Below are 113,410 nucleotides of genomic sequence, written 5' to 3'. Positions count from 1 at the left end.
GTGAAATTTGGTAATTCTATGGAGTTATGCGGTGGAACTCACGTGAATAATACGTCAAACCTCTGGCATTTCATTATCAAAAATGAATCTTCAGTAGCTTCTGGAATAAGACGCATAGAAGCCATCACGTCTGAAGCTGCTAAAGTATTTTTAACCAAAGAATCTCAAATTTTGGATTCGGTAAAGTCTGTTCTGAATCAGCCGCAGAATGTTCTAAAGTCTGTAGAATCTCTTCAGGAAGAAAATCTAAATCTGAAACGGGAAGTTGAACAACTGAATCAACTGAAGCTAAAGCAAATTAAAACTGAATTACAGTCTGAATTTAAAGAAATAGGAGGGATAAACTTTGTCTCTCAAAGAGTCGATCTTGACGCCGGGGCTATGAAAGATTTGGCTTTTCAAATTGGAGGTGAGCAGGATAATGTCTTCATCGTTCTGGGTTCTGAAGCCCAGGGGAAAGCTCTGTTGGCTTGCTATATTTCTAAATCATTGGTGGAAACTGAAGGGTGGAATGCTGGTAAAATCATTAAATCTTTAGGTCAACACATCCAGGGGGGTGGAGGAGGACAGGCCTTTTTTGCTACAGCTGGAGGTAAAAATCCTGACGGAATACCAAAAGCTCTTGAAGAAGCAAAATCCATCGTGGAGCAAAAATCAACCGAAGGCTAGCATGAAATTATCAACTGAGGTAGCTCTTAAAAAAACATCTTATCCCATAGATTATGATTCTAAGGTCTTGTGTCTGGGATCCTGTTTTGCGGAGCACATCAGTTCGAAATTAGATTACTTCAAATTTGAGGTGACGAGTAACCCTTTTGGTATTTTATTTCATCCGGAAGCTATTTTAAATGTGGTTGAAAAGGCCGCTAAGGATGAAGAATTTACTGCAGACGATATTTTTCTGCACAATGATCAATGGCATTCTTTTTTCTCTCATTCGAGATTAAGCAGAAATTCGAAGGCAGAAATTTTAGCTGCCTTAAATTCAGCAAAAAAAGAACTCAATATGGCATGTCGGGAAGCCTCTCATATTATTATAACGCTGGGCACTTCATTTATCTACAGAAATAAATCCACCGGGCAAGGAGTCGCCAATTGTCATAAGCGGCCCCAGGATGATTTTACAAAACAATTGACGTCAATAGATGACTTGAAGAGCATTTTAAATCATCTTACTAGTAGTTTTGAAAAGCTGAAACCACATATAAAACTGGTTTTTACAATTTCACCTGTGAGGCATATCAAAGATGGAATCCAGGAGAATCAAAGAAGTAAAGCGCATCTAATAGCGGCTTTACATGAGGTTTTAGAAGAAAATTCAACCTCATATGATTATTTTCCATCTTATGAATTGATGATAGATGAATTCCGGGATTACCGATTTTATGATCGAGATTTGATTCATCCCAATGCCTTAGCTGTGGATATGATTTGGCATAAGTTTAAATCGACTTTTATCTCCGAATCAGTTTTTGAGGATATGCTAAAGGTTGAAAAACTTCAAAAGACTTTAGCTCACCGACAGACCCAGACTCACGGAGATGCTTTTGATAAACTAAAAGCGTATCAGTCTAAATTAAAAGAGGAATTGGTGAAAAAATATCCTTTTATGAGTTTTGAAAACCTATGACAAGACGAGAGGAAATTATTAAAGCTGCAAAAGTTTTGTTCAGAGAACGAGGCTACAGGTCTGTAAGTATGCGCGATCTTGCTAAATCAATGGATTTTAAAGCAGCGAGTTTGTACAATCATATCAGTTCCAAGGAAGAAATTCTAGCTGAGATAGTTTTGGATGTTGCCCATTTTTTTACCAAAGAGATGGAGCAGGTTAAAAGTCTGGGTGCTGATACCAAAACCCAACTGGAAGCGGTGATTAATCATCATATCCTTATTACTTTGGAAAATCCGGAAGCCATCGCCATAGTGAATAATGACTGGTTGCATTTGGAGGGAATTCACTTTGAAGAATTTTTGAAACTGCGTAATGCTTACGAACAGGATTTACGTGATATAATCAATCAAGGGGTTAATGCTGGAGAAATTGGGTCCAAAAACACTGAGATTGTTCTTTTTTCAATCTTATCGACCTTGAGAACACTACACTCTTGGTATAGAAAACGCAGTGGTATCGATGGTGAACAGCTAAGAAATGATATTACTGAAATTCTTTTAAGAGGGGTCATCAAATAAATTGTCAAAGTGAGTTTTCGCTTTAATAAAGTCATTTAAATTCCCAAAGCTTTGTTTATTTTAGTCGGATGTATTTAAAGTTTATAAAGCCTTTTTTAGATTTTATTTTGAGTTTTATCGGGCTTTTGCTCCTAAGTCCATTTCTGATTTTAATCTGGGCTTTACTTCTATATGTGCATAAAGCAAACCCCATTTTTTTTCAAAAGCGGGTTGGACAATTCGGAAACCTGTTCACTGTTTTTAAATTTAAGACTATTAAAGAAAAGGGTCAGTCCAATTCATTACTTAAATTGTTACGTAAAACAAAAATTGATGAACTGCCACAGTTGATCAATGTTTTAAAAGGTGAAATGAGCCTGGTAGGGCCGAGGCCGGATATTCCAGGATATTACGATTTGTTAAAAGGAGGTGAGCGTCAGATTCTACAACTTAAACCCGGTATAACTGGCTATGCTTCTCTCAAATTTATAAACGAAGAATATATATTAAGTCAGCAGAAAGATAAATTAAGGTATAATGATGAGGTTATTTTTCCTGAAAAAGTCAAATTAAATCTTTACTATTACAGAAACGTTTCGCTTCTGTTTGATTTCAAAATCCTTTTAAAAACAATACTTTTACCCCTGCATCGCTAATCTATTTTTATGAGTTCAGCATTATCAAAAATCTGGTTATCCTCACCACATATGGGAGGTCAGGAAGAGGAGTTTGTAGCCAAAGCTTTTAGGGAAAACTGGATAGCTCCTTTAGGCCCTAACCTTAATGGCTTTGAATCTGATCTTGAAAATTATATAGGAAACGATAAGCATATCGCTGTATTGAGTAGCGGTACTGCAGCAATTCATTTAGCATTAGTTCAACTGGGAGTATCTGAAGGTGATGAAGTAATATGTCAAAGCTTTACCTTTTGTGGTTCAGCTAACCCAATTATGTACCAAGGCGCTAGCCCAGTTTTTGTAGATAGTGAGCCATCAACATGGAATATCTGTCCGAAAGCTCTGGAAACGGCAATTTTGGATAGACTAGATAAAGGTAAAACTCCCAAAGCCATTATTCCAGTGCATCTCTACGGTATGCCTTACTTAATTGAAGAAGTTGCTGCAGTGGCCGCGAAATATAATATACCCATTATTGAAGACGCTGCCGAATCTCTCGGGTCAACTTACAAGTCTCAAAAATGCGGAAGTTTCGGAGATTTTGCCGCACTGTCTTTCAATGGAAATAAAATTATAACGACGTCGGGAGGTGGTGCTTTGGTTTGTAAGTCTCAACCAACAAAAAAAAGAGCTGTTTTTTATTCTACCCAAGCCAGGGATGACGCCCCACATTATCAACATTCCGAAATTGGATTCAATTATAGAATGAGTAATGTTTCTGCTGGAATTGGACGTGGACAGATGTTAGTTCTAGAAAAACATGTAGCCCTGAGAAGAGAGATGCATCAATTTTATCAAGAAATTTTTGCGAAAATCGATGGTATTACGGTGCTGACCGAGCCTTCAGAAGATTATTTCAGCAATCATTGGTTGACGGCAATTCTGGTAAATCCAAGTAAGACTCAAGGTATCGATAGAGAGCAAATGCGATTGCATCTTGAAACTTATAATATTGAAAGCCGGCCACTTTGGAAACCCATGCATCTCCAGCCAGTATTTGCAGACAGGCCTTATTATGGTACAAATGTCGCTGAAGAATTATTTGAAAACGGACTTTGTTTACCCTCAGGATCAAACCTGGAGGACCCGGATAGAAAACGCATAAAATCTGCTATTCTGGAACTATTTAAAAAATAAAACTATGGACCTATTTGAGCTTATAAAAAAAAGAAGATCCGTCTTTCCAAAACAGTATAACAAGGAGCCTATTCTTAAGGAAGAATTAGATAAAATCCTGTCTTCAGCCAACTGGGCTCCTACTCATAAAAAGACCGAGCCTTGGCGTTTTAAGGTTGTGCAGGGGGGTGCTAAGTTAAAATTAGCAGATTTTCTTGCTGATAAAAACGCTGAAGCTGAGGCCAAGCCTTCGGCATTCAAAAGAAAAAAAATAGTCTCCAAGTTTGAAGAATCTCATACAGTAATTGCTATCTGTATGCAAAGAAGTCCGAATGGACAGCCTCCGGAATGGGAGGAGATTTCTGCTGTAGCTATTGCCGTGCAAAACATCTGGCTGGCCTGTACCGAACTGCATATTGGAGCTTACTGGAGCTCACCCTCTTATAAAGACCTGGTTAGTGATTTTTTCAATTTAAAGGAAGGAGAATCTTGTTTAGGATTTTTCTATATGGGGAAATATGATGGCGAACCTGAAGAAGGTGAACGCAAGACGCCGATAGAAGCTAAGGTTGAATATTACCTCTAAGCCACCAATATGTTATCCGGCTTCAATAATTTAACACCAATTTTTTAAAACCTAAACTAACAAACGTTAGTTTTGTTATTAAATCAGTAATAAATGCCGAGTTTTTTTCCGATTAAAGTCAAGGATGTCTACAAAGAAACAGAAGATTGTTCTGTAGTCACTTTTGATATTCCTGAAGATTTGAAACCAGATTTCAAATACAATCCAGGTCAGCATCTCACCTTAAAAAAAGACATCGACGGTGAGGATGTAAGAAGGTCCTATTCGCTTTGTTCCAGTCCAGTAGATGAAGAGTGGAAAGTAGCTGTTAAACAGATTTATGAAGGTAAATTTTCTACCTATGTGAATCACAAGTTGAAGGCAGATGATATTTTGGAAGTAATGCCACCTAGTGGTGATTTTGGTGTTGATATACAGCAGGATTCCGATAAAACCTATTTATTTTTTGCCGCAGGAAGTGGGATTACACCCATTTTATCGATGATAAAAACGCATCTGGCTATGGAGCCTCAGGCAAATTGTAAGCTTTTTTACTTGAATAAGAATGCTAAATCCATTATCTTCAAGGAAGAAATTGAGCAAATTAGAAATCGTTACTTCGGAAGATTTGAGATTTTCTATTTTTTAACCAGAGAACAACGCGATATTGAATTGCTAAACGGGAGGTTTACTCCTGAAAAAATACGGGCTTTAGCCAATACAGTTTTTGACCTCGAAGAAATAAGTGATGTTTTTGTCTGTGGACCTGAACAGATGATTTTTATGATCCGTGACGAGTTAACTTCACTTGGTTTGGGCGAAGATAAAATTCATTTTGAATTGTTTGTTTCAGGACTTTCAGAAGAGGACAAAAAACGAACCGAAGAAGCTCTGGCTAAACGAAAGGACGGGACTCAAATCACTATTTTGGATGGAGGAAAGGAATTTCATTTTGCGATGGACAAAGCCTATGATAATATTTTGGATGCAGCCTTAGCTGCCGGAGCAGATCTCCCTTTCGCCTGTAAAGGTGGTGTTTGCAGCACCTGTAAATGCCGGGTAATGGAAGGAAATGTGGAAATGAAAGTGAATTACGCTCTAGAAAAACACGAAGTTGCTCAAAATCTGGTACTGAGTTGTCAATCTGTACCAACTACAGATAAAGTAACTGTTGATTTTGACGTTTAATAAAATTTGAAAAAATAAGCTACTATGGAAAATATGAAAGAAAAAGAACAGATGAAAAGCTTAGAAGATATTTTTGAAGCAAAGATTGCTCGTGATGAAAAAATCGAGCCAAAAGACTGGATGCCGGAGAAATATAGAAAAACACATATTCGTCAAATTTCCCAGCATGCGCATTCCGAAATTGTCGGGATGCTGCCGGAAGGAAACTGGATTACCAGAGCACCTTCTTTAAGAAGAAAGGTAGCCCTGCTGGCAAAAGTTCAGGATGAGGCCGGACACGGACTTTATCTATATTCTGCCTGTGAAACTCTGGGAATTTCCAGAGAGGAACTATACCATCAACTGCATTCAGGAAAGGCTAAATATTCAAGTATTTTCAATTATCCAACACTTACTTGGGCAGATATAGGAGCGATTGGCTGGTTGGTCGACGGTGCAGCAATCATCAATCAGGTGCCCTTGTGCAGTACCTCTTTTGGACCTTATGCCAGAGCTATGGTAAGGGTTTGTAAGGAAGAGAGTTTCCACCAAAGACAGGGCTATGAAATCATGATGACGCTTTGCAACGGAACCCAGGAACAAAAAGATATGGCACAGGATGCGTTAAACCGTTGGTGGTGGCCCTCATTAATGATGCTTGGCCCTACAGATGACGAGTCTACGCATACAGAACAGTCCATGAAATGGAAATTAAAACGTAAAACCAATGACGAATTACGTCAGCAGTTTATAGACCAAACGGTTCCTCAGGCTGATATTCTTGGCCTTAAAGTACCGGATGAAGACTTGAAATACAATAATGAAACCGGTCATTATGACTTTGGAGAAATCGACTGGGAAGAGTTTTGGCAGGTTGTTAAAGGTCACGGCATGTGCAATAAAGAACGTATTTCAGCCAGAAAAAATGCCTGGGATAAGGGTGAATGGGTAAGAGATGCAGCCATTGCTTACGCAGACAAACAAACTGAAAAAGAAGTAAAAGAAGCGGTATGATAAGTAAGAAGTACAAAGTAAGAAGTACAAAGTAAGGTGTATTGAGATCAAAGAGGAGTGAGGAGAGAAAAAAGAGAAAAGAGAATAATTTTTAATTTTGACTCACGACCTGCCTTAGCCAAGGAACGCTGGCAGGCTCACGACTATAAAAAACAAATACTATGAAAAAAAACTGGCCACTTTGGGAAGTTTTCGTTAGAAGTAAAAATGGACTGGAACACCGCCACTTCGGGAGTTTACATGCTCCAGATGCCGATATGGCTCTTAAAAATGCAAGAGATGTTTACACAAGACGCAGTGAAGGTGTAAGCATTTGGGTGGTAGAATCCAAAAATATAAAGGCCTCAAATCCAGATGAAAATGGAGAAATGTTTGAGCCTGCAGCCGACAAAGCTTATCGCCACCCTACATTTTACGAATTGCCAGACGACATAGAGCATATGTAGTGGGTAAACAGGCTATTCTAATTTTAAAGATTTAAGTACATGACAAACGAAAATTTAATTCAATATATCTACGGGATTGCCGATAACTCTCTGATTTTAGGTCAGCGGATTTCTGAACTTTGTGGTCATGGACCAACCCTCGAAACGGATATTGCCATGACCAATATGGCTCTGGATTTACTGGGCCAGACTCGAAGTTACTACCAGTACGTTGCCGAACTTTCCTCAAAAGATATAACCGAAGATGATGTTGCCTTTTTAAGAACAGAGCGCGAGTACAAAAATGTGCTGTTGGTCGAGCAACCCAACACGGATTTTGCCTATATCATTGTGAGACAATATTTCTTTGACGTTTTCCATTTTATGCTTTTGAAGGAATTAGAAAATTCAAAAAACGTTAATTTTCAGGCGATCGCTAAAAAAAGCCTGAAGGAAGTGTCTTATCACAAGCGTTTTTCCGGAGACTGGCTCAAAAGACTGGGCGATGGAACGGAGGAAAGCAAGCAGAAAGCTCAGAAAGCGGTTGATGATTTGTGGGTATATACCGACGAGCTATTTCATATGACAGACCATGATAAGAAAGTGGCAGAAGCAGGCTACGGTGTTGATGTGACAATTTTTAAAACAGCCTACTACGAGACGATAACTGCTTTACTCAAAGAAGCTACACTAAATATTCCAGATGTAAAATATTTTCAGAAAGGAGGAAAAAATGGAATTCACACGGAGCATATGGGTTTTATACTATCAGATATGCAGTATATGCAGAGAACCTATCCAGATATGAAGTGGTAGAGTAGAGGTTAGAAATTAGATATTAGAAGTTCAATATTTGATACTAGAGAAAGAGCCTTGAATTAATTGAGTTACCAATAACTATCCACAAAAAAGCTAACAACCAATAACTAACTTATGACGCAGGACGTAGACATAGATAGTGAGTTACATGAGATTCTGAAATCGGTTCCCGATCCTGAGATTCCTGTATTGTCTATTATCGATTTAGGCGTTGTTCGTTCCGCAAAAATATTGCCCAATAAAGAGGTTAAAGTTGAAATTACGCCTACCTACAGCGGATGCCCTGCTATGGATGTCATCGGTGACGATATCAAAACCGAGCTCACAAAACACGGCTACACCCCTCAAGTTAAACTCATTTTATCACCTGCCTGGACCACAGACTGGATGACTGAAGAGGGCAAAAAAGCACTCAAGGATTACGGTATCGCTCCTCCCATGGACGCGACGTCAGACAAAGACGCCCTGCTAGGTAACAAGCGCGTCATTCCTTGCCCGCAATGCGAATCCAAAAACACGAGGTTGGTAAGTCAGTTTGGCTCCACGGCCTGCAAGGCGATGTTTAAATGCGAGGACTGCGAAGAAACCTTCGATTATTTTAAATGTCTTATCTAAGTTCTTTTTGGCGGTTACCCCATCCCCATAGCATTGGGGACGAGGGTCAGGCCTGCCTTTCCAAGGAACGCAGGCAGGCTTTCGGCAGTCGCTTTCTTCCACTGCTGAAGCAGACGGAAGAAGAGCTCCAACATATGCTTCAATCCCTAACCGGGGCTTATTCCTGGGATTTGTTTTTCAGCACTTTCGGTAAAGATCACTTAGATGGATTAAAGCTGAGTCAATCTCATTTCAAAGAGGTTTTACATCCTAATTTTGTAACTTTTCAGCTTAAAAATCACTAAAAATATAAACTTATGGATTCCAGTATATTACTCACTATTCAAAATCAGGTTGCTTACATCAGTTTTAATAGACCCCGTAAATTCAACAGTTTCAATCGGGAAATGGCTTTTGCTTTGCAGAAAACCCTTGATGACTGCATCCGAAACGATGAGGTAAGAGCTATCGTTTTAACTGGGGAAGGAAAAGCTTTTTGTGCAGGTCAGGATATCCAGGAAATTACAGATCCGGACCAGCATCCTGGCTTTAAGCAAATATTGGAGGATCATTACAATCCTATCATAACCAGAATTCGAAATATCGAAAAACCGGTCATCGCTGCTGTCAATGGGGTAGCTGCTGGTGCAGGAGCCAACATCGCTTTAGCTTGCGATATTGTTGTTGCCATCGAACAAGCCAGTTTTATACAGGCCTTTTCAAAAATTGGACTGATACCCGATTCGGCCGGAACCTTTTTCCTCCCCAGACTTATCGGTTTTCAGAGAGCCTCTGCTTTAGCTATGCTAGGGGATAAGGTGGATGCCGTGGAAGCAGAACGCATGGGGATGATTTATAAATATTTTTCAGCAGAAACCTACCAGGCTGAAGTAGAGCAGTTAGCTGAAAAGCTGGCCAAAATGCCAACCAAAGCTTTGGCTTATACCAAAAAAGCACTGAACAAGTCTTTCAACAATTCACTTGAAGATCAACTCGCTCTGGAGTCTGAATACCAAATCGCCGCCGCCAATACAGAAGATTATGAAGAAGGGGTATCCGCATTTATGGAGAAGAGAGAGGCGAAGTTTAAAGGACATTAATTTCAAAATTTAAATTCATTATTTTTTATTTCAAATTTTAAATAACTAATTATGACAGCTTCGGAATTAGAAAACAGATTAATAGATTTTGCAGTAGAATGCATTAAACTAACGAATAAAGCACAGAAGTCGTTTGCCTCTGAGCATATGAATAGTCAGTTAATCAGATCTTCAACAAGTGTGGCTTTAAATTATTCTGAAGCCCTTGGAGGTTCATCATTCAAAGATTATATCTTCAAGATGCAAATTTGTTTAAAAGAATTAAAAGAGTCTAAAACAAATTTGCTTATTCAACAGAAATCTGAATTATATCACGAAACTGAATCAATTAAAACTTTAATAGAAGAAGCGGAAGAATTAATTAAGATCTTTTCAAAAAGCATTGCTACTTCTAAAAAGAAAAATGGATTGAAATAAAAAATCACTTTAAAAGGAACTTAAAAATTTGAAATAACAATTTTGAAATAATAAATACAAAATATTAATGAAAGTAGCCATAATAGGAAGCGGCACCATGGGAAGCGGCATTGCACAGGTCGCGGCAACGGCGGGTTGCCAGGTCCAGCTTTACGATACAAAACGGGAAGCCTTGGATAAAGCCAAACAGGCTTTGGAGAACATATTAAACCGATTGATTGAAAAAGGAAGAATCGATGAAACCGAAAAAAACAGGATTCAGTCTAATATCTCCTATGAGGAAAACTTAAAGTCCCTTGCCAAGGCTGACTTAACCATAGAAGCCATCATTGAAAATCTGGAAATTAAGCAAAAGGTGTTTAAGGAGCTCGAAAGCTATCAAAGTAAAGAAGCAATTATCGCCAGCAATACTTCTTCTTTATCAATAGCTTCTATCGCTTCAGCTTTGGAGTACCCAGAGCGATGTATTGGGGTTCACTTTTTCAATCCAGCGCCATTGATGCCTTTGGTAGAAATTGTGCCTGCAGTACAAACGTCTCAGGAGGTTTTTGATAAGGTCTTTTCAACGATTCAGGACTGGAAGAAAGTCCCCGTAAAAGCTCAGGATACCCCTGGCTTTATTGTGAATCGAGTCGCACGTCCGTTCTATGGTGAAGCCTTAAGAATATACGAAGAGCGTTTTGCAGGTGTTCCCGAAGGAGAAGCTGGTTTCGCAACGATTGATTGGGCGATGAAAGAATTTGGCAGTTTTAAAATGGGGCCTTTTCAGTTGATGGATTTTATTGGTAACGATGTGAATTATACAGTGACTGAAATTGTATTCAAAGCCTTTTACTACGATCCAAGATATAAACCTTCTTTTACTCAGAAGCGCTTTGAGGAGGCAGGCTATTTAGGCCGCAAGTCAGGAAAAGGGTTTTATAATTATGACGGAAATGCTCAAAAAGCAGCTCCTGTAAAAGATCGAGAAATGGGTCAGAAGATTTTTGATCGCGTATTGGTTATGCTTATCAATGAGGCAGCAGATGCTTTATTCTTAAGCATTGCCTCGGCCAAAGACATTGATCTGGCGATGACCAAAGGCGTGAATTATCCTAAGGGACTTTTAAAATGGGCTAATGAAAAAGGTATAACTTGGTGCGTAGAACAAATGGATCACCTTTACGATATCTATAGAGAAGACAGATACCGGTGTAGTCCTCTGTTGAGGAAGATGGCGAAGGAAGGTGGGAGGTTTTAAATAGAAGGTTTTAGGTGATAGGGTTTAGGTGGGAGGTTGTAGGAGAGGGGTGTTAGGTAGTAGGAAAAATAGTTAAGAAATGAAGAATTTCAAGTATCATTTTAAATTTGAGGATTTGAAAGTCTATCAAAAAGCAATGGAGTTTGGTGAAGTTGTTCATCAGCAAACGAAAAGTTTTCCTAGAGAAGAGCGATTCAAATTGACTTCCCAATTCAAAAGAGCGAGTGATTCCATAGCTTTAAATATCGCAGAAGGCTCAGCTGGAACAGATAAACAATTTTATAATTATCTTGGAAATGCTTATCACAGCTTACATGAATGTGTGTCTTGCAGTACAAAGCTTTCCAAAGAAACTATATGAGTCAAGAGACTAATGAAACAAATCGCGAATACTTAGTTGAGTTGGCTGAAATGATTAGCAGCTTACGTGCTTCAATTTCAAAAAGAATAAGAAGCAAATAAAATGACCTAAAACTTAACCTATGTCCTACAACCTAATACCTAAAAAGATGCTCTCCCAAGATCCCTTCAGCACCTGGCTGGGAATTGAAATTTTGGAAGTGAGTTTGGGGAAATGCAAAGTGGGTTTGAAGATACGACCAGAGATGCTAAATTCGATGCAGAAAGCACATGGAGGTATTACTTATGCTTTAGCTGATACGGCTTTTGGTTTTGCAGCCAATACTTACGGGAAGTATGCAGTGTCTATCGAAACGTCTATCAATCATATTGAAGCTCTCGGAGTCGATGATTATATTACGGCAGAATCGACTGTTGAGGTGACTAAAAATAGACTTGGATTTCATTATGTTGAAGTAAAGCGAGGAGAAGAAATTGTAGCCCTTTTTAAAGGGGTGGTGTATAGAACTTCAAAAGAGTGGGACTTAACTAATGACTAAAAACATTAAATTGAAAACGAATTTGCGTTAGGTACCTGCCTGCCGGCAGGCAGGTTGCAGTGGAAAGCCCGGATAGTAGGTGTTGAGCTGAAACAGCTTTGCCAAAGCGACTGAAAGGAGCTCATGGGAAAGTTTGTGAAAGCCATCTCCAGAAGAGGACTTGAAACGAAAAGCCTGTTAACGCCCAAAATAATAAACAAATTAACTATGGACGCATACATTATAGACGGGATACGAACACCAATTGGGAACTATAAAGGGACGCTTTCGCCAGTGAGAGCAGATGATCTGGGCGCTTTGGTGATCAAAGAAATTTTGAGAAGAAACCCATCTATCCCCAAGGAAGCTTTTGATGATGTCATTTTAGGCTGTGCCAATCAGGCTGGAGAAGATAACCGGAATGTAGCCCGAATGTGCTCGCTATTGGCGGGTTTGCCACACTCTGTGCCTGGAGAAACCGTCAACAGATTGTGTAGTAGTGGACTTTCGGCTATTATTCATGCCAATCGAGCGATAAAAGCGGGAGATGGTGAATTGTTTATCGCTGGTGGAGTGGAGCACATGACACGAGGTCCTTACGCTATTGCAAAACCCTCTTCGGCTTTTGGTAATGATGCTAAAATGTACGACACGAGTTTCGGGTGGCGGTTTGTCAATCCCAAAATGCATGAGATGTACGGCACCGACGGCATGGGATTGACGGCAGAAAATCTGGTCGATATTCATGAAATTTCGCGTGAAGATCAGGATGCGTTTGCCTATCACTCGCAAAGGAAAGCCAGTAAGGCTCAGGAAAATGGACGTCTGGCGAAAGAGATTATCGCAGTAAATATTCCAAGGCGGAAGCAGGAGGATCTGGTTTTTGCTCAGGATGAGTTTGTAAAACCTCAAACTAAACTGGAAGTCTTAGGTAAACTTAGACCAGCCTTTAGGAAAGAGGGGAGCGTGACTGCCGGGAATTCTTCAGGACTAAACGATGGCGCAGCCGCTACCATTGTAGCCTCACAAAAGGCTATTGATGCCTATAATTTGAAGCCTATTGCGAAAATTTTAAGTTCGGCAGTAGTAGGTGTAGAGCCAAGGATTATGGGCATTGGACCAGTGGAGGCTTCCAATAAAGCTCTGGCAAAAGCTGGTTTGAAAATGGAAGATATGGATATCATCGAGCTGAATGAAGCTTTTGCCGCTCAATCTTTAGCCTGTATCAGGGCCTGGGGATTGAACGATGATGATCCGAGAATAAACCCGAATGGTGGTGCGATTGCGATTGGTCACCCCTTGGGTGTTACCGGAACCCGGTTAGCCTATACGGCAGCACTTCAGCTTCAGTTAACCAATAAAAAATACGCATTAATAACTATGTGTGTTGGAGTAGGACAGGGTTACGCTGCTATTATTGAAAGAGTTTAGCCATGCTGAGTGCCGTGAATGTAATGATTCGGTAAAGTCCCGAGAGCATTGCGATTTGGGATGCGTTCGCGTTGGACAGGGCTATGCTGCTGTGATTGAGAATGTGATTTAAATTAGTTTTTTGTATTTATGTTTTATAAATATGATATGTAAATAATTATTATATTTGATAAAACTATAATCATGACGACATTTACATCTTCACTACCAGATGATTTGTTAGATAAGCTAGCTAAAGCTTCTTCTAATTTGAAAATGCCTAAAAATAAAATTATAGAAAGAGCATTGAATATTTATTTGGAGCAACTCGATAGGGCAGCTTATGAAAAATCCTACAAAAGGATGGCTAATGATCCAGATATGATTGCGATGGCTGAAGAAGGCATGGCTGACTATTTTGAGCTATTAAAGGAATTTGATAAAGAATGAAAAAAGGAGAAATTTGGGAGGTTTTTCTTGATCCTGCTCTCGGGAGTGAACAAAGTGGACGGCGCCCTGCGGTAGTTATTTCTGGAAATTTGGCTAATAAACATTTGAATACCGTGATAGTTTGTCCTTTAACCTCCAAACTTAAGAATTATCATGGTAATCTTATCGTAAATCCAAATGGGCGTAACGGATTGAAAAGAAAATCTGAGGTAATGTCCGTACATGTAAGATCTATTTCTAAAGAAAGGTTCAAGAAAAAGCTGGGTCATTTGAATGTTTCTGAAATGGGCGTGGTAATCGAAAATCTTGAAAAAATCATTAAATATTGATCATAAAATACTAAACATGCAAACCACACAAAGTTATATACAAGGCCAATGGACTCAGGGAAAAGGTGAAGATCAGCCGATTTGTGATTCCATTACCGGAGAACATTTCACTTCTATAAATGTAGAGGGGTTCAATATTCCTGAGGTCCTGGCCTATGGTCGTGAAAAGGGGGATACACTCCGGAAAATGACTTTCCAGGAACGCGGCAATATGCTGAAATCCTTAGCTTTCTATCTTCAAAAGAAAAAAAGAGCCTTCTATGAACTGAGTTACCGTACGGGAGCTACCAAGCGGGATTCGTGGTTTGATATCGACGGGGGTTTTGGAAATTTGTTTGCCAATGCTTCGTTGCGAAAATTGTTTCCCAATCAGCCTTTTGATGTGGAAGGGGATCCTATTGATTTGTCGCATGGCGGACGATTTATGGCCCATCATATTCTGGTGCCTAAAGAAGGAGTAGCGGTGCATATCAATGCCTTTAACTTCCCTGTGTGGGGAATGCTGGAGAAATGCGCGGTGAACTGGATGGCGGGTGTTCCTGCCGTAGTTCTGCCGGCACCGCAGTCGGCTTACTTAACCGAGGCGGTAGTCAAGGAAATCATCGCTTCCGGAATTTTACCGGAAGGCGCTTTACAGCTGATTTCAGGAACCGAAAAAAGCATTTTAGACCATGTCGAATCTCAGGATATAGTGACCTTTACAGGTTCAGCAACGACGGGCCGACTATTGAAAAGTCACCCGAGACTGCTTGAGGAATCCGTTCCTTTTACGATGGAAGCGGACTCGTTGAATGCTTCAATCCTGGGAGAGGACGCCGTTCCCGGAACGCCAGAATTTGATTTGTTCATTCGTGAGGTGCGAAATGAAATGACGGTAAAATGCGGTCAGAAATGTACGGCTATTCGGCGTGCTATCGTTCCTGAGTCTTTAATTGAAGATGTACAAATCGCTTTAGGCAAAGCTTTGGATAAAGTCACACTTGGCGATCCGAGACTGAAGGAGGTACGTATGGGTAGCTTAATCGATAAAAAACAGGTGGAAGCCGTTAAAAAAGCAGTTGATCAAATTTCAAAAACAGCAGAAATAGTCTATGGCGACTTTAATGCTGTGGAAACCCTCAATGCTGAATTTGACAAAGGAGCTTTTGTGAAGCCCATTTTGATGAGAGAACATGAGCCTTTCAAAAATGAAGCCGCTCATGTTACAGAAGCTTTTGGTCCTGTAAGTACACTGATGCCTTATAAATCCTTAGAGGAAGCCATCCAGCTTTCCAAAAAAGGAAAGGGTTCTCTGGTGAGTTCCATATTTACCAATGATGATACTATAGCGCGTGATTATACGCTCAAAGCAGCATCTCATCACGGAAGGATTATGTGCATTAATCGAGAATCTGCCAAGCAGAGTACAGGACATGGTTCGCCATTGCCAAATCTGGTCCATGGTGGCCCCGGACGAGCAGGTGGTGGAGAAGAAATGGGAGGAAAACGCGGCATCAAACACTTTATGCAGCGTTGTGCCATACAGGGAAGTCCGACGACCCTGACTGAAATCACAGGAATTTATCAGCCCAAAGCTAAGTATAAAGAAACTGAAAAGCATCCGTTTGCTTATCACTGGGAAGACATTCAGCCGGGGATGTCCTTAAAAACCCATAACCGAACCTTGACTGATACCGACATCATTAATTTTGGGAACCTCACCTGGGATCATTTTTATGCACACACTGATATTACTTCCTTAGAAGGCAGCATTTTTGAGCAGCGGACCGCACACGGTTATTTTATTATCTCAGCCGCCGCTGGATTGTTTGTATACCCGAACAAAGGTCCGGTTGCAGCCAACTATGGCCTGGAAGAAATCCGATTTTTGAGACCGCTGTATCACAACGATACGATTCATGTGCGACTGACCTGTAAAGAAAAGGTGGACAGAGATCAAAAAGGAAAGGAGCTTCCAAGCGGCATTGTGAAATGGTATGTGGAGGTATTCGATACGGAAGCCGTCGAAGAAGATGATAAACTGGTCGCCATCGCTACCATCCTGACGATGGTCCAGAAGAAGCAGACTACGTTTCATGACATCGATAGAGATTTTGTTGAAAGCAAGCTAAAAGCACTTTCAGAAGAAAGTCAGCCTCAATGGGGAATGATGACACCACAGCATATGCTGGAGCATTTGGAAATGACTTTGAAAATAGCTACAGAAGAAATTTCAGATTTTGAAGTTGCTACACCGGAGGAGCATCTCGAAAAGGTACAGGAAACCTTGTACAATTACGAGAAAATGCCAAAAGGCTACAAGATGCCTTTGATGAAAAAAGACGGGCTTGAGGTGTTGCAGCATGAGAATCTCGATGAAGCCAAAAAAGCACTGCTGGAAGCCTATGACACTTTTGTAGTTTTCTTTAGAGAACATCCCGATGCCACAACTAAAAATGCTGTCTTTGGAGAGCTGACAGCTTTTGAATGGAAACTATTAAATCGAAAACATTTCAATCATCATTTTGAGCAGTTTGGGTTGATTTAATCATGCATTATCTTAAATCCATACTTAATCCAATTGTGAATCATACTAACAATCATTAGTTTTGAAGGACATTCGAAATCGATTGAGAAATAGAATAAATTATGACAAAACCTTACGTTAAAAAAGATATTCAGGACAGGATAGCAACGGTAGAATTCTTTCATCCGGCACATAATTCTCTGCCCAGCGATATTCTGGCCGAGTTGGCAGAAACGATAACTGAAGTCGGACAAGATGATAATGTCCTTGTGATTATAGTGAAGTCAGGAGGAGAGCGTACCTTCTGTGCTGGTGCCAGCTTTAAAGAACTGATTTCTATTGAAGATGAAAAAACCGGAGAGCAGTTCTTCAGTGGATTTGCCAATGTCATTAACGCCATGCGTACATGCCCAAAATTCATCATTGGTCGCGTCCAGGGAAAAACCGTTGGCGGCGGCGTAGGCCTAGCCTCATCTATGGATTATTGCATGGCAACGAAATTTGCAGCCATCAAATTAAGTGAACTGAATTTAGGCATAGGCCCGTTTGTGGTGGGTCCGGCTGTGGAGCGAAAACTGGGTGTAAGCGGAATGTCACAGATCGCGATAGACGCCAACACCTTTTATTCGGCTGAATGGGCCAGGGATAAAGGTTTGTTTGCAAATGTTTATGAGACCACTGAAGAGCTGGATATAGCCGTTTCAGAATTTGCTAAAAATCTATGTGAATATAACCCTGAAGCCGTGAAGCATATGAAACAAATGTTCTGGCGAGGCACTGAAGACTGGGATGAGCTGTTGATAGAACGCGCAAAAATCAGCGGGAAACTGGTGTTGAGCTCGTTTACGAAAGAGAAACTGAAGAGGTTTAAGTGATTAGAGGGTAGTATTTAGAGAAAAGTAAATGGTTATTAAAAATCACTAATTTTATTTTTTTTAAACATTCTAAATATTTTGAAAAGTAGATATCACTTTAATTTTGAGGACTTGAATGTATATCAAAAGGCAATGGAATTTGGTGAAATAGTTTACAATCAGATCAAAAGATTCCCAAAAATTGAAGATTATAGGCTTTCATCACAATTTGCTCGTGCAGCAGATTTGATCGCTTTTAATATAGCAGAAGGTTCTGGTGGTTCTGATGCTAGCTTTTTAAATTATTTGAGAATTGCAAGGAACAGTTCAAGAGAATGTGTATCTGCATCGACAAAAGCTTATAGAAGAAACTATATTTCTTTTGACGAATATGAAATCAATAGAGGTTATCTTGTTGAAATTAATAAAATGCTATCTTCTTTAATGAAATATATAAAAAGTAAAGATAATTAGTCAATATATTAATTGGTATGCTCTACCCGCTACAACCTAACCACTACCCTCTAAAATTAATGTATTATGAGTATATATTCATTTAAAGGACATATCCCCGTCATTCACGAATCCAGCTTTGTGCATCCACAGGCAGCGGTCACCGGAAATGTGATTATCGGTAAAGACTGCTATATAGGACCGGGTGCGGCCATTCGAGGAGACTGGGGTGAGATTATACTGGAAGACGGAGTTAATGTTCAGGAGAATTGTACCGTTCACATGTTCCCCGGGAAGTCGATCGTTTTGAAAAAAGGAGCTCACGTAGGACATGGGGCTATCATTCATGGGGCCAATTTAGGTAGGAATTGCCTGATCGGAATGAATTCTGTCATTATGGACGATGCTGAAATTGGCGCTGAATCTATCATTGGTGCTCTGGCATTTGTGAAAGCAGAGACTAAAATCCCCAGGCGAAGTTTAGTCGTAGGCAATCCAGCCAAAATCATTAAAAAAGTATCCGATGAAATGATTGCCTGGAAAACTGCCGGAACCAAACTATATCAGCAATTGCCTGCCGATTGTCACAACAGTTTGGAAGAGGTTGAGCCAATGAGAACGATTCCTGAAAACAGGCCCAAGCAGGAAGATTTTTATGAGACATTAAAAGAATTTAAAGGCGAAAACTGATTGTGACTTAATCAGTTTGAAAGCAAAAGCTAGAAAGAAAAGGTATGAGTAAAGAAACCACAGAATTTAAACTTCCTAAAATGGGAGAAAGCATTACCGAAGGTACTATCTTAAATTGGATAGTAGGGGAAGGGGAAAGTTTTCAGGAGGGTGATATTTTAGTAGAGGTGGGAACGGATAAAGTCGATAACGAAGTTCCTGCGCCATGTTCGGGACGGCTTGTTGAAATTAGGTTTGAAGCTAAGGAAGTTGTTAAAATCGGTGAAGTTATTGCGATTCTGGAATCCTCAGGTCAAGCAGAATCACCTTCAGAAGAGAAAGAAAGCAAAGCAAATACATCAGAGAAGCAGCCTGAGCGCCAGGCACCCAAAGCGCCACAGAAGCAAAAAACAAAAGCTCAGACACAGACCACTAATGCGGAGTGGAAATCAGGGACAAGAGGGAATCACTTTTATTCACCTCTGGTTGAAAAAATAGCCAGAGATTACCACATCAGCTACGAAGAGCTGGCTAGAATTCCAGCTTCCGGAACCGATGAGCGGTTGAAAAAATCTGATGTCTATAAATACTTAGAAGACGGAAGACCGGCTCAGTTTGCCCAGCCTGTGCCTGACCCATCCTCGGGCTTTCAAGTTCCCGTTTTGAAATTTGACAAAGGGAAAGGAAAGCTTGTGGAGATGGACAGGATGCGACAGATGATTGCCGATCATATGGTGTTTTCCAAACACACCTCACCCCATGTCACGGCTTATGTAGAAGCAGATATGACCGGGCTGGTCAACTGGAGAAATGAAAACAAGGCAAAATTCCAGGAAGAAACCGGTGAGAAATTAACTTACACTCCACTTTTCATTCAGGCAGTGACAAAGGCCATTCAGGATTTTCCGATGATAAATTCTTCACTGGACGGAAATAACATCATTGTAAAGGATGATATCAATATCGGAATGGCAACCGCCTTACCTAGTGGAAATCTGATTGTCCCTGTGGTAAAGAATCCTGATCAAAAAGATTTGAAAATCTTAGCCAAAGAGGTTAATGCCCTCGTGGCAAAAGCCAGGGATAACAAACTGACCAGTGATGATACCCGGGGAAGTACGTTTACCATCTCCAATGTGGGAACCTTTGGTAGCCTGATGGGAACACCCATTATCAACCAGCCGGAGGCAGCCATATTAGCTACGGGAATCATAAAGAAAAGAGCTGAGGTTATCGAATATGAGGACGGAGATCAAATAGAAATCAGGCAGATGATGTATTTGTCTTTATCTTTTGATCATCGGATTGTCGATGGCTATTTGGCGGGAAGTTTTTTAAGAAGAATTGCGGATTATTTGGAGGACTCTTAAAATTTCACGCAAAGTCGCTAAGACGCAAAATAGAGTGAACAGTGAATTGAATGAGACCCAATTATCAAAAATTAAAGATTGCAGATTATTTGGAGGATTCTTAAGATTACATGCAAAGTCGCTAAGCCGCAGAAAACAATAAAAGGGGTGCAAAATGGATGAGAACCAATTATCGAAAATTATTGTGAATACAGCTTATCAAATTCACACTCAGTTGGGTCCAGGTCTTTTAGAATCTGTTTATGAAGAAATCATGTATTTTGAACTGAGAAAACTAAACTTAAATGTCGGTCGCCAGAAACCTATTCCAGTTATATGGGATGACTTAAGAATGCAATTGAGTTTTCGAGCAGATTTAATTGTAAATAATAAAGTTATTATTGAATTAAAATCAGTCGAAAGTATCGCTCCTGTTCATCCAAAACAAGTTTTGACCTATTTAAAATTGACTAACTTAAAGCTAGGCTTACTAATCAATTTTAATGAATCGCTTATTAAAAATGGAATCACACGAATTGTCAATAATCTAAAGATATAGTAAGCTTAGCGCCTTTGCGACTTTGCGAGAGAAAAAAAACATATGAGTATAAATTTGAAAGATTCAAAAACGACAAAAATTCAATAAATGAAGTTAGATAAGAACATATTCAAAAAAGCCTTTCAAAATTTAGTCACTGCCAAAGCGATGACAGAACTCTATGAAGAAAATTTTAAGGTGGTTTCCAAATATGTACACGCCACCTCTCGCGGGCATGAAGTTATTCAAGCCGCGGTAGGTATTCAGCTTTTACCTCAGGATTATGTGTATCCCTATTATAGAGATGATTCGATTTTACTGGCCATTGGTATGCAGCCAAAGGATTTGATGCTTCAGCTTTTAGCTAAAAAAGACGATCCCTTTTCTGCCGGGCGAACCTATTACGCACACCCCAGTCTTAAGGATGATGACAAACCCAAAATCCCACACCAAAGTTCTGCCACAGGAATGCAGGCCATTCCTGCCACGGGGGCTGCATTAGGAATGAAGTACAAAGAAGAGGGTCTATCCCATCCCGAAGCGTCGGGACTTTCCAAAGGAAAGGACTTAAACTTTAAGGTTCCCCCTTTGAGAGCTAGGGGGGTTGTGGTATGTTCCCTGGGCGATGCTTCCGTCACCGAAGGTGAAATTGCAGAAGCTTTTCAGATGGCGGCGCTTAAACAACTTCCCATTATCTATGTGGTACAGGACAATGGCTGGGATATTTCTGCCAACGCGGAAGAAACCCGGGCGCAGAATGCCTTCGACTATGCCAAAGGTTTTCATGGTCTGGAAGCGATAAGCATCGACGGGACAGATTTTGAAGAATCGTATACAGAATTTGAAAAGGTTCTGGAGACAGTGAGGAAAGAAAGAAGACCATTTCTGGTACATGCCAGGTGTCCCTTACTCAATCACCATACGTCTGGTGTTCGAATGGAATTTTACAGAGATGATCTTGAAGAATCCAAAACCAGGGATCCGTATCCCAAATTAAAACAGCAGCTTTTGGATAACGCTTTTACTTCAGATGAGCTTCAGTCCATTGAAAAAGCAGCTCAGGCAGTGGTGGCAAAAGAATACCAGGAAGCTTTACAGGCTGAAGACCCAAAGCCAGAGGATTTATTCACCCATGACTTTGCTCCCACACCCATAACCGAAGAGCAGGGTGAACGCTCTCCGGTAGGAGCCGAAAAAGTGGTCATGGTCGATTGTGCTTTATTTGCCATCGAAGAGTTGATGGCGAAACACAAGGAATGTCTGCTTTATGGGCAGGATGTAGGGGGCAGGCTGGGAGGCGTGTTTAGAGAAGCAGCAACCCTGGCTCAAAAATTTGGCGACCATCGGGTGTTTAATACACCTATACAGGAAGCCTTTATCGTTGGCTCTACTGTGGGCATGTCTGCCGTGGGTCTCAAGCCTATCGTGGAGGTCCAGTTTGCAGATTACATCTGGCCGGGTCTGAATCAGCTGTTTACCGAAGTGAGTCGAAGCTGCTATTTATCCAATGGAAAATGGCCTGTTTCGATGGTTTTACGCGTGCCGATCGGGGCTTATGGAAGCGGCGGTCCATACCATTCGTCCTCTGTTGAAAGTGTGGTCACCAACATTCGCGGACTCAAAATCGTATACCCGAGTAATGGGGCAGACCTCAAAGGGCTAATGAAAGCAGCTTATTATGATCCCAATCCGGTGGTGATCTTTGAACATAAGGGACTGTACTGGAGTAAAGTGCCAGGAACCAAAGGCGCAACAAGTGTCGAACCAGCAGAGAATTACATGCTTCCCCTGGGGAAAGCCTGGGTTTTACAGGAGATATGGCCGCAGGATGATGAGGAAACCCTCAGTATCATCACTTACGGAATGGGTGTGCACTGGGCGATGAACGCCTCTCAGGAACTTGGTCTGCAGGACCGAATTGAAATCGTAGACCTGAGAACGCTTCACCCTCTGGACGAGGAAACCATTATGAAATCGGTCAAAAAATGTAAAAAATGCTTAGTGGTCACCGAGGAACCTTCAGACAACACCTTTGCCAGAGCGCTTAGCGGCAAAATTCAGGAGGAGTGCTTCCAGTATCTGGATGCTCCTGTAATGACCATCGGATCCGAAAATATGCCTGCTATTCCACTGAATTCAATTTTGGAAGAAACCATGATTCCAAGTACAGAAAAAGTAAAAGTGAAAATTCAGGACTTACTGGATTATTGATATCTGGGGCGTGTCCCTCCCCAATTCCGATGGCTTTGGGGAGCGCCGGTCTGCCCGTTTCAATTCCTCCCCCCAAAGCTTTGGGGACTGCGGGATTTCCTCTCGCATACCTCACGCGAGGTGGCGAAGAATCATTCCGGGTTTGAATATAATTCTGTTTCAGGATTTCGTTTGACTCTTCTGTCAAAAGGAATCTTTAACTGGTAGAAAACATCTTCATCCCTGAATTCATCTGCGATATCTAAACCGTATTTGATTTTGGTATGGTCAGCATATACGAAGGTGCCAAAGAGTCTGTCCCAGATGGAAAGCATGTTTCCAAAGTTGGTATCTGTCCAGGGCATTTCGTGGTGGTGGTGAAATTTATGCATTTTAGGAGTCACAACTACATAACTTAGGGCTTTGTCTAAGGGTCCTAAATTAATATTGGCGTGTGTAAAGTAGGTAAAGAACACACTCAAAATTCTGTAGAATAAATAATAAGCAATCGGCATCCCCATAATCAATACGGTCATCAGAGCAACTGTTTCTCTGATGGTAAAATCGAGGGGATGATGTCTTGTTCCCGTGGTCACATCTACTTTGGAATCACTGTGGTGAACGATATGCAGTCGCCACATCCACTTGACTTTATGTAAAAAATAATGAACCCCATATTGAGCGATAAGGTCTAAGGCCAAAATCGCTAAGAGCAGTTCTGCAACAGGAGGTAAGTCGATGAGGTGCAAAAGTCCAAACTGATTGGTTTCGATCCAAAAAAATACTCCTAAGGTAAGCGCACCAAAACCAACATTGATAAGCATGGTAAAAAGTAAAAAAATGAAATTAACCCCGGCATGCCGTATTTTTTTATACGTCATCACCGTCAGACTGTAATAGCCTTCCAGTATCCAGAAAAGAGCCAGGATGCCGACGACCCATGCCAGCTTCATCCAGATTGGCATTTCTTCAAAAAAAGAAAGAAAATCAACCATAGGTGATATATTTTGACTCCAAAAATACTGAAATCTTTATATAATTCAGATTTGTTTTTTTAATGAAGTCAAATAATTAATCTTCAAGAATAATATTATTATCATCGATACCTATATTTTTAAGATCTTCGACAACGCTGTCTATCATGGGTGGTGGGCCGCAGACGTAAAACTTCTGATCCAGCTTAAGGATGTGGTCTTTTAAAAACTCTTTATCGATATGGCCATGTGGGTATTCATCTGTATCTTCCTGAGAAAGGATATTCACAAACTGATCGCCCAGCATTTTTTCGAGTTCTTCTTTTAAAATAATATCTTTTTTTGTCTTATTGGAAAAGATGAGTTTGTTGTTTTCATTTTTTCCATGTTTATACCGGTCTCTTATGATGGCGAGCATGGGTGTTAATCCAGCACCTCCGGCGATGAACGTTCCTTCACCTCTAAAGTAAATATTACCAAAAACTTCATTTTGAAGCAGTTCATCACCTTCTTCAAGATCCAATAACTGTTCAGTAACGCCATCGTGATCGGGGTAGGTTTTAATGACAAATTCAAGGTCCTTGTCTTCAGGTAAACTTGTGAAGGTAAAAGGCCTTCCTTCTTCCTTCCAGCCTTCCTTATTGAGGAAAAGTTCAGTGGCCTGTCCAGGTTCAAATTCTAAGCCTGAAGGCTTATTGGTCTTGATTTGCAAAACATCGTGGGTTATTTTTTCAATGGACTTAATCTTTAGAGTGTTCATTTTTTATTTGAAAATAAAAAAGGTATAGGTTTTATCTATTAGGATTAAGAAATAAGGCTGATTATTTTAACACAATGAATCTGTTTGGTAAAATCTTCAGAATCTAAGTTTTAATAATTACCTTATTCCAAAATAAATTTTGACTATGGATACTTCATTTCTGGAGACGATAAAAACCTATTTAAAAGAAATACTTGTCTCTATCGGACCTGAATTAATTTACTCAGCAGTAGCACTTGTGTTGGGGATTATCTTCATCAATTTGATTATGAAGGTTTTAAAAGCTGCGCTGAGGAAATCAAAAGTCGAATTATCCTTAAAAACCTTTGTAGAAAGCCTATCGATTTTTGTTTTATATGGTTTGTTGTTTACCCTTATCGGCTCTATTTTAGGTATAAAAGCCACCTCTTTCCTGGCCATTTTCGGGGCTGCCGGTATTGCCATAGGTCTGGCTTTACAAGGAAGTCTTGCAAACTTTGCTGGCGGAGTTTTGATTCTGGTTTTTAAACCTTTTAAAGTGGGGGATTTAATTCATGTGAATTCCAGCACGGGTTATGTTGTGAATATTGACATACTTTATACAAGAATTGAAACCTTCGACGGCAGAATTATTACCATGCCCAATGGAAATGTTGCCAATAGTGATGTGGATAACCGGACCATGAATCCGTTGCGAAGAGTAGATTTGAGTTTCAAATTTGCATTTGACATCAAAATGGAAACGATTCGGCCCATCATTCTGGAGGCCATGAAAGCACATCCCATTGTAGAAAAAGAGCCTGAACCCGATGTCTGGCTGGAAGAAATTGGCGAATCAGAAATTCGTGTGACAGCAAGATGCTGGGTAGAATCTATACACTACTGGCCAACGTTTTGGGAACAACTGGAAGCTGTTAAAAAAGCTTTAGATGCCCATGGTATTGAAACTCCTATTCCAAGAAGAATTGTTTATCAAGGGGGAGAGTATAAAGCTTCAGAGTCTCTGCCTGAACGAAAAGATTAAACTAGCTTAATGATTTTTTAATTCTTTCCATCGCTTCTTCAATGTTGGCTTCGCTGGCAGCGTAAGAAATCCTGATGCAATCTGGGTTTCCGAAAGCTTCACCTGTAACTGTTGCCACATTTGCCACTTCTAATAGGAACATGGAAAAATCGGTAGCATTATCAATTTTCTTACCGCCGTAAGTTTTTCCGAAGAAAGACGAGACGTTTGGAAAAACATAAAAGGCTCCTTTGGGCTCATTGCACTCAAATCCAGGAATGCTTTCAATTAAATCTAAAATCAATTTTCTTCTCGATTTGAATTTATCGACCATGAACTGGATTTTATCTAGGGGAGCTTCCAAAGCAGTGATGACTGCTCTTTGAGCAATACAATTTGCACCACTGGTCACCTGGCCCTGTAACTTTTTACAGGCATTGGCAATTTTTTCTGGTGCACCTATATAGCCAATTCTCCAGCCTGTCATAGCAAAAGCTTTAGACACACCGTTGACGGTAACCGTTCTGTCATACATGTCGGGCAATTCAGCTATGGAAAAACGCTCTTCGCCAAAGTTGATATGTTCGTAAATTTCATCACTTACGACAATGACATCGGGATAATCTTTAAGAACTTTTGCCAGGGCTTTTAATTCCTCTTTGGTGTAAACGGAACCGCTTGGATTGCAGGGGGAGCTGTACCAAAGCATTTTAGTTTTTGAGGTGATGGCCGATTTCAGTTGCTCTGGAGTCATTTTGAAATCCTGATCAATATCCGTTTGAACTTCTACAGGAACGCCACCGTTCAATTTGATGATGTCACTGTAGCTAACCCAATATGGACAGGGAAGAATCACTTCATCACCGGGATTTAAAACAACAGAAGCTACATTGTAAAGCGACTGCTTAGCGCCTGTAGAAACGATTATTTGATTCAGGTTGTACTCTAAGTTATTGTCTCTTTTGAATTTTTTCTGAACTGCTTTTTTAAGATCTTCATAACCGTCTACCGGGGAGTATGAGTTATAATTATCATTTATAGCCTGTATAGCTGCATCTTTAATAAAATCGGGTGTATTAAAATCCGGTTCACCCAAACTAAGACCTATAATATCTTTTCCTTCTGCTTTAAGTTCTCTACTCTTTGCAGCCATAGCTAATGTGGCTGAGGTTTCCAATTTTTGAATTTTATCAGAGAGTTGAATCATATGGATTGATTTAGGATAATTGAGGTTCGCTTCCCAGTGTTCTTAAATGTCTAAAATGAGATCTGACAGCTTCTAAAGTGGAATCGTACTCATTATAAGGAAGGTCAAATTCTAAAGCTGTTTCTTTTACAATCTTGCTTATTTTATCATAATGGATATGACTTATATTAGGAAATATATGGTGCTCCACCTGATGATTGAGCCCTCCGCTAAACCAATTCATCAGTTTGCTGTTGGTCGCAAAATTTGTAGTGGTAAATAACTGGTGTATCGCCCAGGTGTTTTTCATTTCGCCAACTTCATTGGGCATGGGCATATCATTGTTTTCTACCATGTGTGCCAGTTGAAAAATGACACTTAAAATCAGTCCTGCCGTGTAATGCATGACAAAAAAGCCTAACAGCACTTTCCACCATACAATTCCTATTAAAATAGGGATGACAATCCAAATGGACAGGTATAAGGCTTTGGTAACGGCAAGCATGCTCCACTGTTTCCATTGACTTGGCATTTTTCCGTAAGATAACCTGCGCTTTAAGTAACGTCGGGTTTGCTTAAAATCTGATGTTAATGCCCAGTTGAACGTGAGGAGTCCATATAAGAAAACAGAGTAGATGTGTTGAAATTTATGAAAGCGTTTCCACTTCGCATGTTTAGAAAATCTAATAATTCCTCCAGCGTCTATATCTTCATCATGTCCATGGATGTTGGTATAGGTGTGGTGAAGAACATTGTGCTGTACCTGCCAGTTGTAAACATTACCAGCTAAAATATATATGGAGCTCCCCATGAATTTGTTAACCCATTTTTTTCTTGAATAGGTACCGTGATTACCATCATGCATCACATTCATTCCTACTCCGGCCATACCCGCACCCATCAAAACGGTGAATAATAATTTCCACCAATCTGAAATGTCTAAAAATAGGATGAGGAAGTAAGGACTTAAAAACAAGCTGAACATGAAAATTGTCTTTAGGTGCAATTTCCAGTTACCGGTTTTTTTGATATTATTTTCGTTGAAGTATTCGTTAACCCTTTTGTTCAGCGTTCTAAAGAACTTCTGCGGGTCTCTTCTGGAGAATTTAATTGTTGGATTCGTCATTGATAAAATTTATGAAAACAAATATAAAAATTAATCTATACCAATCCTTTATACAAATGCCAATTGTGTTCGATTTATAAGTGTTTAGGTGACCGATTAGATTTTTTTCAAAAGGAAAGGCTTACATAATCGGAGCGAATTTTAGCAATATCATGTTCAGAACTCTTATTTTTGCGCAAAAAACAAATCATTTGAAATTAATAAAACAGTATTTTCCTGAATTAAGCGAAGTACAGCTTCAGCAATTCGAAGCTATTGCAGATGTTTATAAAGACTGGAACCAAAAGATAAATGTGGTTTCCAGAAAAGATATTGACGAAATATACATTCGTCACGTTCTGCATAGCCTGGGCATAGCTAAAGTACAGAAATTTTTACCCGGTTCTAAAGTTCTAGATGTAGGTACGGGTGGTGGTTTTCCCGGAATCCCATTAGCTATTTTATTCCCCGAAACGCAATTCACCTTAGTGGATAGCATCGGTAAAAAAATAAAAGTGGTAGAAGAAGTAGTGGATGCTCTTGGGCTTAAAAATGTAAAGGCTGTAAACGATAGAGTAGAGAACATCTCCGGGGAATACGATTTTATTGTGAGCAGGGCCGTTGCCGTGATGCCAAGTTTTGTACACTGGGTAAAAGGTAAAATTGCCAAAGAATCTAAACACGACAGAAAAAATGGAATTCTATACCTGAAAGGAGGAGATTTGTCTGAAGAATTAAAGCCCTATCGAAGGGTTGAGATTTTTGAACTTTCAGAACTCTTTGAAGAAGACTTTTTTGACACCAAAAAAGTGGTTTATCTTCCGATGAAATATCGAGGATAGTTAAATCTCATCAGATAAAAAAAACTGGTGTAAAACAAAAAATCCCTCAATAGCAACTATTGAGGGATTTTTTGTTTTAGAATAGAGTATTAATTATCCCATATGAGGATACGTATAATCTGTTGCCGGAACAAAAGTTTCCTTGATCAATCTTGGTGAAGACCATCTCAATAGGTTAAACTTAGACCCTGCTTTATCATTAGTACCGCTATTTCTGGCACCACCAAATGGCTGGCGACCGACAACGGCACCTGTACATTTGTCATTGATGTAGAAGTTACCAGCAGAATTTTGAAGGATGTCCGTTGCTACCGATGCTGCATAGCGATCTGTAGAAATGATAGAACCTGTTAATCCATACTGACTTGTATTATCTACCAAATGCAGTGTTTCCTCGTATTTATCATCATCATACACATAAAGCGTCAACACTGGTCCAAACAATTCTTCGACCATAGTTTCGTATTTAGGATTGGTAGTTACAATCACTGTAGGTTCTACAAAATAACCTTCAGACTTATCGCAATTACCACCAACTATGATTTCTGCTTCGTCACTTTTCTTAGCTCTTTCAATATATTCTGATAATTTATCGAAAGATTGTTCGTGAATTACGGCGCCAATGAAGTTGCTTAAATCTCCAGTAGGTCCCATTTTGATTGACTTCACGTCATTAACGAGCTTTTCTTTTACACTAGGCCATAGACTGCTAGAAATATAAGATCTCGAAGCTGCACTACATTTTTGACCTTGAAATTCGAAGGCACCTCTCAATAAGGCAGTAGCGACTACCTGCGCATCTGCAGATTTATGAGCGACAATGAAATCTTTACCACCAGTCTCACCAACTATTCTTGGGTAAGTATTGTAGTTGTGAATGTTTTCACCAATTTTAGACCAGATGCCTTTAAATACACTGGTGCTTCCTGTAAAGTGAATGCCTGCAAATTCTTTTCTCGCTAAAATTTTGTCAGTAATCATAACGGGGTCACCAATAATCATATTGATAACACCATCTGGCAAACCAGCTTCTTTAAATACTTCCATAATCACTTGTGCAGAGAGCATTTGGCTATCACTGGGTTTCCAAACGGCAACATTTCCCATAAGAGCGGCGCTTGATGGCAAGTTTCCTGCAATGGCTGTAAAATTGAAAGGAGTAATAGCATATACAAAACCTTCTAGTGGTCTGTGTTCAAGTCTGTTCCATTCATTGTCTGCAGATTCTGGTTGTTCTCTGTAAATTTCTGACATGTACTCCACATTAAATCTTAAGAAGTCACAGATTTCGCAAGCAGAATCAATTTCAGCTTGAAAAACAGTTTTTGACTGACCGATCATGGTAGTTGCATTCATTTTATCTCTGTAAGGTCCAGAGATTAAGTCAGCTGCTTTTAAAAATACAGCAGCTCTTTGCTCCCAAGGTAATTTAGCCCATTCTTTTCTGGCTTCCAGGGCAGTATCTATAGCCTGTTCAACATGCTGTTCATCAGCCGTATGATAAATACCTACTTCATGTTGATGATCATGCGGAGGTCTTATACTTTTGGTATTTCCTGTTTTGATTTCTTTATCACCTATGTATAAAGGAATTTCTGCTTTTTGATTGTATATTTCTTTATACATCTTTTCTATAGAATCCCTTTCTGGAGATCCAGGAGCATAGGTTTTAATTGGTTCGTTTATAGCACTAGGCACTTGAAAATATCCTTTTCCCATAATTTTATTTTTTTATAATTGATCTTTACAAAGATAGATTATATGTTATAGTGAGAAAATTTATGATGATAAGCTTTTATTAATACTTGTTAAGATAACTTAATTAATAATATTCTCGCTATTACCAGAACCTGTTCCAATAACTCTATCAAATCTGGCTCCTATATCTCTATAATAGACAATTACCTGATAATTGTTTTCAGTAATTTCATGATTTCCACTAATAAATCCTTCATTAAAATTTCCGTTTTTGTCCAAATAGACATATTTGAAATTGTAGAACCCTTGCTTCATTAGTAAAACATTGTTAAACGTATTTTCTTTCTTTTCATCGGCCACCATTAAGGTGCTGTCATCCAGTACGTAATTATTGAACCTTCCATAGAGGTGTATTTCTCCACCATCTAAATCTCTAGAATTAAGTAGTGAAAAATGCACTTTAGCGTACTCCGATTCAATGTCCTTGTTTTCACCCTGTAATGTATTGATTCTGAAAGCTCCATTGATATCCGGATAGTAGGTATAAACTTTTCCATGTCTTACGAAGTTGGGGTAAAGATAGGTGTTGTACAAGTCCAGTAATTCTATGCGTTTTATTCTTAAGGTTCCCTGTCTAATATCACTATTATCAAAGTTTAAATATTCATTACCTCCCCAAAAAGACGATTCTTCATCATATTTATAAACCAACGTATTACCGAGCGTAAATTGGGGTTTGAGGTCGTAGATGGCGGTTGTAAAGTCATTATTTTGCACTACTGCAGTTTTTACGGTCTGGTCCGGATTTCTGAAAAAGAAATCTTTTCTCCCTATTTCGAAGTTGACTACTTGTTTCTTATCGATAAACGCCGAAGTTCTGGATCGTCTTATTTCAACATCTACATCGACCAGATTTTCATACACGATAAATTTTCTGGAAAAAAGAATCTGTTTATCGGCATTAAAAATCTTGAGCATGTAGTTTCCGCTGACTTTAAAACGCCGAGTGTTTTGATTTGGTAATTTTAACTCATAATGGGTGTAGGCTTGTAAAGTAGTGAAGGAATTTGTATAATCAAATAATCGAATGTTGTCAAATCCCTCTAAAAATTCATTTTCGGAAAGCTGAGAAGGTGTCCAGTCAAAATTATAATGTTCTATTTCGTAGTAGTAATCATTTTCAGCTGCTGTTAAATCGTCAAACTTAAGTAAAATTGAGTCTTGCAAAGGGATAACAGGCGTGCCGCTAAATTCACTGTTTGATCCAAAAAATTCGATGGTTTTAATAAAATCTGGAGGCAAAGTCTCGTAAACTTGCTGACCAAAAGACAAATAATTCGTAAAACTTATTAAAATTATGATGATAAGCTTTGAAAAACGCGAGTAAAGCCTGAAATTTGTGGGGATCATAAGTTGTTTAGATTGAATATAAATAATAAAACTATAAGATTTGTTTCCTTCAAGAATGTAAGTTAAATTATTAAATTTGCAAACCAAATAAAATTTTATTTACAGATGCCCATAGACATAAAGATTAAAAAGGGTTTAACGCTAAAACTAAAAGGTGAAGCAGAAAATTCTATTGAGCAGGCTCAAAAATCGAAAACAGTTGCTTTAAGACCTTCAAATTTTCATTCTTTGGTGCCTAAAATGGTTCTCAAAGAAGGCGCTAAATTAAATGCTGGTGATGAAGTTTTTTTCTCTAAATATTCAGATAAAACCAGAGTTGTATCTCCGGTTAGCGGAACACTAAGGGAAATCAAGCGTGGTGCTAAAAGAAAAATTTTAAGCGTTATTATAGAGGCCGATGATGAGATGTCTTACAAGGATTTTGGTATCATGGATCCTTTAAAGTCAGATTCTTCTGAAGTAAAAGACAGAATATTTTCCACTGGATTAGGTGTTTTTTTAAATCAAAGGCCTTATAACATTCCGGCTGAGGCTGAGGATACACCCAAGGCGATTTATATCTCTGCTTATGATACAGCACCATTGTCTGCGGACTATGAATTTATCTTAAAAGATAAAGCAGAGTTTTTTCAGAATGGAATCAATGCTTTGACTAAGCTAACCGGAGGAAAGGTTTATCTGGGTGTAGATAAGCAATCTGCAAGTTTTCTGAAGGATATTGAAAATGTGGAATTGATTACCATTTCTGGTCCTCATCCTGCTGGCAATGTAGGAACTTTGATTCATGAGACAGAACCTATGAACAGAGGGGAGCGCGTTTGGACTATTAATCCTGAAGATGTTGCCATAATCGGGGAGCAATTCAAAACCGGAAAATATAATGCTGAAAGAACTGTAGTGGTTACTGGTTCAGCAGCAAAACACAGAAAATATTTCAAAACCATTATTGGGGCTGAAGTTTCTTCAATTTTGAAAGATCATGACGACAATTCCAGAATCATAAGTGGGAATGTGCTTACTGGCGAAAAAATAGAAGAAGATGGTTATATCAATTACTTCTCCAATACCTTAACGGTGATTCCGGAAGGAAATGAATACAGAATGTTTGGCTGGATTCCTTTTAAGGATAACGATATTCACTCTGCTTCAAAAACATCCCTGTCCTGGTTGTTTCCAAATAAGAAATATGAAGTGAATACCAATCTAAACGGAGAGGAAAGAGCATTGGTTGTTACTGGAGAAATGGAGGAGATGATGCCTTTGGATATTATGCCAATGCAACTTATAAAAGCCTGCATGGCAGGTGATATTGAAAAAATGGAAAATCTTGGTATTTACGAAGTTGTACCAGAGGATTTTGCCTTAGTAGAATACACAAATACATCCAAAATCGAAGCTCAGTCTATTATTCGCAACGGTTTGGATATTATGATAACAGAAGTAGGATAAATTTATATATAAACATGAATTGGATTAGACAGAAAATTGATCAAATTAAGGAGCCTTTTGAGCCAGGTAACAAGCTTGAGAAGTATCGTCCGGCTATAAATGCGCTAGATACGTTCTTGTTTGTGCCAGACCATACTACCAAAAAGGGCGCGCACATCAGAGATGCAGTAGATTTGAAGAGAACAATGATAACTGTGGTTTTAGCTCTTATTCCGGCCTTATTATTTGGTATGTGGAATACAGGTTATCAGCATTTCACTCAGCTTGGTGAGAACCCTGGAATTTTAGAAGCATTTCTTCATGGAGCTTACAAAGTCGTTCCTATGATCGTGGTGTCTTACGCCGTCGGTCTGGGGCTTGAGTTTGCTTTTGCCATCATGAGAGGCCACGAGGTTAATGAAGGATATTTGGTGACCGGTTTACTTATTCCAATGATTATGCCGGTTGATATTCCGTTATGGATGGTGGCTTTATCTGTAATATTTGCAGTTTTAATTGGTAAAGAAGCTTTTGGAGGTACAGGCATGAATATTCTTAACCCGGCACTTACGGCCAGAGCTTTCGCTTATTTTGCATACCCTACCTATATGTCTGGAAATAAGGTATGGGTGAGTGAAGCTTCAAATATCGACTCTATTTCCGGTGAAACTATTTTGGGTTCTTTGTCAGCTAATAATGAGATTACCTATAGCTCTGCAGAAATGCTTACGGGGGTTATCCCGGGGTCTATTGCAGAAACATCTGTTCTATGTATCGCTGCTGGAGCCTTAATTCTGGTGCTGTCCAAAGTAGGTGACTGGAGAATCATACTTAGTGGCATTCTTGGTGCGGCAGCAATGGCTTTACTATTAAATGCTCTGCCATCTTTTGGTGTTGAGGGTAACGGTATGACTAATTTTGCCTGGTACAACCACTTGATAGTTGGTGGATTTGCTTTTGGTATCGTGTTTATGGCGACAGACCCCGTAAGTGCAGCCCAAACATTAAGAGGTAAATGGGTTTATGGCGCTTTGATAGGTGTGATAGCTATCATAATTCGTACGTTGAATCCAGCATATCCTGAAGGGATAATGCTCTCCATATTACTTTTAAATGTGTTTGCGCCAACCATAGATCATTACGTGATAGAAGGTAACATCAAGAAGAGGAAAAAAAGATTAGAAACCAAAACTGTAAAAACAGCCTAACAATGGATAAAAACAGTAACGCATATACATTTATTTTTGCGATAATCATGGTCATTGTTGTAGCAGTAACCCTTTCTTTTACTGCCACTACATTAAGTCCGCTGCAAAAAGAAAATGTTCGTAAAGAAAAAATGCAAAATATTCTAGCAACTATTGGTATTCAAACCAGTAGAGAAAACGCTGAAGAACTATTTAATAAGCACATCACGCAACAGTTGTCTTTAAACCATAAAGGTGAAGATAAAACGGAGGTCAATGCTTTTGAGGTAGATTTAGCTAAAGAACTCTCAAAACCAGTAGAGGAGCAGACTTTTCCCTTATATATTGCAAATTATGAAGGATCAGAATACTTTATTGCTCCTTTGAGAGGCAGTGGTCTCTGGGATGCCATCTGGGGTTATATCGCTTTAAAAGATGATGCAAATACCGTAAAAGGTGTTGTTTATGACCACAAAGGCGAAACTGCCGGCCTTGGCGCTGAAATTACCACTGACTGGTTTCAGCAGCGTTTTGTAGACGAAAAAATCTTCAATGACAAGGGTGAATTAGTAGGAGTGAATGTTGTGAAAGGCTACAGTGGTGGAAGTGATAAAGATGATAACAAGGTAGACTCTATTTCAGGCGCCACAATTACGAGTGATGGTGTTTCTGAAATGATTGAGAATAGATTGAAAAATTATTTGCCTTTCTTCAAAAAGCGTCAAGAAATTAAAGTTGTAACCAGATAATTATGAGCTTAGAAAAAAATCAAAAGCCTCAGACTGCAGAAGAAAAGAAGAAAAGCGAAATGCTTCTCTTTTTATCGAGTTCTGAAGAGAAAGAACACTTCCTGTCCAAGGCAAACCGAAAAATTTTAAAAGATCCTTTAGACGATAACAACCCTATCACCGTTCAGGTTTTAGGTATTTGTTCCGCTTTGGCAATTACGGTTCAGTTAAAACCTGCGATCGTTATGTCACTGGCTGTAGTTTTCGTTATGGCTTTTAGTAACGTCATTATTTCGCTTTTAAGAAACTCAATACCAAGTCGAATTAGAATTATTGTCCAGCTCGTTGTAGTGGCTTCCATGGTAATTCTTGTGGATCAAATTTTGAAAGCCTATGCTTTCGATGTGAGTAAGCAATTGTCTATTTTCATCGGTTTGATAATCACCAACTGTATCATTATGGGCCGTCTTGAAGCTTTTGCTTTAGGTAACGGGGTTTACAAATCTTTCCTTGACGGAATTGGTAACGCGGCCGGATATGGACTTATCCTCATCATCGTTGCTTTTTTCAGAGAATTATTTGGCTCTGGCAAGTTGCTTGGATATGAAATATTGGGCCATAAAGGTGTTACTATGGCAGAATCCACCGGATTGTATGCCATGGGTTATGAAGATAATGGTTTTTTCCTGTTATCTCCTATGGCTCTTATTGTTGTGGGTATCTTGATTTGGATTCAGAGAGCGAGAAACAGAAAATTAATTGAAGAAAATTAAATAAAACCTCATAGATGGATTTAATAAACTTATTTGTCAAAAGTATTTTCATAGAAAATATGATCTTCGCCTATTTTTTAGGCATGTGTTCCTACCTGGCTGTATCCAAAACAGTGAAAACTGCTGTTGGTTTAGGTCTTGCTGTTATTTTTGTCCTGTTAATCACCGTGCCTGTCAATTATCTTTTGGATAATTACTTATTACAGCCCGGCGCATTGAGTTGGTTAGGCTCAGAATTTGCCAGTGTGGATTTGAGTTTTCTTAGCTTTATCATGTTTATAGCGGTTATTGCTTCTATGGTACAATTAGTGGAGATGATTGTAGAAAAATTTGCTCCTGCTTTATATGGATCTTTGGGTATCTTTTTACCGCTAATTGCTGTAAACTGTGCTATTTTGGGAGGTTCTTTATTTATGCAGCAAAAGGATTTTAGCGGTATTGAAGGCGCAGCTGTATATGGTCTTGGTAGTGGAATTGGCTGGTTTTTAGCCATCCTTGCTATTGCAGCGATTAGAGAAAAAATTGCTTACTCCAATGTTCCTGCTCCGCTCAAGGGTCTTGGTATCACCTTTATCATTACCGGATTGATGGCGATTGGATTTATGAGTTTTATGGGTATTAAATTATAAACAAAGAAGATTATGACAGTTATATTAGCGAGTGTAGCAGTATTCTTAACCTTAATTTTGTTGCTGGTTGTTATATTATTATCAGCCAAAGCAAAATTATCGCCTTCGGGACCAGTTAAGATTAATGTGAATGGTGAAGAAGATTTAGAAGTAGATTCAGGTTCTACGTTGTTAACCACTTTGAGTGATAATAAATTGTTTTTACCTTCTGCCTGTGGAGGTGGTGGCACCTGCGTTCAATGCAAGTGTATCGTAAAAGATGGAGGTGGTGCTATTTTGCCAACCGAAGAACCACACTTTACAAGAAAGGAAATTGCTGAGGGCTGGAGACTTGGTTGTCAGGTGAAAGTCAAACAAGACATGAAAATTGAGATTCCTGAAGAAGTCTTCGGAATCAAAAAATGGCAAGCGACTGTCGTTTCAAATTATAACGTGGCTTCATTTATCAAGGAATTTATTGTTGAAATTCCTGAAGACATGGATTACAAGGCCGGGGGTTATATCCAGATTGAAGTTCCTCCCTGCGAAGTGAAATTTGAAGATATGGATATCACTGCTCATCCAGAAGAGCATCCGGATGAAGAGGATAAATTCAAAACCGAGTGGGATAACTTTAAATTATGGCCGCTTGTGATGAAAAATACCGAAACCGTGGAGAGAGCGTATTCTATGGCTTCCTATCCGGCAGAAGGTAAACGCGTCATGCTTAATGTACGTATTGCTACGCCTCCTTTCGACAGAGCTAAAGGAGACTGGATGGATGTAAATCCTGGGGTGGCTTCCTCTTATATCTTTGGCTGTAAAGAAGGAGATAAAGTAACCATCTCCGGACCTTACGGAGAATTTTTTATCAACGAAAGCGAAGCGGAAATGCTTTATGTTGGTGGTGGTGCTGGTATGGCTCCAATGCGTTCTCACTTATACCATTTATTCAGAACTCTTCAAACCGGTAGAAAAGTAACCTTCTGGTACGGAGGTCGTTCAAAGCGTGAATTGTTTTATACCGAGCATTTTAGAGCATTAGAAAGGGATTTTCCAAACTTTAAATTCTATCTCGCGCTATCCGAACCTCAGGAGGAGGATAACTGGAAAGTTAAAGATGGACTTGACGGAGAAGGTGATGGCTTTGTAGGCTTCATTCACCAATGTGTGATCGATAATTATTTAAGTCATCATGAAGAGCCTGAAGATATTGAATTGTATTTCTGTGGACCTCCACTGATGAACCAGGCCGTTCAAAAAATGGGAGAAGATTTTGGAATTCCCGATGAAAACATCAGATTTGATGACTTTGGAGGATAAGATATAGTAAATGAACCAAACCCAAACACTCCTTGTTTGGGTTTTTTTATCTCTAAAACCTATGGGATTACTCACAGAGCAGCAACTTCACAATCTTGCTATGAATGTTGTTGGAAAAGATTTGGAAGACATGGGGTATGAATTTTTGGCAGTTAACAGTAAAAAGTCAAGAAATCCACAGTTTGTAGCCACGAAAGATAAACAGCTCATTTTTGTTGTAGTTCGCGCCGTCAAATATCCGGAAAACCCTGTTTTATACAATGAGGAACTCATGCAAAAAGTTGCTAAGCATGCTGCCACTCACAATGCCAAAACCTTTTATGCCGGAGTTGGTATTGCCAACTCGGTGAGTTATGATCTTCCTGTAGATTCAGAAGAGGACTATATTTTAAATTATTCAGAATTAATTGAAATCAAATAAAGTCAATTGATTAAAATAATCTTTAAACACAGGGTTTTGGGATCAGTTTAATTCACCAAAGCTTGCAGGTGACCACAAAATCATAAAAGTAAGTGCATGAAATATTTATTAGTATTATTATTTAGCTTTTTTCTCGCTTCCTGCGACGATTCCCCTGATGTAAAAGCACTCCAGGGTAATGCATTAGGCACAACCTATACCATCAAATATTTTTCCAGTGAAGCATCTATTCGGCCTTCTGATATCAGTTCGCTTTTGGATATAATCAATGCCTCTATGAGCACGTATATTCCGGATTCAGATATTTCCAACATCAATGCTGGCGATACGTCTATAGTGGTCGACAATCATTTTCAAAGCGTTTTCAGAGCCTCTAAACGTATATATGAAGATACTGGAGGGTATTTTGATCCCAGTGTCGGCTTGCTGGTGAATGCTTATGGTTTTGGACCGGGCGGTTATTCTGAAGAAGTCACGGATCAGGATATCGATTCCCTTTTTCAATTCGTTGGTTTTGAAAGCATAAACTTGACTGAGATGAACAGGATTGAATCATCAAAATCAACTTTATACCTAGATTTTAATGCCATCGCTAAGGGGTATACAGTAGATATGTTCGGAGATTATCTGGAATCTAAAGGTTCAGAAAATTATCTGGTAGAAATTGGTGGTGAAGTGAAAGTACAGGGAAGCAACCTCGAAAGCAATAGTCCATGGGTCATCGGAATAGAATTGCCCCTTGAGGATGGTTCCAGAGAAATAAAATACGGAGTTAAACTTTATGATGAATCTCTGGCTACTTCTGGAAATTACAGAAAATTCAGAGTGGATGCTGAAACGGGTCAGAAATATGTTCATACGATTAATCCTAAAACGGGAAAATCACAGAAAACCGATATCCTCTCTGCATCAGTTATTGCTGAAACCTGCACCGATGCGGATGCTTATGCCACCGCTTTCATGGCGATGGGATTTGAGAAGTCAATGGAATTTCTTAGCTCTAACCAAGACCTGCAGGTTATTTTCATTTACAGTGATAAGAGTGGAAATCAAAAAACCTACATCTCGGAGAAACTTCAGGATTCTGTCGAAGAATTTTAGGCAGGTTTAAAACAGACAGGAATTATTTCACCCTTTTGCAAACGGTAATAATCAATTTCAGAATCTTTCATTTCTGAAGTCAAATCGACTGCTTTAACTTTAAAACCAATAGATCTCAGCTTATCAAAAAAATCGCGACCATAAATTCTTAGGTGGTCATACTGCCCGAAAATTTTTGCCCTTTCTTTGGGGTCGATGACGGAGTCGTCTTCAAATGTTGTTGCTCTGTTGAGGTCCTGGGGAATTTGAAGAATAGCCATGCCTTGAGGTTTGAGTATCCTGTACAGCTCTTTCATAGCTTTTGCATCGTCCTTGATATGTTCGAGGACATGGTTGCAAATGATGGTGTCAAAGCTATTATCTTCAAAAGGTAAGTCACATATATCAGCTTTAACATCTGCGATAGGAGAATTGAGATCTGTAGTGGTGTACTCCAGATTTTTTAAGTTTTTAAATCTTTTGTAAAACGCCTGTTCTGGGGCAAAATGAAGCACTTTCTGAGGACGAGTGAAAAAATCAGTCTGTTGCTGAAGATATAGCCAAAGCAGGCGGTGTCTTTCTAGCGAAAGGGTGGAAGGGCTAAGCACATTGGATCTTTGGTTTTCATAGCCATAAGGCAAAAACTTTGAAAAGGTCTTTCCATCAATGGGATCTTTATAGGCTTTTCCTCTGTAAGCCAACACAAGCATAGGTCTTAATAGTAAGCTGACTTTAATCAAAAAAGGCCTTGGAAATACATTGAGTAATACTTGAAAAGGGGATTTCAAAATGTTTAAATATGAAGTTTGATGATTGAATTAAATCCTAAATTGCCCGGTTTTAGCATATTATCTGCAGCCTTACAGGTGGAAAAGCATACAAAAGAAACAATTTTACTGTTTTATCTTCTGTTTTCTTCCGATAAAAAAATATAAAATCGCACCCAGGAAGTTGGTAAATAAAACGATTAAGACCCAAACGACTTTATTGTTGCCGGTAAACTCACTTCTGGCTATGTCTATCAAAGCCAATAAAGTGATTATTAAAATAACTATAAATGTTACGATTATAATGGCCTGCAAGGTTCCTATCATTTCGTTATATTTTAAATCTGTATTCCTTTAAACATTTCTGCCTATAAATTTCAGTGCAAGAGCCAAATGAGCACTCTGGCATTAAAATTACAGTTTATTTTCCTAAATCGCAGAAAAAGTTTCGCCATTTGGGCCATCATTTTCGATCATAGCAGGTTCGAGGGCGCCGGGTAAAACTTCATCTACCGAATGATCTGCAAATTCGCCTCCCAAATCTGTTGATATCCATTGCGGATCTAGGGAGTTGATTCTCACCCCCGTTCCTTCCAGTTTCACGGCAAGGTCAATACTAATCTTTGAGGCCGCCCACTTTGAGGCGCTGTAAGGCAATAATTCAGGCTGATCCTTTATTCCTGAAACCAAATTAATGACTCTGCCAAAACCATTTTCTATCATTTTAGGCATAAACGCACCGCATAGCTTGTAAACGCTCAGAACATTGACCTTCATGCTTTCCATCCAATCCTCCCACAGGTGATCCCAGAAGTCTTCCCTGTAGCTCGTCATTATCGCGGCATTGTTATATAAGATGTCAATCGAGATCTCCAGATTATTCACCTGTTCTATCAGCATTTCTATGCCTTCCTTTTCAGACAATTCACCGTGGACAGTGTAGGTATTCACCTTATAAGGCTTTAGAAGATTAAGCGTTTCCTCGCAATGTTCAGGTTTTCTGCCGTGTACAATCACATGACATCCTTTTTCGGCAAGACCCAGGGCTATTTGCTGCCCGATTCCCCGGGAGGATCCTGTAACAAGTGCATTTTTATTTTTTATATCGATCATGACTTTAGATTTTATCTTTAAAATAAGGATATTTATCAATTTAGACAAAGGAATATTTGCAAATAATTCAAACTAATGAATAACTATTTTGATTCAATGTCGTGGATTGGAAAGCTTAACTTTAAAGTGCTTTCAGTTTTTTTTAGAGAAAAGTAAAACTGAAGAAAGAGTGATTCAAAACGGACACATGTTCTGAGCGCAAGTTTGAGAAGGAATTCAAGTATTTTAAAAAGTGCCCAGAGCGGGAGTCGAACCCGCACGCCCTAATGGACACATGGCCCTCAACCATGCCTGTCTACCAGTTCCAGCACCTGGGCATTATTATTGTAAATATAAGCTTAATTCAATTTATTCGTGCATTGAAGACAATACGTCAAAGCTTATAAAAGTTAAGGCGGGAATTAAAGGTGATCTGGCTGGGGCTCACTTCGATTCCTATATTTATCGGAACTCAGTATAAACGTCTCGCCCAGCGAGATTTCTCTTTAAAATTTGTGATCTGGCTGGGGCTCGAACCCAGGACCCTCTCCTTAAAAGGGAGATGCTCTACCAACTGAGCTACCAGATCTCTGTATAATTAAGAACTTAATTTCAATAAAAAAAACCCGTGTTGAGCATGGGAATTCGTATGATCCGACTGGGGGCTTACCGATGTTTCGCTTTAGCTTCCATCGGGACAGGCTTTTCGTCCAACGCGAACCTTATTAAAATTTGTGATCTGGCTGGGGCTCGAACCCAGGACCCTCTCCTTAAAAGGGAGATGCTCTACCAACTGAGCTACCAGATCTAATGCGTCTTTTTGCGGGTGCAAATATAATACCTTCCTTCGTTTTATCAAGTAAAAATAAATTAAATTTGAAACATTTTTAATTTGTTCAAAAGCGGGAATTTATGAAGGTTGTTTTATTAGGATATATGGGTGTAGGAAAGTCAACTTTAGGTCGGCTTTTAGCTAAGACTTTTGACTTGAGATTTATCGATCTCGATGCTTACATCGAAAGCAAAGAACAGCTTACAATACCAGAAGTGTTCCAGAAAAAAGGTGAAATCTATTTTCGAAAAGCAGAATCTCTGGCCTTGCACGAGATCATTTCAAAAGAAGACAACTTTGTTTTATCCCTGGGTGGGGGTACCCCCGTTTATGGAAATAACATGCAGAACATCATGGAAGCTCCAGGAGTTGCATCGGTCTACCTGAAACTCAATATACAAACCTTAGTGGACAGGCTTTTTCTTCAGAGAGAATTTAGACCGCTTATTTCACATTATGAGGATAAAAATGAATTTGAGGAATTTGTAAGAAAGCATCTTTTTGAAAGACAGCAGTTTTATTTTATGGCGGATCATGTACTGGACCTTTCAGGTAAGAATGCCTCTGATAGTTTAGAAGATTTGATTCAGGTTATGAATCAAAATACCTAAATCAGCTCTGCTTTAGCAGGACTTTCAAAATTCACCTCAACTCTTTCATTGAGTGAAGTCGATAAAGAAATACCTTTATAGTCAGCTTTGATGGGGTAATTTTTATGATTCCTGTCTACCAGGACAGCTGTTTTAAACTGCTTTAAGGGAACCTCCAGAAAATGTTTTGCGGCAAACATGAGGGTAGACCCCGTGTTTAAAACATCGTCAACTAAAATTAAACTTTTGTTTTTATAAGCTGAAGGCTCTACAGAGACTTCAATCGATTGTAATGGGTTTTTCTTGTCGAGTTTAACGCTGGCCAGAACCATAGTTTTATCAGACAATTTCTTTATCTCTTCAGAAATCAATGCCGCAAGAGTAGCTCCATTCTCCTTAATGCCGGCGATTACGATCTTCTCGTCTTCCAGACAAGTTTCCAGAATTTGCAAAGCAATCCGCTTGACTTTAATTTTGATATCTTCTTCAGATAAGATTAAGGTAGGTTCTGTTTTCATTTTATTCATCTATGTCGTCTTTCGTGTTTTCTTTGAGATCATCCAGCTCTCGTCTGTCTTTTTTAGTAGGTCTGCCTGCTCCTTTTTTTCTGTAGTACTCTTGAGAATACTTTAGCAAGTCAAGTTTTTCGAGGTTTTCCTTCGGGGTAATATCAAGGCAATAAATGTTCGCTAATTTGGCGCCAACCCTGGATTTTGGCAGATCTAAGACTTCGATTTGATAATGGATTTGATTTTTTCTAATTTCAATCTTATCGGTTGGATAGACATTCCGCGAAGGCTTTACCGATTCTCCTTTTATTTTGACATGACCTTTCTTGCAGGCATTGCTGGCAATGCTTCTGGTTTTAAAGTATCTCACGGCCCACAAGTATTTATCTACTCTCATCAAAATCGAATTTATTCTTCAGCAAAAATAGAAGAAAATCGTATCTTGCGGCAAAAATTACAGTTAAATGAAAATACAAAATCTAGTTTTAATTTTTATTCTTATCCTTATCGTTTCTTGTAGTTCTGATGATGATGGAGATGTTACTACGGTAGTTATTAGAGACGTGGAAGAAGTGAAAGTTGAAAACATGGAACAAATTCAGACTTTCCTGGAAACCCATTATTATGAACTTGTAGATAATCCACAAAACCCAAATTTCCAAAGCATTGTATATAAAGAGATAGGCGAAAATGATACTGATAAACAAGCAGTACTGGACTCTGAATTTTTAAAGTCAAAAACTGTATCTCAACTGGGAACAGAATATACTTTATACTATCTGCAAATACGAGAAGGAGCCGAAGCTGTAAGAAATACAACTTTCGCAGATTCTGTATTAGTCACCTATAACGGATTTGCAATGACTGATAAGGAAGTATTTGATAATGCACCTAATCCAATTTGGTTCGATTTAAGAAATAATATAATTGGATTCTATGAAGTAATGGATGAGTTTAGAGGATCTACAGGCGTTATGCTAAATCCAGACGGAACGGTTTCATTTGATGATAATTTTGGAGTAGGTTCTGTTTTTATTCCTTCTGGCTTAGCCTATTTTTCTGCTCCACCTTCCGGATCCGGAATTTCTCCTTACGAGCCAATTGTTTTTAATTTTCAATTGTATAAATCTATTGAAACCGATCATGATAGAGACGGAGTTCCTTCTTGGATGGAAGATGTCAATGGAAATAGACGCCTCAATGACGATGATACTGATGAAGATAGAATCCCCAATTTTGGAGATCAAGATGATGATGGCGATGGTGTTCCAACACGAGAAGAGGTCAATTTAGACGAAGATGGCAATCTTATTCTACCTCTACCTGATTCCAATGGCAATGGTACTCCCGATTATTTGGATGCGACTTTTCCGGCATAGAGCCTGATATATATATATATATATACTTTAGTTAAATCAAAGAGCCCTTAAATTTAATTTAAGGGCTCTTTGATTTAAATGTATTGCTAATTAGATACTTCTTTCCGTATCAAAATTTTCCAGATATTCTTTCATTCTTTGAATGAATTGTCCTCCTAGAGCACCATTTACTACTCTGTGGTCATAACTGTGAGACAAGAACATTTTGTGACGAATACCTATAAAATCACCTTCGGGAGTTTCTATAACGGCCGGCACTTTTCTGATGGCACCTAAAGCCAGTATTCCAACTTGGGGTTGGTTGATGATTGGGGTTCCCATCACACTCCCAAACGTCCCTACATTGGTCACCGTGTAAGTGCCGCCTTGTGTTTCGTCGGGTTTTAATTTCCCATTTCTAGCTCTTCCGGCAAGGTCATTTACTTTTTTGGCCATGCCCAGTAAGTTGAGTTGATCCGCATCTCTTATCACAGGTACAATCAAATTACCGTCTGGTAATGCTGCCGCCATGCCAAGATTGATATGTTTTTTCATCACAATCTTATCTCCATCAACTGATATGTTGATTTTCGGGAAGTCTTTTATGGTTTTGGCAACTGCTTCCATAAAAATAGGAGTGAAGGTTAACTTTTCACCCTCTCTTTTCTGAAATGCATTTTTATGTTTATTTCTCCAATTCCAAATATTTGTAACATCTACTTCTATGAAAGACTGAACATGGGCAGAAGTCTGTGTACTAGCAATCATATGGCTAGAAATCAATTTACCCATTCTGCTCATTTCTATCACTTCATCTTCAGCGTTTATATTTACTGGAGTGTTTACCTTTGGAGCAGGAGAAGCTTTTGCTTGAGGAGCAGAAGGTGTTTCTCCTAAAGATGTTTCCGTTCTGGTTTTTTGCGAAGTGCTCGCGCCGTCTTTTTTATCCTTGACATAGGCCAGAATATCATCTTTGGTAACCCTATCGTCAAGACCAGTGCCTTTTATACTTTCTAATTCTTCTGGAGAGACGTTTTCCTGACGTGCAATATTTTTGACAAGCGGGGAATAAAACCGCTTAGAATCAGAATAACTTGAGGCGCTGTCAGCAGTTGTTTTTGCCTGATTCACGCTTTCTTCCACCATCGAAGCAGCTTCTTCAGCCGCTTTGGTCTCAGCTGTTACATCGGTTTCAGTTTCGTCTGAAGCATCGTCATCCTCTCCGTCTCCATCTACTTCAATAATAGCGACAACCTCACCAACTTTTACGACATCGTCCACCTCAAACAGCTTTTCAACCAAAACCCCATCGTATTCACTGGGAACTTCAGAATCTACTTTATCGGTTGCAATTTCTAGAACTGCTTCATCAGCTTCGATACTGTCGCCAACTTCTTTTAACCAACTGGTAATGGTTGCTTCTGCAACACTCTCACCCATCTTGGGTAGTTTTAATTCTTTTTTTGCCATATGTTCAACCTAAAAGGTGTTTTTCAGTTTTAGTTTGCAAATTTAGTAAAATTAAGCCAGTTATATTCCTAAGTTCTTATCTTCTTAACTAAGATCAATAACCTCACCTTTTACGTATTTGCTTTCGCTGCCTATCATGAAATTATAATTTCTGGGTTTTATTCTGAAAACATTATTCCTAGATTTTAAATCCACGATCGTTTTTATGCAGTCTCTGTATTCAATTTGATCCGCATCCATTACGATTAGAGTATCTTTTGTAGTGGTACTGATTCTCGATATTAAATTAATTTCTAGACTGACTTTGGTTTCCAACTTGTTTTTTAGACTTTTATCTTTTGAAATTAAGTAAACTTTTTTAAAGTTTTGTTTATTAGGTTTGATAGATTTTAGTTTCATTTTTTCAAAAACCATGGAGAGTTTAAGACTTTGCTTAACCAGTTTAAAGGAGTTTGTATAATTTTTGAAATGTTTTTTGTAAAAAATATACATGGCATTAAAAAAATTTTTGAGGTATTCCTGGTCTTTGGTGGTGCTTTCTCCTTTATAATGCAAGACTTTAGATTCTCCGAAATAATAATTTTGAAAACCCGCTTTATGGATTCTATAACTCAAATCAATATCTTCACCGTACATAAAATAGTCTTCATCGAAACCTCCAATATCTTGGAATAAATGGGTTTCCATAAACATAAACGCTCCTACTAGAATATCTGTTGGACCATTCTCATCTTTTTTTAAATCAAAATTATAGTAGGAAGAAGAATTGCCAAGTAATTTTTTTATTGCAACCCTGGGTATGGGAATATTTCGCTTGCTTTCTTCTAAAAACTCACCTGTACCATCCACAAGCTGTACTCCTATAGCCCCTGGGTTTTCCAGTTCCTGATGATACTTAAACAATTTAGTAAAACAATCTTCAGGGACTACGGTATCTGGGTTCAGGATACACAGATATTCTCCTTTAGCTTTTTTTACACCTTTATTATTTCCTTTTGAAAAACCAGAGTTTTCTGTATTTCTAATTAAATTGACCTCAGTAAAGTTTTGCTTAACTAACTCACAACTTTTGTCTGCCGAATTATTATCTATAACTATTATTTCAGCATCTATACTTTCTATTGCCTTAGTTACGCTATCCAAGCACAGCATCAGATGTTGAGGAACCTTATAGTTTAAGATGATAACAGAAAGTTTCAAGCCGTCAGTTTTTTAATGAATTTTCGAAAGGAACTCTCTGTAATATACTTCTTCCTAAAGTAATTTCATCTGCATATTCCAGTTCGTCACCTATAGAAATACCTCTTGCAATGGTAGAAGTTTTTAAAGCATATTCAGAAGCTTGAATCTGTTTGTATATATAAAAATTGGTCGTATCGCCTTCCATGGTACTGCTTAAGGCGAAAATAACTTCGTTAACATGTCCTGCTTTTATTTTGGCTACCAAACTTTCTATATTGAGTTGTTGAGGCCCAACACCATCCATCGGGCTTATTTTACCTCCTAAAACGTGATAAATACCCTTGTATTGTTCCGTGTTTTCTATAGCCATAACATCCCTTATGTCTTCAACTACGCAAATCATGCTTTGATCTCTTGTCTGATCTTTGCAAATACCGCACAAGTCATGGTCTGAGATGTTATGGCAACTTTTACATTGCCTGGCTTTGGTTTTAAGGTCTACCAATGCTGTAGCCAGATCTGTGGTTTGGGATTGCGGCTGTTTCAATAAATGCAGCGCCAGCCTAAGGGCTGTGCGTTTACCTATTCCTGGTAATAAAGCAATTTCTTCAATTGCTTTTTCAAGATACTTTGATGAAAACTCCATACCGGGCTAAAATACAATTTTGAGTTTTAGTTTTATTAAAATCTTAAGGAAACATTTGTATTTTCGCCAGCCAAACTTAGACTATGCAAGCTTATCAAATTCTACTCCTGGTTCTGGCTTATTTTGTGGTTCTGATCTTTATTTCCTTTTTGACCAATAAAAGTGGAAGTAACTCTGAGTTTTTTCAAGCCAATAAGCAGTCTCCTTGGTATTTAGTAGCCTTTGGGATGATTGGTGCCTCGCTAAGTGGTGTAACGTTTATTTCCATTCCTGGTACCGTAGCCTTTAGCAGTTTTAGTTATTTTCAGGTTGTTCTTGGTTATACTATTGGTTACGCTGTGATAAGTCTTGTGCTGTTACCCTTGTATTACAGATTGAATCTGACGTCTATTTACACCTATCTAGATACTCGATTTGGTAATCGAGCTTATAAAACCGGGGCATCTTATTTTATACTTTCTCGCATTGTTGGTGCTAGCTTTAGATTGTTTTTAGTAGCAAATGTGCTTCAGCTCATCGTTTTTGATGCACTTGGAATCCCCTATTATGCCACGGTAAGCATTACTATTTTATTGATTTGGCTCTATACCTTCAGGAGTGGAATTAAAACGATTGTTTGGACAGATACGCTTCAGACTCTGTTTATGCTTATCGCTTTAGGAATCTCTATTTATTTTATTTCAGATGCGCTTCAAATTGAGGACCTGTGGAGCTATCTGGGTACTCATGATAATTTTAAAATCTTCTTTTTTGAAGATTATAAGAGCTCAGATTTCTTTTTTAAGCAGTTTATATCAGGGATGTTTATCGCTATTGTGATGACCGGGCTCGATCAGGATATGATGCAAAAGAACTTGACTTGCAGAACATTGAAAGATGCTCAGAAAAATATTTTCTGGTTTACTCTGGTCCTTACTGTTGTCAATTTTTTGTTTTTACTCTTAGGTCTTTTGCTAACCGATTATGCAGACCTAATCGGGATTACAGAAACAAGAGACGATTTGTTTCCTGCGGTGGCCACATCTGGTGTGTTAGGAATAGCTGTAGCTGTTACCTTTATCTTGGGGCTTATTGCTGCCGCCTATTCTAGTGCAGACTCTGCACTTACTTCGCTTACAACCTCTGTAAGTATAGATATTTTAAATATTCAGGAAAGGTACTCTGAAGCTTCACAGACGAAAGTTAGAAAATACATTCACATCCTTATTTCATTCGTGCTTATTGGCGTGATGATGGTTTTTAAATATGCCATTGAAGACAAGAGCGTCATCAACAAATTATTTGAATTTGCGGGTTATACCTATGGACCACTTTTAGGACTTTATGCCTTTGGTTTGTTTACAAAATGGCGAGTAAAAGATTACTGGATACCACTAGTGGCCATAATTTCACCAGTCTTGTCCTATGTGATAAGCAGCTTAAGCTTGTCCTATTTGAACTTTGAATTTGGTTTCTTTATTCTGATTTTGAATGGCCTGCTTACCTTTCTAGGACTCATACTGATCCGTGGCCAGAAGTACGAGAGTACAAGCGTTTAAAGTTTCGATCCCAGAGTCTTCAAGCCTATGCTGCAGGTCTGGATTTTCTGTACCAGGATTGAATATGACACGGCTAGGATTCAGTTCAATTAAAAAGGCCGTGTAATGTTTTTGATGCTGAGGATTGATGTAAAGCGTCACGGTGTCTACATCCAGACTCGATAAAACTTCAGTTTGAATTTCAACACCTTCCACCTTTCCTTTTTGTTTTCCCAAAGCAACAACTTCGTGGCCTTTTTGTAGTAAAGCCCGAATTGCTTTATAAGCATACCTGGCTGGATTTTCTGAGGCGCCGATGACTAAAGTTCTTTTTTTCATAATTTTAATAGGTTTTATTTCTAAGGTTTCGGGTTGATTATCAAAGTGTTAAAGTCTGTTAATTGTCGTAACAAAAAATGTTTTTTAGCGTTTATATAAATAAAGATATTGCTTGGATTAGCCTCTAGTAAATTGGTTTTTTAAAAAAAAGGCAGTCAGATCGATTGCCTTTTTTAGTTTAAAATTATCTGATCTCCTTTTTGAAGTTTCAGCTCATTGACAACACCTGCATTAACTTCAAGTACATAGCGTGAAGGAACATCAGAACTGATTAAATCCTCAGAAAAGGGAAGTGTATTTAAATTGAAATCTACAATTTCCATGTTTTTATCCAAATAAATCAAATCCAGAGGAATATAGGTGTTCTTCATATAAAACGAAGGCCTGGCCGCTTCATTGTTATATATAAAAAGCATGCCTTGATTTGATAGCATTTGTTTTCTGTGCATTAGACCAGTTTCTTTTTCGTAATCAGTTTCAGCCAGTTCAATCTCAAAAACAGGGGCAATAGTATCATTCCCCTGAATAAACCTCAGAAGCGTATCTTTTTTAAATTCGAACTCCAAGGAGAGGTCTTTATGTTGATTCTGCCTGGATTGACAGGACAAAATCAAAAACACAAAGACTAAGGCTAAAAAATATTTAAGCTGTTTCATTTGGCCCTTTCATTCGAAAAATAAATGATTGCAAGCCCAATAACAATCATAGGCAAGCTCAGCAGTTGTCCGGTATTAAACAACCAATCAGCCCGTTCAGCCACCTGAGGTTCCTTAACATATTCAACGAAGAAACGAATGGTCCAAAGCAAGGTAAAAAAGATTCCGAAGAGAACCCCTTTTTTCTCTTTCAATTTGGTTTTCCAGAACAGCAAGGATAAAATTCCGAAGAGGATTAAATAACAAACAGACTCGTATAGCTGCGCGGGATGTCTTGGGAAGCTTTCTCCCAACTGAACAAAAACAACCCCAAAATCGGAGTTGGTTGCCTTACCGACGATTTCAGAATTTAAAAAATTTCCAATCCTGACAAAGACAGCCCCAAAAGCAACGGGTATAGTGATCCGATCTAAAATCCAAAAAATGGATTTCTCAGTCACATTTTTGCTATAGAAATACATGCCTATGGCAATCCCTATAGCCGCTCCGTGACTGGCAAGTCCCCGAAACCCTGTAAATTCAATCTCTGGTACAAAACTAATGGGCAGAAAAATAGACAGAGGATCTTCGAGAAATAATTCGGGCTGATAAAAAATCACATGGCCAAGTCTCGCTCCCACTAAGGTTGAAAGAATGGTATAGATGAGAAGTTTATCGAGTTTTTCTAAGGAAACACCTTCAGAGATGAAGATTTGTTTTGTAATGTAAAACCCAGCTCCAAAAGCTATGAGAAACATTAGGCTGTAATATCTCAACGTAAAAATACCTAAATCGATTCCCAGTGAAGGGTCCCATTGAATGGCTTGGAACATGCTTAAATTATTTAGTTGCTAATATACAGATTATTGAAACTTTCAATTCGTTTCTGAATGTTTTTTAGGTGGAGGAACCGGATCATATCCGGATTTTCCCCAAGGGTGACATTTCGAAATTCGAATTACACTTAAGTAAAAGCCTTGGAAGACTCCATGAGTTTTGAAGGCTTCTAAAGCATAGTGTGAACAGGTGGGCTGAAACCTGCAGTTGGAACCTAGAAAGGGAGATAGAATCCACTGATAAATCTTGATAAACATCACAAAAGGAAAAATCAAAATGCGTCGCCACATGGCTTAGGAATGTATCTGAAAAGTTGTACCGGTTTTACCGTCTTTGAGCTCAACATTCATATCCAAGAGTTTATCTCTGATTTTGTCACTGGTGTCAAAATCTTTGTTGAGTCTAGCGTGACTTCTCATGTCAATTAAAAACTGAATCAGCTCTTCAAAATCATTAGTACTGCCTGTTGTTTTGGAATTTTCTCCAGGATCTTCAAGTCCCATGACTTCAAAAATAAAGTCTTTCATGGTTGTAATCAATACATCAATACTTTGCTGATTCAGATTAAGCTTGCCTGCTTTTGCTAAATTAATTTGCTTAACCGCTTCAAACAAATGAGCAATGAGAATAGGACTGTTGAAGTCGTCATTCATAGCTTCATAGCATTTATCTTTCCAGGCGCTAACATCAAAATCAGAACTATCTGAAGCTTTGATAGTTTCCAGTGTAGTTAAACTCTCCATCAATTTGTTGAATCCTTTTTCTGCAGCAGCCAAAGCTTCATCAGAAAAGTCAAGTATACTTCGATAGTTGGCTTGGAGCATAAAAAATCTTACCACAGGAGGGGTATAGGATTTTGATAAATTTTCATTTTCACCCGTAAACAGTTCTCTGGGCAAAATATTATTACCCGTACTTTTGGACATCTTTTTGCCGTTGAGTGTCAGCATATTGGCATGCATCCAATAATTCACGGGATCTTTGCCATTTGAAGCCTGTCCCTGAGCAATTTCACATTCGTGGTGTGGAAACTTCAAATCCATTCCACCACCATGAATATCGAATTGTTCGCCAAGGTATTTGGAACTCATGACCGTACATTCTAAATGCCAACCAGGAAAACCAACTCCCCAGGGTGAAGTCCAGCGCATGATGTGCTGTGGCTCTGCTTTTTTCCAAAGGGCAAAATCTTGTGGATTTTTCTTGTCAGTTTGTCCAGACAACTCTCTGGTATTGGAAATAAGGTCTTCAATTTTTCTACCGCTAAGTTTTCCGTAATGTTGCGATTCGTGGTATTTCATCACGTCGAAGTACACATTGCCATCGACTTCATAAGCCAGACCTTTGTCAATAATGGTCTTTATAGTTTCAATCTGTTCAATGATATGACCGGTTGCCGTAGGCTCAATGCTAGGAGGAAGGTTGTTGAATTTTTCAAGAATTTGATGAAAATCCACACTGTATTTTTGAACCACTTCCATGGGTTCAATTTCCATAAGTTTAGCTTTTTTCGCTATACGGTCTTCACCTTCTTCGCCGTCGTTTTCTAAGTGTCCGGCGTCAGTAATATTTCTAACGTATCTAACTTTATAGCCCAGATGCTTTAAGTAACGAAAAACCAAATCAAAAGAAATAAACGTTCTGCAATTTCCCAAATGCACATTGCTATACACCGTGGGTCCGCAGACGTACATGCCGATATAACCTTCAGTCAGTGGTTGAAAGATTTCTTTTTCTCCGGAAATGGAATTATAAATCTTTAAAGATTGGTGCTCGTATAAAGCCATTAGTTAAAATTTAGTGTCCATATTGACATAGCTGAGAAGTTCTTTTCTCACATTTTCATCTTTAAATTTTCCTCCAAATTCGCTGGTTACCGTGCTGCTTTCAATGTCATTAATTCCACGGCTGTTGACGCATAGGTGTTTGGCGTCAATAATACAAGCTACATCTTCGGTGTCTAGAGCATTTTGTAGCTCTTTTACAATTTGCATGGTTAGCCTTTCCTGGACTTGAGGCCGATTTGCATAATAATTGACGATTCGATTCATTTTGGAAAGTCCCACAACTCTGCCGCTGGAAATATAGGCCACATGAGCCCGACCTACGATAGGCAGAAGATGATGTTCGCAAGTAGAATATACAGTGATATTTTTTTCTACGAGCATCTCGCCGTATTTGTAGTTGTTTTCGAATGTAGAGGCTTTAGGTTTTTTCGCAGGATCAAGACCTCCAAAAATCTCGTTAACATACATCTTGGCCACCCGTTTAGGTGTACCCATCAAACTGTCATCTGTCATATCCATACCCAAGGTATGCATGATTTCATGAACATGGCCTTTTATCTTTTCAATCTTTTCATCTTCTGTCATATCAAAAGCATCCTCTCTTACAGGGTTTTCGTAAGAAGTAGCAATATGATTATCACCGATTTCATCGATCAGCTTTTTTTGTTTTTGTTCGGACATTTTTTTAAAAAATTAGTGGCAGCAAAGATAGCTTTTTTGTGCTTTTCGTAGTCGCAAGATGACTCTTTATCAGCTTTTCATAAATAAATTAACTAAGCTTTTGTATTTAATCTGGATTTGAATCTGTTTCAATAGCGAATAAGCGAGTTAACTTTGTTATTAGGCAGAAGCTTTCTGCCTCCAAGAAAGTCCAATTCGATGATAAAGTTGACCTGGACTATTTCACCTCCCAACTTATTCAAAAGCTGGCAGGCTGCTGCCGCCGTGCCGCCAGTGGCTAGTAAATCGTCATGAAGCAAAATTTGCTCTCCTTGGTGTATGGCATCTTTATGAATTTCTATAGTGTCGCTTCCGTATTCAAGATCATAAGCTTGAGAAAATGTTTTAGAGGGAAGTTTTCCGGGTTTACGAATAGGAATAAAGCCAACTCCAAGCGCTTTGGCCAAAAGCATACCAAATAGGAATCCTCGAGATTCTATACCTACCACTTTGTCAATTTGTTTTCCGTCAAGTCCTTCAATTAGTTTTGAGAGAGCAAATTCACAAGCTTTAGGATTAATCAATAAGGGCGTGATGTCTTTATAGCTAATACCTTCCTTGGGAAAATCGGGGATAGTTCTAATATAATCTGTGAGTTGCATGATAATTGTGATTTAATGTTTGGTAAAAGTATAAAAAGAAATATATTTGCACTCCCAAAACGGCCACGTGGCGCAACTGAATAGCGCATCTGATTACGGCTCAGAAGGTTGCAGGTTTGAATCCTGCCGTGGTCACAAGATTTTTACCTAAACCCCTGTAAATCAGGGGTTTTTTATTTAGAGGCGTGCCCGATTTGGATTAGGATAAATTAATTTAAGGTTTTGAACTTTATTTAGAGACCAGAACGGCCAAAATAAACAGCAGATAGAACAACCAGTAAAATAATTGAATCCCCGCGATTATTCTGTTTTCGTTTTTAGCAAGCCACCGGTTTTGGTGATTTAACTTTACAAATTTTTCGATCAATTTCGTTACTGCATATTTATTCCAGAGATAAACAAATATTCCTACAGCTATAACAAATATGGATTTTTCTAAGACAGACATTTTTTTGAATTTGGGCTATATTTATACCTATTAATTGCTGAATCAAATAAAAGCTAATATATAATTAAGCCAATGACTTTTGCTATTAATTTATCTCGTATCGATTTCATATAAAGCAGAACCATAAAAAAACCTCTGCCAGTATTGGCAGAGGTAAATTAAATTAGATTTAGTTAAAGATTAGAAAGTAATATTCAGTTGAGAAAAAATTCGAGCTCCATCAATACCAAACTGAGTCGTCTGCCATGGATACTTGAATCTTCCAACGAAGTCTAAGTTTCTGTCCTGAGGGTGACCGCCTCTTCCAGCATAAGCCTCTGCAAATGTATCTGGAAATACGTCAAACAGATTATTTACACCTAGAGTGAAGTTAATTTTGTCGGTAAATGCATAGTTGAAACTTAAGTCTGTTAAAGTCTTACCACCGTAGGTGGCATCATCTACAGGGTTGGTAGGGTGACGGTAAGTTACGGAGCCGTAATACATCAGTGATAAATTTGCAGTCAACTTATCAATTTCATAGCTTGCCGTCCCTATAATTTTTTGTCTAGGTCTCCAGGTTTCCACCCTGGAAACATCTTCTCTGGAAAATAAGTCATCGCCCAGGTTATTGTTTTCAATAAATGAAGGGAAATTGGTGCTTTGTACTTCAGTTTTATTGAAGTTAGCAGCAATACTACCGCTCAAAAAACCACGTCCTATCTCAATATTATTGTAGCTGTAAACAATATCTATTCCCTGAGTCCTGGTATCTATAGCATTCAAAAAGAAGCCGGCAGAACCTACACCCACACTGCTTAGCGTTTGATCAATTGGGCTGTTTGGATCTCCTGTAGCTGTAACCTGGCCGGAGAGTACAATCCTGTCATCAACATCGATCTGGTAGGCATCTATAGTAATTCCAGAATTTCGACTAAACCTGTAAGTCATACCTCCGCTTAAGTTAAAAGAGGTTTCTGCATCCAATTCCGGAATGCCTAAAGCTCTTAAGGCCGGATTTTTATTATCTAAAATACCATTTTGCTGAACTCCATTGACTGTCAGTGTTGTAGTGGTTGCCGTATAGTAAATTTGATGTAGGGCTGGTGCTCTAAAACCATTACTTACAGAACCTCTAAAGACAAGCTTATCGTCTAAGGTTTTAACACGAGAGGCTAGCTTCCAGCTCACGTTAGAGCCAAAATCCGTATAATTTTCATACCGCAAAGCACCACTGACCAGAAAAGACTCTGTGAAGTCTGCTGTAACATCTGTATAAACCCCAAAGTTAGATCGGTAGTTATCAGATACATTTTCCGGGCTAAACCCTCCAAAAGATTCAGATCCGGTTCTGTCGGTAGGGTCATTTGGAGTTCCATCTCCGTAAGAAGCGAATTCACCTTCTTCCGTGACGTAACGCTCTGTTCTTTGTTCCACACCAAAGGCTAAAGTCAAAGCTTCAAGACCTGTATCGTAAAAGGTTCTGTCTATATCCAAATTGTTTACAACATGACTAAACTGGTGAGCACCATTATAAAAATCTGATGGGCTACTTCCACCGAAGGACTGGTTGAAAGAATCTTTTATATAATAGTCAATTCTATTTTTACCTAAGGTAGAACTTAAATCGAAATTCCATTCATTGTAGGTTGTTTTGAGCCCTAAAGCAAAGGTGTGGTCCTTAATGTGAGGAGCCATTTTAGCTAAAAAGAAATCCTGATCCGGGTAAATGGCCTGAAACCCAGAGACCCAGTAAGGAACTCTCGCAAACTGAGGAGCCGATCCTTCTCTATTGGTCAGTGTACCAAACGAGTAAATCTCGGTCTGAGATTCTTCATCGAGCTCAAAACCAACATTATAGGCAAAGTTGGTTATTTGCGATTCCGGTAAGCCCACCTGGAAACCTGCGCTTGGATTTCTATCCAGGAAGCTTCTCAAATCACTGGTGTTATAGGCTGTATTGTCTGTAACACCCCAGTAATTAGCCTCATCTTCAAGACTTGTAATTTCTCCTGCACGTTGTGTGGTTTGAGATTCCATATGGCTCAGGGTGAAATTGGCATAGCCTTTAGGTCCTAAATCTATACCAAAACCAGACTCTAGCTGATACATCTCTCCATCACCGCGGGTAGTAGTACTAAAATTTGTATTGATAAAGGGATCTACTTCTTTTTTCATAACTAAATTAATCACCCCGGCAATCGCATCAGAGCCGTACTGTGCAGCAGCACCGTCTCTTAAGATTTCAACGCTTTCTAAAGCTGCTGAAGGGATAGCTTTCATATCAACACCTACTTCACCGCGACCTGCTGTTACATAACTATAGACGAGTGCACTCACATTTTTTCGCTTTCCATTTACCAGAACTAATGTCCTACTTGGCAGAAGACCTCTCAGGTCGGCTGGATTGAAGTGAGCCGCAGCATCAGAAACAGGTTGCTCGGTGGCATTATAGGAAGGGACTCGCATCATCAATTGCTGATCTATGGCAGGTCTTCCTGTTTTTTCCAATTCTGAGGTTTTGAAATTATCCACAGCAACGGGGGAATCAAAAGAGGTTCGCGGTTTACCACGTGTTCCAACTACCACGACGGCGTCTAGTTGTCCGGCATCTGGCTTCAGCTGAACTTCCACACTGGATTTACCATCTACATTTACTTCTTCGTTTTTGAAACCTACATAAGAAACAACCAGAATGCTTTTATCTTCTGGAACTTGAAGGGAGAAATTACCATCAAAATCAGTTTGAGCACCAATACTGGTACCTTTTACGACTATGTTGGCTCCAGGGAGTGGATTACCATCCTTGTCCACAACTGTACCGGTGACTTGCCTGTCTTGAATCACTTCTTCGGTGATTGCAACCGGATTTACAGCTGCTGTCAGCACCACCTGGTCTCCATTAAACGCATAATCGAAATTGGCTTTTGCACCAATTTCTTTTAAAATATCTTCAAAAGCTAAATTTTCAGCCTTCACACTTATTTTTCTGGTTTCTTCAATTTCATTGACATCATAAAAGAACTTATAATTAGACCTTAATTTGATGTCATTGAGGATATCAATAAGGGCTGCATTTTCATAGTCAACAGATAAGCTTTGCTGCAAGTTTGTATTTGCAAAACCCTGCCAGGCTAAAAAGATGGATAAGACAAAACTTAGTAGTGTTTTTACTGTTGAACGTTTTGAAATGAAACCTGTGTTCATTTCCACTTGACTTTTGTGAATTTTCATCATAACATGTTTTTAAATTAATATTCTACTTAATCACTGGTGGTTGGCTTTTTTTTCGGTTTGAAAATGCTGACGTGTTTGCCTTTGATTTCATACTCAAAATGAGAACTCAGGGCAATTGTTTCTAAAGTTTCCCTGAGAGATTCATCCTTAAATTCACCTCTGTATTTATTATCCCAAATATCGTTTACAGTATTTGTGATGATAACATTATATTTTCTCTCGAGTTTATTTTTCAATTCTAAGAAGGTTAAGCCATCTATGATCAAGATATTGTCAATCCAGGAATTAAAGTCACTTGCCACTACACTGTTCCTTTTTAGACTTTCGTTTGATTTTTCAAATACCGCCTGTTCATTGGGTCTCAGATTCAAGGGGTTTTTATCATTTTCGGGTGTATATACCTGTACTTCACCCTCCATAAGAGTAGCTTCTGTACTGGAGTCGTTAGAATAGGAAGAGACATTGAAATGCGTGCCCAGGACTTTCACAGTCAGACTTGGCGTGGTGACTATAAAAGGCTGTTGTTTATTTTCGGTCACTTCAAAATAAGCTTCACCAACCACCTCTACAGTTCTGGTTTTTAAATCCCTGCCAAAATGCTTTGGAAATCTAAAACTTGTCCCTGAATTCAGCCATACCAGAGTGCCATCAGATAGTTTAATCTTAAGTTTTTCGCCGTATGGAATATCTATTTGGGTGGCAGATGTGTCTTTTGCAAAAATTTCAGGGCTCCCAAAATCTAAAACACCTCCCGATTTGCGGGCTATGAGCTCGCCAACCTCGGTTTCAATATTCGAAGTCGACTTTTTATCTATAACCTGAGTACTCCCGTCAGGAAGTGTAATTTGAATCTGCTTTATGCTTTCATTAGCGTCGTTTTGGCTAAGACTCGTTTTACTCCTTGTCAGTATTTCTGAATTTTGAAAGAGAAGGCCTAAAGCGATTAAGACCGCCAAACTTGCAGCAAACGAAATAAAGTGCAGTTTTCGTTTACGCCTTCTTTTTTTCAAGTGAAGCTTCTGATAAAATATTTCAAAAGCTTTATCGGAATCAAACTGCAAGGGAATGACATAGGAATGGGAGCGAATCCTTTTCTTAAAAGTTTTAAGATGTTCCGGGTCGTTCATCACCCAGTTTTTTAAACGGATTCTTTCCTCGGCCGTAAGGCTACTGTTCAAATATTTTATAATAAGTTGTTCTGAGTTCATTTGAATAAAATGTAATCTTCCTACTTATAAGATGCAGTTTTGTTAAAAAACCCCTATCTATTATCGATTTAATTAATTAATATCCTTAATTTGTTGATTATGGAAGACAGCGTTTTTATTGAAAAACTGAAAACAGGAGATGAAATCGCTTACAAAATTTTGTATGAAAAATACTATGAATGGCTCTGTAACTACGTTTTTAGGCTGTGTGAAAACAAAAAACTATCTGAAGATATTGTTCAGGATATGTTAATGAAGTTTTATCAGAAACGCGAGCACATCAACATCACAAGTTCCTTAAAAAACTATTTATTTACATCCTGTCACAATCAGTTTTTGCAACATTTACGAAAAAAAAAGATATGCTTTGATGACTTGGATGCCATTAAATGGGAGGTGATTGCAAGTTCAGTAAATCCCCAGGAACTTCCTCAAAAGGATAGATTAAAACAACTACATCAGCTTATCGACGAGCTGCCTGCAAGGTGCAAGGAGATTTTTATAAAAAGCAAGTTGGAAAATACAAAGTACAAGGATATCGCTATCGACATGGACATTTCTGTCAAAACTGTGGAAAATCAAATGTCTAAAGCTTTAAAGCATCTTAGAAAAAGAGCGAATTTATTTGCCTTATAAGGACAAAAAGCCTCAGAAGTTTGACATAAACCTATATCCCGCAACAGGAAAGCTTTATCACAGCGACCTGGTTTTAACTTAAATAAAATTTAAAAGACGTTCAGTAGCTTCTTCAGAAAAAATACCATCATAATTCATGGCAATGCTCAAGGGGTCCATACGAAGTAAAAAACGGCAGGCATTATCATCAATATCTACGAGTGGATTAAATAAAGCTGCACTAATGTGAGGAAGTAATGGTTCTAAATCACTGTCATAGACGTTTTCTAAATTGTGCTGTACAATAAGCTCTGGCTTGGAGTCTAATATTTTCTCTAGAAAAACTTCAGTTGAGGTTTGTAATAAACCAAGATAAATAAGATCAGGGTTAATTAGGTTTTTGTATTTTAATCTGTAACTCTCAATCAGGTTTATGCGCTTCATAACAGAGGTTTAAAATGTAAAAGGGTAAAATTCAGGATGATAACATTTTATAAAGTTAGCTATAATTTTATCAACTTACAAAATTCTCCTTCATTTTTAATTTAAATGCATAGAGACGATAGATGATTTTTTTACTTATTATTTGTAATTTAAGCCTCTCTATAAAATTAAACCCTTTTGAATCTATGACTACAAATAAGTTCATTTACCTCGCTTTAATTTCGGTGATATGGTTTTCATCTTGCAAACAAGATAATTTTCCAGAATTCGATACCTGGGTCCCCTATGATGAAACAGGCTTAATCGAAGCAAACGCAGAAAACGAGTCTCAACGCTTACGCTACAAATTAATTCAGTCTAAAGTTACAGATAGGAATGAAATGATTAACACCATCATTTCTCAGCTCGATGGTTTTTCAGCAGAAAGGTATTTAGAACTCACGCCACTTATTTTAGATAAAGAAATTGAAACCCTACAGGATCAAATTTCAGAAGGTCTTTTTTCTTATAAAGAATTATCTCAATGGTACCTGTATAGGATTGCTCAATTTGAGAGCAATAAGGACTTAGCTTTAAATGCTATGATTTCAGTCAATCCAAATCTTATAGCTCAGGCTGAACAAATGGATGCCGGATCTTTTGCCAGTAACCACCCCTTACGCGGTATGCCCATAATTGTAAAAGACAATATCAACACGGAATCTATGCCTACAACAGCAGGGTCGGTCGCTTTACTAAATAACCGGACAGAAAACGATGCCGAAGTTGTGGCAAACCTAAAATCCCATGGAGGTCTCATATTGGGTAAAGCAAATTTGAGTGAGTGGGCCAATTTCCTTTGCGCGGGTTGTCCAAACGGATATAGTGCTGTGGGTGGACAAACCTTGAATCCGTATGGTTTAAGACGGTTTGATACGGGTGGCTCAAGTTCAGGTAGCGCAGTGGCTGTAGCTGCAAATTATGCGGTGGCCGCCGTTGGTTCTGAAACCTCTGGCTCTATTTTGTCACCGTCTAGTCAGCAGTCTGTGGTAGGTTTAAAACCCACCATCGGAATTCTTAGCCAGGAGGGAACTGTGCCTATTTCAGGTACCTTGGACACGCCTGGACCTATAACCAAGACCTTAAAAGACAATTCGATTCTCTTTTCGGCCATGGCTTCTCCAAGAAGTAAATCCTCACCTTCCAAAGTGCCCTGGGAAATTGAAGTACGAAAAAACTTAGCCGGTGTTAGACTTGGGGCATACCAGTCTTACTTACAGGATTCCTTATACCAGCAAGCTATTAAAGATTTAAAAAAGCTCGGTGCTGAGATTATTGAAATTGATCCCAAACCAATGAACTTTGAGGGCTTTAGCGAATTGCTAAGCGGTGATATGAAAATAGATTTAGAAAAGTATTTGGAATTATATGCCTCAGATGAGGTCGAGGTGAAACAGGCTTATGACGTCATGCAATTCAACCTAAAAGATTCAACGCTTAGAATCCCTTATGGCCAGGCAAGATTTGAAGGTATTGAAGACTTAGACTTAACCGAACATGAGCTTGTTGAAATACGGAGAAATCTTTTGCTGGCAGGCATTGATTATTTCGAAAAACCTATGCAAACACATAATCTGGATGCGGTCATATCTATTAATAACTATAATGCAGGTCAGGCCGCAGCCGCCAAATATCCGGCCTTAACGGTTCCTATGGGATACACTGCTGAAGGTGAGCCCGAAGGCCTTACCTTTATTACAAAGCCTTATCAGGAATCTGATATTTATAGCTTTGCGAAACTCTATGAACAAGCCTCTCAAAAAAGAAAATCCCCACAATTATACGCTAATTAAATTCATATACAGATGAAAAATTCAACTATTCATATTTTAGTTTTCAGCCTTTTTTTATGCTTTACGAGTCCGTTACAGGCTCAGATTGCAGAAGAACATTTTGGTTATATGGATCTTTTCGATTTACAAATGGTTTCCAGCCCTGCGATTTCACCGGATGGGAAAACCATTATTTATGAAAGGCATCAGTTTGATGTGATGACCGATCGGCGACTGGTCAATCTCTGGCAAATTTCATTTGACGGTACAAAGCATTATCCGATAACTACAGGAACAAAATATTATGGTAATGTGACCTGGTCTCCTCAGGGGGATAAGTTCGCTTTCACCTCCAATCAGGAAGGTTCCAATCAGCTCTATGTGTATTGGCTGGATTCCAAAACTACCGCAGCCATAACCAATTTTACAGAGAGCCCTTCCAGTATAAGCTGGTCACCAGATGGTTCTCAACTCTTATTCAGTAAGTTTGTTCCGGAATCTTCGAAAGCAATTAAAGCCAACCTGCCCAAACCCCCTTCAGGTGCTCAGTGGGAGGAAGGTGCCGACGTTATAGACAAAGCCGTTTACAGACGTGATGGTGGAGGATACGTTCAGGATGGTTATCGCCATCTTTTTGTTATTTCTGCCGCTGGCGGCACAGCACGTCAAGTAACCTCCGGATCTCATCAATATGGCTCACCTTCCTGGGCGCCGGATGGGAAACACATTATATATACCGTGGATAAATCTAAAGATGCCGAACTCGATCCCAACAACGAGCAGATTTATCAACAAAACCTGATCACAGGAGAGGTGAAACAACTCACCAGCGATCGCGGCCCGTATTATTCTCCGAAGATTTCGCCTGATGGTAAATACATCGCTTATGCAGGCTTTAAGGATGAGTTTGTAGGTTATCAATTGACAGAGCTATATTTGATGAATAGAGAAGGAGGGGGTGTTCAGGTCTTGTCGGAAGATTTTGCTCAGGATATCTCTTCAGTCACCTGGGCACAGGATAGCAAGTCCATCTACTTTAGATATGATGAGGAGGGAAATAGCAAGATTGGAAATATAGATTTACAGGGGAATACCAGGACCATTGCGAAAGACCTGGGTTCAGCCAGTATAGGCAGGCCTTATGGTGGTGGAAGTTATTCCGTGTCAACTGATGGCCGTGTGGCGTTTTCTCATGTGACCACTTCTACACCTTCCGAACTCGCTGTAGTCCGCAGTAAATCAAATTCAAAACCAAAGCTTTTAACCCATTTAAATGAGAATCTTTTAAAGTCAGAGAAATTAGGTGAAGTCGAAGAATTTTGGGTAGAGTCTTCGGTTGATGATTTTAAAGTTCAGGGATGGATCATTACCCCGCCAGATTTTGATCCTTCAAAAACATATCCCTTAATTCTTGAAATTCATGGTGGGCCTTATACCAACTATGGCTCCCGCTTTTCACCGGAACTGCAGTTTATGGCCAGTAAAGGCTATGTGGTGGTGTATACCAATCCACGAGGAAGTACAAGCTATGGAGAAGACTTTGCAGCTTACATCAATCACAATTACCCAAGTGAAGATTACAACGACTTGATGGACGCTACAGATTATGTAATCGATCAGGGATATGTAGATACAGATAACTTATTCATCACCGGAGGAAGTGGAGGCGGAGTGCTTACCGCCTGGTCTATTGGTAAAACAGACCGTTTCCAGGCAGCTGTTGTTGCCAAACCAGTTATTAACTGGTATAGCTTTGTATTAACCGCAGATGCTTCACCATTCTTTTCTAAGTACTGGTTCAAAGATATGCCATGGGAGTCACCAGAAGATTATTTGAAGTTTTCTCCAATTTCGCTGGTAGGCAACGTGAAAACACCAACCATGTTATTGACAGGTCAGCAGGATTATAGAACGCCAATGAGTGAAACCGAGCAATATTACACGGCTTTAAAACTTCAGGGGATCGACGCTGTGATGGTCCGCATTGCAGGTTCCGGCCATGGCATAGCAGGTAAACCAAGCAATTTGTTCAGGAAAGTAGAATACATTACAAACTGGTTTGATAAGTATAAGAACTAATTTGGTTATTGATTTTTACTCTGAACCTACCCTTTAAGATATGCAGGCGGGCCTGCCTGTCCAAGTCACGCAGGCAGGTTGGAATCGAACCAGATTTAAGATAGGGTATCACTTTTTGTTTAATAAGTACTAAAATAAAGGTGAAAACTAGGTTGTAAGCCAATTAGTTTTCACCTTTAATGTTTTATAGTTTATGTCTCAAATCACCACACTTACAATTTTAACTTACCAGGGATTCACTGATAAATTCTGGGCCTTGTCCATGATGCAATTTGGTCATCGCTATATGAAATCCGTTAAAGGGCTGAGTTTTTATAAATTACTGGGCAGTGGAAAGGAAAATTTCAATCCATTACCAGACTGGAATGTGTACGCTGTTTTACAGGTGTGGGAGGATAGAAGCTTCGCTGAAGATTTTTTTGAAACTCATCCCCTGAGCGATGTGTATCTGAAGCATACTCAGAAGATGGAAGTGCTTTACCTGGAAAGTATTCAGGCCAGAGGCTTGTGGAATGGTAAAAACCCCTTTCAGTCGTCGGTTCAGCCTAAAAACATTGGTGAGGAAGATCAAATTGCGGTGATTACCAGAGCCAGTATTAAAACCAGCCAGCTCTTAAAATTCTGGAAATTTGTTCCCGAGTCTCAAAAACCCCTGGAAAACGCGAAAGGTCTGGTGTATACTAAAGGATTTGGGGAATTACCATTTGTAGAAATGGCTACGTTCAGTATTTGGAAAAATATGGAAAGTCTTCAGGCTTATGCTTATCAAAGTCATGAACATATCAAAGCCATTCAAAAAACCAGAACGCTGGACTGGTACAGTGAAGAACTCTTTTCGAGATTCCGGCTTCAGAACAGAGTAGTGTTAAAGCCCTAAGTATTGAACCCACTTTTTAAATGCCTCATAAATCCCTTGATAAAAGGGGAGGAACTTAAGTTCATGATAATTTTTAAATCCTCCTGAAAAGAGGACTTTTCATCCAGAAACCTGAAGATCGTCTGAATAGAATTGTTTTTATACATTCTATAAAATAACTCTTCTCCAAAGTGATTTTCTTTGGTAAGAACTTCCAGAAATATTTTGTCGTAATGCTTGTATTTAACCGGCGTTGAATCTTTATAAAACTCCTGTTTCGATTTCAGAAATTTGATGATGTTTTGACTTTTGCGTTCGCAATTCTTAAACGAATATCCCGAAGAAGCTTTAACCCAACCCCCTGCAGTACCGATTTTGATGATATGTTTCTGGTTATAATCTTCAAAAGGAAAATTAGTCATCGGAATAATGCCTTTTTCGGTTTCAAGTATGGTGTAGCTATCAGTCTGAAGATGTTCCGAAATGTATTTTTTTAAGTAGTCATCGTAAGTCGATTCCTCGACCACATCAGGACTGAAGTAAGTAAATTCTACAAGAGCTCTGTTAGGTGAGAAAGGTAAGATGTAAGTAAAACTTGTGCTTTCCCCATCTTTCAAATCGAAGTCCATCATCGTGAACATGGAGTCATCGAAAACAGGTTTTTCAGTTTCTATAATCCACCCTTTGAAATGCTGGGCAATATTGAGATAACTGTCGTCTTTTATTGAGTAACTCATCGGAACTCGAGAATCGAACACCAAGTTGGCTTTATATTTTTGTTGATCGGTAATCACCACAGCAGCTTCATCGGCCTGCATGATTTTTTGAACCTGCTCAGTTTTCCAGGTGAAGTTAGGTTCTGGGAGTGTTTTTTTGGCGTGATCGTAAAAGTCAGCTGACCTTAGGGTCTTATACCTGTATTTCTTCAGATTGAGAGGAATATATTCTCCATTAGCCTTCACGAGCCCTTTGTCCCAGGATTTGGAGATGATGTTATCCCAATTCCCTGTGCCTTTTTCCCAGAAACTCCAGGTTCTGTCGTTTTTGTCTTTGGCATCTTTATCTAAAATCAGAATAGATTTGTCTTCAAAAAAAGCATCAGCAGCCATGGCGAGGGCAAGATTCAATCCTGCTGCACCAGCTCCTACGATGATATAATCATATTTAATAGTAGACATAGAAATAGATAAAAAATACGAGTTGAACCAGATAGAGGTGAAAGGAAATCAGAAAATTCCCCTTAATTTTAGCAAAATGAAAGATCAGGAGAAAGATAAAAGAGATGATACCCCAGGCGATATAATTATCCACCGGAGCATAGCCGCCGGTAAATTCCCAAAAATCAAAAATAGGCGCAATCTTTTCCATGAATAGATCCAATAACAGCATCATGAATGTTCCCAGTAACGACTTCAGAAAAATATTATCCGATAATTTGTTGGCAACAGCACCACATATAAAGGTAAGCATGGCCCAGTTTATGCCAATCAGCAGGGGAACACCCGAAATTTTGGGCCCGAAGTTATCTCCGTAAGCATATTCCCCAAAAAATAAACCGAATGTAACGCCCAGGTATTCGACAAAGACTCCTGACAGACCAAAGAGAAAAAAGAAAGCCCATTTTTTGAGGGTGTCCATCGGGAAGAAAAAAATCAGGGCCATAAACATAATCAGCAGGTTGAGTGCAGTCCTGCTTGCAAACCAGTCTTGAAAACCTAAACTAATACCTATGATTCCTGAGATATGAAAAAGCCATAGTATACCAATGGCAATGAACACATATTTCTTTTCGCTAAACAGGCTTTTCATGAGCTGGGCTTAAGCTGGTGAAACTAAATCGGAAACGATTTTAGCAGAGAGTAAACACAAAGGGATACCACCGCCGGGATGAACACTTCCGCCGCAAAAGTATAGGTTTTTTATCTTGGAACTAAAGTTTGGATGCCTTAAAAAAGCGGCGAATTTGTTATTGCTTGAGGTTCCATACAGCGAACCTTGAAAAGACGAGGTAGCCGCTTCGATGCTTTCAGGAGTTTCTACATGTTCAACTTCAATATGATCTTCAATTTGGATACCGAGGCAGGTGTTGATTTTTGCAATCACTTTTTCTCTGATATACGTGGTTTGCGCAGCCCAGTCCTGGCCACAGTTTGTAGGAGCATTGACCATGACAAACCAGTTTTCAGAACCCTCTGGAGCATCCGCTTCCACGTCCTTAGAAGTGATATTGATATAGACCGTAGGGTCGTCTGTAAAGTATTTTTTGTTGAAAAGATGATCGAATTCCTTTTCGTAATCTTCTGTAAAGAGGATATTGTGTAAGTCAAGGTCTTTAAATTTTTTATTGATTCCCCAGTAAAATATCAGTGCTGAACTCGAACGTTCCTGCTCCAAGGTCTTTTTTGGGGGTGTAGCTTTTCTTAGCAAAGAAGAGTAGGCGGAGTATACATCCATATTGCAAACTATCAAATCAAACTCCTTTTTTTCCTGATTTACCTGTAGACCTTTGATTTTTCCGTTTTCGTAAAGAATTTCATCCACTTGTTGACTGAGGTGAAAATCTATTCCTACCTCTTTAGCCAGCTGAGTAAGACTTTGAGAGATATCGTGCATGCCGTGTTTTGGAATAAAAGCACCGTAGTTCATTTCCAAATGAGGAATCATAGACATGATGCCGGGGGTCTTGTAGGGAGAAGAACCATTGTAAGTCGCAAACCTGTTGAAAAGCTGAACGAGTTTAGGATGGTCAAAATAGTTTTCATTCACCTCATTGAGACTGTTGTCCAGGTGTAACTTGCTCAAATTTAAAATTGCTTTTACCGTATCCTTTGAAAGATAGGTGCTAAACTTGTGAAGTGACTTTTCTAAGAACAAGCTCGAGGTGAGCTCATATTTGTCTTGTGTGCTTTGAAGATAATCGCTGAGGTGTTTGGCGGGTTCATCAAATGCTTCAGAAGCCTCTTCTATGAATTTCTCCTTATCGGCTTTCACCTGAAACCGCTGACCATCTTCCCAGAAATAATTGCAAATGCTTTCTTTTCTTTTGTACTGAAAGTAGGATTCAGGATTTTTATCAAAAAGCCCGAACAATTCATCGACCAAGTGAGGCATAGTGAATAATGATGGACCGTAATCAAATCTATATTCGCCTCTCCGGAAACTGTGAAGTTTTCCTCCGGTGTAGTTGTTTTGTTCAAAAACTTCGACGTCGTATCCTTTGGCTTTGAGCCTTAATGCTGAAGCAATTCCGGCGATACCGGAACCAACAACTGCAGCTTTTGATATCATCTTCTATTTGTTTTTAAGAAATTTGGCGGGTGGTATGAGCATACCAAAGCACTCTCCGTCTTCTTTGCCTAAATGTTTGTGATGAATTTTATGAGCACGTCTTATGCCCTTGGCATACCAGTGGTCGGCTTTGCGAAATAATTTAAAGCGCTGATGGATAAAAATGTCATGAACCAGAAAATAAGCTAAGCCATAGCCTGCAATGCCGGCTCCGATAGCCACTGCAAACTGAAACTCTGCGACCATAAAAAAATACATGCTTACCACGGCGTAAAACACAAAAAACAAATCGTTGCGTTCCCACCAGCTCTTATGATTTTTATGATGGTGATCTTTATGGAGAACCCATAAAAAGCCATGCATGACATATTTGTGCGTGAACCATGCCATAAACTCCATTCCCAAAAATGTTGCTAAAAACACAACAATCCAAATCAATATATCCATATTCTTAAACTAAATTAAATCTACAAGAAATGTAAGATTTCGCCAGCAAACTAGCTTTTTGATAATTAGGAACTCGTATTCTCCTGCTTTTAATTTCAAGTGAAGGTGTATTCTTTAATTTTTGAAGCAATTTGGAGTAATAAATATAAGCGGTATATACCCCTAATTTTGCTTCTACCGGTAATTTTCCTATGCCTCTTAAGCCAGCCTCAAAATCGGCATCGATTTCAGAAATAATGTTTGATTTTGTTTCTTCATCCAGACAGTTCAAGTCTGCATTAGGAAAATAAGACCTCTCCAGTTCTTCACAGTCTGCCTTTAGATCTCTTAAAAAATTTACTTTCTGGAAGGCAGAACCCAAACGCATAGCGTCATTTTTCAAACTTTCGTAAGCTTCCTCATCGCCTTTTACAAAAACTTTAAGGCACATCAACCCAACAACATCGGCGCTTCCGTAAATATAAGCTTCATATTCTTCCTGAGTCAGATAAATGGATTTATGCAAGTCTTTTTCCATACTATCCATAAACGATTCATACAAATGAGCATCTATATTGTATTTATGTACAGTTTCCTGAAAGCTGTTCAAAATGGGATTCAGGCTTATTTTCTGGTCGATGGCTTCATACATTTCAGTCTGGAAACTTTTAAAAAGTTTTGATTTATCATACTCATGAAAGGTATCTACAATCTCATCTGCAAACCTTACAAAGCCATATATATTGTAGATATCCTGTCTTATGGAAGGAGCGAGCAGTTTTGTAGCTATAGAAAAAGAAGTACTGTAAGAATTGGTAACCAACTTACTGCAATCTCTGGAAACTGTATCAAATAATGATTTCATTGCTTTAATGTTTTTCAATTAATTCAGATACCAATTTACCTGAAATCAATGCTGGTGGAACACCTGGCCCCGGAACTGTAAGCTGCCCTGTGAAATATAAGTTTTTTACTTTTTTACTCTTCAATTTTGGCCTCAAAAAGGCGGTTTGTAACAAGGTGTTTGCCATACCGTAAGCATTTCCTTTGTATGAATTATAATCTTTCACAAAGTCATTCACACAAAACGACTTTTTAAATATAATATTTTTTTGAACTTCCTGTTTAGTAAGCGATTCAAACCTTGTCATGATTTTGTTAAAATACGTCTCTCTGAGTTCTTCTGTATCTTCTATGCCCGGAGCAATTGGGACTAGGAAAAATCCATTTTCATGTCCGGGAGGTGCTGTGCTTGGGTCTGTTTTAGATGTGAAATTTGCGTAGAATAGGGGTTCATCCGGCCACTTTGGAGTGGTATAAATGTCCTTAGCATGTTCATCGAAGTCAACATCGAAAAACAAATTGTGATGTTGTACGTTTTCAAGCTTTTTATCAAATCCTATGTAGAACAGTAAAGATGAGGGGGCAAAAACTTTTTTCTTCCAGTAGCCTTCAGAATATTGACGGTGTTCAGAATCAAGCAAGGTTTCCGTATGATGGTAATCCGCGCCAGACAATATCGTATCAAATTCTCGGACCTCTCCATTTATTTCTAAAGCCTTTGCAGTTTTATCCTGTACTAAAATTTTATCGATACTGGCATTGGTATTCAATTTGACACCTAAAGACTCGGCTAGTTTAACCATGGCCGCTATGACTTCATGAAATCCACCACGCGGGTGCCAGGTCCCCAGGCCGAAATCTGCATAATTCATGAAATTATAAAAGGATGGCGTTTCACTGGGCTTAGCTCCCAAAAATAAAACGGGAAACTTTAAAATCTGCTTTAGCTTTTCATTCTTGAATTCCTTTTCAACATCTTTATCAACGGTACTGAAAAATTCACCAAGTTTTGATATGGTTTTCGGGGTGACGAGTTCTAAAGGAGAGAGTCCTGGCTTATAAACCAGGTCTTTAATCGCTATGTCATAATTATGACGCGCATTGTCTATAAACTTTTTCAGCTTTTTGGCTCCGTTTTTTTCCTCGCGGTCAAAAATTTTATAGATTTTCTCTAAACTATCTCCAATCTCAATGGTTTCACCACCTTCAAAAACTACCTGGTAACCCGGGTCCAGTTTGTCCAGTTCATAATAATCTGAAGGCTTTTTCCCGAAGTCTGCAAAAAAACGTTCGAATACATCAGGCATCCAATACCAGGACGGTCCCATATCAAACGTAAATCCTTCGTGTTTAAAGCGTCTTGCCCTTCCTCCCAGGCTTTCATTTTTTTCAAAAACTTCGACGGTATGGCCATTTTTGGCTAAATAACAGGCCGCTGCCAATGATGAAAAGCCAGAGCCTATTACTGCAATCGATTTACTCATGTTATAAATTTAATGACAATTCTGAAATATCCCTAAATGCTCTGATGCCTTCAGGAAGTTTGGTATTATTTTCTAATAATTCAATAGATTTTCGACCTAGTAACCAGTATTCACATCTTCCATCAGGACATATATGCTCCTTGAAGTCATCGAGGTATTGTGTCAGATTATCAGGTTTTACAGTTAGGTAACTTACAAAAATCGTATTGTCGTACAAAGTTGAAAGATAAGTCAAATCTTTCATTGGCAGACTTTGACCAAGAAATATAACTTTATACCCATGGGATAAAATTTCATAATTGGCATAAAACAAGCCGATGTCATGAATCTCTTCATCAGGTAGAAACAAAACAAAGACTTTGTCTGTTTTGGAAGCCTGTTCTTTTTGAAGGCTTTCGATATTGATAAATAACTTCTGCTTAATCAAATTGGATATAAATTGCTCGTGTGCAGGGGTTATCGTTCCAGCCTGCCAGAGCATTCCAATTTCGATCATGAGCGGAATAAAAACCTCTTCATATATCTCAGAAAAAGTTTTGTTGACCAGAAGATTTTCATATGTCCTAAGAAACAAGGGCTGGTCGAAATTCATCATAGCCACTTTCATAGATTTCAGGGCTCTGTTCGAATTGCTTTTACTCGTCGTAATGCTTTGTACAAGTTCCGAAATCTCACTATCATCCAATTTGGAAATACGTGATATTTTGTAACCATTCTCATTTAAAAACGCAATATTCAAAATTTTCTGAAGCCCGGTGACACCATAATTTCTGATATTGGTTTCTGTACGTTCAGGTTGTAAAACGCTGTATCGCTTTTCCCACATACGTATGGTATGTGCCTTAATACCGCTCAACGATTCTAAATCTTTAATGCTGAAATTTTGTTTAATGTTTCCCATGATATTATTTAACAATAGTCAAAAATAGGTATAATAATCATACTTTGTTTAAAAAACGAAGTTAAAACTTAAACAAATAAGCTTAAAATAATTTGAGATAAATTTTTAAGTTTAAATTTTATTGGGAAATGTATAAGGTTTTGCTAATGACAAAGCAAAGACAGATTTAGATTCAGTCTTTTTTTTCACTACGTCGTATTCACTATATCATAACAAAGAAATATCAAGCCTAAATGGGTCTTCTTCATCGGTTTTTATGCCTAAGGCTTCGTGTACATAGTCAAAAGTAGAAAGCAGTCTCGGTTGTCCGTTTATCAGAGCCACATCATGTTCAAAGTGGATGCTTGGCTTACCATCTGAAGTTAAAATTGTCCATCCATCAGGTAATTGTTTTATGCGTTTGGTTCCCATATTTATCATAGGTTCAATGGCAACTGTCATGCCTTCCACAAATTTCTTGCCTCTTCCTCTTTTTCCATAATTGGGCATTTGAGGATCTTCGTGCATTGTTTTTCCTAAACCATGTCCTACAAGTTCTCTGACGACTCCATAGCCGTGCTGTTCTGTATATTTTTGGATGGCATAACCAACATCTCCAACCCTATTTCCCTCTACAAATTGAGCAATTCCTTTGTAAAGTGACGCTTTGGTAACTTTGATAAGTTTTTTCACATCATCGTCAACTTCACCTACTTCAAAAGTGTAAGCATGATCACCGTAATATTGATTTTTTACAGCCCCACAGTCTATGGAGACAATATCTCCTTCTACTAAGGGTTTATTATTTGGGATACCATGAACAACTTGTGCATTTGGACTTACACATAAGGTGTTTGGAAAATCATAAAGACCCAAAAATCCCGGAACAGCTCCATGGTCTCTTATAAATTCCTCTGCTAATTTATCGAGATGCAAGGTTGTAACACCTGGCTTTACTTCTTTTGCAATCATCCCGAGGGTTTTCGAGACAATCTGCGCACTTTCGTGCATGAGCTTTAATTCTTCTCTGGTCTTAGTAATTATCATTTATAACTTTTTAAATAGGGATTCAAAAAATCCTTTCTTCTGATTTTTCAATTTTTCTAGCTCTTTATCCTCTTCCAGCAATTCTTTGTAAATCTCTCCCCAGCCTAGAAAACCGCCAACATTTCTATCGTCAATAAAAATATCAGCATTTATTTTTCTGCTGATTTCATCTGTATAATCTTCTTCTGGATAACTTTTGTTGACGGCATAAAACTCTATACCATGCTCTCTACAAAACTCTACGGCTTCTTTCAATTTTTCTCCACTTCTGTATGTCCAAAGAATGAGAACAAATCCTTTTTCCTGAAGCTTATGAAGAGTTTCAAAGGCAAACAATATGGGTTTACCAATAGAAGGATACTTATTTTCTACTATAGTTCCATCAAAGTCAATAGCTAAAATGGGTCTTCTGGATGAAATCATAGGGTAATATTAGAAATCATAAACGTGTTTATAATCTTCCCCTGAGAAAATTTTAAGAAGATCTTTTTCTAAAGATTCCTGGGGAAATTCAACAAAGCGATTAATCTCTTGACCATTTTCATCGTAAACGATAATGGTTGGAACATTTATGATATTGAGTTTTTTTCTTTTTTCTTCAGTCATGTCAGGTACAACTTTATCTCGGTCTACCCCTACAATGCTTAAGTTATTGAGGTTAAAATCAGCCTGATTTAGAATTTTTACCAAATGCGGAAATTCTCTTCTGCTGTCTGTACACCAAGTCCCCATATATACTAAAATATGAAAATCATTAGTTGCCAATTCTGATTTTATTTGATCTACAACTTTAGCCTTAGGCGTATAATTTTCATACCCAGACTCGAACCAGGATTTGTTGACTGTGGATTTCAAATCTTCTAGTTTGAATTCACCAAGCATAAGTTTATAATCTTGAAGTCCTGCTTTACTATAGTCTTCAAATTCAGAAGGAATAAAACTAGAAATTCCCAGACAAAGACTTAGAATCATGAATAGGGTCATTGATTTTCTCATGCTAATAACGAGTTTTGAGTCATAAGTTCTGGTTTTTCAATACCCATTAAATCTAAAATGGTAGGCGCAATATCTCCCAGAATACCGTCTTTAATAGATACGACATCTTTATCCACCAAGATGAAAGGAACTGGATTCGTCGTATGCGCCGTATTTGGAGAACCGTCTTCATTGACCATGGTTTCACTGTTTCCATGGTCTGCAATGACAATTACGGAATAATCTTTTTTCTCGGCTTCTGTAACCACTTCCTTAAGGCATTCATCCACAGTTTCACAAGCTTTTACTGCCGCATCAAAATCTCCTGTATGGCCTACCATATCAGGATTGGCAAAGTTCAAACAAATAAAATCTCCGCTTTGTTCTGAGATTTCTTTTACCAGTTTATCTTTAAGCTCATAGGCACTCATTTCCGGCTGCAAATCATAAGTAGCCACTTTTGGCGAACTGACCATAATGCGCTTTTCATTCCTAAAAGGCTCTTCCCGGCCCCCAGAAAAAAAGAAGGTAACGTGTGGATATTTTTCGGTTTCTGCAGCTCGAATTTGAGATTTCCCAGTATATTCCAAAACTTCTCCCAGTGTTGCTTTGATATTTTCTTTTTTATAAACCACATTGATGTTTTTGAAGCTATCATCATATTTGGTCATAGTGACGTAATACAAAGGAAGGGACTTCATGTCATATTCAGGAAAATCTTGCTGACTCAATGCTTGTGTAAGTTGTCTTCCGCGATCTGTCCTGAAATTGAAGAAAATCACAACATCGCCTTTATTGATTTTAGCAAGGGGTTCTCCATGGGATGTGACAGCTATTGGCTTTATAAATTCGTCTGAAACTCCGTCATCATAGCTTTTCTGTAAAACTTCTAGTGGATTTTCAGTAAAAGTTTCTGCTTCCCCTTTTACAATGAGGTCATATGCTTTTTCTATTCTTTCCCAGCGCTTATCTCTATCCATAGCGTAATACCTCCCTATAATACTAGCTAATTTGGTATCTGTTTTTTCAAAATGCGGGATCAATTCTTCGATGAATCCTTTCCCGGAATGAGGATCCACATCTCTTCCATCTGTAAAGGCATGAACATACTTTTTTGAAATACCATAGTCTTGAGCAGCTGATACAAGTCCTTTGAGGTGATTGATATGAGAATGCACCCCACCGTCACTTACCAGCCCCAAGAAATGTACTGCTTTATCGTTTTTTTTAGCATAATCAAAGGCCTGCTCCAGGGCGGGTTCATCCTTAAGCGTATTTTTTTCTACTGCCCTGTTGATTTTTACAAGATCTTGATATACAATTCTACCCGCACCTAGATTCATATGACCGACTTCAGAATTCCCCATTTGTCCTTCAGGCAATCCTACATTTAATCCATCCGTTCTTAAAGTCGCATGTGGATACTTTTTATATAAGCTATCCATAAAAGGAGTCCTGGCTTGATCCACTGCCGAAATATCTTTAGAAGGAGAAATTCCCCAACCATCCAGAATCGTTAATATGACTTTTTTGCCCATAGAATTTATTTTTTGCTAAAATAAGAATTATTGATAGATACGCTATTGCGTTTAAGAAGGCATTAAACTGGGATGGATTCCAAATCCATAGTTTTTAAAATAAGAATCCATAAAGGAATCTGTCATATAAGATTTCCCCTTAAATTCCAGATTTCTCCATGCTTTTCTATACTTCTCACTAGATTGTAAGTCAAGATACAGTTTAGCTTTTGGAGCATAAGAATAATGCCAGGGTTCGTAATTAAAACCTGTTCGTGTATCATCCCTGGTATAAACCAGTCTAAATCCAAAATCACTGCTGTTTTTCTCCATCCATGATTTCATTTTAGAAAATGGCGCATTACCATGATAATGTTTTTCCAAAAGCAAATCACCTTCTGGTACTATGACTGAATCATCAATCAAATCTATATCTGTACCCCAGTGATGTCGGGAAGTTCCTGGAATAGAGGAGTAGGTCATTATTTCTGAAATAGCTTGAATTGGAGCTTTTGTTTTTGTAAGCTGCTTAAACTTCCATTCCCAAATTTCTTTTTGCTGCTCAAAACTCCTGTAGCCTGAAACGATTTTTAAAGTGATGCCATCTTCTAGAGCTGAAGATTTCATCAAAGAGAACGCCTTAAAGGTATCCTCTTCCAGCAAAATAAACTCTGATTTTAAATGCGACTGACTTAAACCCAGAAGATTTTCAATTTTGATATCTTCAAACTCAAATAGCTTAAATAATTCTGAATTTAATTGAAGTTGAGAACCAATCCCAGCTAAAATGGAAGTCTTTAAAAATCTTTTTCGTTTCATGTCAGCTTAATCTTTTGTACATCAAAACATGCGGACCTACCTCCGGAATATGAAATTGATCTGAAATAATTTCGAAATTCAGTTTTTTATAAAAACCAACTGCAATTTCTCTGGCGTTACACCAGAGCATTTCAACATTCATTTTTTTAAGTTCACATTCAGAAAAAAGGACAAGCTTTCTGCCGATATCCTGACCGTGAAATTGAGGTTCTACAGCCATTCCTCTCAATTGGTATTGAGAATGACTTTTAAGTTTGTTTGTTCTTGAAAGAAATAAACTTAAAATACCGACACATCTAGAACCCATAAAAGCACCAATGTGTTTGGTGCTTTTTGAATCATCACCTTCCATGTGACTGGTACTTCTAGGCCTTCCCTGTCTTAAAACAAGATACCTTAAGTCTATGGTTTCACGAGAAGATATATATTTAATTTCTATAGACACCTTTAGGAAAGAATTCCATCTACAATACCGTAATCCAGTGATTCTTGAGCATTCATCCAGTAATCGCGTTTAAAATCCTTCATCACTTTATCGAAGCTTTGATTGCAATTATCTGCGAGTATTTGAGCACTTAATTCTTTAATTTTCAAAATTTCCTGTGCTTGGATTTCAATATTGGAAGCCTGTCCTCGAGCTCCTCCCATAGGTTGATGAATCATTATTTTTGCATGAGGTTGTATGAAACGTTTTCCTTTTTCACCACCCGACATCAAAATAGAACCCATAGAGGCAGCCAAACCGCTACATATTGTAGAAACTGGACTCTTCAAGGATTTCATAGTATCATAAATTGCAAATCCATCGGTTACGTATCCACCAGGACTATTGATGTAAAATTGAATTTCATCCTCGCTTTCCATGTCCAGATACATCAATCTATCAATGATGTGTTTAGCACTTTTACCATCTACTTGGCCGTTAAGAAAAACTTTTCTCTGCTCTAGAAACTTTTTATCTATAAGATCTTGAACTTTTCCTGACTTATCGCTCATAATATTTTTTTTGGAGTGTAAAATTAAAATTATATTCTTAAAGGAAACCTATAATTTGAAGAGTATTAACGAAACACTAAACTGATTCTTTGGGATATTAAAAAAGGCCTTGTAAAAAGGCCTTTTAAAAAGTAATTTTATAATTAATCTATCTTCAAAACTTTAGCATCGGGCATAGCTTGCATAAGTGCTTCGTAACTGGTTAAGTTAGGATTTTTTTCAGCAAATGCGGCGGGTATGATAGCTATTCTAAATACCTGATTCAGAAGAAAATCATTTGAAACTGTTTTGAAGTCCACGTTTCCGTCTAGAAAAAGATTTACATCAAAAAACGTATGATTGTAATTGTAGACCAGTTGGCTAGCATCGCTAAAGAAAAAACTATTTGGTAATGGAGTCCAAACATCTACGAAGTCGCCATTGTCATTTATAACTTCTTCCAAGAGGTAGACTTGAACGACATCGCTTTCGAAAACGACAACTTCACTTGTTGGAAATTCATAAAGGAACGAGTAGCCATTTTCAGCTGTAAAATCACCTTCAATTTCCAGGATGGTTCCTATTAAGGCCTCACCAGGCTCTCCTATAGGGCCAGGAGGGCCAATAGGACCCCTTTCACCTTCACAGCTAACTATAACTAAAATGAGGGCGAGTAATAAACTTATTTTTTTCATGAGTCTTGATTTTTAAAATTAATACTAAGGGAATTGACGCAGTAGCGCTTCCCGGTGTCAGTAGGACCATCTTCAAAAATGTGACCAATATGTCCACCGCAGTTGGAACATAGAATTTCAGTACGAATCATTCCAAAAGCGGTGTCTTTTTTATATTCGATGGCCCCTTCAACAGAACTGTCGAAACTCGGCCATCCACAATTACTTTCAAACTTGGATGCACTGTCAAACAGGAGTTCGCCACAGCCATTGCAGTAGTATTTACCGTCTTCAAAATGGGTATTGTATTTGCCAGAATGCGGAGGTTCGGTCCCTTTTTCTCTTAAAATGTGAAATTCTTTTTCAGAGAGTTTTTCTTTCCAGTCTTGTTCTGTCATTTTATTTTTATCTGTCATATTACGATTTTTCTTTTGGTGTAAAGTCTAGAGCCACGCCATTGATGCAATGCCTCATTCCTGTAGTTTCTTCAGGTCCGTCATTGAAGACATGCCCTAAATGACTGCCACAATCTGCACAAAGCAATTCTGAACGCTCATAGCCTAACTTCATATCAGAACTATATACGACACTATTTTCGATAGCTCTGTCAAAACTTGGCCATCCAGTACCACTGTCAAATTTATATTTGGTTTTATAAAGCGGGTTGCCACAGGCAGCACAAACAAAAGTGCCAGGTTCTTTAACCTTGTTTAAAGGACTTGAGAAAGGCGGTTCTGTACCTGCTTCTCTTAAAACCTTGTATTCTTCATCTGTAAGTTCTGCTTCCCATTCGCTTGCTGTTTTTTGAACCTCAAACTTTTTTGAAGCTTCTTCTTGTTGAGCTTCAGATTTACAGGAAATAAAAAGAATCATGAGTAGAATTAACGAAACGTGTTTCATAGTATATATTTTTTTAAAATTAAAACTTAATCAGATAAAAGCATCTAATTTTCACAAATCAATCACATCTCAAATTAAAAGTTCTATATAATGATTAGTTTTGGTAAAAATTAATATTATGTCTAAGTTCAAATTCTATACCAGTTTTTTATTAATGTTCATTATTGTAAGTTGTGGTACTAATCCGTTTACAGGAAAAAGCACCCTGGCATTGGTTCCGAACTCACAAATCTTACCGATGTCTTTTCAGCAGTATAATAAAGTTTTGGAGGAAAGCGATGTCGTCAAAGAAGGCGAAGAGGCTCAAATGATTCAAAGAGTAGGTTTCAAAATAGCCAATGCTGCCGAACGTTGGCTTAATGAAAATGGATATCCGAATTACACCGATAATTACAAATGGGAATTTAGCCTAATAAAAGATGATCAAAAAAATGCCTGGGCTATGCCCGGAGGTAAAGTGGCTTTTTATACAGGTATTTTGCCGGTGGCCAAAAATGAGGCTGGAGTAGCGGCAATTATGGGTCATGAGGTGGCTCACGCGCTAGCTAATCACGGTCAGCAACGCATGAGTGCTGGGCAGATACAGCAGGCTGCAGGTGCTGTGGGTATGCTTGCATTAGGTGACGATCAGGAAAGTCAGCAGCTTTTTGCAACGGCTTACGGGATAGGATCTCAGGTAGGATTTATGCTGCCTTTTAGTAGAAAACATGAAACAGAAGCAGACAGGATTGGAATAAAATTGATGGCTATTGCCGGCTATAATCCTGAAGAGGCTGTAGACCTCTGGCAGCGAATGAAGGATGCTTCTGAGGGTGCAGGGCCTCCCGAATTTCTGAGTACACACCCTTCTTATAATGAGCGTATAGAGAATCTACAGGATTGGGTTGATGATGCAAAACGGACAGCTGCAAAATATGGAGTGACTTCTTTTCAAAATTAAGTTTTGAAAATGAACTCTCTAAAAAAGGGACATCAAAAACTTATATATGCCTGGGCGTTTTACGACTGGGCTAATTCTGTTTATCCCTTAGTCATTAGTTCAGCTATTTTTCCTATCTACTACGGAGCACTTACTCTTGTTAAAAACGATCAGGGGATTGTTGTAAACGATACCGTACACTTCTTAGGCTACAGTTTAAATAATGATGCGCTAATCAGTTATGTGACCGGTTTGGCTTTTATCCTTATTTCTGTTTTGAGTCCACTTCTTGGGGGTATGGCAGATTATATCGGCAACAAGAAAAATTTCATGAAGTTTTTCAATTATTTAGGCGCTACAGCCTGCATGGGTTTATTCTGGTTTTCTATCGATAATCTGTGGTTTGGTTTGATCTGCTATTTTTTTGGATTAGTTGGATTTTGGGGAAGTATCGTCTTCTACAATTCGTATTTGCCGGATATCGCCTTCAGAGATCAACAGGATAAAGCATCTGCAAAAGGATTTTCATTAGGCTATATAGGCAGTGTTATTCTACTTCTTATCTGCCTTGTTTTAATCCTGTTTTACGATACCTTTGGATTTGAAAGTGAATCGCTTCCTACCCGTCTCTCATTTATTTTGACAGGAATCTGGTGGATAGGCTTTAGCCAGTATACTTACGCCTATTTGCCCAAAGGAAACCGAAAAGGAAAGGCGAGAACCAAAGATTTAATACTGAATGGTTTCAGAGAATTAAAAACCACTTACAAAAAAATAAAATCTTCCTTTGGCTTTGAGCCTTATCTTCAGGCCTTTTTTGTATACAGCATGGCGGTACAGACCATTATGCTGATTGCCACCTACTTTGGTGTAGGCGAAATACAGTGGGCAGAAGGAGGGTCAACTACAGGACTTATAGTGAGCATTCTTTTGATTCAACTTGTTGCAATTGTTGGAGCAAATGCGGCTTCTAAACTTGCGGGGAAGTTCGGAAATATCAATATTCTGATCGCCATTAATTTAATTTGGATAGGGATCTGTATTTATGCGTTTTTTATTACGCAACCCCTTCAATTTTACATCACCGCTTTTTTTGTTGGGCTGGTTATGGGAGGTATTCAGTCTTTGTCCAGGTCAACTTACTCCAAGTATATTCCGGAAGATGAAAAAGACACCGCCTCTTTTTTTAGTTTTTATGAAGTTACCGAAAAGATAGGGATTGTAATCGGCATGTTCATGTACGGATTTATTGCGCAGGTGACGGGCAGCATTAGAAATGCTATTTTATTTTTAATTCTTTTTTTTGCCGGTGGCATTTTCTTACTTTTTAGACTTAAAATGAAAATCAAAACCTAACGTATGGCATTTCTTTGGCACCTTACAGCAGTAGAATTAAAAGATAAAGTCCTGGTGACTGGCACTGTCCTGAAAAATGAGACTGCTATTGATAAATCACCACGTTCGATTCTTGCCAATGCGTGGAATGTGCTGAGTTCTTATCGAAAAAAAGCTTACAAAAGAAAGCGTATTTCTATTGAGACGCAAGACCAGACTTTTAGCGTGGAAACCAATAAAAGGGGTTATTTTTTTGAAATCTTACCGATTGGAAATCTTGATGATTTCAAAATATATGATGAGACGAAAAACCTGCTCAGCATTGATCAAGTACACCCTTATTATTTCAAAAAGCACTCTACTCCCATAGAAATCATTTCTGATATAGATGATACAGTGATTCACTCGCATACCGCCTCAGCTTTAAAGCGAATTTTAACGATTTTATTCAAAAGACCAAAACGTAGAAACAAGATATTATTCAGTAATGCTTTACTAGATTTTTTCGACGAAAATAAGTTCAGAATAGCTTATTTATCCAAGAGTGAAAGCAACTTGTTTGGATTAATAACGGCCATTTTTAGAGCCAGAGAAATTCCCAGTGGTCCTTTGTTTTTAACCTCTTATCTTAAGTTTAAAGCCCTGTTTAAGCCCAAAAAAGGTAAACATAAACAGGATTTCCTTCATCAGCTCATTTCCAATTTACCAGATAAAAAATTTATTTTAATGGGGGATGATACCCAGAGAGATATGGATGTATATACTGAAGTTGTTAATCTTTATAAGGATAGGATTATTAAAGTTTACATCAGACAAACTACATTTACAGTAAACGAAAAGCAGACGAAACAATGGGAAACACTCCAGGATACAGGCGTGGATTGTATGTATTTTCAAGATGATGACGATATCAATGATGAAATTGAAAAGTTAGAAGAATCTTTAAGACTCATATGATGGAAATTCTATTAGTCATTAACCCCGTCTCCGGGGATATAAACAAATCCGACTTCCTTGATTTTGCCAAGCGGGCGATGTCAAAATCGAAGATTGATTACCATTTGTATAAAACAACAGGGGATAAGGATTGTGAGGAATTAGATCAATTGATTGACATTTATTCTCCTGAAAAAGTGATTATTGCCGGAGGTGACGGCACTTTAAATATGTTTTTGAAACCTCTGATCAAGCATAATGTTAAAGTCGGCTTTATACCAATGGGTTCTGCTAACGGGATGGCAGTGGAGCTGGACCTGACAGATTCTATAGAGGATTTGCTGATAAAATTTATAACTTCTAAAAAGACTAAATCCCTGGATGTTCTTTCGATAAACGATTCCCATTTATTACTTCATTTAGGAGATATTGGAGCTAATGCGAACCTGGTCGCAAATTACGATAAAGATGAAAGCCGGGGCATGTTTACTTATGCCAGGCACTTTTGGTCAGAATTTAAAAATCTAAAAAGCTTTGAGTTTGATATTAAAACAGACCAAAAGGAGTATGAGAGAAAAGGAGTAATGTTAGCCATTTGTAATGGTAAAAAATTCGGCACAGGCATTCCGTTGAATTCTGTTGGTAAAATGGACGATGGCTTATTCGAATTTGTGGTGGTAAAAGCGATTGACTTTTCAGACTTATTGAAAGGGGCTTTATCCAAATTTGATGACGAATATGAAATAGAAAATCTGGAAACCATACAAGCTAAAACAGCCACCGTAAAACTAAAACAACCTAAATTACTCCAAATTGATGGCGAAGTGGTGGAGGAGTTTACAGAATTTCATATTAAAGTATTATCAAAAGCACTGAGGTTTATTCAATAAAAAAACGCCAGCTCAATTGAGCTGGCGTTTTTGATACTAAAATGTGTTGCTTTATTGCCCTTCTTTAAAAGATTCAAACTCACTTGTTATATTTTCTCTTGGCCAAACATTGTTTGATGTATCTACATCTGCAGTTTCCTGATTTGGATCCACGACTATTTTTACGATTTCTTTTTCAGACAGGACCGTTTTTTTGACTTCAGAGTCATTTTTTCTCCAGACTTGAACAGGGTACCTGAACATTTTTGAAGTTCCGTCTGCATACTGAAATTCTACGATAATCGGCATCACCAAACCACCTGGCTTGTTGAAGGTGATTTCATAAATATGTTTAGGGGTTTTCATAGCTTCAATCTGATCTAGAGTGAAGTTATCCATTAAATACTCACGAAGCTTTGGAGCATTCTTTAAAGGGTCACCTTCTTTCATGGAAGCCTCGAAACTCTCACTATCTTCAGTTAGCAAATAAACAGCATCCTCTGTACGCGGATCATTTTCGGGATCATCAATACCATATCTTGCTAAAAGAGCTTTGCCTTCTACTGTAGGATTGCTGGTCAAGAAATAGGTTTTGACATCTTCCACGCCTATATCAACATAGTCTGTGGTATAGAACCAGCCTCTCCAATACCAATCCAATTCTACTGCTGAAGCATCTTCCATTGTTCTGAAGAAATCTTCAGGAGTTGGGTGTTTGAATTTCCATCTTTGAGCAAAGGTTTTAAAAGAATAATCGAATAAATCATGACCCATAACAGTCTCTCTTAAAATATTTAAGGCTGTAGCTGGCTTCCCGTAAGCATTGTTGCCAAGTTGATAAACCTGCTCCGGATTGGTCATAATGGGCGAGATGTATTCTTGATTTCCCTTCATATAATTTACGATTTTGGAAGGTTCACCACGTCTTGAAGGATATTTTTCATAAACCTGATCATTACCTTGTAAGACCTCAGGATAAGTATCTGCAAATTCTTGCTCTGCCAGGTATTGCATAAAGGTGTTTAGACCTTCGTCCATCCATCCCCACTGTCTTTCGTCACTATTCACAATCATAGGAAAGAAATTATGTCCAACCTCATGAATAATAACACTCATCATACCAAATTTAACACGATCTGAAACAAAGCCTTCCTCGTTTGGTCTTCCGTAATTCCAGCAAATCATAGGGTATTCCATTCCCTGGCTTTTGGCATGAACCGAAATGGCTTTGTGGTAAGGGTATTGAAAAGTATAATCACTATAGGTTTTCAAAGTACTCGCCACCGCTCTTGTTGACCAGTCCTCCCATAACGGGTTACCTTCTTTGGGATAAAGAGATACAGCCATGACGTCTTTGTCACCAACTTTCACAGCCATCATATCCCAAATAAATTTTCTTGAGGTTGCAAAACCAAAATCTCTTACCATTTCAGCTTCAAATTCCCAGGTTTTAGTTTTGGTAGCATTCCTTTTTTCATTGGCAATCGCTTCCTCTTCTGTGACAATGATCACTGGCTCATCATAAGTCTCTTTTGCTCTTTCGTAGCGTTCCATCATGACTTTACTGAAGACTTCGTCTCTGTTCTGGAGTTTTCCGGTAGCATCCAAAATGTGATCTTCCGGGACGGTAATTGTTACCTTATAGTCTCCAAAAGGCAAAGACCATTCACCACTTCCCCAAAACTGATAATTCTGCCATCCTTCTTTGTCATTGTAAACAGCCATTCTAGGGAAAAACTGTGCCATCACGTAAGCTCTGTTGTCGTCTTCTTCAAAATACTCATAACCAGAGCGTCCTCCGTTTACTGTGTGGTTGTTGATTAAATAGTCCCATTCAATAGAAAATTCGAAGGCTTCACCGGGCATAAGTGGTTCTTCCAAATCCACTCTCATCATCGTATAATTGATAGTGTAAGGCAGAGGCTCTCCATCCTGATGTACTTTTTTGATATTAAAACCACCGTCAAAAGCGGGCTCCATATAGGAACTTACAAAGCTGCCTGCGGGAGTAACAGGAGCAAATTCGCTGCTGTTTCTTTCCTTAGAAGGGCTGTCTTTTGCTCTAACATTTTGATCCAGCATCACCCATAGGTAGTCTAGTTTATTGGGTGAATTATTGGTGTAAGTAATGGTTTCCTTTCCGTAAAGCATCGTGTTTTCATCATCCAGAATGATATCCATCTCATAGTCTGCGGTATTTTGATAATATTGATGTCCTGGAGCACCAGAGGCTGTTCTGTAAACATTGGGAGTGGCAAACTCATCGTAAAGTTGTTTAAACTTGTTTTGATTGGTATGGCCTGTTTGCTTTTCTTCTTTTTGCTGTTCCTGAGCATATCCGGAAATGGATAAGACAAAAACAGATAATAAAAGACTTGTGTATTTAATCAAATTCATAAGGAGTACGTGTTATAATTTAGTGTTATAATTAATGGTTCGCTTTGAAATATCTTTTTCAAGGATAAAACTTTTTTTGAAATTATCAGATTTGAAATGAATCATGTTTTTTTGTTCTTCAAATAAATCAGTCAGTATTAAGTTTTCGACTCTTAAGGCTTCAAAAAACTCTAAGTTTTCAACTTCTAAAAACAGATATATCATATCGTCTTCATATTTTCTTCCAAGATAGTTGAAATCCAATGCTCCGGTTTTGGTTTCTAAACTGAATTTATCCCTAAGGTACTTTTCAATGTAAACATCTATTTCTTCGACTTCCAGACTTGGAATAAGTTTAAAATCCTTGTCATATCTTTTGTTGAGAACCTCCTCAAAATCATCTATAAAAACCCTGGAAATAACCTGGAGACTTTTTTCTTTCTGGATATAAGTAATGTCAGTTACACTGAGATAGAATTCGTGATAAATTGTCGTTGCGGAAGTCAGTGTTAACCAAAGGATCAGGCTTGTAAAAAATTTCATTCGGTAATGTCTTTTAATTTCAGGTAAGCGATAGCTTTAAGTTTGAGTTCATCTATCATGGCTAAAGGATCATTTTGATTCACGATAGACATTGTATTTTGATCTTCGGCGCAAAAATAGGCGAAATCTTCTATATATGCCTTTGGTATACTTAAATCTTTAGTGATAAGATCAGGGGTTACTTTTCTCAGTACCTTATTTTTATTGGATTGAACAATAGCGTTTTCCTTTCTTTTTTTAAGCATCTTGGTTTCACCGCTCATCCAGTTGATCAACGGAGCTAAAGGAATACCACCAGAACTTGTACTCGCGGTATAAATCTCTCTATCTATTTTATCTAATTGTCTTGGAACACCAAAACCAAATTGCCTCTGATCAATAAAATCAACTTGAACTTGAGCAATATCCTGACTTAAATCTCCAGTTAAATCATATTGGTTGATAGTTACTTCAGGAAGTTCATTTATCTGCATTTCTAAAAAAATAGACGTAGAGGTTTTTAAATTGTTTTCTTCGACTTGCAGAATATAAGTTCTGTGTTGCAAGGAGGTGAACAAAATCGAATCTCCAATACGGGCTCTTATTTCATAGTTACCGTCGGGATTGGATACGCTGCCAATTTCTTGGTTGATATTGATCACATTTACCTGGTAGTCACTAATTGAATCTGCATAAATCCGACCTTTCAAAAAGCTGTCCTGAGCCGTTAGAAGGCAAGGTGAAATCAGAACTAGAAAAAGGAGCCTCTTCAAATTAATCTTTAGCTTTAAATTCTTTCGACTTTTCCACAAGGAATCCTATAAGATCTAATTCATTTCCTTTCTGAAGCATATTTTTGGTGAGTCCTTGGTCTTCCACGAAAAAGATGAATTCGTTTATACGGTCTTCATCAATATCTAGGTTTTCTTTAAAGAAAGAATCTTTATACATCTTTCTTACCATAACGTCAACGTTTTTTGGAAGCCTGTGGTCTTCAGCAACTTCTTTGGAGGACAAGATGGCTCTGAAAATATTGGCGATATTAAGCCCGTCTTTAATAAAACGCTGTTCTGTAGTGTAATTCTCAGTTAAGGTTTGTGACCTGATGTAAGGTTGATCCCCCTCATATTCATTAATCACGGTTTCTGCTTCAGGTGCCGCATAAAAATTAGTTTTTACCTTTCTAGCATCTACTTCAATATTTCCTTCAAGATCGTATGGTCTTACGATGACTTCATCCAAAGTATTAATTTCATCATTGATTTTGACGGTGAACTTTCTATTATTGATAATATTTTCGTCGATAATAACAATGAAATTTTGATATTGAATAGATTCAAATCTCAGTCTATCTCCCTCTCTTACTGGGATTCCAAATTGACCATATTCATTAGTTACTGTCCCTTGTTTTGAATTTTGATTGATAATCTCAATTTGAGAAGCTTCACCATCCAATGGAACAATCACTTCTCCGGCTACAAAAACTCTATTGTCTATTTGCGCAGTCAGGTTTTGAATTAAAAAAAGCAGGATAAAGGTAGAGATAAGTCTCATATGTTATTTTTTGTACAATCTACTTAAAAATTCAGATACGCAATCCTAATTTTGCTACTAAAGTTATGTTAACTGAGTTCAATTCAACTAAAGTTCCTGTTTTATGCAAGCCATTATCGCCAGTACATCCACTGTTCATGGAAGTTCGTATTTAGACTATTTAAAACCGACTCTGAAGAATCATTTCCATGATAGTGAAGAAGTTTTGTTTATTCCCTTTGCGAGACCTGGAGGAATTTCTCATGAAGATTACACCGCAAAAGCTTCGCAGGGCTTAAAATCCTGCGTGAAATCTGTGAAAGGTCTGCATGAGTTTTCAGACATGAAACAGGCAATTTCAGAAGCTAAAGCCATTTTTGTAGGTGGAGGAAATACTTTTTTATTAGTCAAGCAACTGCACGAGCTCGATTTGATGAAGACTTTAAAAAGGAGCATTGAGCATGGAGCAAGATATCTTGGGACCAGTGCCGGAAGCAATATTTGTGGAGTATCCATGCAAACGACCAACGATATGCCAATTGTATATCCGCCTTCTTTTCAAGCCTTAGGAATTTTGGATTTTAACATCAACCCACACTATTTGGATGCAGACATGTCTTCAACCCACAAAGGAGAGACAAGAGAAACTCGAATTAAAGAGTTTCAAACTCTAAATTCCGAAATTGTTATAGGTCTTCGGGAAGGCAGCTGGATAAAAATCAATAATTTAGAAATCACATTAGAAGGCGCATTGCCAGCAAGGATTTTTGAACCCGGAAAACAAGCCTATGAATTAAATCCAAATAGACCTATTAAATTTTAAAAAATGGATTATCAAGCGATCTTAAATGTCATTCAAAAAGAATTTTCACCTGACGACGAAATGGGTAAGGTAGCGAGCTATATCCCAGAACTGGCAAAAGTGGATCCCCTTAAGTTTGGGGTTTACCTGTATTGTCAAAATGGAGATTCGTTTCAATTTGGAGACAGCCAGGAAAAATTTTCTATACAAAGTATTTCCAAAGTCTTTACCCTGACCATCGCCAAAGAATTGCTGGGGAGAGATTTGTGGAAACGCGTAGATGTTGAGCCATCGGGAACACCTTTTAATTCTCTAACAGAACTGGAAAGAGAAAGTGGAATACCAAGAAATCCGTTCATTAATGCGGGCTCTATTGTAGTAGCAGATGCTCTATTGTCTGTTTTGGATAATCCAAAGCGGGATCTGTTGAAGTTTGTGCGCAAACTTTGTGGAGATGATGATATTTTCTATGATGAGTCGATTTATAAAAGTGAAAGAAGTCATGGTTACCGGAACAAGGCCCTGGTCAATTACATGAAATCCCTTGGAAATATTGAAAATGACACAGACAAAGTCCTGGAATTTTATTTTTATCAGTGTTCTCTTGCCATGAATTGTGAGCAGCTCTCCAAAGCATTTATGCTTTTTGCCAATGAAGGCTTACATTTTCAGACCGGAGAAAAAGTGATAGACAAGCAGAGTGTCAAGCGTGTCAACTCCATCATGCAGACTTGCGGATTTTATGATGAAGCCGGAGAGTTTAGTTTTAGAGTAGGACTACCAGGCAAAAGTGGGGTAGGCGGCGGTATTGTAGCAGTACATCCGGAAAAATATGCCGTAGCGGTCTGGAGTCCAATGCTGAACGAGAAAGGAAATTCTGCCTTAGGAATGAAAGTTTTAGAACGGCTTACCACACTTACGGGTTTTTCAATTTTCTAAAAAGTCTTTTGTAAGTTTTAAAATTTTATGTTTCGCTGTTAACAAACAGACCAGTATATTTGCAGCATGATAATTTTACCTCTTTTTATTAGTGGCGCAGAAATCGTCTTTATCCTATTTATTCTGATAATGGTTTTCGGTGCTGATAAAATTCCGGAAATCGCTAGGTTTTTTGGAAAAACAATGAAGTCTTTCCGACACGCTACCGATGAAATCAAAACTGAAATCACCAAGCAAAAGAAAGACCATAACTTAGATTTTGACATTAAAAAAGAAGTTGAAGATCAGACCAGAACTTTAGACGATAAAACTTCAAAGTTAAAAGATGAGGTTGAAGATGCTATTGGTCCGATTAAAAGAAGGTTTTAATGGAGTTTAATCCTTTTCTTTGGGATTGGGAGTTGATGGTTTTTTTAAATAATTTGAGCCCTGATGGCTTGGATTCTTTTTGGTCATTTATCACCTATACCAAACATTGGTTGCCTTTTTATTTTTTTCTTTTGCTGCTGTTTTTTTATAAAGTTGACTATAGAAAAGGCTTTTTAGGAGTTTTAGTTTTATTGATCAGCGTAGGTTTTACCCATTTGCTTACGGAACTCACAAAATTTTTGGTGCAGAGAAACAGACCAAATCTCACCGAAGATATCATGGCTAATCTCAAAATCCTTTACGAACCTACCAATTTTAGTTTCTTTTCCGGCCATGCCTCAACTTCATTCGCAGCCACTGTATTTATCTATCTCGTTTTAAAATCTAGATATAAATACCTTGGCTTCATTTTTATTTGGCCCGTTCTTTTTTCATTAAGCCGGATTTTTGTCGGTGTTCATTTTCCGAGTGATGTCATCGTTGGAGCTTTTGTGGGAACACTAATCGCAATAATTTGTTCTAAGCTTTATGAAGCTTCCGAAAAAAAATTACTGAGTATAAGTTATCAAGATAATGCTTAGAATTGCCATACCGATTCCTACCCAGTTTTTGGTAATCACCCGTTCTCTAAAGAAGATGATACCCAGAATAGTGGAAAGCAATACAATGCTAACATTGTTGATGATGAAAATACTTGAGCTGTCAAGTCCGGGTATTCTTAGCGCCAGAATAAAAAAGTAAATAGAAAAATAATTTGGTATACCCAGGAGAAATCCACCTATTACATCTTTTGATTTAAAACCCGGTTTGTTAAGGTGTCTTCTAAGTCCAAAAACTATAAGTCCAGTCACAAAAGCAAAGAAAAAGGTAATGGCAGAAAAAAGAGAAACTTCGTCCTCCGGGACATAGGTGTTTTCTAGAAATTTAATGCTGCTTTCTATAATCCCGCTGCCTAAAAATACAAGCAAAGGAAAAATAAAGTATTTCATATCTATGCTTAAGCCGTCTTTCTTTCTCACCGATACCAGGTAGACCGACATTAGAGCCATAATAATCCCTATAATTTTTAATACTCCAAGCGATTCATTATAATATAAGATTACAAAAACCACGGGTATAGCTACACTCATTTTGCTGGCTACGGAGACCACAGACATTCCTCCTTTTTGAGTAGTGATTACCATGAGTGAAAAAACCAGTATGAACATGGCACCTAAAGCCATAGAGCCGTAAAACCAATCTTTGGATGTAACTGACCAAACTCCCTCAACAGAAAAATTTCCCTGGAGCATGAATCCGAGCACAAAGGCTATAAAATAATTGACAATTAAGGCGTTTAGCGTTGTAATGTTATACTTGCCGAAGAGCTTGAAAACGATATAAATTGCGCTGGAGGATAAAATACTTAGGATTAAGGCTATCAAAACAAATCCGTTTTTTTAGAAAATAATTGAGACACTTCTTCTTGACCCGCTTTTAGATGCCAGGTGTGAATGCCCAGTTGCTGTGCTGTCAGGATGTGTTCTAAGGTGTCGTCTATAAATAAAGTTTCCTCTGGTTTTAAATCATTCTTCTTCAAAACAAATTCAAAAATAGATTTGTCGGGTTTTCTAAAATTAATTTCATGCGAGAGGTAAAACCGATCAAAACAGGATTTAAACTCCTCGAAAACTGAAACATGTTCCTTCACCCAGTCGATGTGAAGCTCGTTTGTATTGCTGAGTAAAATTATTTTGTAAGCCTTGTTGGTTTTTAATTTTTTCAAAAAATCAAGCCGTTCTAAAGGAAAGTCAATTAAAATTGAGTTCCAGGCCTTCTTGAATTTTTCATCAGAAAGCCCGTCGAATTTTTCAGTATAGTGCTGGATAAATTCATTGGATGAAATCAATCCTTTTTCATAAGACTCATTGATTTTGAGGGTCTCAGAATCCAATTCAGAAATCCCCTGCTTCTTTAAATGCTTGGTAGTCGCAGATTTGTCCAGAGTGAGAAATACATCTCCGAAGTCAAATATGATGGTTTTAATCATTGTAAAAGTAATTCAGTTGATCGCCTTCTATCTCAGTTGTACGAGAGGCTTCTTTGTTTAATACCGGTGCCTTTATGCCCTTATCAATTTCATTCTGAGCCTTAAAAACTCTGGCTTCATCCCATAATCCTGCATCTATAAAACTCTGTAAAGTCCTGCTTCCGCCTTCAATGATGACAGATTGAAGTTCGAGCTGATGCAGCTTATCCAAGATTTGCGGCAGTGTGTCGCTATCGAAATCCAGAGGGGTAAAGCTTAAATTTTTCTGGTTCTCAGCTGTTAAGTTGCTGTGATGAAACACGACAGTGGGCTGCGAAGTATCCATTACCGATAGATGTTTTGGCAATTTTAAGGATTTATCCAGGACTATACGCGTAGGATTTTTTCCTGTCCAATGCCTGATATTCAGTTTTGGATTGTCCATCCTAGCCGTTTGGGTTCCTATTAAAATAGCCTGTTCTTCACTTCTCCATTTATGTACAAGCTGCTGAGAATAGGCATTGGTAATCCAGAAAATCACATCTTTTTTCTGATCAACAGGAGCGATAAAACCGTGCTTAGTTTCTGCCCACTTCAAGATGATGTAAGGTCTTTTTTTTCTGTGAAAGGTAAAAAAGCGCTTGTTCAAAAGTTCACATTTTTCTTCACAAACACCCACGACAACATTTCTTCCAGCAGCTAGTAATTTTTTGATACCCATGCCAGAAACTTTCGCAAAGGGATCTAGGGTTCCAATCACGATATTAGGAATTTTTTTGGCAATGATAAGATCACTGCAGGGCGGTGTCTTACCATAATGGCTGCAAGGTTCGAGCGTAACATAAAGCGTAGAGTTTTTCAGCAACGACTGGTCTTTAACAGCATGTATGGCTCTTACTTCGGCATGGGCATTACCTGCCTGTATGTGCCAGCCTTCACCTATAATTTGGTTGTTATGAACAATAACACAACCCACAAGTGGATTTGGGTATGTGGTTCCCAACCCATTTTTTGCCAACTCCAGGCATCTATTTATATAAAATTCATTTGTATTCACCGTGTAAAAATAGAAAAAGACTTAAGCATTCAACTCAGGTTTTATCTACTTTTTAAAATTTATACTGTTTATTTTTTTGGAGTTCATAAGTATTAAATTTAATTTTTTAAATAGATGTACCTGCAACTTTTAAATCATTTAATTTTGCCAGCAGGTATAGTAATTGTATAATAGCCTGTAAATTTAAAAATATCAAATCGTTCAACTGAAGACTAAAAATGACAGAAATAAGCATACGCCCAATTCAACAAAAAGATAATAGAAAAGTTGCTAAAATGATACGACATGTGCTTGTAGAGCAGGGAGCGCCAAAAGTGGGGACTGCTTATGAAGACAAGGCTTTAGATCAGCTTTTTGAAACATATCAGAAAGAAAGATCAGAATATTTTGTGTTGCTGGAAGGAGATGAAATCTTAGGCAGTGCTGGTATTTCACCCTTAGATAATGGAGATCCTGAAATTTGTGAACTTCAGAAAATGTATTTTGATCCTAGTGCCAGAGGACGGGGATTAGGGAGGCAGATGATGCAAAAGTGCCTCGACTTTGCCAAAGATCAGGGTTTTCAGGTGTGTTATATCGAAACTTTACTAAGCATGACTGCAGCTCAGAAACTCTATCAAAAAACAGGCTTTGAATATATTTCAGAGAGAATGGGCGATACGGGTCATTATTCCTGCACTATTTTTATGAAAAAAGAATTAAACTGATAAAGTGATGAAAAAAATCGCAATTATAGCTCATGATGGAAAAAAACCAGAAATGGTCAACTTCCTGAATAAAAATCTTGACCGACTTAAAAAGGTAGAACTCGTCGCCACTGGAACTACGGGAACTCATGTGAAAAATACAGGGCTTAAAGTTGAGAAAAAACTTTCTGGGCCTATAGGTGGGGATGCTCAGATTGCCGGTATGGCGGCGGAAAAAAAGTTGGCTATGATTTTATTTTTCAGGGATCCCCTTGGTAAGCATCCACACGAACCAGATGTGCAGATGCTGATGAGGATTTGTGATGTTCACAACATTCCCATCGCCACAAATCCAGCAACGGCTCAGCTGCTTATCGATGCTTTTTTTGAGGACTAGTCTTTTGGAATTGCATTTTCAATCAAATTCATAATCTCATCCGGACAGCGCATGGGTCTGCCGGTGGACTGCTTGACAAATACCAGGACAGTCTGCCCCAGGGTAAGCAGTTCTTCGTACTGATTCCTGATTTCATAATCAAACGTAATGGTTGCACTCGGTAACTGATAAAGGCCTGTCTTTACCATTAATATATCGCCAAATTTTGCTGGTTTTTTGTAATCTATTGTTAACTTATTCAAAGGCAACATCACTCCACTATCTTCCATTCTTTGATAATGCATCCCCATGATTCTTAACCAATCTACTCGGGCCTGTTCGAAATAAATAGGATAAACCGCGTGGTGTACCACGCCCATTTGGTCGGTTTCTGCATACCTAACTTCTATTGTTGAAGTGGTGGAAATCGGTTTTATTTCTTTATAATTTTTGCTCAAAATTTATCTATTAATATCTCTTTAAGTATAGGTAGAAAAAACTAGAATCTCAACATAAATTTAATTTTTTTATTAGAAAGTTTGTTTACATATTTGTCTTCCAAATAAAGTGTGTGCAACTTTATTTGAATTTAATTTTAATACAATATTTAAGTTTAACTATGTCAAAATCAGCAACTTCGGTCTGGGAGAACTGTCTTATCTTCATCAAAGATAACATCTCAGATCAAGCTTACAAAACTTGGTTTCAACCGATTAATGCTGTTAAACTCAATGACAACGCCTTAAGTATCCAAGTCCCCTCAAAATTCTTTTACGAGTGGCTGGAAGAGCATTATGTTGACCTGTTAAAAGTTGCCCTGACCAAAGAACTTGGGAAGGCTGCAAAACTGGTCTACGTGATTCGTATGGAAAATGCAGAAGGCAACAAACAACCTTTTACAGAAAAAATTCCCAGTACACAAAGGTCCAATGTTCATTCCCAGTCTGTAGATTTTCCTGCCAGGCAGAAAAATCCCGAGTTGAGAAATCCTTTTGTGATTCCAGGAATTAGAAATCTTAAAATAGACTCTCAGTTAAATTCAAATTATAGTTTCGACAATTTTCTGGAAGGCACTTCCAATAGATTAGCTAGATCTGCAAGCCTCGCTGTGGCCAATAAGCCGGGAGGAACTTCTTTTAATCCACTCCTTATCTTCGGCGGAGTAGGTCTGGGAAAAACTCACCTCGCACATGCCATTGGTTTGCAGGTAAAGGATAAGTTTCCCGAGAAAACTGTGCTCTATATCTCGGCCGATAAATTTACTCAACAGCATATCGACGCGGTTTCTAAAAATAACAGAAATGATTTTATTCATTTTTATCAAATTATAGATGTTCTTATTGTTGATGACATTCAATTGATTTCTGGTAAAAAAGGAACTCAAGATGTCTTTTTCCACATTTTCAACCATTTGCATCAAAATGGTAAACAGGTAATTTTGACCAGTGATAAAGCACCTGTAGATATGCAGGATATACAGCAGCGTCTTTTGTCGAGATTTAAATGGGGACTTTCGGCAGAACTGGAACAGCCGGATTATGAGACCCGAATTAAAATCATCAAAAATAAACTCTATAATGATGGAGTGGAAATGGCGGATGAAATTTTAGATTATATCGCCTCCAGGATTACTACCAATATCCGAGAATTGGAGGGTGCAATCATTTCGCTAATCGCTCATTCCTCATTTAGTAAAACTGAAATCACTATCGATCTTGCGGAGCAAATCGTTAAGAATTACGTCAAGAATAACAAAAAACCGATTTCTTTAGATGATATTCAAAATGTAGTAAGTGATTATTTTCATATTGAGCTTGATGAATTACAGTCCAAAAGCAGAAAGCGTAATGTCGTACAGGCCAGACAAATCGCTATGTATTTCGCTAAGGAAATCACTAAAACATCACTCACTAATATCGGCAGACATATTGGGCAGAGGGACCACTCTACCGTTTTGCATTCTTGTAAAATTGTTTCTAACCTGCAGGAATCTGACAAGCAGTTTCGTAAGTTTATTCAGGATCTTGAAGTTAAATTCAAGCAGCTATGACCAAAGTCTTGATGGTATGTTTAGGAAATATTTGTCGTTCTCCACTGGCGGAAGGCATTTTAAGATCTAAACTAGATTCCTCAAAATATGAAATAGATTCTGCGGGCACTTCAAATCAGCATGAAGGCTCTTTGCCAGATCAACGCTCCATAGAGGTTGCCAGAGACTATGGATTGGATATTACCAATCAGCGAAGCAGGCCTTTTGTGAAAGAAGATTTCAAAAGATTTGATCATATTTTTGTAATGGATACTTCCAATTATGAAGATATATTGGATTTAGCAGAAACTCAAGAAGACCGCAATAAGGTAAGTCTGATTTTAGATAAGATTTTTCCTGGTGAAAACGAAAGTGTACCAGACCCTTACCATAATTCGATAGATGGCTTTAAACAGGTGTATGAAATGTTAGAAGAATCCTGTTCTGTTATAGCTAAAGAATGGGATAAGTCTTAAATTTAGTTTCATAATAAAATCAAGACATGGGAAACGTTCAGAAAAAGGGTAAGCTTTATCTTATTCCAAATCGGCTTGGAGATCTGCCGCCTTTAGAAGTGCTTCCGCTTTCTATAAGAAAAGTGATAAACGAAATCGATCACTACATCGTTGAGAATGAAAAAGTAGCCAGGCATTTTATAAAAAAAATTGTGCCTTCTAAATCTCAGCCTAACCTAGAATTTAAACTTCTTAACAAATTTACTTCAGACTTAGAAATCCCCAGCTTTTTGGAAGCATGTGAGCAGGGGATCAATATGGGTTTGCTGTCTGATGCCGGTTGTCCTGGTGTTGCAGACCCTGGAGCCCAGGTGGTTGCACTGGCACATCAAAACAACATCCAGGTGGTTCCTTTGGTTGGGCCATCTTCTATTTTGCTGGCTCTGATGTCCAGCGGACTCAACGGTCAAAGTTTTACTTTTCACGGCTACCTGCCCATAGACAATCAGGAGCGCAAGCATCTCGTAAAGAAAATTGAGAAAACTTCCTTAGAACAGAATCAGGCCCAGATTTTTATTGAAACGCCTTACAGAAATAATAAATTATTGATCAGTCTTATTTCGACCTTACAGGCTTCTACCAGGATATGTGTTGCTGTAGACCTTACCTTATCTACAGAGTTTATAAAAACACAAACCGCGGCTGAATGGAAGAAAACTTCCATAGATTTGCATAAAAGACCTGCGATTTTCTTAATTCAGGGCTAGTTACACATTTTATTTTCAAACCATATTCAGTTGGATAAAGACGCTTACAAAACCATAGAACAATCTGGTCCTGAAGTGCTTCTTAAGGAAAAAGCAAGTAAATTCTTTGGCTATTCCTTTCCAGTACACACTGAAGAAGAGGTTGAATCTGCCCTAATAGAGTTAAGGTCCAAACACAATAAAGCGGGTCATTTCTGCTATGCCTGGCAAATAGGTGAAAATTATGAACATTTCAGAGTCAATGACGATGGCGAACCCTCCAATTCTGCAGGAATGCCCATTCTGGGTCAGTTGCAAAATTTTGAGGTTACCAATAGTTTGGTGGTTGTGGTCAGATATTTTGGAGGCACCAAGCTGGGTGTAGGTGGTTTGATTTCTGCTTATAAGACCGCAGCAAAAATGGCCTTGGAAAGCAGCAAACTTATTTCTAAAACGATTGACCTTAATTTTGATGTAGTTTGCCAGTACGATCTAATGAATTTGGTGATGAGGTTGGTTAAGGAATATGACTTAGTTATTGTAGAGCAGGATCTGAAGCTGGACTGCCGATTTAAAATTGCGGTGAGGAAAAAGGAGTTTGATAAAATTTACGAGAAGTTTGATGCGGTTTTTGGTTTTGAAGTTTCCAGTAAATATAAGTCAGAAGAAGAATGACAAATTTGAAAAGCCTTAGAAATGCATTTTTAGAGGACCTTTCTTCTGTTTACGAGCGAGAGGAGGCAGCAACTTTTTTTTCCTGGCTTGCAGAAGACCTATTCGATTTAAAAACCTATGATCTGTTGCTTAAAACCGAAGCTGATCTCAGTGAAAGTCAACTTCAGAAATTTGAAGAGGCCAAAAAAAGAATGAAGGATGAAGAACCTATTCAATATATTTTAGGTCATACCGAATTTTTTGGTTTGAAACTGGAAGTCAATCCCCATGTTTTAATTCCAAGACCAGAAACAGAACAGCTTGTAGAATGGGTGCTGGAAGACTACCAGTCTTCCAGGCTTCAGCTGACTCTTCTAGATTTAGGAACCGGAAGCGGCTGTATTCCCATCGCCCTGGCCAAACACCTGCATCAGGTCAAGATTAAAGCACTAGATATTTCTGCTGAAGCATTAAAAATAGCCGCATCAAATTTATCGGTATGTCTTGGACAGACAGGTTCTAAAAAAAAGGGATCATCACTAGAATTTGTCCATGCCGATGTCTTGAAACTCGATCAGCTTCCGGAAGCAGACATCCTGGTGTCCAATCCGCCTTATGTGAAGTTTGATGAGCAAAGGCAAATGAAAGCTAATGTATTGAAAAATGAGCCGCATCTGGCCTTGTTTGTTGACAATGACGACCCTCTTGTATTTTACAGAAAAATAGCTGTATTAGCTTCAAAAATGAATAAAAAACCAGTGCTTTACCTGGAAATCAATCAATATTTAGCTGAAGAAACCTGTCACTTATTTAAAGATTTTGGTTTTCAGCATATTGAGCTGAGGAAAGATTTTAGGGGGAATGATAGAATGCTAAAAGCTTATTAAACTTAGTTGAATGCTTGTTTTGAAGACTGGTTTTTAAAGATTTTAGTTTAAATTTAAATCTTTTACCAACGTCATTAATTTTTCGATTTCATGGATGCAAAACACAAGATAGAACAGCTAAGATCGGAGCTTCATGAGCATAATTATAAGTATTATGTTCTGGATAATCCTGAGATTTCTGATTATGATTTTGACATGAAACTGAAGGAGTTACAGGAGCTGGAGCAGGCCCATCCAGAGTTTTACGATTCTAATTCGCCTACGATGCGGGTCGGTGGTGAAGTGACCAAAAGCTTCAAAACGGTGGTGCATGATTTCCCCATGTATTCGTTGTCCAACTCCTACTCTAAAGAAGATCTCGAAGACTGGGAAACCCGAATTCAGAAAATCGTAGAGGAACCCGTAGAGTTTACCTGCGAACTGAAATACGACGGTGCATCCATCAGCTTAACCTATGAAAACGGTGAATTTGTAAGAGCTGTGACTCGGGGAGATGGCACCCAGGGTGACGAAATCACTCATAATGTAAAAACCATAAGATCGGTTCCCTTAAAACTGAAAGGAGACGATTATCCAGAACGCTTTGATATTCGCGGAGAAATTGTATTGCCGTATGAAGGCTTTGCAAAACTCAATGCTGAGAAAGTAGAACAGGGAGAGGAACCTTATGCCAACCCAAGGAATACAGCCTCAGGAAGTTTGAAACTTCAGGATAGCGGAGAGGTTGCCAAACGGCCTTTGCTGTGTTTGTTATACAATCTGACAGGTGAGAACCTGGGTGTAGACACTCAAATGGAAAGCTTAACTAAAGCACGAGCCTGGGGATTTAATGTTCCAGAAGAAGCTCAGCTCGCGAAATCCATGGAAGCCGTTTTTAATTATATCGACTACTGGGATAAGCACAGACGTGACTTGCCTTATGAAACCGACGGTGTTGTCATAAAAGTGAACAGTCTTCAGCAGCAGGAAGAGTTGGGTTATACGGCGAAATCGCCACGCTGGGCAATGGCCTATAAATTTAAAGCCGAGCAGGTTTCGACGCTGTTAAACGAAATCACCTATCAGGTTGGCAGAACCGGTGCCATCACTCCAGTGGCCAATTTAGATCCTGTACAGCTGGCAGGAACCACCGTAAAACGCGCGTCTTTGCATAATGCTGACCAGATTGAAAAGCTGGATGTAAGAGAAGGGGATGTGGTGTTTGTTGAAAAAGGAGGGGAGATTATTCCCAAAATTATTGGGGTTGATTTTACACAGCGGAATCCGGATTCTAAACCCACTGAGTACATCAAAGTATGCCCGGTTTGCGAAACACCGCTGGAACGCAAAGAAGGCGAAGCGCTTCACTTTTGTCCGAATTCGGAGGGCTGTCCCCCTCAAATTATTGGTCGGATTCAGCACTTTATTTCCAGAAAAGCTATGGATATCGAAGGCCTTGGCGGGGAGACCGTGGCTTTACTCGTGAAAGAAAACTTAATCGAAGATTACGCCGACCTGTATACCCTGAAAAAAGAAGATGTGCTTCCCCTGGAACGCATGGCGGAAAAGTCAGCTGAAAATTTGATTCAGGGCATCGAAGCTTCCAAGGAAGTTCCTTTTGAGCGGGTGCTTTTTGGCTTGGGAATTCGGTATGTGGGGGAAACCGTTGCCAAAAAGCTGGTGAAAGCCTACAAAAGCATAGACGTTTTAGCTTCTGCCAGTTTAGAAAACCTGACATCAGTTGACGAAATTGGAGAACGCATAGCGCAAAGTGTCGTGGAATTTTTTAGCGATGATGCCAATAAAGAACGCATTGACAGATTGAGAAGTTATGGACTCAATCTGGAAATTTCTGAAGAGGAGTTAGAAAATCAAAGTCAGAAGCTGGCAGATTTAACTCTTGTTATTTCTGGAGTGTTTGAGAAAGTGTCCAGAAAGGAGCTTCAAAATCTGATAGAAACCCACGGCGGAAAAAACACCAGTTCCATTTCCAAAAAGACGGATTACCTGGTTGCCGGGGACAATATGGGACCCAGCAAGCGTACTAAAGCAGAAAACCTTGGTGTCAAGATCATCACTGAAGATGAATTTTTGAAAATGATAGAAGACTAGAAAGTAGAAAGTAGGAAGTAGGAAGTAGAATGACAGACCTTCCCTAAATAATGTAGACCGTTTTTGTGAAATACTGGTCGGTTAATTTAAAATTCATAATTCTAAATTGAATGTTCGGTATTTCATAATTCTGCGTTCTAAGCGTTTCTGCGGTAAATATATTTTCTTCAGCTTCCCTGTAAGCGGACTTCCGGCTCTTTAAACTTCGATAACAAGACTTTCATTTTCGTTTTCGCCGGCTTCGTCGAAGTAAAAATCGATTCGTCCTACATTGATACCGCCCCAGCCCACCTGATTGACCAGAACTTTTCTGCCATCCAAATTCTCGACAAGACTTGGTTTTTCCAGAAAGGTATGGGTATGTCCGCCGATGATAAGGTCGATGTCTCTGGTAAGTGCCGCCAGTTTCAAATCATCAATTTTATCAGAGCGGTAACTATAGCCTAAGTGCGACAGGCAAATCACTAGGTCACAGTTGAGGTTCTGTTTTAAAATCCGGGTCTGTTCCTGAGCGATTTCCACAGGGTTGAGGTATTCGGTTTCCTTGTAAAGCTCTTTGGAAACCAGACCTTCCAGTTGAATTCCCAGACCAAAAACCCCGACGTTTAGGCCGTTAACCTCATAAATTTGATGCGATTTCACCAGGCCGTCCAAAACGGTATTGGAGAAATTATAATTTGAACTGAGCAGATCGAATTCTGCATGCTGCAGCTGTGCTGCAATATTCGCAATCCCGTTATCAAACTCATGATTTCCAATGGTAGAGGCATGATAGCCCAGTTTACTCATCAATTTATATTCGAGCTCGCCCCCGTAAAAATTAAAATAAGGCGTGCCCTGGAAAGCATCTCCAGCATCGAGAACCAGCGTGTTTGGGTTTTCCGATCTCACCTGCTGAATGAAAGTGTATCGTCTGGAAACGCCTCCAAGATTGGCGTATCGGCTGTCATTGGCCGGAAAAGGATCGATGTGGCTATGCACATCGTTGGTGTGTAAAATGGTGAGGTGTTTAGAGAATTGCTTGGGTTTAAAAGCACTCAGAACACCCAGCCCGCCTGCTGCCAGAAAACCAGTGGCAGCTCCCGTTGTTTTTATAAATTTCGATCGATTCATGCCTTTAGTTTTGAAGTTGAATAAAACGTTGATCCCTGACTGGTGCTATCGTGTCCTTTTTTTTGAAGTAGTCGATAAACAGATTTCTCAGTTTGTAATCCAGGCCCTGAACGTTCCTGGCACTGAGGAAAAAATCCATTCTATCGCCGCCTTTTGCCAAATAGTCGGAGGTGGCTACGTAGTAGGATTTCCTCTGATTTTGCGCTCCGTTTACTTTAAACTCACTCAGGTTGCCTTGAGCATCCAGAATCACTTGAATCCCTGAGATGGGGTGAGCTGCTTTATTCTGGACCAGATAATCAACCAAAGCCTGAAGTTCATCTGAAGTCAATTCAGCAACCACAACTTCATTTTCAAAAGGCATGATGTTATAAGCTGTCCTGGTGGTGATGTCTCCGGCATTGATCCCCCCGCGAATGCCTCCGTAATTCAAAATCACCAGGTCAATACTATGTCCTGTCCGTTCTTTAAACAGAGGGTTGGCCATCTCAAAAACCGCATCTGCCATCATGTTTCCAATAGGCGTGTTGAATTTGGCCTCAGCCTTATACATCGCATTAGGCGTGTAGGAGAGCACGCCTTCCATTTCTTCTTTGATTCTCCTGCGGTAAGGGGTTATAAAGGTTTCCAGTTCTTTATTTTCCGCAATAGTGTCGGAGATCAAAATTTGTTTGCTCTCTATGTGGGTCAGTTTCTGGGGTGCATCTGCACAGGACCACAGCACCGAAAGCAAAAAGAATAGGCTGAGTGTTTTCATCAGGATCAATTTTCGGTAAATATAATAGGTTTGAAAATTAACTTTAGCTTGAATTTGCCAGAATTAGGGAGTTTAAATGCTATTTTTATTTCGTATTCTCAAAAGACATTAAGGATTTAATTTTGGTATTTTTGCAAAACTGTTTTAATATAATTTATGGAAATCCCTCTGCTTAAGGAAATTGTTGTCGTTTTAGGAATTTCGATTGTCATTATTTTAGCGTTTCAAAAGCTGAAAGTGCCATCGATTCTCGGATTTTTATTTGCGGGTATTATCGTAGGACCAAGTGCGTTTAACCTGTTGAGTTCGAGGCATGAGGTAGAGCTGCTTTCAGAAATAGGCATCATCTTTCTGCTCTTCATCATCGGTATAGAATTGTCCTTTAGCGGATTGATGAAAATTAAGAAAACGGTATTTGTAGGAGGTGGTCTGCAGGTTGGAGGCACGATCTTGATAACTGCTTTAGTGGCTATGGCCCTAGGTATAGACCTTAACACAGCTGTATTTATCGGGTTTTTGATCTCCTTAAGCAGTACAGCCATCGTTCTTAAAATGCTGCAGGAGAAAGGTGAAATAAAGTCTCCTCATGGAAGAATAGCTTTAGGGATCCTTATTTTTCAGGATATCATTGTCGTACCCATGATGCTTTTGACTCCTATTTTAGCCGGAAAGGCCGAAAATATAGGAGAAACCCTTTTTATTCTTTTAGTTAAACTCATAGGGGTTGGCCTGGTGGTTTTCGTGCTTCAAAAGTATGTTGTGCCTTTCATTTTTAAACTGGTTGTCAAGTCAAAAAACAGAGAATTATTCATTTTAACGACCATCGTGTTTTGCTTTTCTGTGGCCTGGCTGACGTCCTCTGTTGGTCTCTCGCTGGCTCTGGGTGCTTTCTTTGCAGGATTGATCATTTCAGAATCGGAATACAGTCACCAAGCTACGGCCAATGTTCTTCCGTTCCGAGAGATCTTTATAAGTTTCTTTTTTATCTCGGTAGGTTCTCTTTTGGACATCCACTTTTTTATAAATCATGTGGTTTACATTTTGCTTTTTGTACTGGCCGTTTTGATTATTAAAGTGGTCATTGTAGCTTTTGTGGCTCTGTTCCTCCAAAACCAGCCAAGAACGGTGTTTTTGTCGGCCTTTAGCATTTTCCAGGTGGGAGAATTTTCACTCTTACTTTCTACAGTAGGTTTGCAGAATGATTTATTGCCCGATGCATTATATCAGTATTTTCTTGCGGTATCCATCATCACCATGGCCTTAACGCCGTTCGTGTTGCAAAAATCTCATAGGATGTCAGATTTTCTCCTCAGAGCGGCCATTCCAAAGCGGGTGAGAAAGCGCATGAATAAACGAAAAATCGAAAGCAGCAGTCAGGAAGTCGATTCTGACCACGACTGGAAAGACCATGTGATTATTGTGGGTTATGGAATCAATGGTCAAAATATTTCGCGAGTTACCTCTCATATTGATATTCCCTATGTGATCGTGGATATGGATTATGAAGCTATCAAACTGGCTAAGCAAAAAAAACAGCCTGTCATTTACGGTGACGCTTCCGATCCTGAAATTTTAAAGCATATCAATATTCAGAAAGCCAGGGTAGTGGTGATCGCTATTTCAGATCCAGGTGCCACCAAAAAGATTATTTCTTCGGTTCGTTTATTCTCTCAGACGGTTTACATTATCGTAAGAACGCGATATGTCAAGGAGATTGAAGAGAATATGAAGGTTGGTGCAGATGAGGTGATACCGGAAGAATTCGAAACCTCTATCGAAATTTTTACGCGAGTGCTAAGACAATACATGGTCACTCAGGGAGATATTGAAAATATAGTTACCAGCATCAGGTCTTCAGATTACCAGATGTTAACAAGTATCAAACCAACATCTACCAATGCGGTTTTTCAGCAACTGAATATTCCGGATAAAGAAGTGGCGACGCTACACGTTCAGCATGGGAATAATAATATTGCCGGAGCTTCTATAGGTGAATCTGGAATCGGTAAAAATTATAATGTGACAGTTTTAGCCATAAAACGGGGTAGAAAGTACATCTCGGATATTAATCCGGAGACTAGAATTGAAATAGATGATCTGGTGTATATTTTTGGTGCTTCAAAAGATATAAACACACTGAATAAAGTGATAAAATTCTAGGTCTGCTTGTAACGATATTCAAACCTAATAGTCCAATAAGAAATTTAAAAACATGAAAAATACAGTTTTAGCTTTAATGGTTTTGGTTGGTATTGTAAGTTGTAAATCGGTTTCGCAAAAGGAAAATGACCTTGTTGTCGTCGATATTTTTGTGAATGAAATCGAAAACGATAGAGTCAAAGTAAGCATGAATCCCGGACCGGTAGCTTCAGATTCGCTCAAATTTTACTTGCCCAAAACAGTTCCTGGTACTTATGAAATCAACAATTATGGCCAGTTTGCCAGCGAACTTATCGCATTTGACTACGATGGTAATGTGATGGAAACGATCCGCCAGGATGATAATACCTGGGTAATCTCCAATTCTTCAGACTTCGACAAGCTTATTTATGAAGTGGATGATACCTATGACATTGAAGGGGAGGGCGGTGTGTTTTCTCCGGCGGGAACCAATTTTGAAGCTGGTGATAATTTTATGCTGAATTTGCATGCGATGGTCGGCTATTTTGAAGATGCTAAAGAAATTCCCTACAAAATCAATATCCACAGACCTTCTTCTTTGGCAGCTTCGGCTTCTTTACCCGTTATAAATCAAACGGATAAAGGAACTTACGTGATCGATGAATTTTCTACAGACAGATACTTTGGAGTAATAGACCATCCGATTTTATATTCTGAACCGGACACCACTAGCTTCGATATTGAAGGTATGAAAGTCTTGCTAAGTGTTCATTCTCCCAATAAAATTCATACAACCGAAGATCTGAAACCAGCTTTGGAAAAAATGGTTCAGGCTCAAAAATCTTTTTTAGGCGAAATAGATAACACCAATATCTATGCAATCTTGCTGTATTTGTCTGAAATGGACAGTCCTGATGCGCGTGGATTTGGCGCTTTAGAGCATCACACATCTACAAGTGTAGTTTTACCGGAAACCATGAGTTTGGAGCAGCTTGAAGAAACGATGACCGATGTCGTTTCACACGAATTTTTTCACATCATCACTCCTTTGAATATCCACTCTAAGGAAGTTCATTATTTCGATTATAACGATCCAGAAATGTCCAAACATTTATGGATGTATGAAGGGGTTACCGAGTATTTTGCCAATTTGTTTCAAATCAATCAGGGTTTGATTTCTGAAGAAGAATTTTATCAGCGTATGAATGAAAAAATCGAAACTTCCATGGCGTTTGATGATACGATGGCATTTACTGTAATGAGCGAGAATATATTAGAAGATGAATATAAAGACAGTTATTATAATGTGTATCAAAAGGGAGCATTGATAGGTATGGCCTTGGATATTCGCCTGAGAGAATTGAGCGACGGGCAGATGGGGATTTTGGATCTGATGAAAAAACTGGTTTCTAAATACGGAAAAGATAAGCCCTTTGAGGATGAGGCTTTAATTTCTGAAATCGTTGCCATGACCTATCCTGAAATCCAAAGCTTTTTTGACAGCTACGTAACTGGAAATACACCAATACCTTACGATGAATTTTTTGCCAAAGTAGGCGTGGAAAAAACTGAAAGCCTGTCTAAGACCGGTTATTTTTTGAATGGAAGAACTCCATATATAGACGTCAACCAGGATGAGAAAACGATTTTTTTCAGAGAAAGTTACCCGATGAATTCATTTTTCAAAGATTTAGGGGTAAAGGGAGGTGATGTGATAAAGTCCATCAACGGCACTGAATATACCTTGCAAAATATAAGAGACCTGATCTCGACTTCTATGGCCTGGCAAGAAGGGCAAGATTTTACAATGACAGTGATAAGAGATGGGGAGGAAATGACTTTCGAGGGAAAAACGGCTCAGCCTTACATTAAAAAAACAAGTTTACAGTCGGTTGATTTGGATAGCGATGCTCCTGAATTCAAATTGAGACAGGCCTGGTTGAAAGACTGATTTTTTTTACTTTGAATGGCTCAATAATCACTTATATTTGAACCAAAATTTAAAGGTGCTTAATTCAATTCAAACTTATTTTCTCAGGAAAAACCTGGAGTCTTCAAAACCTCCTAAGATAAATGATAAGCCAGGCTCTAAGATCGGTGTGTTGTATAATGATGATGTTTCAGACAGATATCAACTTCAACAGCTTATCGAAAAGAATTTTAAAGTAAAAACTTCAGAAATCAATCTTTTGGGATTTAGCAGGCATAGGTATGATAGAGTTGAAAAACCAGACTTTGTTTTTATAAAAAAAGATTTTTCTTTGTTTGGTCAGCCTAAATCTGAAACTATTACTGAGTTTTTATCTCATAAGTATAAACTGCTTTTCAATTTTTTCGGCAAAGATGAGCTTTGCTTAGAGATTGTTGCTCAACATACAGAAGCGAAACTGAAGGTAGGATTACATGAATCCAATGAAAAGGTGAATGATTTGTTGCTGGCTTTAGATTCTAAGAACCTTGATTTTTTTGAAGAAAGTTCTAAATACATTAAACATATAATTTAAATAAAAAATGACACAGTTTTTGGGGACAGGAGTTGCTTTGGCTACTCCCTTTACTAGAGAAAATGAAGTAGATGAGAATGCTTTAAGGCGTTTGGTTCAGTTTCAAATTAAGAATGGAGTAGATTATCTGGTGGTATTGGGCACAACGGCAGAAAGTACGACATTATCTAAAGTTGAAAAGGAAATCGTGAAAACGATTATAAAAAAGGAAAACAAGGCTAAGCTGCCACTCATTTTAGGTATGGGAGGGAACAATACTTCACAAGTGGTAAATGATCTTAAATCTGAAGATTTAGAGGGTTTCGATGCGATTTTATCGGTTTCTCCATTTTATAATAAGCCAAGTCAAGAAGGGATTTATCAGCATTTCGCAGCTATTTCTGAAGCATCACCACTTCCTGTAATACTTTATAATGTGCCGGGAAGAACAAGTTCTAATATGCTTCCACTCACAGTTAGGCGTCTGGCGAATGATTTTGATAACATCATTGGAATAAAAGAGGCCGCTGGAGATATGGTGCAAGCCATGCAGATGATACGAGATACGCCTGAAGATTTTCTTGTTATTTCTGGAGATGATATGATTACCCTGCCCATGGTACTTGCCGGGGGTGCTGGAGTGATTTCTGTTATGGCTCAAGGCTTTCCTTCTGAATTTACCAAGATGGTGAATTTTGGTATGCAGAGAAAAGCAGATGAAGCTTATAAACTTCAGTACCGGTTGATGGATGGAATAGATTTGATTTTCAAAGAGGGAAATCCCTCCGGAATCAAATCGGTTTTGGAATTAAAAAACTTAACAGAAAGTTTTGTTAGATTACCCTTGATTCAGGCAAGTTCGGAATTAAAATCCGCTTTAAGTGTTTTTATTAGGCAGTTGAAATAAGCCAGAAAGTATTGCGTTTTTATTATCGAAGATTTATCCCTAATTTTGCACGATATTTAAGTCTATGAAGCGATTATTAATACTCTTGATTATTGGTGTTGGATTGACCTCTTGTGGAGAATACCAGAAGGTATTGAAGGAGAAGGAAATTTCACCAAAATACGAAATGGCGAAGCAGCTCTATGAGGAAGGTATCGAAACCGGTAAGAATAAATATTTTCGTAAAGCCATACGTTTATTCGATCAGATTTTACCACAATATAAAGGTAAACCTGCAGGAGAGACCGTAAGCTATATGAATGCTAATGCGCATTATTTGGTAGGAGATTACTTCCTGTCTGGTTACCTTTTTGAGCGTTTTACCAAATCTTATCCCAATAGTGAAAAAGTAGAAGAGGCATTTTACAAAAGCGCAAAAAGTTATTATGAGGTGTCGCCTGTTTATAGTAAAGATCAGGAAGATACTTATAAAGCTTTGAATAAACTTCAGTTTTATATAAACGCCTATCCTGATGGAGAATACTTTATAGCGGCTAATGAGATGATTCAAGAATTGAGTCGAAAAATAGAAAAGAAATTTTACGAAATAGCAAAACAATACCATCACACTGAGCGCTATAAAGCGGCCATACAATCTTTTGATAATTTTATTCTCAAGTTTCCAGGGTCGACATTTAGAGAGCAGGCTTTTTTCTACAAGTTTGAATCTGCTTATATTTTAGCGATCAATAGTGTATCTTATTTAGTTCCAGAACGATTGGCTGAAGCTTTGCTTTATTATCAAGATTTCATCAAATATTATGGTGATACTGAAGGTGAACTTTTAATAAAAGTCAAATCCTACGCCCAAGACATAGAACAACGCACAAATACCCAAATAGAATTATGAATTCAAATATCAAACACACCAACGCTCCAATAAGCACAACGACAATCAACAAAAACAAGGTTGATGCCGCGACAGGAAATATTTATGAAGCGATTTCTATCGTTGCTAAACGTTCCAACCAGATTAATGTGGAGATGAAGAAAGAGCTTTTGGAGAAATTAGATGAGTTTGCTACTTATAACGAAAATCTCGATGAAGTTTTCGAAAACAAAGAGCAGATAGAAGTGTCTAAATATTACGAAAGACTACCCAAGCCACATTCTATAGCCATGGATGAATGGTTGGATGATAAAATTTACTTCAGAAATACCAAGGAAAATACTGAAGAGTAACACGTACTGCACATGAGTATTTTAAGCGGTAAGCATGTCCTTTTAGGAATTACAGGTGGCATTGCCGCTTATAAATCTGCTTTTTTGGTTCGATTGCTTAAAAAAGCTGGAGCAAATGTAAAAGTAATCATGACTCCAGATTCTGAGCAATTTGTTACACCACTTACTCTTTCCACTCTTTCAGAAAACACTGTGATTTCTTCATTTACCGATGAAGAAAAAAACTGGAATAACCATGTAGAACTTGGATTGTGGGCCGATCTCATGTTGATTGCTCCAGCAACTGCGAATACGCTGTCTAAGATGGCTGCTGGAAATGCCAATAATCTTTTGATTACCACTTACCTTTCTGCCAAGTGTCCTGTTTACTTTGCTCCTGCCATGGACCTGGATATGTATAAGCATGCTTCTTCCAAAGCGAGCATTGAAAAGTTAATTAGTTTTGGAAATAAATGTATTCCACCAGAGTCCGGTCATCTTGCCAGCGGATTAGAAGGTGAAGGCAGAATGGCCGAGCCTGAAAATATTGTCAACTTTTTGGAACAAGATGTGCTTTCTCAGCTTCCGCTTTACGGTAAAAGCATTACAATTACAGCTGGACCTACTTACGAAGCTATTGATCCTGTGCGTTTTATAGGCAATCATTCTAGCGGACAAATGGGTTTTGAATTGGCGGAACAGGCTTTGAATCTTGGAGCTACAGTGAATTTGATTACCGGTCCAACCCACTTAAAACTCGCTCATAAAAATTTAATCAGGATGGATGTGATTAGCGCTCAGGAGATGTTTGAGGCCGCAACATCAATTTTTGATAATTCCCATATTGTGATCGCCGCCGCAGCGGTTTCAGATTACAAACCCAAAGTGCAATTCGATCAAAAGCTAAAGAAAACAGAAGAAGCTTTACACATAGATTTGGAACCTACTCCAGATATCCTGAAGCATTTAGGCACTTTGAAATCCCATCAAATTTTAGTGGGTTTTGCTCTTGAAACCAATAACGAAGAAGAGAATGCGAAAGCTAAACTCAAGAAGAAAAATTTGGACTTTATCGTCTTAAATTCGTTAAATGATAAAGAAGCGGGATTCAAAAAGGAAACCAATAAAATTAAAATCATAACAAATTCAGAAATTATTCGTTTTGAAACCAAATCCAAAGCTGAAGTTGCCAATGATATTTTGGTTCATCTTTTGAAATTTATAAGCTAATGCGTTTCAAGTCAATTTTACTGGTTTTGTGTTTTCCTCTACTGGCTTCTGCTCAAGCTATAGAAGCTGAGGTATTTTTGGATGCCCAGCAAACGGGTAAGACGCAGCTTACTGTTTTTAATACCTTGGAGAAAGACATTACTGAGTTTATAAATAACACGCAATGGACAGATGAGAACTACCAGCCTCATGAGCGTGTAAAGTGCAGTTTTACAATTTTAGTTCAGAGTTATGATGCGGACAGCTTTCAGGCAACACTTCAAGTACAATCCTCTCGTCCTGTCTTTGGTTCTACGATGAATTCCATTTTGTTGAATATAAAAGATGATGATTTCAATTTTGTATATAAGGAGTTTCAGCCTCTGAACTACAATCCAAATGTGTTCAATTCTAATCTTATCTCTACAATTAGTTTTTATGTTTATACCATTTTAGGTTATGATGCGGATACTTTTGCTGAAGGTGGAGGTGACGAGTTCTATCAGGAAGCCAGAAAAATTGTAAATGTAGCCGGACAAAGAGGAGGCGCAGGCTGGAGAGATGCAGGAATTTCTCAAAGTCGGTTTGGAATTAATAGAGATTTGCTTTCCGGAAATTTTTCAAATTTCAGAAAGGCTTTATACATCTATCACAGAAAGGGTCTGGATGTTATGCATGACGATGTTGTAGCCGGAAAAGAAAATATTCTTACCGCAATCAATTTGGTTTCTCAGAATTCTAAGAGCAGACCTAATGCGGTTTTGTTCAGACTGTTTTTTGACGCAAAATCAGATGAGATCATGCAAATCTTAAATGCTGGTCCAGAAATGGATATCAGTTCAACTTTGACTACTCTGAATCAAGTTGCTCCTGTTCACAACAGAAAATGGAGACGGATAGGTAATTAATTTTGCTCCAGATCGCTCAATATTTAGTAGTTTAGCTTCCATATTAATGTCTTAAATTTTCACTTGTGCTTAGAGTCCTTGGGATCAAAAATTTTGCTCTTATTGAAGACATCAGTCTGGAGTTTACGGATAATTTTTCAATTATCACTGGTGAAACAGGTGCTGGTAAATCTATTATTCTTGGAGCCCTTTCCTTATTATTAGGAAAGAGGGCTGACTTAAATTCGATCAGAAATTCTGAAAAAAAGTGCGTCATTGAAGGTCACTTTTCTGTTGGCGCATTCGATTTGCAGTCTCTATTCGAAAATTTGGATCTAGATTATGAAGAGGAGACGATTATAAGACGTGAAATATTACCTTCAGGAAAGTCCAGAGCTTTTGTAAACGACACTCCTGTAAAGCTTTCAAATTTGAGTGAGTTAGGAGGTCATCTCATCGACATCCATTCTCAGCATGAAACGCTTTCGATAGGGAATCAGGATTACCAATACGATGTTTTAGATACTGTAGCTCAAAATTCAAAATTAAAAGCTGATTATTTTAAAAATTACAGGCTTCTGAATACTTTTAAAAAAGAGTTTGATGAGTTGAAATCCAGGCAAATCAAAGCTGATGAAGCTTACGATTATAATGTGTTTTTGCTTTCAGAATTGACTGAAGCTAAGCTGAAACCCGGACTCCAAGACGAATTGGAATCAAAGCAAAGCAAGCTAAGTCATGTAGAGGAACTTCAGGAAAAACTGGGTCAGTCTTACCAGCAGTTAGATGAAGAATCTATAGGGGTGGTTGCTCAATTAAGAGAAATCAATTTGCAGTTGCGAAAAGCTTCTCTTCTGGATTCAAGCCTTGAGGAACTTCAGCAAAGACTGGAAAGTATTTTGATAGAAGCTGAGGACATCAGTTCTGAAACTCAGACTCAGTTGGAATCTTTGGATGCAGATCCTAAAGCTTTAGAAGAGGTGAATGAAAAGCTTCAGCTGATATATACATTGCAAAAAAAGCATCATGTAACAGATATACAGGGCTTAATCGATGTTAAAGAAGAACTCGAGCAGCAGGTCTCTGTTAAAGAAAATGCTGAAAAAGCACTTCAGGAAGCTGAATTACAAATCAGCCAACAACAAAAGAAGCTTTCGCAGCTAGCTGAAGGACTTTATGAAAGCAGGTTGAAAACCACAGAAACCATTTCTAAAGTTGTTGAAGTAATGCTGGGTGAATTAGGTATCCCTGATGCTAAGCTTAAGATAGAAGGCAGCTTAAATATGACGTTTAGTTCGAGAGGAGCAGATCATTTTGAATGGCTGTTCTCAGCCAATAAAGGAAGTGCACCTCAGGATATCAAGAAAGTGGCCTCCGGTGGTGAATTGTCAAGAATTACGCTAGCTATAAAAAGCTTGCTGGCTCAATACGAAAACCTGCCGAGTATTATTTTTGATGAAATTGACACTGGAGTTTCCGGGGATGTAGCGACAAAAATGGGAGTGATTATGAAAAAAATGTCCGCATCTTTACAGGTCATTTCTATAACCCATTTACCACAGATAGCGGGGATGGGACAACAGCATTTCAAAGTCTATAAAACCACGAAAAACGAAAAAACACAGTCCAACATCAAAGTTCTTAATCAGCAGGATCGAGTTATTGAGCTAGCTGAAATGCTAGGAGGAGATAAAAGCTCTGAATCTGCTCTAGCACATGCTCAATCTTTGTTAAAATGATTAACTTTACAGCATTCAATTAAAAATAAAACTATGTCATATAATTTATTGAAAGGAAAACGCGGAATTATCTTTGGCGCATTAGATGAAAATTCTATCGCTTGGAAAACGGCCGAAAGAGCACATGAGGAAGGAGCTGAATTCGTTCTGACCAATGCTCCTGTAGCTTTAAGAATGGGGACCATTAACACGCTTGCTGAAAAAACAAATTCTGAAGTTATCCCGGCTGATGCCACTAATCTTGAAGATTTAGAAAACTTAATCGAAAAATCTCAGGACATTCTTGGTGGAAAACTGGATTTTGTACTGCATTCCATCGGTATGTCTATCAACGTCAGAAAAGGGAAACACTACACCGATCAAAATTACGACTGGACTCACAAAGGTCTGGATGTTTCAGCTATGTCTTTCCATAAATTGTTGCAAACGCTTTACAAAAAAGACGCGATGAATGAATGGGGGAGTATTGTAGCTCTTACTTACATGGCAGCTCAACGGGTGTTCCCAGATTATAATGATATGGCAGATAACAAAGCTTATCTGGAATCTGTAGCCAGGAGTTTTGGATACTTTTTCGGAAAAG

General features: G+C 38.4%; 122 protein-coding genes and 4 tRNA genes (2 of these 126 only partly in view). 71 read left to right on the top strand and 55 right to left on the bottom strand.

Going from position 1 to position 113,410, the window contains the following annotated elements; all coding sequences use genetic code 11:
- From alaS to BLP81_RS05135, 27 genes are all read left to right on the top strand, one after another.
- Positions 1-669, top strand: partial view of an alanine--tRNA ligase gene (gene alaS / locus BLP81_RS05265; RefSeq protein ID WP_093366612.1) — the final stretch only. 1,962 nt of this gene lie to the left of the window's left edge; 669 of the gene's 2,631 nt are visible here — the last part of the coding sequence; its start codon lies beyond the left edge, outside the window; its stop codon occupies positions 667-669.
- Between the two features lies 1 nt (position 670).
- Complete coding sequence (locus BLP81_RS05260; protein ID WP_093366609.1) at positions 671-1,630, top strand: GSCFA domain-containing protein; 960 nt, start codon at positions 671-673, stop codon at positions 1,628-1,630.
- Positions 1,627-2,190, top strand: a complete 564-nt coding sequence (locus BLP81_RS05255; RefSeq protein ID WP_093366606.1) for a TetR/AcrR family transcriptional regulator — start codon at positions 1,627-1,629, stop codon at positions 2,188-2,190. Before BLP81_RS05260 ends, BLP81_RS05255 begins: the two co-directional genes overlap by 4 nt.
- Before the next feature lie 68 nt (positions 2,191-2,258).
- A complete protein-coding gene (locus BLP81_RS05250; protein WP_093366603.1) occupies positions 2,259-2,825 on the top strand; it encodes a sugar transferase in 567 nt (188 codons plus the stop codon).
- Positions 2,826-2,834: 9 nt separating this feature from the next.
- The gene (locus tag BLP81_RS05245; protein WP_093366600.1) at positions 2,835-3,983 is read left to right on the top strand and encodes a DegT/DnrJ/EryC1/StrS family aminotransferase; all 1,149 of its coding nucleotides are present in this window, start codon (positions 2,835-2,837) and stop codon (positions 3,981-3,983) included.
- Positions 3,984-3,987: 4 nt separating this feature from the next.
- A complete protein-coding gene (locus BLP81_RS05240; RefSeq protein WP_093366598.1) occupies positions 3,988-4,548 on the top strand; it encodes a nitroreductase family protein in 561 nt (186 codons plus the stop codon).
- A gap of 93 nt (positions 4,549-4,641) precedes the next feature.
- The gene (locus BLP81_RS05235) at positions 4,642-5,715 is read left to right on the top strand and encodes a 2Fe-2S iron-sulfur cluster-binding protein (RefSeq protein ID WP_093366596.1); all 1,074 of its coding nucleotides are present in this window, start codon (positions 4,642-4,644) and stop codon (positions 5,713-5,715) included.
- A 33-nt stretch (positions 5,716-5,748) separates the two neighbouring features.
- Positions 5,749-6,708: a 1,2-phenylacetyl-CoA epoxidase subunit PaaA gene (gene paaA / locus BLP81_RS05230; protein WP_394330527.1), complete on the top strand. Its 960-nt coding sequence runs from the start codon at positions 5,749-5,751 to the stop codon at positions 6,706-6,708.
- Between the two features lie 161 nt (positions 6,709-6,869).
- Positions 6,870-7,154: a 1,2-phenylacetyl-CoA epoxidase subunit PaaB gene (paaB, locus tag BLP81_RS05225; RefSeq protein WP_093366588.1), complete on the top strand. Its 285-nt coding sequence runs from the start codon at positions 6,870-6,872 to the stop codon at positions 7,152-7,154.
- A 39-nt stretch (positions 7,155-7,193) separates the two neighbouring features.
- Positions 7,194-7,949 (top strand): 1,2-phenylacetyl-CoA epoxidase subunit PaaC, encoded by a 756-nt coding sequence (gene paaC, locus BLP81_RS05220; protein WP_093366585.1) that lies wholly within the window; start codon positions 7,194-7,196, stop codon positions 7,947-7,949.
- 117 nt (positions 7,950-8,066) lie between these two features.
- Entirely contained in the window at positions 8,067-8,567 is a 501-nt protein-coding gene (gene paaD, locus BLP81_RS05215; RefSeq protein ID WP_093366582.1) for a 1,2-phenylacetyl-CoA epoxidase subunit PaaD, read from the top strand.
- Positions 8,555-8,851 carry a hypothetical protein gene (locus BLP81_RS05210; protein ID WP_093366580.1) on the top strand — a complete coding sequence of 99 codons (297 nt, stop codon included), beginning with the start codon at positions 8,555-8,557 and terminating at the stop codon, positions 8,849-8,851. The genes paaD and BLP81_RS05210 overlap by 13 nt, the downstream gene beginning before the upstream one ends.
- Positions 8,852-8,863: 12 nt before the next feature.
- The gene (locus BLP81_RS05205) at positions 8,864-9,646 is read left to right on the top strand and encodes an enoyl-CoA hydratase-related protein (protein ID WP_093366578.1); all 783 of its coding nucleotides are present in this window, start codon (positions 8,864-8,866) and stop codon (positions 9,644-9,646) included.
- Between the two features lie 51 nt (positions 9,647-9,697).
- Positions 9,698-10,063, top strand: coding sequence for a four helix bundle protein (locus BLP81_RS05200; RefSeq protein WP_093366575.1), 366 nt, complete (start codon positions 9,698-9,700; stop codon positions 10,061-10,063).
- Positions 10,064-10,130: 67 nt separating this feature from the next.
- The gene (locus tag BLP81_RS05195) at positions 10,131-11,303 is read left to right on the top strand and encodes a 3-hydroxyacyl-CoA dehydrogenase NAD-binding domain-containing protein (RefSeq protein WP_093366573.1); all 1,173 of its coding nucleotides are present in this window, start codon (positions 10,131-10,133) and stop codon (positions 11,301-11,303) included.
- Between the two features lie 79 nt (positions 11,304-11,382).
- Positions 11,383-11,664, top strand: a complete 282-nt coding sequence (locus BLP81_RS05190; RefSeq protein WP_317039067.1) for a four helix bundle protein — start codon at positions 11,383-11,385, stop codon at positions 11,662-11,664.
- 121 nt (positions 11,665-11,785) lie between these two features.
- Entirely contained in the window at positions 11,786-12,202 is a 417-nt protein-coding gene (locus BLP81_RS05185; protein WP_093366570.1) for a PaaI family thioesterase, read from the top strand.
- Positions 12,203-12,409: 207 nt separating this feature from the next.
- On the top strand, positions 12,410-13,612 hold the full coding sequence (gene pcaF / locus BLP81_RS05180; RefSeq protein WP_093366902.1) for a 3-oxoadipyl-CoA thiolase: 1,203 nt from the start codon (positions 12,410-12,412) through the stop codon (positions 13,610-13,612).
- Between the two features lie 183 nt (positions 13,613-13,795).
- A complete protein-coding gene (locus BLP81_RS05175; RefSeq protein ID WP_093366569.1) occupies positions 13,796-14,041 on the top strand; it encodes a CopG family transcriptional regulator in 246 nt (81 codons plus the stop codon).
- On the top strand, positions 14,038-14,370 hold the full coding sequence (locus tag BLP81_RS05170) for a type II toxin-antitoxin system PemK/MazF family toxin (RefSeq protein ID WP_093366566.1): 333 nt from the start codon (positions 14,038-14,040) through the stop codon (positions 14,368-14,370). The genes BLP81_RS05175 and BLP81_RS05170 overlap by 4 nt, the downstream gene beginning before the upstream one ends.
- 16 nt (positions 14,371-14,386) lie before the next feature.
- Entirely contained in the window at positions 14,387-16,897 is a 2,511-nt protein-coding gene (gene paaZ / locus BLP81_RS05165; protein ID WP_093366899.1) for a phenylacetic acid degradation bifunctional protein PaaZ, read from the top strand.
- 101 nt (positions 16,898-16,998) lie between these two features.
- The gene (locus tag BLP81_RS05160) at positions 16,999-17,751 is read left to right on the top strand and encodes an enoyl-CoA hydratase/isomerase family protein (protein ID WP_093366564.1); all 753 of its coding nucleotides are present in this window, start codon (positions 16,999-17,001) and stop codon (positions 17,749-17,751) included.
- 111 nt (positions 17,752-17,862) lie between these two features.
- Positions 17,863-18,204: a four helix bundle protein gene (locus tag BLP81_RS05155; RefSeq protein WP_262501424.1), complete on the top strand. Its 342-nt coding sequence runs from the start codon at positions 17,863-17,865 to the stop codon at positions 18,202-18,204.
- Positions 18,205-18,270: 66 nt separating this feature from the next.
- Entirely contained in the window at positions 18,271-18,873 is a 603-nt protein-coding gene (locus BLP81_RS05150) for an acyltransferase (RefSeq protein WP_093366558.1), read from the top strand.
- A gap of 44 nt (positions 18,874-18,917) precedes the next feature.
- The gene (locus BLP81_RS05145; protein ID WP_093366555.1) at positions 18,918-20,222 is read left to right on the top strand and encodes a dihydrolipoamide acetyltransferase family protein; all 1,305 of its coding nucleotides are present in this window, start codon (positions 18,918-18,920) and stop codon (positions 20,220-20,222) included.
- A 154-nt stretch (positions 20,223-20,376) separates the two neighbouring features.
- Positions 20,377-20,760: a GxxExxY protein gene (locus BLP81_RS05140; protein ID WP_093366552.1), complete on the top strand. Its 384-nt coding sequence runs from the start codon at positions 20,377-20,379 to the stop codon at positions 20,758-20,760.
- A gap of 87 nt (positions 20,761-20,847) precedes the next feature.
- Positions 20,848-22,950, top strand: a complete 2,103-nt coding sequence (locus BLP81_RS05135) for an alpha-ketoacid dehydrogenase subunit alpha/beta (RefSeq protein WP_093366549.1) — start codon at positions 20,848-20,850, stop codon at positions 22,948-22,950.
- A 131-nt stretch (positions 22,951-23,081) separates the two neighbouring features.
- Here the strand turns inward: BLP81_RS05135 and BLP81_RS05130 are convergent, their stop codons facing one another.
- On the bottom strand, positions 23,082-23,924 hold the full coding sequence (locus tag BLP81_RS05130; RefSeq protein WP_093366546.1) for a sterol desaturase family protein: 843 nt from the start codon (positions 23,922-23,924) through the stop codon (positions 23,082-23,084).
- 76 nt (positions 23,925-24,000) lie between these two features.
- Positions 24,001-24,663, bottom strand: a complete 663-nt coding sequence (locus BLP81_RS05125; protein WP_093366542.1) for a ferredoxin reductase domain-containing protein — start codon at positions 24,661-24,663, stop codon at positions 24,001-24,003.
- Positions 24,664-24,808: 145 nt separating this feature from the next.
- Between BLP81_RS05125 and BLP81_RS05120 the strand changes: the two genes are divergently transcribed.
- Positions 24,809-25,666 (top strand): mechanosensitive ion channel family protein, encoded by an 858-nt coding sequence (locus tag BLP81_RS05120; RefSeq protein ID WP_093366539.1) that lies wholly within the window; start codon positions 24,809-24,811, stop codon positions 25,664-25,666.
- Between the two features lies 1 nt (position 25,667).
- Here BLP81_RS05120 and BLP81_RS05115 read toward each other — a convergent pair whose 3' ends face one another.
- Both BLP81_RS05115 and BLP81_RS05110 read right to left on the bottom strand, forming a co-directional pair.
- Positions 25,668-26,852, bottom strand: coding sequence for a pyridoxal phosphate-dependent aminotransferase (locus BLP81_RS05115; protein ID WP_093366536.1), 1,185 nt, complete (start codon positions 26,850-26,852; stop codon positions 25,668-25,670).
- Between the two features lie 10 nt (positions 26,853-26,862).
- The gene (locus tag BLP81_RS05110; RefSeq protein WP_093366533.1) at positions 26,863-27,957 is read right to left on the bottom strand and encodes a fatty acid desaturase family protein; all 1,095 of its coding nucleotides are present in this window, start codon (positions 27,955-27,957) and stop codon (positions 26,863-26,865) included.
- Between the two features lie 191 nt (positions 27,958-28,148).
- Here BLP81_RS05110 and rsmG point away from each other — a divergent pair, with 191 nt between their 5' ends.
- Complete coding sequence (rsmG, locus tag BLP81_RS05105) at positions 28,149-28,778, top strand: 16S rRNA (guanine(527)-N(7))-methyltransferase RsmG (protein ID WP_093366896.1); 630 nt, start codon at positions 28,149-28,151, stop codon at positions 28,776-28,778.
- A gap of 93 nt (positions 28,779-28,871) precedes the next feature.
- Here the strand turns inward: rsmG and pruA are convergent, their stop codons facing one another.
- Together pruA and BLP81_RS05095 are read right to left on the bottom strand one after the other, a co-directional pair.
- Positions 28,872-30,497: an L-glutamate gamma-semialdehyde dehydrogenase gene (pruA, locus tag BLP81_RS05100; RefSeq protein WP_093366530.1), complete on the bottom strand. Its 1,626-nt coding sequence runs from the start codon at positions 30,495-30,497 to the stop codon at positions 28,872-28,874.
- A 99-nt stretch (positions 30,498-30,596) separates the two neighbouring features.
- Positions 30,597-31,886, bottom strand: coding sequence for a type IX secretion system plug protein (locus BLP81_RS05095; protein ID WP_093366893.1), 1,290 nt, complete (start codon positions 31,884-31,886; stop codon positions 30,597-30,599).
- 105 nt (positions 31,887-31,991) lie between these two features.
- On the opposite strand from BLP81_RS05095, the gene BLP81_RS05090 reads away from it, so the two are divergent.
- The 8 genes from BLP81_RS05090 to BLP81_RS05055 all read left to right on the top strand — a co-directional run bounded on the left by BLP81_RS05090 (position 31,992) and on the right by BLP81_RS05055 (position 39,455).
- Positions 31,992-33,335 carry a Na(+)-translocating NADH-quinone reductase subunit A gene (locus tag BLP81_RS05090; RefSeq protein WP_093366527.1) on the top strand — a complete coding sequence of 448 codons (1,344 nt, stop codon included), beginning with the start codon at positions 31,992-31,994 and terminating at the stop codon, positions 33,333-33,335.
- 14 nt (positions 33,336-33,349) lie between these two features.
- Positions 33,350-34,522 carry an NADH:ubiquinone reductase (Na(+)-transporting) subunit B gene (locus BLP81_RS05085; protein WP_093366524.1) on the top strand — a complete coding sequence of 391 codons (1,173 nt, stop codon included), beginning with the start codon at positions 33,350-33,352 and terminating at the stop codon, positions 34,520-34,522.
- A gap of 2 nt (positions 34,523-34,524) precedes the next feature.
- Positions 34,525-35,250 carry an NADH:ubiquinone reductase (Na(+)-transporting) subunit C gene (gene nqrC, locus BLP81_RS05080; protein ID WP_093366521.1) on the top strand — a complete coding sequence of 242 codons (726 nt, stop codon included), beginning with the start codon at positions 34,525-34,527 and terminating at the stop codon, positions 35,248-35,250.
- Between the two features lie 2 nt (positions 35,251-35,252).
- Complete coding sequence (locus BLP81_RS05075) at positions 35,253-36,002, top strand: NADH:ubiquinone reductase (Na(+)-transporting) subunit D (protein WP_093366518.1); 750 nt, start codon at positions 35,253-35,255, stop codon at positions 36,000-36,002.
- A gap of 14 nt (positions 36,003-36,016) precedes the next feature.
- Positions 36,017-36,631: an NADH:ubiquinone reductase (Na(+)-transporting) subunit E gene (gene nqrE, locus BLP81_RS05070; protein ID WP_093366515.1), complete on the top strand. Its 615-nt coding sequence runs from the start codon at positions 36,017-36,019 to the stop codon at positions 36,629-36,631.
- Between the two features lie 12 nt (positions 36,632-36,643).
- Entirely contained in the window at positions 36,644-37,933 is a 1,290-nt protein-coding gene (gene nqrF, locus BLP81_RS05065; RefSeq protein WP_093366512.1) for an NADH:ubiquinone reductase (Na(+)-transporting) subunit F, read from the top strand.
- A 61-nt stretch (positions 37,934-37,994) separates the two neighbouring features.
- Entirely contained in the window at positions 37,995-38,354 is a 360-nt protein-coding gene (locus BLP81_RS05060) for a Na(+)-translocating NADH-quinone reductase subunit F (RefSeq protein WP_093366890.1), read from the top strand.
- Between the two features lie 96 nt (positions 38,355-38,450).
- Positions 38,451-39,455, top strand: coding sequence for an FAD:protein FMN transferase (locus BLP81_RS05055; RefSeq protein WP_093366510.1), 1,005 nt, complete (start codon positions 38,451-38,453; stop codon positions 39,453-39,455).
- Here the strand turns inward: BLP81_RS05055 and BLP81_RS05050 are convergent.
- The 6 genes from BLP81_RS05050 to BLP81_RS05025 all read right to left on the bottom strand — a co-directional run bounded on the left by BLP81_RS05050 (position 39,452) and on the right by BLP81_RS05025 (position 42,101).
- Positions 39,452-40,222 carry a class I SAM-dependent methyltransferase gene (locus BLP81_RS05050; protein ID WP_093366507.1) on the bottom strand — a complete coding sequence of 257 codons (771 nt, stop codon included), beginning with the start codon at positions 40,220-40,222 and terminating at the stop codon, positions 39,452-39,454. The genes BLP81_RS05055 and BLP81_RS05050 overlap by 4 nt on opposite strands.
- Before the next feature lie 105 nt (positions 40,223-40,327).
- Positions 40,328-40,528: a PLDc N-terminal domain-containing protein gene (locus BLP81_RS05045; protein ID WP_093366505.1), complete on the bottom strand. Its 201-nt coding sequence runs from the start codon at positions 40,526-40,528 to the stop codon at positions 40,328-40,330.
- A gap of 102 nt (positions 40,529-40,630) precedes the next feature.
- Complete coding sequence (locus tag BLP81_RS05040) at positions 40,631-41,314, bottom strand: SDR family NAD(P)-dependent oxidoreductase (protein ID WP_093366502.1); 684 nt, start codon at positions 41,312-41,314, stop codon at positions 40,631-40,633.
- Positions 41,315-41,547: 233 nt separating this feature from the next.
- A tRNA-Leu gene (locus BLP81_RS05035) sits at positions 41,548-41,631 on the bottom strand.
- A gap of 178 nt (positions 41,632-41,809) precedes the next feature.
- A tRNA-Lys gene (locus BLP81_RS05030) sits at positions 41,810-41,882 on the bottom strand.
- A 146-nt stretch (positions 41,883-42,028) separates the two neighbouring features.
- Positions 42,029-42,101, bottom strand: a tRNA-Lys gene (locus tag BLP81_RS05025).
- Between the two features lie 104 nt (positions 42,102-42,205).
- Here BLP81_RS05025 and BLP81_RS05020 point away from each other — a divergent pair.
- On the top strand, positions 42,206-42,736 hold the full coding sequence (locus BLP81_RS05020) for a shikimate kinase (protein WP_093366498.1): 531 nt from the start codon (positions 42,206-42,208) through the stop codon (positions 42,734-42,736).
- Here the strand turns inward: BLP81_RS05020 and BLP81_RS05015 are convergent.
- Entirely contained in the window at positions 42,733-43,233 is a 501-nt protein-coding gene (locus tag BLP81_RS05015) for a phosphoribosyltransferase family protein (RefSeq protein WP_093366887.1), read from the bottom strand. The genes BLP81_RS05020 and BLP81_RS05015 overlap by 4 nt on opposite strands.
- A gap of 1 nt (position 43,234) precedes the next feature.
- Entirely contained in the window at positions 43,235-43,621 is a 387-nt protein-coding gene (locus BLP81_RS05010; protein ID WP_093366495.1) for an RNA-binding S4 domain-containing protein, read from the bottom strand.
- Between the two features lie 67 nt (positions 43,622-43,688).
- On the opposite strand from BLP81_RS05010, the gene BLP81_RS05005 reads away from it, so the two are divergent.
- Positions 43,689-44,603 (top strand): FKBP-type peptidyl-prolyl cis-trans isomerase, encoded by a 915-nt coding sequence (locus tag BLP81_RS05005; protein WP_093366491.1) that lies wholly within the window; start codon positions 43,689-43,691, stop codon positions 44,601-44,603.
- 90 nt (positions 44,604-44,693) lie between these two features.
- On the opposite strand, the gene BLP81_RS05000 is transcribed toward BLP81_RS05005, so the two are convergent.
- The 3 genes from BLP81_RS05000 to recR all read right to left on the bottom strand — a co-directional run bounded on the left by BLP81_RS05000 (position 44,694) and on the right by recR (position 47,880).
- Positions 44,694-46,052: a dihydrolipoamide acetyltransferase family protein gene (locus BLP81_RS05000; protein ID WP_093366487.1), complete on the bottom strand. Its 1,359-nt coding sequence runs from the start codon at positions 46,050-46,052 to the stop codon at positions 44,694-44,696.
- An 84-nt stretch (positions 46,053-46,136) separates the two neighbouring features.
- Entirely contained in the window at positions 46,137-47,252 is a 1,116-nt protein-coding gene (locus BLP81_RS04995) for a glycosyltransferase family 2 protein (RefSeq protein WP_093366484.1), read from the bottom strand.
- Between the two features lie 4 nt (positions 47,253-47,256).
- On the bottom strand, positions 47,257-47,880 hold the full coding sequence (gene recR / locus BLP81_RS04990) for a recombination mediator RecR (RefSeq protein WP_093366481.1): 624 nt from the start codon (positions 47,878-47,880) through the stop codon (positions 47,257-47,259).
- An 83-nt stretch (positions 47,881-47,963) separates the two neighbouring features.
- On the opposite strand from recR, the gene BLP81_RS04985 reads away from it, so the two are divergent.
- Positions 47,964-49,418, top strand: a complete 1,455-nt coding sequence (locus BLP81_RS04985) for a sodium:solute symporter (protein ID WP_093366478.1) — start codon at positions 47,964-47,966, stop codon at positions 49,416-49,418.
- On the opposite strand, the gene BLP81_RS04980 is transcribed toward BLP81_RS04985, so the two are convergent.
- The 7 genes from BLP81_RS04980 to BLP81_RS04950 form a co-directional block, all read right to left on the bottom strand.
- Positions 49,368-49,736 (bottom strand): CoA-binding protein, encoded by a 369-nt coding sequence (locus BLP81_RS04980; protein ID WP_093366475.1) that lies wholly within the window; start codon positions 49,734-49,736, stop codon positions 49,368-49,370. The genes BLP81_RS04985 and BLP81_RS04980 overlap by 51 nt on opposite strands.
- A 173-nt stretch (positions 49,737-49,909) precedes the next feature.
- On the bottom strand, positions 49,910-50,392 hold the full coding sequence (locus BLP81_RS04975) for a DUF192 domain-containing protein (RefSeq protein WP_093366472.1): 483 nt from the start codon (positions 50,390-50,392) through the stop codon (positions 49,910-49,912).
- Positions 50,389-51,204 (bottom strand): prolipoprotein diacylglyceryl transferase, encoded by an 816-nt coding sequence (gene lgt, locus BLP81_RS04970; protein WP_093366468.1) that lies wholly within the window; start codon positions 51,202-51,204, stop codon positions 50,389-50,391. Before lgt ends, BLP81_RS04975 begins: the two co-directional genes overlap by 4 nt.
- A 42-nt stretch (positions 51,205-51,246) precedes the next feature.
- Positions 51,247-51,498 carry a membrane protein insertion efficiency factor YidD gene (yidD, locus tag BLP81_RS04965; protein ID WP_093366464.1) on the bottom strand — a complete coding sequence of 84 codons (252 nt, stop codon included), beginning with the start codon at positions 51,496-51,498 and terminating at the stop codon, positions 51,247-51,249.
- 3 nt (positions 51,499-51,501) lie between these two features.
- On the bottom strand, positions 51,502-52,995 hold the full coding sequence (gene cysS, locus BLP81_RS04960) for a cysteine--tRNA ligase (RefSeq protein WP_093366461.1): 1,494 nt from the start codon (positions 52,993-52,995) through the stop codon (positions 51,502-51,504).
- A 3-nt stretch (positions 52,996-52,998) separates the two neighbouring features.
- Complete coding sequence (folE, locus tag BLP81_RS04955) at positions 52,999-53,676, bottom strand: GTP cyclohydrolase I FolE (protein ID WP_093366457.1); 678 nt, start codon at positions 53,674-53,676, stop codon at positions 52,999-53,001.
- A 128-nt stretch (positions 53,677-53,804) separates the two neighbouring features.
- Positions 53,805-54,317 carry an adenine phosphoribosyltransferase gene (locus BLP81_RS04950; protein WP_093366453.1) on the bottom strand — a complete coding sequence of 171 codons (513 nt, stop codon included), beginning with the start codon at positions 54,315-54,317 and terminating at the stop codon, positions 53,805-53,807.
- Between the two features lie 61 nt (positions 54,318-54,378).
- Here BLP81_RS04950 and BLP81_RS04945 point away from each other — a divergent pair.
- Positions 54,379-54,452: transfer RNA gene (locus BLP81_RS04945), tRNA-Arg, on the top strand.
- A gap of 94 nt (positions 54,453-54,546) precedes the next feature.
- Here the strand turns inward: BLP81_RS04945 and BLP81_RS04940 are convergent.
- The 3 genes from BLP81_RS04940 to BLP81_RS04930 all read right to left on the bottom strand — a co-directional run bounded on the left by BLP81_RS04940 (position 54,547) and on the right by BLP81_RS04930 (position 59,189).
- Positions 54,547-54,765: a hypothetical protein gene (locus BLP81_RS04940; RefSeq protein WP_093366450.1), complete on the bottom strand. Its 219-nt coding sequence runs from the start codon at positions 54,763-54,765 to the stop codon at positions 54,547-54,549.
- 180 nt (positions 54,766-54,945) lie between these two features.
- Positions 54,946-57,978, bottom strand: coding sequence for a TonB-dependent receptor (locus BLP81_RS04935; protein WP_245686413.1), 3,033 nt, complete (start codon positions 57,976-57,978; stop codon positions 54,946-54,948).
- A 29-nt stretch (positions 57,979-58,007) separates the two neighbouring features.
- On the bottom strand, positions 58,008-59,189 hold the full coding sequence (locus BLP81_RS04930) for a FecR family protein (protein ID WP_093366442.1): 1,182 nt from the start codon (positions 59,187-59,189) through the stop codon (positions 58,008-58,010).
- A gap of 99 nt (positions 59,190-59,288) precedes the next feature.
- On the opposite strand from BLP81_RS04930, the gene BLP81_RS04925 reads away from it, so the two are divergent.
- Complete coding sequence (locus BLP81_RS04925) at positions 59,289-59,825, top strand: RNA polymerase sigma factor (protein WP_093366439.1); 537 nt, start codon at positions 59,289-59,291, stop codon at positions 59,823-59,825.
- Positions 59,826-59,903: 78 nt separating this feature from the next.
- Here BLP81_RS04925 and BLP81_RS04920 read toward each other — a convergent pair whose 3' ends face one another.
- The gene (locus BLP81_RS04920; protein ID WP_093366436.1) at positions 59,904-60,248 is read right to left on the bottom strand and encodes a hypothetical protein; all 345 of its coding nucleotides are present in this window, start codon (positions 60,246-60,248) and stop codon (positions 59,904-59,906) included.
- 185 nt (positions 60,249-60,433) lie between these two features.
- Here BLP81_RS04920 and BLP81_RS04915 point away from each other — a divergent pair, with 185 nt between their 5' ends.
- From BLP81_RS04915 to BLP81_RS04905, 3 genes are all read left to right on the top strand, one after another.
- Entirely contained in the window at positions 60,434-62,080 is a 1,647-nt protein-coding gene (locus BLP81_RS04915; RefSeq protein ID WP_093366884.1) for an amidase family protein, read from the top strand.
- 12 nt (positions 62,081-62,092) lie between these two features.
- A complete protein-coding gene (locus BLP81_RS04910; RefSeq protein ID WP_093366433.1) occupies positions 62,093-64,138 on the top strand; it encodes a S9 family peptidase in 2,046 nt (681 codons plus the stop codon).
- 193 nt (positions 64,139-64,331) lie between these two features.
- Entirely contained in the window at positions 64,332-65,015 is a 684-nt protein-coding gene (locus BLP81_RS04905) for a DUF3291 domain-containing protein (RefSeq protein WP_093366430.1), read from the top strand.
- Here BLP81_RS04905 and BLP81_RS04900 read toward each other — a convergent pair.
- From BLP81_RS04900 to msrB (BLP81_RS04820), 17 genes are all read right to left on the bottom strand, one after another.
- Positions 65,012-66,172 (bottom strand): lycopene cyclase family protein, encoded by a 1,161-nt coding sequence (locus BLP81_RS04900; RefSeq protein WP_093366428.1) that lies wholly within the window; start codon positions 66,170-66,172, stop codon positions 65,012-65,014. The two genes, BLP81_RS04905 and BLP81_RS04900, sit on opposite strands and share 4 nt — an antisense overlap.
- Positions 66,159-66,803 carry a carotenoid biosynthesis protein gene (locus tag BLP81_RS04895; RefSeq protein WP_093366425.1) on the bottom strand — a complete coding sequence of 215 codons (645 nt, stop codon included), beginning with the start codon at positions 66,801-66,803 and terminating at the stop codon, positions 66,159-66,161. Before BLP81_RS04895 ends, BLP81_RS04900 begins: the two co-directional genes overlap by 14 nt.
- A gap of 9 nt (positions 66,804-66,812) precedes the next feature.
- The gene (gene crtD / locus BLP81_RS04890) at positions 66,813-68,282 is read right to left on the bottom strand and encodes a 1-hydroxycarotenoid 3,4-desaturase CrtD (RefSeq protein WP_093366422.1); all 1,470 of its coding nucleotides are present in this window, start codon (positions 68,280-68,282) and stop codon (positions 66,813-66,815) included.
- Between the two features lie 3 nt (positions 68,283-68,285).
- A complete protein-coding gene (locus tag BLP81_RS04885; protein WP_093366418.1) occupies positions 68,286-68,729 on the bottom strand; it encodes a sterol desaturase family protein in 444 nt (147 codons plus the stop codon).
- Positions 68,730-68,733: 4 nt separating this feature from the next.
- A complete protein-coding gene (locus BLP81_RS04880) occupies positions 68,734-69,573 on the bottom strand; it encodes a phytoene/squalene synthase family protein (RefSeq protein ID WP_093366881.1) in 840 nt (279 codons plus the stop codon).
- Between the two features lie 4 nt (positions 69,574-69,577).
- On the bottom strand, positions 69,578-71,035 hold the full coding sequence (locus BLP81_RS04875; RefSeq protein ID WP_093366413.1) for a phytoene desaturase family protein: 1,458 nt from the start codon (positions 71,033-71,035) through the stop codon (positions 69,578-69,580).
- 1 nt (position 71,036) lies between these two features.
- Positions 71,037-71,936 (bottom strand): MerR family transcriptional regulator, encoded by a 900-nt coding sequence (locus BLP81_RS04870; RefSeq protein ID WP_093366410.1) that lies wholly within the window; start codon positions 71,934-71,936, stop codon positions 71,037-71,039.
- A gap of 207 nt (positions 71,937-72,143) precedes the next feature.
- Positions 72,144-72,962 (bottom strand): type I methionyl aminopeptidase, encoded by an 819-nt coding sequence (gene map / locus BLP81_RS04865; protein ID WP_093366407.1) that lies wholly within the window; start codon positions 72,960-72,962, stop codon positions 72,144-72,146.
- On the bottom strand, positions 72,963-73,385 hold the full coding sequence (locus tag BLP81_RS04860) for a BT0820 family HAD-type phosphatase (protein WP_093366404.1): 423 nt from the start codon (positions 73,383-73,385) through the stop codon (positions 72,963-72,965).
- 9 nt (positions 73,386-73,394) lie between these two features.
- The gene (locus tag BLP81_RS04855; RefSeq protein WP_245686412.1) at positions 73,395-73,958 is read right to left on the bottom strand and encodes a TlpA family protein disulfide reductase; all 564 of its coding nucleotides are present in this window, start codon (positions 73,956-73,958) and stop codon (positions 73,395-73,397) included.
- Positions 73,955-75,475 (bottom strand): 2,3-bisphosphoglycerate-independent phosphoglycerate mutase, encoded by a 1,521-nt coding sequence (gene gpmI, locus BLP81_RS04850; RefSeq protein ID WP_093366401.1) that lies wholly within the window; start codon positions 75,473-75,475, stop codon positions 73,955-73,957. Before gpmI ends, BLP81_RS04855 begins: the two co-directional genes overlap by 4 nt.
- Positions 75,476-75,526: 51 nt before the next feature.
- Positions 75,527-76,273: a M15 family metallopeptidase gene (locus BLP81_RS04845; protein WP_093366398.1), complete on the bottom strand. Its 747-nt coding sequence runs from the start codon at positions 76,271-76,273 to the stop codon at positions 75,527-75,529.
- A 1-nt stretch (position 76,274) separates the two neighbouring features.
- Positions 76,275-76,718: a GNAT family N-acetyltransferase gene (locus BLP81_RS04840; protein ID WP_093366395.1), complete on the bottom strand. Its 444-nt coding sequence runs from the start codon at positions 76,716-76,718 to the stop codon at positions 76,275-76,277.
- Positions 76,719-76,720: 2 nt separating this feature from the next.
- Positions 76,721-77,269, bottom strand: a complete 549-nt coding sequence (locus tag BLP81_RS04835) for a ClpP family protease (protein WP_093366392.1) — start codon at positions 77,267-77,269, stop codon at positions 76,721-76,723.
- Positions 77,270-77,412: 143 nt separating this feature from the next.
- Positions 77,413-77,943 carry a hypothetical protein gene (locus tag BLP81_RS04830; RefSeq protein WP_093366389.1) on the bottom strand — a complete coding sequence of 177 codons (531 nt, stop codon included), beginning with the start codon at positions 77,941-77,943 and terminating at the stop codon, positions 77,413-77,415.
- Positions 77,940-78,338, bottom strand: coding sequence for a peptide-methionine (R)-S-oxide reductase MsrB (msrB, locus tag BLP81_RS04825; protein WP_093366386.1), 399 nt, complete (start codon positions 78,336-78,338; stop codon positions 77,940-77,942). Before msrB (BLP81_RS04825) ends, BLP81_RS04830 begins: the two co-directional genes overlap by 4 nt.
- Position 78,339: 1 nt before the next feature.
- Complete coding sequence (gene msrB / locus BLP81_RS04820) at positions 78,340-78,822, bottom strand: peptide-methionine (R)-S-oxide reductase MsrB (protein ID WP_093366383.1); 483 nt, start codon at positions 78,820-78,822, stop codon at positions 78,340-78,342.
- A 118-nt stretch (positions 78,823-78,940) separates the two neighbouring features.
- On the opposite strand from msrB (BLP81_RS04820), the gene BLP81_RS04815 reads away from it, so the two are divergent.
- From BLP81_RS04815 to BLP81_RS04800, 4 genes are read left to right on the top strand one after another with little or no spacing between them, the layout of a single operon-like run.
- Positions 78,941-79,762, top strand: a complete 822-nt coding sequence (locus BLP81_RS04815; protein WP_093366380.1) for a M48 family metallopeptidase — start codon at positions 78,941-78,943, stop codon at positions 79,760-79,762.
- A gap of 9 nt (positions 79,763-79,771) precedes the next feature.
- Positions 79,772-81,097 (top strand): MFS transporter, encoded by a 1,326-nt coding sequence (locus tag BLP81_RS04810; RefSeq protein ID WP_093366378.1) that lies wholly within the window; start codon positions 79,772-79,774, stop codon positions 81,095-81,097.
- A 3-nt stretch (positions 81,098-81,100) separates the two neighbouring features.
- The gene (locus BLP81_RS04805; protein ID WP_093366376.1) at positions 81,101-82,033 is read left to right on the top strand and encodes a phosphatase domain-containing protein; all 933 of its coding nucleotides are present in this window, start codon (positions 81,101-81,103) and stop codon (positions 82,031-82,033) included.
- Entirely contained in the window at positions 82,033-82,902 is an 870-nt protein-coding gene (locus BLP81_RS04800) for a diacylglycerol/lipid kinase family protein (protein WP_093366374.1), read from the top strand. The genes BLP81_RS04805 and BLP81_RS04800 overlap by 1 nt, the downstream gene beginning before the upstream one ends.
- A 51-nt stretch (positions 82,903-82,953) precedes the next feature.
- Here BLP81_RS04800 and BLP81_RS04795 read toward each other — a convergent pair whose 3' ends face one another.
- The 4 genes from BLP81_RS04795 to BLP81_RS04780 form a co-directional block, all read right to left on the bottom strand.
- Positions 82,954-85,278, bottom strand: coding sequence for a M1 family metallopeptidase (locus BLP81_RS04795; RefSeq protein ID WP_093366371.1), 2,325 nt, complete (start codon positions 85,276-85,278; stop codon positions 82,954-82,956).
- Positions 85,279-85,290: 12 nt separating this feature from the next.
- On the bottom strand, positions 85,291-85,800 hold the full coding sequence (locus tag BLP81_RS04790) for a DUF6702 family protein (protein WP_093366365.1): 510 nt from the start codon (positions 85,798-85,800) through the stop codon (positions 85,291-85,293).
- The gene (locus BLP81_RS04785; RefSeq protein WP_245686411.1) at positions 85,797-86,489 is read right to left on the bottom strand and encodes a hypothetical protein; all 693 of its coding nucleotides are present in this window, start codon (positions 86,487-86,489) and stop codon (positions 85,797-85,799) included. Before BLP81_RS04785 ends, BLP81_RS04790 begins: the two co-directional genes overlap by 4 nt.
- A gap of 64 nt (positions 86,490-86,553) precedes the next feature.
- Entirely contained in the window at positions 86,554-87,333 is a 780-nt protein-coding gene (locus BLP81_RS04780; protein ID WP_093366359.1) for a hypothetical protein, read from the bottom strand.
- Positions 87,334-87,436: 103 nt separating this feature from the next.
- Between BLP81_RS04780 and pepE the strand changes: the two genes are divergently transcribed.
- The 4 genes from pepE (at position 87,437) to BLP81_RS04760 (ending at position 90,003) form a co-directional block, all read left to right on the top strand.
- A complete protein-coding gene (pepE, locus tag BLP81_RS04775) occupies positions 87,437-88,135 on the top strand; it encodes a dipeptidase PepE (protein WP_093366357.1) in 699 nt (232 codons plus the stop codon).
- 3 nt (positions 88,136-88,138) lie between these two features.
- On the top strand, positions 88,139-89,053 hold the full coding sequence (locus tag BLP81_RS04770) for a glutaminase (protein ID WP_093366354.1): 915 nt from the start codon (positions 88,139-88,141) through the stop codon (positions 89,051-89,053).
- A 66-nt stretch (positions 89,054-89,119) separates the two neighbouring features.
- A complete protein-coding gene (locus BLP81_RS04765; RefSeq protein WP_093366352.1) occupies positions 89,120-89,422 on the top strand; it encodes a Sec-independent protein translocase subunit TatA/TatB in 303 nt (100 codons plus the stop codon).
- On the top strand, positions 89,422-90,003 hold the full coding sequence (locus tag BLP81_RS04760) for a phosphatase PAP2 family protein (RefSeq protein ID WP_093366349.1): 582 nt from the start codon (positions 89,422-89,424) through the stop codon (positions 90,001-90,003). The genes BLP81_RS04765 and BLP81_RS04760 overlap by 1 nt, the downstream gene beginning before the upstream one ends.
- Here BLP81_RS04760 and BLP81_RS04755 read toward each other — a convergent pair.
- From BLP81_RS04755 to ribD, 3 genes are read right to left on the bottom strand one after another with little or no spacing between them, the layout of a single operon-like run.
- On the bottom strand, positions 89,971-90,846 hold the full coding sequence (locus BLP81_RS04755; protein ID WP_093366346.1) for an EamA family transporter: 876 nt from the start codon (positions 90,844-90,846) through the stop codon (positions 89,971-89,973). The two genes, BLP81_RS04760 and BLP81_RS04755, sit on opposite strands and share 33 nt — an antisense overlap.
- Positions 90,843-91,451: an HAD family hydrolase gene (locus BLP81_RS04750; protein WP_093366343.1), complete on the bottom strand. Its 609-nt coding sequence runs from the start codon at positions 91,449-91,451 to the stop codon at positions 90,843-90,845. Before BLP81_RS04750 ends, BLP81_RS04755 begins: the two co-directional genes overlap by 4 nt.
- Positions 91,444-92,487, bottom strand: coding sequence for a bifunctional diaminohydroxyphosphoribosylaminopyrimidine deaminase/5-amino-6-(5-phosphoribosylamino)uracil reductase RibD (ribD, locus tag BLP81_RS04745; protein ID WP_093366340.1), 1,044 nt, complete (start codon positions 92,485-92,487; stop codon positions 91,444-91,446). Before ribD ends, BLP81_RS04750 begins: the two co-directional genes overlap by 8 nt.
- 218 nt (positions 92,488-92,705) lie before the next feature.
- On the opposite strand from ribD, the gene BLP81_RS04740 reads away from it, so the two are divergent.
- Positions 92,706-93,194 (top strand): GNAT family N-acetyltransferase, encoded by a 489-nt coding sequence (locus tag BLP81_RS04740; RefSeq protein WP_093366337.1) that lies wholly within the window; start codon positions 92,706-92,708, stop codon positions 93,192-93,194.
- 7 nt (positions 93,195-93,201) lie between these two features.
- Positions 93,202-93,570, top strand: coding sequence for a methylglyoxal synthase (locus BLP81_RS04735; protein WP_093366335.1), 369 nt, complete (start codon positions 93,202-93,204; stop codon positions 93,568-93,570).
- Here BLP81_RS04735 and BLP81_RS04730 read toward each other — a convergent pair.
- Positions 93,567-94,007, bottom strand: a complete 441-nt coding sequence (locus BLP81_RS04730) for an acyl-CoA thioesterase (RefSeq protein WP_093366332.1) — start codon at positions 94,005-94,007, stop codon at positions 93,567-93,569. The genes BLP81_RS04735 and BLP81_RS04730 overlap by 4 nt on opposite strands.
- A 161-nt stretch (positions 94,008-94,168) precedes the next feature.
- Between BLP81_RS04730 and dnaA the strand changes: the two genes are divergently transcribed.
- The 6 genes from dnaA (at position 94,169) to ligA (ending at position 100,411) form a co-directional block, all read left to right on the top strand.
- Positions 94,169-95,599 (top strand): chromosomal replication initiator protein DnaA, encoded by a 1,431-nt coding sequence (gene dnaA / locus BLP81_RS04725; protein WP_093366329.1) that lies wholly within the window; start codon positions 94,169-94,171, stop codon positions 95,597-95,599.
- Positions 95,596-96,054: a low molecular weight protein-tyrosine-phosphatase gene (locus BLP81_RS04720; RefSeq protein ID WP_093366326.1), complete on the top strand. Its 459-nt coding sequence runs from the start codon at positions 95,596-95,598 to the stop codon at positions 96,052-96,054. The genes dnaA and BLP81_RS04720 overlap by 4 nt, the downstream gene beginning before the upstream one ends.
- A gap of 26 nt (positions 96,055-96,080) precedes the next feature.
- Positions 96,081-96,800, top strand: a complete 720-nt coding sequence (locus BLP81_RS04715; protein ID WP_093366323.1) for an SAM-dependent methyltransferase — start codon at positions 96,081-96,083, stop codon at positions 96,798-96,800.
- A gap of 30 nt (positions 96,801-96,830) precedes the next feature.
- The gene (locus BLP81_RS04710; RefSeq protein WP_093366320.1) at positions 96,831-97,454 is read left to right on the top strand and encodes an IMPACT family protein; all 624 of its coding nucleotides are present in this window, start codon (positions 96,831-96,833) and stop codon (positions 97,452-97,454) included.
- Positions 97,451-98,320: a peptide chain release factor N(5)-glutamine methyltransferase gene (gene prmC, locus BLP81_RS04705; RefSeq protein WP_093366317.1), complete on the top strand. Its 870-nt coding sequence runs from the start codon at positions 97,451-97,453 to the stop codon at positions 98,318-98,320. Before BLP81_RS04710 ends, prmC begins: the two co-directional genes overlap by 4 nt.
- A 90-nt stretch (positions 98,321-98,410) precedes the next feature.
- Positions 98,411-100,411, top strand: coding sequence for an NAD-dependent DNA ligase LigA (gene ligA / locus BLP81_RS04700; protein ID WP_093366314.1), 2,001 nt, complete (start codon positions 98,411-98,413; stop codon positions 100,409-100,411).
- Between the two features lie 198 nt (positions 100,412-100,609).
- Here the strand turns inward: ligA and BLP81_RS04695 are convergent, their stop codons facing one another.
- Together BLP81_RS04695 and BLP81_RS04690 are read right to left on the bottom strand one after the other, a co-directional pair.
- Positions 100,610-101,524, bottom strand: a complete 915-nt coding sequence (locus tag BLP81_RS04695) for a bifunctional metallophosphatase/5'-nucleotidase (RefSeq protein WP_093366311.1) — start codon at positions 101,522-101,524, stop codon at positions 100,610-100,612.
- Positions 101,525-101,528: 4 nt separating this feature from the next.
- A complete protein-coding gene (locus tag BLP81_RS04690; protein WP_093366308.1) occupies positions 101,529-102,281 on the bottom strand; it encodes a 5'-nucleotidase C-terminal domain-containing protein in 753 nt (250 codons plus the stop codon).
- A 156-nt stretch (positions 102,282-102,437) separates the two neighbouring features.
- On the opposite strand from BLP81_RS04690, the gene BLP81_RS04685 reads away from it, so the two are divergent.
- The 10 genes from BLP81_RS04685 to BLP81_RS04640 all read left to right on the top strand — a co-directional run.
- Positions 102,438-104,441: a monovalent cation:proton antiporter family protein gene (locus BLP81_RS04685; protein ID WP_093366306.1), complete on the top strand. Its 2,004-nt coding sequence runs from the start codon at positions 102,438-102,440 to the stop codon at positions 104,439-104,441.
- A gap of 52 nt (positions 104,442-104,493) precedes the next feature.
- Entirely contained in the window at positions 104,494-106,353 is a 1,860-nt protein-coding gene (locus BLP81_RS04680) for a M61 family metallopeptidase (protein ID WP_093366303.1), read from the top strand.
- A gap of 55 nt (positions 106,354-106,408) precedes the next feature.
- Complete coding sequence (locus BLP81_RS04675; RefSeq protein ID WP_093366874.1) at positions 106,409-106,906, top strand: DUF6913 domain-containing protein; 498 nt, start codon at positions 106,409-106,411, stop codon at positions 106,904-106,906.
- Between the two features lie 7 nt (positions 106,907-106,913).
- A complete protein-coding gene (dapA, locus tag BLP81_RS04670) occupies positions 106,914-107,792 on the top strand; it encodes a 4-hydroxy-tetrahydrodipicolinate synthase (protein WP_093366300.1) in 879 nt (292 codons plus the stop codon).
- 64 nt (positions 107,793-107,856) lie between these two features.
- Complete coding sequence (locus tag BLP81_RS04665; RefSeq protein ID WP_093366297.1) at positions 107,857-108,681, top strand: outer membrane protein assembly factor BamD; 825 nt, start codon at positions 107,857-107,859, stop codon at positions 108,679-108,681.
- Complete coding sequence (locus tag BLP81_RS04660) at positions 108,678-109,013, top strand: DNA-directed RNA polymerase subunit omega (RefSeq protein WP_093366295.1); 336 nt, start codon at positions 108,678-108,680, stop codon at positions 109,011-109,013. The genes BLP81_RS04665 and BLP81_RS04660 overlap by 4 nt, the downstream gene beginning before the upstream one ends.
- Positions 109,014-109,025: 12 nt before the next feature.
- Complete coding sequence (gene coaBC, locus BLP81_RS04655; RefSeq protein WP_093366292.1) at positions 109,026-110,222, top strand: bifunctional phosphopantothenoylcysteine decarboxylase/phosphopantothenate--cysteine ligase CoaBC; 1,197 nt, start codon at positions 109,026-109,028, stop codon at positions 110,220-110,222.
- Positions 110,222-111,109, top strand: coding sequence for a type IX secretion system protein PorD (gene porD, locus BLP81_RS04650; RefSeq protein ID WP_093366289.1), 888 nt, complete (start codon positions 110,222-110,224; stop codon positions 111,107-111,109). The genes coaBC and porD overlap by 1 nt, the downstream gene beginning before the upstream one ends.
- 65 nt (positions 111,110-111,174) lie before the next feature.
- Positions 111,175-112,827, top strand: coding sequence for a DNA repair protein RecN (recN, locus tag BLP81_RS04645; RefSeq protein ID WP_093366286.1), 1,653 nt, complete (start codon positions 111,175-111,177; stop codon positions 112,825-112,827).
- A 33-nt stretch (positions 112,828-112,860) separates the two neighbouring features.
- Positions 112,861-113,410, top strand: partial view of an enoyl-ACP reductase FabI gene (locus BLP81_RS04640; protein ID WP_093366284.1) — the 5' portion only. Its footprint extends 263 nt past the window's final position; only the first 550 of its 813 coding nucleotides appear in the window; its start codon is at positions 112,861-112,863; its stop codon lies beyond the right edge, outside the window.

This window comes from Psychroflexus sediminis (assembly GCF_900099815.1).
Lineage (GTDB): Bacteria > Bacteroidota > Bacteroidia > Flavobacteriales > Flavobacteriaceae > Psychroflexus > Psychroflexus sediminis.
Note: the sequence above shows the minus strand (reverse complement) of the source record. Positions and strands in the feature narration are given on the sequence as shown.

What these genes read in the sequence shown, in the direction of transcription:
- BLP81_RS05260 (WP_093366609.1), top strand. Translation starts at nt 671, where the DNA reads ATGAAATTATCAACTGAGGTAGCTCTTAAAAAAACATCTTATCCCATA.
- BLP81_RS05255 (WP_093366606.1), top strand. Translation starts at nt 1,627, where the DNA reads ATGACAAGACGAGAGGAAATTATTAAAGCTGCAAAAGTTTTGTTCAGA.
- BLP81_RS05250 (WP_093366603.1), top strand. Translation starts at nt 2,259, where the DNA reads ATGTATTTAAAGTTTATAAAGCCTTTTTTAGATTTTATTTTGAGTTTT.
- BLP81_RS05245 (WP_093366600.1), top strand. Translation starts at nt 2,835, where the DNA reads ATGAGTTCAGCATTATCAAAAATCTGGTTATCCTCACCACATATGGGA.
- BLP81_RS05240 (WP_093366598.1), top strand. Translation starts at nt 3,988, where the DNA reads ATGGACCTATTTGAGCTTATAAAAAAAAGAAGATCCGTCTTTCCAAAA.
- BLP81_RS05235 (WP_093366596.1), top strand. Translation starts at nt 4,642, where the DNA reads ATGCCGAGTTTTTTTCCGATTAAAGTCAAGGATGTCTACAAAGAAACA.
- paaA (WP_394330527.1), top strand. Translation starts at nt 5,749, where the DNA reads ATGAAAGAAAAAGAACAGATGAAAAGCTTAGAAGATATTTTTGAAGCA.
- paaB (WP_093366588.1), top strand. Translation starts at nt 6,870, where the DNA reads ATGAAAAAAAACTGGCCACTTTGGGAAGTTTTCGTTAGAAGTAAAAAT.
- paaC (WP_093366585.1), top strand. Translation starts at nt 7,194, where the DNA reads ATGACAAACGAAAATTTAATTCAATATATCTACGGGATTGCCGATAAC.
- paaD (WP_093366582.1), top strand. Translation starts at nt 8,067, where the DNA reads ATGACGCAGGACGTAGACATAGATAGTGAGTTACATGAGATTCTGAAA.
- BLP81_RS05210 (WP_093366580.1), top strand. Translation starts at nt 8,555, where the DNA reads ATGTCTTATCTAAGTTCTTTTTGGCGGTTACCCCATCCCCATAGCATT.
- BLP81_RS05205 (WP_093366578.1), top strand. Translation starts at nt 8,864, where the DNA reads ATGGATTCCAGTATATTACTCACTATTCAAAATCAGGTTGCTTACATC.
- BLP81_RS05200 (WP_093366575.1), top strand. Translation starts at nt 9,698, where the DNA reads ATGACAGCTTCGGAATTAGAAAACAGATTAATAGATTTTGCAGTAGAA.
- BLP81_RS05195 (WP_093366573.1), top strand. Translation starts at nt 10,131, where the DNA reads ATGAAAGTAGCCATAATAGGAAGCGGCACCATGGGAAGCGGCATTGCA.
- BLP81_RS05190 (WP_317039067.1), top strand. Translation starts at nt 11,383, where the DNA reads ATGAAGAATTTCAAGTATCATTTTAAATTTGAGGATTTGAAAGTCTAT.
- BLP81_RS05185 (WP_093366570.1), top strand. Translation starts at nt 11,786, where the DNA reads ATGTCCTACAACCTAATACCTAAAAAGATGCTCTCCCAAGATCCCTTC.
- pcaF (WP_093366902.1), top strand. Translation starts at nt 12,410, where the DNA reads ATGGACGCATACATTATAGACGGGATACGAACACCAATTGGGAACTAT.
- BLP81_RS05175 (WP_093366569.1), top strand. Translation starts at nt 13,796, where the DNA reads ATGACGACATTTACATCTTCACTACCAGATGATTTGTTAGATAAGCTA.
- BLP81_RS05170 (WP_093366566.1), top strand. Translation starts at nt 14,038, where the DNA reads ATGAAAAAAGGAGAAATTTGGGAGGTTTTTCTTGATCCTGCTCTCGGG.
- paaZ (WP_093366899.1), top strand. Translation starts at nt 14,387, where the DNA reads ATGCAAACCACACAAAGTTATATACAAGGCCAATGGACTCAGGGAAAA.
- BLP81_RS05160 (WP_093366564.1), top strand. Translation starts at nt 16,999, where the DNA reads ATGACAAAACCTTACGTTAAAAAAGATATTCAGGACAGGATAGCAACG.
- BLP81_RS05150 (WP_093366558.1), top strand. Translation starts at nt 18,271, where the DNA reads ATGAGTATATATTCATTTAAAGGACATATCCCCGTCATTCACGAATCC.
- BLP81_RS05145 (WP_093366555.1), top strand. Translation starts at nt 18,918, where the DNA reads ATGAGTAAAGAAACCACAGAATTTAAACTTCCTAAAATGGGAGAAAGC.
- BLP81_RS05140 (WP_093366552.1), top strand. Translation starts at nt 20,377, where the DNA reads ATGGATGAGAACCAATTATCGAAAATTATTGTGAATACAGCTTATCAA.
- BLP81_RS05135 (WP_093366549.1), top strand. Translation starts at nt 20,848, where the DNA reads ATGAAGTTAGATAAGAACATATTCAAAAAAGCCTTTCAAAATTTAGTC.
- BLP81_RS05130 (WP_093366546.1), bottom strand. Translation starts at nt 23,924, where the DNA reads ATGGTTGATTTTCTTTCTTTTTTTGAAGAAATGCCAATCTGGATGAAG.
- BLP81_RS05125 (WP_093366542.1), bottom strand. Translation starts at nt 24,663, where the DNA reads ATGAACACTCTAAAGATTAAGTCCATTGAAAAAATAACCCACGATGTT.
- BLP81_RS05120 (WP_093366539.1), top strand. Translation starts at nt 24,809, where the DNA reads ATGGATACTTCATTTCTGGAGACGATAAAAACCTATTTAAAAGAAATA.
- BLP81_RS05115 (WP_093366536.1), bottom strand. Translation starts at nt 26,852, where the DNA reads ATGATTCAACTCTCTGATAAAATTCAAAAATTGGAAACCTCAGCCACA.
- BLP81_RS05110 (WP_093366533.1), bottom strand. Translation starts at nt 27,957, where the DNA reads ATGACGAATCCAACAATTAAATTCTCCAGAAGAGACCCGCAGAAGTTC.
- pruA (WP_093366530.1), bottom strand. Translation starts at nt 30,497, where the DNA reads ATGGGAAAAGGATATTTTCAAGTGCCTAGTGCTATAAACGAACCAATT.
- BLP81_RS05095 (WP_093366893.1), bottom strand. Translation starts at nt 31,886, where the DNA reads ATGATCCCCACAAATTTCAGGCTTTACTCGCGTTTTTCAAAGCTTATC.
- BLP81_RS05090 (WP_093366527.1), top strand. Translation starts at nt 31,992, where the DNA reads ATGCCCATAGACATAAAGATTAAAAAGGGTTTAACGCTAAAACTAAAA.
- BLP81_RS05085 (WP_093366524.1), top strand. Translation starts at nt 33,350, where the DNA reads ATGAATTGGATTAGACAGAAAATTGATCAAATTAAGGAGCCTTTTGAG.
- nqrC (WP_093366521.1), top strand. Translation starts at nt 34,525, where the DNA reads ATGGATAAAAACAGTAACGCATATACATTTATTTTTGCGATAATCATG.
- BLP81_RS05075 (WP_093366518.1), top strand. Translation starts at nt 35,253, where the DNA reads ATGAGCTTAGAAAAAAATCAAAAGCCTCAGACTGCAGAAGAAAAGAAG.
- nqrE (WP_093366515.1), top strand. Translation starts at nt 36,017, where the DNA reads ATGGATTTAATAAACTTATTTGTCAAAAGTATTTTCATAGAAAATATG.
- nqrF (WP_093366512.1), top strand. Translation starts at nt 36,644, where the DNA reads ATGACAGTTATATTAGCGAGTGTAGCAGTATTCTTAACCTTAATTTTG.
- BLP81_RS05060 (WP_093366890.1), top strand. Translation starts at nt 37,995, where the DNA reads ATGGGATTACTCACAGAGCAGCAACTTCACAATCTTGCTATGAATGTT.
- BLP81_RS05055 (WP_093366510.1), top strand. Translation starts at nt 38,451, where the DNA reads ATGAAATATTTATTAGTATTATTATTTAGCTTTTTTCTCGCTTCCTGC.
- BLP81_RS05045 (WP_093366505.1), bottom strand. Translation starts at nt 40,528, where the DNA reads ATGATAGGAACCTTGCAGGCCATTATAATCGTAACATTTATAGTTATT.
- BLP81_RS05040 (WP_093366502.1), bottom strand. Translation starts at nt 41,314, where the DNA reads ATGATCGATATAAAAAATAAAAATGCACTTGTTACAGGATCCTCCCGG.
- BLP81_RS05020 (WP_093366498.1), top strand. Translation starts at nt 42,206, where the DNA reads ATGAAGGTTGTTTTATTAGGATATATGGGTGTAGGAAAGTCAACTTTA.
- BLP81_RS05015 (WP_093366887.1), bottom strand. Translation starts at nt 43,233, where the DNA reads ATGAAAACAGAACCTACCTTAATCTTATCTGAAGAAGATATCAAAATT.
- BLP81_RS05010 (WP_093366495.1), bottom strand. Translation starts at nt 43,621, where the DNA reads ATGAGAGTAGATAAATACTTGTGGGCCGTGAGATACTTTAAAACCAGA.
- BLP81_RS05005 (WP_093366491.1), top strand. Translation starts at nt 43,689, where the DNA reads ATGAAAATACAAAATCTAGTTTTAATTTTTATTCTTATCCTTATCGTT.
- BLP81_RS05000 (WP_093366487.1), bottom strand. Translation starts at nt 46,052, where the DNA reads ATGGCAAAAAAAGAATTAAAACTACCCAAGATGGGTGAGAGTGTTGCA.
- recR (WP_093366481.1), bottom strand. Translation starts at nt 47,880, where the DNA reads ATGGAGTTTTCATCAAAGTATCTTGAAAAAGCAATTGAAGAAATTGCT.
- BLP81_RS04985 (WP_093366478.1), top strand. Translation starts at nt 47,964, where the DNA reads ATGCAAGCTTATCAAATTCTACTCCTGGTTCTGGCTTATTTTGTGGTT.
- BLP81_RS04980 (WP_093366475.1), bottom strand. Translation starts at nt 49,736, where the DNA reads ATGAAAAAAAGAACTTTAGTCATCGGCGCCTCAGAAAATCCAGCCAGG.
- BLP81_RS04975 (WP_093366472.1), bottom strand. Translation starts at nt 50,392, where the DNA reads ATGAAACAGCTTAAATATTTTTTAGCCTTAGTCTTTGTGTTTTTGATT.
- lgt (WP_093366468.1), bottom strand. Translation starts at nt 51,204, where the DNA reads ATGTTCCAAGCCATTCAATGGGACCCTTCACTGGGAATCGATTTAGGT.
- yidD (WP_093366464.1), bottom strand. Translation starts at nt 51,498, where the DNA reads ATGTGGCGACGCATTTTGATTTTTCCTTTTGTGATGTTTATCAAGATT.
- cysS (WP_093366461.1), bottom strand. Translation starts at nt 52,995, where the DNA reads ATGGCTTTATACGAGCACCAATCTTTAAAGATTTATAATTCCATTTCC.
- folE (WP_093366457.1), bottom strand. Translation starts at nt 53,676, where the DNA reads ATGTCCGAACAAAAACAAAAAAAGCTGATCGATGAAATCGGTGATAAT.
- BLP81_RS04950 (WP_093366453.1), bottom strand. Translation starts at nt 54,317, where the DNA reads ATGCAACTCACAGATTATATTAGAACTATCCCCGATTTTCCCAAGGAA.
- BLP81_RS04940 (WP_093366450.1), bottom strand. Translation starts at nt 54,765, where the DNA reads ATGTCTGTCTTAGAAAAATCCATATTTGTTATAGCTGTAGGAATATTT.
- BLP81_RS04935 (WP_245686413.1), bottom strand. Translation starts at nt 57,978, where the DNA reads ATGAAAATTCACAAAAGTCAAGTGGAAATGAACACAGGTTTCATTTCA.
- BLP81_RS04930 (WP_093366442.1), bottom strand. Translation starts at nt 59,189, where the DNA reads ATGAACTCAGAACAACTTATTATAAAATATTTGAACAGTAGCCTTACG.
- BLP81_RS04925 (WP_093366439.1), top strand. Translation starts at nt 59,289, where the DNA reads ATGGAAGACAGCGTTTTTATTGAAAAACTGAAAACAGGAGATGAAATC.
- BLP81_RS04920 (WP_093366436.1), bottom strand. Translation starts at nt 60,248, where the DNA reads ATGAAGCGCATAAACCTGATTGAGAGTTACAGATTAAAATACAAAAAC.
- BLP81_RS04915 (WP_093366884.1), top strand. Translation starts at nt 60,434, where the DNA reads ATGACTACAAATAAGTTCATTTACCTCGCTTTAATTTCGGTGATATGG.
- BLP81_RS04910 (WP_093366433.1), top strand. Translation starts at nt 62,093, where the DNA reads ATGAAAAATTCAACTATTCATATTTTAGTTTTCAGCCTTTTTTTATGC.
- BLP81_RS04905 (WP_093366430.1), top strand. Translation starts at nt 64,332, where the DNA reads ATGTCTCAAATCACCACACTTACAATTTTAACTTACCAGGGATTCACT.
- BLP81_RS04900 (WP_093366428.1), bottom strand. Translation starts at nt 66,172, where the DNA reads ATGTCTACTATTAAATATGATTATATCATCGTAGGAGCTGGTGCAGCA.
- BLP81_RS04895 (WP_093366425.1), bottom strand. Translation starts at nt 66,803, where the DNA reads ATGAAAAGCCTGTTTAGCGAAAAGAAATATGTGTTCATTGCCATTGGT.
- crtD (WP_093366422.1), bottom strand. Translation starts at nt 68,282, where the DNA reads ATGATATCAAAAGCTGCAGTTGTTGGTTCCGGTATCGCCGGAATTGCT.
- BLP81_RS04885 (WP_093366418.1), bottom strand. Translation starts at nt 68,729, where the DNA reads ATGGATATATTGATTTGGATTGTTGTGTTTTTAGCAACATTTTTGGGA.
- BLP81_RS04880 (WP_093366881.1), bottom strand. Translation starts at nt 69,573, where the DNA reads ATGAAATCATTATTTGATACAGTTTCCAGAGATTGCAGTAAGTTGGTT.
- BLP81_RS04875 (WP_093366413.1), bottom strand. Translation starts at nt 71,035, where the DNA reads ATGAGTAAATCGATTGCAGTAATAGGCTCTGGCTTTTCATCATTGGCA.
- BLP81_RS04870 (WP_093366410.1), bottom strand. Translation starts at nt 71,936, where the DNA reads ATGGGAAACATTAAACAAAATTTCAGCATTAAAGATTTAGAATCGTTG.
- map (WP_093366407.1), bottom strand. Translation starts at nt 72,962, where the DNA reads ATGATAATTACTAAGACCAGAGAAGAATTAAAGCTCATGCACGAAAGT.
- BLP81_RS04860 (WP_093366404.1), bottom strand. Translation starts at nt 73,385, where the DNA reads ATGATTTCATCCAGAAGACCCATTTTAGCTATTGACTTTGATGGAACT.
- BLP81_RS04855 (WP_245686412.1), bottom strand. Translation starts at nt 73,958, where the DNA reads ATGAGAAAATCAATGACCCTATTCATGATTCTAAGTCTTTGTCTGGGA.
- gpmI (WP_093366401.1), bottom strand. Translation starts at nt 75,475, where the DNA reads ATGGGCAAAAAAGTCATATTAACGATTCTGGATGGTTGGGGAATTTCT.
- BLP81_RS04845 (WP_093366398.1), bottom strand. Translation starts at nt 76,273, where the DNA reads ATGAAACGAAAAAGATTTTTAAAGACTTCCATTTTAGCTGGGATTGGT.
- BLP81_RS04835 (WP_093366392.1), bottom strand. Translation starts at nt 77,269, where the DNA reads ATGAGCGATAAGTCAGGAAAAGTTCAAGATCTTATAGATAAAAAGTTT.
- BLP81_RS04830 (WP_093366389.1), bottom strand. Translation starts at nt 77,943, where the DNA reads ATGAAAAAAATAAGTTTATTACTCGCCCTCATTTTAGTTATAGTTAGC.
- msrB (WP_093366386.1), bottom strand. Translation starts at nt 78,338, where the DNA reads ATGACAGATAAAAATAAAATGACAGAACAAGACTGGAAAGAAAAACTC.
- msrB (WP_093366383.1), bottom strand. Translation starts at nt 78,822, where the DNA reads ATGAAACACGTTTCGTTAATTCTACTCATGATTCTTTTTATTTCCTGT.
- BLP81_RS04815 (WP_093366380.1), top strand. Translation starts at nt 78,941, where the DNA reads ATGTCTAAGTTCAAATTCTATACCAGTTTTTTATTAATGTTCATTATT.
- BLP81_RS04810 (WP_093366378.1), top strand. Translation starts at nt 79,772, where the DNA reads ATGAACTCTCTAAAAAAGGGACATCAAAAACTTATATATGCCTGGGCG.
- BLP81_RS04805 (WP_093366376.1), top strand. Translation starts at nt 81,101, where the DNA reads ATGGCATTTCTTTGGCACCTTACAGCAGTAGAATTAAAAGATAAAGTC.
- BLP81_RS04800 (WP_093366374.1), top strand. Translation starts at nt 82,033, where the DNA reads ATGGAAATTCTATTAGTCATTAACCCCGTCTCCGGGGATATAAACAAA.
- BLP81_RS04795 (WP_093366371.1), bottom strand. Translation starts at nt 85,278, where the DNA reads ATGAATTTGATTAAATACACAAGTCTTTTATTATCTGTTTTTGTCTTA.
- BLP81_RS04790 (WP_093366365.1), bottom strand. Translation starts at nt 85,800, where the DNA reads ATGAAATTTTTTACAAGCCTGATCCTTTGGTTAACACTGACTTCCGCA.
- BLP81_RS04780 (WP_093366359.1), bottom strand. Translation starts at nt 87,333, where the DNA reads ATGAGACTTATCTCTACCTTTATCCTGCTTTTTTTAATTCAAAACCTG.
- pepE (WP_093366357.1), top strand. Translation starts at nt 87,437, where the DNA reads ATGCAAGCCATTATCGCCAGTACATCCACTGTTCATGGAAGTTCGTAT.
- BLP81_RS04770 (WP_093366354.1), top strand. Translation starts at nt 88,139, where the DNA reads ATGGATTATCAAGCGATCTTAAATGTCATTCAAAAAGAATTTTCACCT.
- BLP81_RS04765 (WP_093366352.1), top strand. Translation starts at nt 89,120, where the DNA reads ATGATAATTTTACCTCTTTTTATTAGTGGCGCAGAAATCGTCTTTATC.
- BLP81_RS04760 (WP_093366349.1), top strand. Translation starts at nt 89,422, where the DNA reads ATGGAGTTTAATCCTTTTCTTTGGGATTGGGAGTTGATGGTTTTTTTA.
- BLP81_RS04750 (WP_093366343.1), bottom strand. Translation starts at nt 91,451, where the DNA reads ATGATTAAAACCATCATATTTGACTTCGGAGATGTATTTCTCACTCTG.
- BLP81_RS04740 (WP_093366337.1), top strand. Translation starts at nt 92,706, where the DNA reads ATGACAGAAATAAGCATACGCCCAATTCAACAAAAAGATAATAGAAAA.
- BLP81_RS04735 (WP_093366335.1), top strand. Translation starts at nt 93,202, where the DNA reads ATGAAAAAAATCGCAATTATAGCTCATGATGGAAAAAAACCAGAAATG.
- dnaA (WP_093366329.1), top strand. Translation starts at nt 94,169, where the DNA reads ATGTCAAAATCAGCAACTTCGGTCTGGGAGAACTGTCTTATCTTCATC.
- BLP81_RS04720 (WP_093366326.1), top strand. Translation starts at nt 95,596, where the DNA reads ATGACCAAAGTCTTGATGGTATGTTTAGGAAATATTTGTCGTTCTCCA.
- BLP81_RS04715 (WP_093366323.1), top strand. Translation starts at nt 96,081, where the DNA reads ATGGGAAACGTTCAGAAAAAGGGTAAGCTTTATCTTATTCCAAATCGG.
- prmC (WP_093366317.1), top strand. Translation starts at nt 97,451, where the DNA reads ATGACAAATTTGAAAAGCCTTAGAAATGCATTTTTAGAGGACCTTTCT.
- ligA (WP_093366314.1), top strand. Translation starts at nt 98,411, where the DNA reads ATGGATGCAAAACACAAGATAGAACAGCTAAGATCGGAGCTTCATGAG.
- BLP81_RS04695 (WP_093366311.1), bottom strand. Translation starts at nt 101,524, where the DNA reads ATGAATCGATCGAAATTTATAAAAACAACGGGAGCTGCCACTGGTTTT.
- BLP81_RS04690 (WP_093366308.1), bottom strand. Translation starts at nt 102,281, where the DNA reads ATGAAAACACTCAGCCTATTCTTTTTGCTTTCGGTGCTGTGGTCCTGT.
- BLP81_RS04685 (WP_093366306.1), top strand. Translation starts at nt 102,438, where the DNA reads ATGGAAATCCCTCTGCTTAAGGAAATTGTTGTCGTTTTAGGAATTTCG.
- BLP81_RS04680 (WP_093366303.1), top strand. Translation starts at nt 104,494, where the DNA reads ATGAAAAATACAGTTTTAGCTTTAATGGTTTTGGTTGGTATTGTAAGT.
- dapA (WP_093366300.1), top strand. Translation starts at nt 106,914, where the DNA reads ATGACACAGTTTTTGGGGACAGGAGTTGCTTTGGCTACTCCCTTTACT.
- BLP81_RS04665 (WP_093366297.1), top strand. Translation starts at nt 107,857, where the DNA reads ATGAAGCGATTATTAATACTCTTGATTATTGGTGTTGGATTGACCTCT.
- BLP81_RS04660 (WP_093366295.1), top strand. Translation starts at nt 108,678, where the DNA reads ATGAATTCAAATATCAAACACACCAACGCTCCAATAAGCACAACGACA.
- coaBC (WP_093366292.1), top strand. Translation starts at nt 109,026, where the DNA reads ATGAGTATTTTAAGCGGTAAGCATGTCCTTTTAGGAATTACAGGTGGC.
- porD (WP_093366289.1), top strand. Translation starts at nt 110,222, where the DNA reads ATGCGTTTCAAGTCAATTTTACTGGTTTTGTGTTTTCCTCTACTGGCT.